Source organism: Glutamicibacter sp. AOP12-B1-11 (assembly GCF_052379245.1).
In the GTDB taxonomy this organism is placed as follows: domain Bacteria; phylum Actinomycetota; class Actinomycetes; order Actinomycetales; family Micrococcaceae; genus Glutamicibacter.
In genome coordinates this window covers 1-112,191 of record NZ_JBQSYL010000002.1, presented here as the reverse complement: position 1 = coordinate 112,191, position 112,191 = coordinate 1, and the positions used below count along the sequence as shown (strand labels likewise).

The 112,191-nt window shown below is 60.8% G+C and carries 109 protein-coding genes and 2 tRNA genes (1 of these 111 only partly in view); 39 read left to right on the top strand and 72 right to left on the bottom strand.

The annotated features are described in order from the left end of the window. The 7 genes from secD to pdxT form a co-directional block, all read right to left on the bottom strand. Positions 1–672: the 5' portion of a protein translocase subunit SecD gene (gene secD / locus ACT3UQ_RS01670; protein WP_444636400.1), read on the bottom strand. The gene continues 1,026 nt to the left of window position 1, outside the view; 672 of the gene's 1,698 nt are visible here — the first part of the coding sequence; the start codon lies at positions 670–672; the stop codon falls past the left edge of the window. Positions 673–729: 57 nt separating this feature from the next. Continuing rightward, entirely contained in the window at positions 730–1,137 is a 408-nt protein-coding gene (yajC, locus tag ACT3UQ_RS01665) for a preprotein translocase subunit YajC (protein ID WP_096284830.1), read from the bottom strand. 140 nt (positions 1,138–1,277) lie between these two features. Then, positions 1,278–2,327, bottom strand: a complete 1,050-nt coding sequence (ruvB, locus tag ACT3UQ_RS01660; RefSeq protein ID WP_096284832.1) for a Holliday junction branch migration DNA helicase RuvB — start codon at positions 2,325–2,327, stop codon at positions 1,278–1,280. Positions 2,328–2,336: 9 nt separating this feature from the next. Continuing rightward, complete coding sequence (ruvA, locus tag ACT3UQ_RS01655) at positions 2,337–2,954, bottom strand: Holliday junction branch migration protein RuvA (RefSeq protein WP_096284834.1); 618 nt, start codon at positions 2,952–2,954, stop codon at positions 2,337–2,339. A gap of 61 nt (positions 2,955–3,015) precedes the next feature. Further along, positions 3,016–3,624, bottom strand: coding sequence for a crossover junction endodeoxyribonuclease RuvC (locus ACT3UQ_RS01650; RefSeq protein ID WP_096284836.1), 609 nt, complete (start codon positions 3,622–3,624; stop codon positions 3,016–3,018). A gap of 8 nt (positions 3,625–3,632) precedes the next feature. Further along, on the bottom strand, positions 3,633–4,391 hold the full coding sequence (locus tag ACT3UQ_RS01645; RefSeq protein ID WP_096284838.1) for a YebC/PmpR family DNA-binding transcriptional regulator: 759 nt from the start codon (positions 4,389–4,391) through the stop codon (positions 3,633–3,635). Between the two features lie 3 nt (positions 4,392–4,394). Next, positions 4,395–5,006, bottom strand: a complete 612-nt coding sequence (pdxT, locus tag ACT3UQ_RS01640) for a pyridoxal 5'-phosphate synthase glutaminase subunit PdxT (protein WP_105569034.1) — start codon at positions 5,004–5,006, stop codon at positions 4,395–4,397. Positions 5,007–5,217: 211 nt separating this feature from the next. Between pdxT and ACT3UQ_RS01635 the strand changes: the two genes are divergently transcribed. Next, entirely contained in the window at positions 5,218–6,048 is an 831-nt protein-coding gene (locus ACT3UQ_RS01635; protein ID WP_258133851.1) for an aldo/keto reductase, read from the top strand. Between the two features lie 101 nt (positions 6,049–6,149). Here the strand turns inward: ACT3UQ_RS01635 and ACT3UQ_RS01630 are convergent, their stop codons facing one another. Beyond that, entirely contained in the window at positions 6,150–6,560 is a 411-nt protein-coding gene (locus tag ACT3UQ_RS01630) for a hypothetical protein (protein ID WP_444636399.1), read from the bottom strand. 140 nt (positions 6,561–6,700) lie between these two features. Continuing rightward, positions 6,701–7,840, bottom strand: coding sequence for a CapA family protein (locus ACT3UQ_RS01625; RefSeq protein WP_096284846.1), 1,140 nt, complete (start codon positions 7,838–7,840; stop codon positions 6,701–6,703). A 72-nt stretch (positions 7,841–7,912) separates the two neighbouring features. Between ACT3UQ_RS01625 and ACT3UQ_RS01620 the strand changes: the two genes are divergently transcribed. Both ACT3UQ_RS01620 and ACT3UQ_RS01615 read left to right on the top strand, forming a co-directional pair. After that, positions 7,913–9,925: a M3 family metallopeptidase gene (locus ACT3UQ_RS01620; protein WP_096284848.1), complete on the top strand. Its 2,013-nt coding sequence runs from the start codon at positions 7,913–7,915 to the stop codon at positions 9,923–9,925. Beyond that, positions 9,925–10,689 (top strand): GNAT family N-acetyltransferase, encoded by a 765-nt coding sequence (locus ACT3UQ_RS01615; protein ID WP_096284850.1) that lies wholly within the window; start codon positions 9,925–9,927, stop codon positions 10,687–10,689. Before ACT3UQ_RS01620 ends, ACT3UQ_RS01615 begins: the two co-directional genes overlap by 1 nt. A 74-nt stretch (positions 10,690–10,763) precedes the next feature. Here ACT3UQ_RS01615 and ACT3UQ_RS01610 read toward each other — a convergent pair whose 3' ends face one another. Further along, entirely contained in the window at positions 10,764–11,324 is a 561-nt protein-coding gene (locus ACT3UQ_RS01610; protein WP_096284852.1) for a dihydrofolate reductase family protein, read from the bottom strand. Between the two features lie 380 nt (positions 11,325–11,704). Here ACT3UQ_RS01610 and ACT3UQ_RS01605 point away from each other — a divergent pair, with 380 nt between their 5' ends. Continuing rightward, positions 11,705–11,899, top strand: coding sequence for a hypothetical protein (locus ACT3UQ_RS01605; RefSeq protein WP_444636397.1), 195 nt, complete (start codon positions 11,705–11,707; stop codon positions 11,897–11,899). 235 nt (positions 11,900–12,134) lie between these two features. On the opposite strand, the gene pdxS is transcribed toward ACT3UQ_RS01605, so the two are convergent. The 6 genes from pdxS to ACT3UQ_RS01575 form a co-directional block, all read right to left on the bottom strand. Beyond that, positions 12,135–13,043 (bottom strand): pyridoxal 5'-phosphate synthase lyase subunit PdxS, encoded by a 909-nt coding sequence (pdxS, locus tag ACT3UQ_RS01600; RefSeq protein ID WP_096284856.1) that lies wholly within the window; start codon positions 13,041–13,043, stop codon positions 12,135–12,137. Between the two features lie 165 nt (positions 13,044–13,208). Further along, entirely contained in the window at positions 13,209–13,805 is a 597-nt protein-coding gene (locus ACT3UQ_RS01595) for a hypothetical protein (protein ID WP_444636396.1), read from the bottom strand. Further along, positions 13,802–14,104 (bottom strand): hypothetical protein, encoded by a 303-nt coding sequence (locus ACT3UQ_RS01590; RefSeq protein WP_444636395.1) that lies wholly within the window; start codon positions 14,102–14,104, stop codon positions 13,802–13,804. The genes ACT3UQ_RS01595 and ACT3UQ_RS01590 overlap by 4 nt, the downstream gene beginning before the upstream one ends. A 175-nt stretch (positions 14,105–14,279) precedes the next feature. After that, positions 14,280–14,846, bottom strand: a complete 567-nt coding sequence (locus ACT3UQ_RS01585; protein ID WP_181150480.1) for an HIT family protein — start codon at positions 14,844–14,846, stop codon at positions 14,280–14,282. A 23-nt stretch (positions 14,847–14,869) separates the two neighbouring features. Next, positions 14,870–16,885, bottom strand: coding sequence for a threonine--tRNA ligase (gene thrS, locus ACT3UQ_RS01580; RefSeq protein WP_105552185.1), 2,016 nt, complete (start codon positions 16,883–16,885; stop codon positions 14,870–14,872). 120 nt (positions 16,886–17,005) lie between these two features. Further along, positions 17,006–17,641 (bottom strand): helix-turn-helix domain-containing protein, encoded by a 636-nt coding sequence (locus ACT3UQ_RS01575; RefSeq protein ID WP_444636394.1) that lies wholly within the window; start codon positions 17,639–17,641, stop codon positions 17,006–17,008. 79 nt (positions 17,642–17,720) lie between these two features. Here ACT3UQ_RS01575 and ACT3UQ_RS01570 point away from each other — a divergent pair, with 79 nt between their 5' ends. Both ACT3UQ_RS01570 and ACT3UQ_RS01565 read left to right on the top strand, forming a co-directional pair. After that, entirely contained in the window at positions 17,721–19,217 is a 1,497-nt protein-coding gene (locus tag ACT3UQ_RS01570) for an MFS transporter (protein ID WP_444636393.1), read from the top strand. 56 nt (positions 19,218–19,273) lie between these two features. After that, complete coding sequence (locus ACT3UQ_RS01565; RefSeq protein WP_096284872.1) at positions 19,274–19,714, top strand: VOC family protein; 441 nt, start codon at positions 19,274–19,276, stop codon at positions 19,712–19,714. Positions 19,715–19,745: 31 nt separating this feature from the next. Here ACT3UQ_RS01565 and ACT3UQ_RS01560 read toward each other — a convergent pair whose 3' ends face one another. The 4 genes from ACT3UQ_RS01560 to ACT3UQ_RS01545 all read right to left on the bottom strand — a co-directional run bounded on the left by ACT3UQ_RS01560 (position 19,746) and on the right by ACT3UQ_RS01545 (position 25,487). Then, entirely contained in the window at positions 19,746–20,354 is a 609-nt protein-coding gene (locus ACT3UQ_RS01560) for a GrpB family protein (RefSeq protein ID WP_444636392.1), read from the bottom strand. Between the two features lie 9 nt (positions 20,355–20,363). Further along, positions 20,364–23,819: a DNA polymerase III subunit alpha gene (locus tag ACT3UQ_RS01555; protein ID WP_444636391.1), complete on the bottom strand. Its 3,456-nt coding sequence runs from the start codon at positions 23,817–23,819 to the stop codon at positions 20,364–20,366. A gap of 71 nt (positions 23,820–23,890) precedes the next feature. Further along, positions 23,891–24,205, bottom strand: coding sequence for a DUF6504 family protein (locus ACT3UQ_RS01550; RefSeq protein WP_105552190.1), 315 nt, complete (start codon positions 24,203–24,205; stop codon positions 23,891–23,893). A gap of 355 nt (positions 24,206–24,560) precedes the next feature. Then, positions 24,561–25,487 carry an AraC family transcriptional regulator gene (locus tag ACT3UQ_RS01545; protein WP_444636390.1) on the bottom strand — a complete coding sequence of 309 codons (927 nt, stop codon included), beginning with the start codon at positions 25,485–25,487 and terminating at the stop codon, positions 24,561–24,563. A gap of 137 nt (positions 25,488–25,624) precedes the next feature. On the opposite strand from ACT3UQ_RS01545, the gene ACT3UQ_RS01540 reads away from it, so the two are divergent. The 4 genes from ACT3UQ_RS01540 (at position 25,625) to ACT3UQ_RS01525 (ending at position 28,577) form a co-directional block, all read left to right on the top strand. Continuing rightward, positions 25,625–26,068, top strand: coding sequence for a DUF1772 domain-containing protein (locus ACT3UQ_RS01540; RefSeq protein ID WP_105569019.1), 444 nt, complete (start codon positions 25,625–25,627; stop codon positions 26,066–26,068). Positions 26,069–26,223: 155 nt separating this feature from the next. Continuing rightward, positions 26,224–27,309: an S-(hydroxymethyl)mycothiol dehydrogenase gene (locus ACT3UQ_RS01535; protein ID WP_444636389.1), complete on the top strand. Its 1,086-nt coding sequence runs from the start codon at positions 26,224–26,226 to the stop codon at positions 27,307–27,309. Continuing rightward, positions 27,309–27,938: an MBL fold metallo-hydrolase gene (locus tag ACT3UQ_RS01530; RefSeq protein WP_444636388.1), complete on the top strand. Its 630-nt coding sequence runs from the start codon at positions 27,309–27,311 to the stop codon at positions 27,936–27,938. The genes ACT3UQ_RS01535 and ACT3UQ_RS01530 overlap by 1 nt, the downstream gene beginning before the upstream one ends. A gap of 102 nt (positions 27,939–28,040) precedes the next feature. Next, positions 28,041–28,577: a hypothetical protein gene (locus ACT3UQ_RS01525; protein WP_444636387.1), complete on the top strand. Its 537-nt coding sequence runs from the start codon at positions 28,041–28,043 to the stop codon at positions 28,575–28,577. Here ACT3UQ_RS01525 and ACT3UQ_RS01520 read toward each other — a convergent pair. Continuing rightward, positions 28,574–29,299, bottom strand: a complete 726-nt coding sequence (locus ACT3UQ_RS01520; protein WP_444636386.1) for an SOS response-associated peptidase — start codon at positions 29,297–29,299, stop codon at positions 28,574–28,576. The genes ACT3UQ_RS01525 and ACT3UQ_RS01520 overlap by 4 nt on opposite strands. Before the next feature lie 148 nt (positions 29,300–29,447). Between ACT3UQ_RS01520 and ACT3UQ_RS01515 the strand changes: the two genes are divergently transcribed. Beyond that, complete coding sequence (locus tag ACT3UQ_RS01515) at positions 29,448–29,726, top strand: glutaredoxin domain-containing protein (RefSeq protein ID WP_096284893.1); 279 nt, start codon at positions 29,448–29,450, stop codon at positions 29,724–29,726. Between the two features lie 97 nt (positions 29,727–29,823). On the opposite strand, the gene ACT3UQ_RS01510 is transcribed toward ACT3UQ_RS01515, so the two are convergent. Beyond that, a complete protein-coding gene (locus ACT3UQ_RS01510; RefSeq protein WP_444636384.1) occupies positions 29,824–30,561 on the bottom strand; it encodes a lipoate--protein ligase family protein in 738 nt (245 codons plus the stop codon). Positions 30,562–30,682: 121 nt separating this feature from the next. On the opposite strand from ACT3UQ_RS01510, the gene ACT3UQ_RS01505 reads away from it, so the two are divergent. Further along, a complete protein-coding gene (locus ACT3UQ_RS01505) occupies positions 30,683–31,300 on the top strand; it encodes a uridine kinase family protein (protein WP_258133452.1) in 618 nt (205 codons plus the stop codon). Here the strand turns inward: ACT3UQ_RS01505 and ACT3UQ_RS01500 are convergent. Together ACT3UQ_RS01500 and ACT3UQ_RS01495 are read right to left on the bottom strand one after the other, a co-directional pair. Continuing rightward, positions 31,291–32,109: a thioesterase family protein gene (locus ACT3UQ_RS01500; protein WP_105552199.1), complete on the bottom strand. Its 819-nt coding sequence runs from the start codon at positions 32,107–32,109 to the stop codon at positions 31,291–31,293. The genes ACT3UQ_RS01505 and ACT3UQ_RS01500 overlap by 10 nt on opposite strands. A gap of 78 nt (positions 32,110–32,187) precedes the next feature. Continuing rightward, positions 32,188–32,763: a helix-turn-helix domain-containing protein gene (locus ACT3UQ_RS01495; protein ID WP_105569013.1), complete on the bottom strand. Its 576-nt coding sequence runs from the start codon at positions 32,761–32,763 to the stop codon at positions 32,188–32,190. Between the two features lie 77 nt (positions 32,764–32,840). Between ACT3UQ_RS01495 and ACT3UQ_RS01490 the strand changes: the two genes are divergently transcribed. The 3 genes from ACT3UQ_RS01490 to ACT3UQ_RS01480 all read left to right on the top strand — a co-directional run bounded on the left by ACT3UQ_RS01490 (position 32,841) and on the right by ACT3UQ_RS01480 (position 35,565). After that, entirely contained in the window at positions 32,841–33,770 is a 930-nt protein-coding gene (locus tag ACT3UQ_RS01490; RefSeq protein ID WP_105649086.1) for an NAD(P)/FAD-dependent oxidoreductase, read from the top strand. Between the two features lie 46 nt (positions 33,771–33,816). Then, positions 33,817–34,821, top strand: a complete 1,005-nt coding sequence (locus ACT3UQ_RS01485) for a MerR family transcriptional regulator (protein ID WP_105649085.1) — start codon at positions 33,817–33,819, stop codon at positions 34,819–34,821. Positions 34,822–35,361: 540 nt separating this feature from the next. Next, entirely contained in the window at positions 35,362–35,565 is a 204-nt protein-coding gene (locus ACT3UQ_RS01480) for a cold-shock protein (RefSeq protein WP_096254701.1), read from the top strand. 77 nt (positions 35,566–35,642) lie between these two features. Here ACT3UQ_RS01480 and ACT3UQ_RS01475 read toward each other — a convergent pair whose 3' ends face one another. The 10 genes from ACT3UQ_RS01475 to ACT3UQ_RS01430 all read right to left on the bottom strand — a co-directional run bounded on the left by ACT3UQ_RS01475 (position 35,643) and on the right by ACT3UQ_RS01430 (position 47,504). Continuing rightward, positions 35,643–36,872, bottom strand: a complete 1,230-nt coding sequence (locus ACT3UQ_RS01475; RefSeq protein WP_105649084.1) for an FAD-dependent oxidoreductase — start codon at positions 36,870–36,872, stop codon at positions 35,643–35,645. 51 nt (positions 36,873–36,923) lie between these two features. Continuing rightward, a complete protein-coding gene (locus ACT3UQ_RS01470) occupies positions 36,924–38,195 on the bottom strand; it encodes an MFS transporter (RefSeq protein WP_105649255.1) in 1,272 nt (423 codons plus the stop codon). A gap of 140 nt (positions 38,196–38,335) precedes the next feature. Next, entirely contained in the window at positions 38,336–39,310 is a 975-nt protein-coding gene (gene nrdF, locus ACT3UQ_RS01465; protein ID WP_105649083.1) for a class 1b ribonucleoside-diphosphate reductase subunit beta, read from the bottom strand. A 574-nt stretch (positions 39,311–39,884) separates the two neighbouring features. Then, positions 39,885–42,023 (bottom strand): class 1b ribonucleoside-diphosphate reductase subunit alpha, encoded by a 2,139-nt coding sequence (gene nrdE / locus ACT3UQ_RS01460; RefSeq protein ID WP_105552204.1) that lies wholly within the window; start codon positions 42,021–42,023, stop codon positions 39,885–39,887. A 2-nt stretch (positions 42,024–42,025) separates the two neighbouring features. Further along, positions 42,026–42,508 (bottom strand): class Ib ribonucleoside-diphosphate reductase assembly flavoprotein NrdI, encoded by a 483-nt coding sequence (gene nrdI / locus ACT3UQ_RS01455; RefSeq protein ID WP_096284909.1) that lies wholly within the window; start codon positions 42,506–42,508, stop codon positions 42,026–42,028. A gap of 67 nt (positions 42,509–42,575) precedes the next feature. Continuing rightward, positions 42,576–42,806 carry a glutaredoxin-like protein NrdH gene (gene nrdH / locus ACT3UQ_RS01450; RefSeq protein WP_096284911.1) on the bottom strand — a complete coding sequence of 77 codons (231 nt, stop codon included), beginning with the start codon at positions 42,804–42,806 and terminating at the stop codon, positions 42,576–42,578. Positions 42,807–43,256: 450 nt separating this feature from the next. Then, positions 43,257–44,072 carry a PfkB family carbohydrate kinase gene (locus tag ACT3UQ_RS01445; RefSeq protein WP_105552205.1) on the bottom strand — a complete coding sequence of 272 codons (816 nt, stop codon included), beginning with the start codon at positions 44,070–44,072 and terminating at the stop codon, positions 43,257–43,259. Continuing rightward, positions 44,069–44,821 carry a YggS family pyridoxal phosphate-dependent enzyme gene (locus tag ACT3UQ_RS01440; RefSeq protein WP_308727275.1) on the bottom strand — a complete coding sequence of 251 codons (753 nt, stop codon included), beginning with the start codon at positions 44,819–44,821 and terminating at the stop codon, positions 44,069–44,071. Before ACT3UQ_RS01440 ends, ACT3UQ_RS01445 begins: the two co-directional genes overlap by 4 nt. A 94-nt stretch (positions 44,822–44,915) precedes the next feature. Continuing rightward, positions 44,916–46,640: a ubiquinone-dependent pyruvate dehydrogenase gene (gene poxB / locus ACT3UQ_RS01435; RefSeq protein WP_105649081.1), complete on the bottom strand. Its 1,725-nt coding sequence runs from the start codon at positions 46,638–46,640 to the stop codon at positions 44,916–44,918. Positions 46,641–46,724: 84 nt separating this feature from the next. Then, the gene (locus tag ACT3UQ_RS01430; RefSeq protein WP_105552207.1) at positions 46,725–47,504 is read right to left on the bottom strand and encodes a YggS family pyridoxal phosphate-dependent enzyme; all 780 of its coding nucleotides are present in this window, start codon (positions 47,502–47,504) and stop codon (positions 46,725–46,727) included. 135 nt (positions 47,505–47,639) lie between these two features. On the opposite strand from ACT3UQ_RS01430, the gene ACT3UQ_RS01425 reads away from it, so the two are divergent. Continuing rightward, entirely contained in the window at positions 47,640–48,254 is a 615-nt protein-coding gene (locus ACT3UQ_RS01425) for a DUF2249 domain-containing protein (RefSeq protein WP_146112402.1), read from the top strand. Here the strand turns inward: ACT3UQ_RS01425 and ACT3UQ_RS01420 are convergent. Next, positions 48,251–49,333 (bottom strand): PLP-dependent cysteine synthase family protein, encoded by a 1,083-nt coding sequence (locus ACT3UQ_RS01420; RefSeq protein ID WP_105552209.1) that lies wholly within the window; start codon positions 49,331–49,333, stop codon positions 48,251–48,253. The genes ACT3UQ_RS01425 and ACT3UQ_RS01420 overlap by 4 nt on opposite strands. A 394-nt stretch (positions 49,334–49,727) precedes the next feature. Here ACT3UQ_RS01420 and ACT3UQ_RS01415 point away from each other — a divergent pair, with 394 nt between their 5' ends. Beyond that, entirely contained in the window at positions 49,728–50,084 is a 357-nt protein-coding gene (locus ACT3UQ_RS01415) for a hypothetical protein (RefSeq protein WP_105552210.1), read from the top strand. Positions 50,085–50,441: 357 nt separating this feature from the next. On the opposite strand, the gene ACT3UQ_RS01410 is transcribed toward ACT3UQ_RS01415, so the two are convergent. The 3 genes from ACT3UQ_RS01410 to ACT3UQ_RS01400 form a co-directional block, all read right to left on the bottom strand. Beyond that, a complete protein-coding gene (locus tag ACT3UQ_RS01410; RefSeq protein ID WP_444636382.1) occupies positions 50,442–50,738 on the bottom strand; it encodes a transcriptional regulator in 297 nt (98 codons plus the stop codon). Next, positions 50,731–51,195 carry a hypothetical protein gene (locus tag ACT3UQ_RS01405; RefSeq protein ID WP_105552212.1) on the bottom strand — a complete coding sequence of 155 codons (465 nt, stop codon included), beginning with the start codon at positions 51,193–51,195 and terminating at the stop codon, positions 50,731–50,733. The genes ACT3UQ_RS01410 and ACT3UQ_RS01405 overlap by 8 nt, the downstream gene beginning before the upstream one ends. Positions 51,196–51,366: 171 nt before the next feature. After that, a complete protein-coding gene (locus ACT3UQ_RS01400) occupies positions 51,367–53,949 on the bottom strand; it encodes an esterase-like activity of phytase family protein (RefSeq protein ID WP_444636381.1) in 2,583 nt (860 codons plus the stop codon). 233 nt (positions 53,950–54,182) lie between these two features. Between ACT3UQ_RS01400 and ACT3UQ_RS01395 the strand changes: the two genes are divergently transcribed. Beyond that, complete coding sequence (locus ACT3UQ_RS01395; RefSeq protein ID WP_105552214.1) at positions 54,183–55,034, top strand: 3-hydroxyacyl-CoA dehydrogenase; 852 nt, start codon at positions 54,183–54,185, stop codon at positions 55,032–55,034. 83 nt (positions 55,035–55,117) lie between these two features. After that, on the top strand, positions 55,118–56,800 hold the full coding sequence (locus tag ACT3UQ_RS01390) for an ABC-F family ATP-binding cassette domain-containing protein (RefSeq protein WP_444636380.1): 1,683 nt from the start codon (positions 55,118–55,120) through the stop codon (positions 56,798–56,800). Positions 56,801–57,043: 243 nt separating this feature from the next. On the opposite strand, the gene ACT3UQ_RS01385 is transcribed toward ACT3UQ_RS01390, so the two are convergent. Further along, on the bottom strand, positions 57,044–58,783 hold the full coding sequence (locus ACT3UQ_RS01385) for an FAD-binding protein (protein WP_105569265.1): 1,740 nt from the start codon (positions 58,781–58,783) through the stop codon (positions 57,044–57,046). A gap of 78 nt (positions 58,784–58,861) precedes the next feature. Here ACT3UQ_RS01385 and ACT3UQ_RS01380 point away from each other — a divergent pair, with 78 nt between their 5' ends. Beyond that, positions 58,862–59,797 carry a LysR family transcriptional regulator gene (locus tag ACT3UQ_RS01380; RefSeq protein ID WP_444636379.1) on the top strand — a complete coding sequence of 312 codons (936 nt, stop codon included), beginning with the start codon at positions 58,862–58,864 and terminating at the stop codon, positions 59,795–59,797. Between the two features lies 1 nt (position 59,798). On the opposite strand, the gene ACT3UQ_RS01375 is transcribed toward ACT3UQ_RS01380, so the two are convergent. The 4 genes from ACT3UQ_RS01375 to ACT3UQ_RS01360 form a co-directional block, all read right to left on the bottom strand. Next, complete coding sequence (locus ACT3UQ_RS01375) at positions 59,799–60,464, bottom strand: pentapeptide repeat-containing protein (protein ID WP_444636378.1); 666 nt, start codon at positions 60,462–60,464, stop codon at positions 59,799–59,801. 51 nt (positions 60,465–60,515) lie between these two features. Further along, the gene (locus ACT3UQ_RS01370) at positions 60,516–61,484 is read right to left on the bottom strand and encodes an epimerase (RefSeq protein ID WP_105649077.1); all 969 of its coding nucleotides are present in this window, start codon (positions 61,482–61,484) and stop codon (positions 60,516–60,518) included. A gap of 85 nt (positions 61,485–61,569) precedes the next feature. Then, positions 61,570–62,469, bottom strand: coding sequence for a VOC family protein (locus ACT3UQ_RS01365; protein ID WP_444636377.1), 900 nt, complete (start codon positions 62,467–62,469; stop codon positions 61,570–61,572). A 159-nt stretch (positions 62,470–62,628) separates the two neighbouring features. Beyond that, positions 62,629–63,498, bottom strand: a complete 870-nt coding sequence (locus ACT3UQ_RS01360) for an SDR family NAD(P)-dependent oxidoreductase (protein ID WP_444636376.1) — start codon at positions 63,496–63,498, stop codon at positions 62,629–62,631. Between the two features lie 242 nt (positions 63,499–63,740). Here ACT3UQ_RS01360 and ACT3UQ_RS01355 point away from each other — a divergent pair, with 242 nt between their 5' ends. From ACT3UQ_RS01355 to ACT3UQ_RS01345, 3 genes are all read left to right on the top strand, one after another. Then, the gene (locus tag ACT3UQ_RS01355) at positions 63,741–64,250 is read left to right on the top strand and encodes an Lrp/AsnC family transcriptional regulator (RefSeq protein ID WP_146112403.1); all 510 of its coding nucleotides are present in this window, start codon (positions 63,741–63,743) and stop codon (positions 64,248–64,250) included. Positions 64,251–64,476: 226 nt separating this feature from the next. Continuing rightward, positions 64,477–65,544 carry a histidinol-phosphate transaminase gene (hisC, locus tag ACT3UQ_RS01350; protein ID WP_105552220.1) on the top strand — a complete coding sequence of 356 codons (1,068 nt, stop codon included), beginning with the start codon at positions 64,477–64,479 and terminating at the stop codon, positions 65,542–65,544. Continuing rightward, positions 65,541–66,929, top strand: a complete 1,389-nt coding sequence (locus ACT3UQ_RS01345; RefSeq protein ID WP_105552221.1) for an amino acid permease — start codon at positions 65,541–65,543, stop codon at positions 66,927–66,929. The genes hisC and ACT3UQ_RS01345 overlap by 4 nt, the downstream gene beginning before the upstream one ends. A 75-nt stretch (positions 66,930–67,004) precedes the next feature. On the opposite strand, the gene ACT3UQ_RS01340 is transcribed toward ACT3UQ_RS01345, so the two are convergent. The 4 genes from ACT3UQ_RS01340 to ACT3UQ_RS01325 all read right to left on the bottom strand — a co-directional run bounded on the left by ACT3UQ_RS01340 (position 67,005) and on the right by ACT3UQ_RS01325 (position 69,985). Next, the gene (locus ACT3UQ_RS01340; protein WP_444636375.1) at positions 67,005–67,694 is read right to left on the bottom strand and encodes a DNA alkylation repair protein; all 690 of its coding nucleotides are present in this window, start codon (positions 67,692–67,694) and stop codon (positions 67,005–67,007) included. A 66-nt stretch (positions 67,695–67,760) separates the two neighbouring features. After that, complete coding sequence (locus ACT3UQ_RS01335; protein WP_105552223.1) at positions 67,761–68,204, bottom strand: protein-tyrosine phosphatase family protein; 444 nt, start codon at positions 68,202–68,204, stop codon at positions 67,761–67,763. A gap of 43 nt (positions 68,205–68,247) precedes the next feature. After that, positions 68,248–68,874 carry a GyrI-like domain-containing protein gene (locus ACT3UQ_RS01330; RefSeq protein WP_105552224.1) on the bottom strand — a complete coding sequence of 209 codons (627 nt, stop codon included), beginning with the start codon at positions 68,872–68,874 and terminating at the stop codon, positions 68,248–68,250. 16 nt (positions 68,875–68,890) lie between these two features. Continuing rightward, positions 68,891–69,985: a magnesium and cobalt transport protein CorA gene (locus ACT3UQ_RS01325; protein WP_258133455.1), complete on the bottom strand. Its 1,095-nt coding sequence runs from the start codon at positions 69,983–69,985 to the stop codon at positions 68,891–68,893. A 175-nt stretch (positions 69,986–70,160) separates the two neighbouring features. On the opposite strand from ACT3UQ_RS01325, the gene ACT3UQ_RS01320 reads away from it, so the two are divergent. Further along, entirely contained in the window at positions 70,161–71,519 is a 1,359-nt protein-coding gene (locus ACT3UQ_RS01320) for a DUF4232 domain-containing protein (RefSeq protein WP_181150481.1), read from the top strand. Positions 71,520–71,652: 133 nt separating this feature from the next. Here ACT3UQ_RS01320 and ACT3UQ_RS01315 read toward each other — a convergent pair whose 3' ends face one another. Continuing rightward, positions 71,653–72,759, bottom strand: a complete 1,107-nt coding sequence (locus ACT3UQ_RS01315) for a hypothetical protein (protein ID WP_105552227.1) — start codon at positions 72,757–72,759, stop codon at positions 71,653–71,655. A 20-nt stretch (positions 72,760–72,779) separates the two neighbouring features. After that, positions 72,780–73,541: a hypothetical protein gene (locus tag ACT3UQ_RS01310; protein WP_146112404.1), complete on the bottom strand. Its 762-nt coding sequence runs from the start codon at positions 73,539–73,541 to the stop codon at positions 72,780–72,782. A 230-nt stretch (positions 73,542–73,771) separates the two neighbouring features. Between ACT3UQ_RS01310 and ACT3UQ_RS01305 the strand changes: the two genes are divergently transcribed. Then, positions 73,772–74,005, top strand: coding sequence for a hypothetical protein (locus ACT3UQ_RS01305; protein WP_146112405.1), 234 nt, complete (start codon positions 73,772–73,774; stop codon positions 74,003–74,005). A 176-nt stretch (positions 74,006–74,181) separates the two neighbouring features. On the opposite strand, the gene ACT3UQ_RS01300 is transcribed toward ACT3UQ_RS01305, so the two are convergent. Continuing rightward, complete coding sequence (locus tag ACT3UQ_RS01300; protein ID WP_105649067.1) at positions 74,182–74,457, bottom strand: hypothetical protein; 276 nt, start codon at positions 74,455–74,457, stop codon at positions 74,182–74,184. Between the two features lie 82 nt (positions 74,458–74,539). On the opposite strand from ACT3UQ_RS01300, the gene ACT3UQ_RS01295 reads away from it, so the two are divergent. After that, positions 74,540–75,082 (top strand): hypothetical protein, encoded by a 543-nt coding sequence (locus ACT3UQ_RS01295; RefSeq protein ID WP_105552231.1) that lies wholly within the window; start codon positions 74,540–74,542, stop codon positions 75,080–75,082. Positions 75,083–75,581: 499 nt separating this feature from the next. Here the strand turns inward: ACT3UQ_RS01295 and ACT3UQ_RS01290 are convergent. Both ACT3UQ_RS01290 and ACT3UQ_RS01285 read right to left on the bottom strand, forming a co-directional pair. Next, positions 75,582–75,654: transfer RNA gene (locus ACT3UQ_RS01290), tRNA-Ala, on the bottom strand. Between the two features lie 293 nt (positions 75,655–75,947). Beyond that, positions 75,948–76,406: a GatB/YqeY domain-containing protein gene (locus ACT3UQ_RS01285; RefSeq protein ID WP_105552232.1), complete on the bottom strand. Its 459-nt coding sequence runs from the start codon at positions 76,404–76,406 to the stop codon at positions 75,948–75,950. A gap of 84 nt (positions 76,407–76,490) precedes the next feature. Here ACT3UQ_RS01285 and ACT3UQ_RS01280 point away from each other — a divergent pair, with 84 nt between their 5' ends. Then, positions 76,491–76,700, top strand: a complete 210-nt coding sequence (locus ACT3UQ_RS01280; protein WP_444636374.1) for a hypothetical protein — start codon at positions 76,491–76,493, stop codon at positions 76,698–76,700. Between the two features lie 85 nt (positions 76,701–76,785). Here the strand turns inward: ACT3UQ_RS01280 and ACT3UQ_RS01275 are convergent. From ACT3UQ_RS01275 to ACT3UQ_RS01225, 11 genes are all read right to left on the bottom strand, one after another. After that, a tRNA-Ala gene (locus tag ACT3UQ_RS01275) sits at positions 76,786–76,858 on the bottom strand. Positions 76,859–76,940: 82 nt separating this feature from the next. Then, positions 76,941–77,309: a ribosome silencing factor gene (gene rsfS / locus ACT3UQ_RS01270; protein ID WP_105552234.1), complete on the bottom strand. Its 369-nt coding sequence runs from the start codon at positions 77,307–77,309 to the stop codon at positions 76,941–76,943. Positions 77,310–77,357: 48 nt separating this feature from the next. Beyond that, positions 77,358–78,947, bottom strand: a complete 1,590-nt coding sequence (locus ACT3UQ_RS01265) for a hypothetical protein (RefSeq protein ID WP_105552235.1) — start codon at positions 78,945–78,947, stop codon at positions 77,358–77,360. 81 nt (positions 78,948–79,028) lie between these two features. Next, positions 79,029–79,634 carry a nicotinate-nucleotide adenylyltransferase gene (nadD, locus tag ACT3UQ_RS01260; RefSeq protein ID WP_096284973.1) on the bottom strand — a complete coding sequence of 202 codons (606 nt, stop codon included), beginning with the start codon at positions 79,632–79,634 and terminating at the stop codon, positions 79,029–79,031. Between the two features lie 2 nt (positions 79,635–79,636). Continuing rightward, the gene (locus tag ACT3UQ_RS01255; RefSeq protein ID WP_105552236.1) at positions 79,637–79,846 is read right to left on the bottom strand and encodes a hypothetical protein; all 210 of its coding nucleotides are present in this window, start codon (positions 79,844–79,846) and stop codon (positions 79,637–79,639) included. Between the two features lie 106 nt (positions 79,847–79,952). Beyond that, on the bottom strand, positions 79,953–81,248 hold the full coding sequence (locus ACT3UQ_RS01250; protein ID WP_258133459.1) for a glutamate-5-semialdehyde dehydrogenase: 1,296 nt from the start codon (positions 81,246–81,248) through the stop codon (positions 79,953–79,955). A 22-nt stretch (positions 81,249–81,270) separates the two neighbouring features. After that, positions 81,271–82,416 (bottom strand): glutamate 5-kinase, encoded by a 1,146-nt coding sequence (gene proB, locus ACT3UQ_RS01245; RefSeq protein WP_105552238.1) that lies wholly within the window; start codon positions 82,414–82,416, stop codon positions 81,271–81,273. Positions 82,417–82,418: 2 nt separating this feature from the next. Then, positions 82,419–84,002: a GTPase ObgE gene (gene obgE, locus ACT3UQ_RS01240; protein WP_444636373.1), complete on the bottom strand. Its 1,584-nt coding sequence runs from the start codon at positions 84,000–84,002 to the stop codon at positions 82,419–82,421. A gap of 126 nt (positions 84,003–84,128) precedes the next feature. After that, complete coding sequence (gene rpmA / locus ACT3UQ_RS01235; RefSeq protein WP_096254657.1) at positions 84,129–84,383, bottom strand: 50S ribosomal protein L27; 255 nt, start codon at positions 84,381–84,383, stop codon at positions 84,129–84,131. 49 nt (positions 84,384–84,432) lie between these two features. Then, positions 84,433–84,741, bottom strand: a complete 309-nt coding sequence (gene rplU / locus ACT3UQ_RS01230; RefSeq protein ID WP_096284983.1) for a 50S ribosomal protein L21 — start codon at positions 84,739–84,741, stop codon at positions 84,433–84,435. A 230-nt stretch (positions 84,742–84,971) separates the two neighbouring features. Next, positions 84,972–88,025, bottom strand: coding sequence for an Rne/Rng family ribonuclease (locus tag ACT3UQ_RS01225; protein ID WP_444636372.1), 3,054 nt, complete (start codon positions 88,023–88,025; stop codon positions 84,972–84,974). 495 nt (positions 88,026–88,520) lie between these two features. Here ACT3UQ_RS01225 and ACT3UQ_RS01220 point away from each other — a divergent pair, with 495 nt between their 5' ends. From ACT3UQ_RS01220 to ACT3UQ_RS01195, 6 genes are all read left to right on the top strand, one after another. Continuing rightward, positions 88,521–89,141: a vitamin K epoxide reductase family protein gene (locus tag ACT3UQ_RS01220; protein ID WP_105552242.1), complete on the top strand. Its 621-nt coding sequence runs from the start codon at positions 88,521–88,523 to the stop codon at positions 89,139–89,141. Continuing rightward, positions 89,134–89,517 (top strand): ribosomal maturation YjgA family protein, encoded by a 384-nt coding sequence (locus ACT3UQ_RS01215; protein ID WP_105650828.1) that lies wholly within the window; start codon positions 89,134–89,136, stop codon positions 89,515–89,517. The genes ACT3UQ_RS01220 and ACT3UQ_RS01215 overlap by 8 nt, the downstream gene beginning before the upstream one ends. A gap of 159 nt (positions 89,518–89,676) precedes the next feature. Further along, positions 89,677–90,261, top strand: a complete 585-nt coding sequence (locus tag ACT3UQ_RS01210) for a GNAT family N-acetyltransferase (RefSeq protein WP_105552244.1) — start codon at positions 89,677–89,679, stop codon at positions 90,259–90,261. A gap of 186 nt (positions 90,262–90,447) precedes the next feature. Then, positions 90,448–91,743: an AI-2E family transporter gene (locus ACT3UQ_RS01205; RefSeq protein ID WP_105552245.1), complete on the top strand. Its 1,296-nt coding sequence runs from the start codon at positions 90,448–90,450 to the stop codon at positions 91,741–91,743. An 81-nt stretch (positions 91,744–91,824) separates the two neighbouring features. Next, positions 91,825–92,355, top strand: coding sequence for a GNAT family N-acetyltransferase (locus ACT3UQ_RS01200; RefSeq protein WP_444636371.1), 531 nt, complete (start codon positions 91,825–91,827; stop codon positions 92,353–92,355). 222 nt (positions 92,356–92,577) lie between these two features. After that, positions 92,578–92,829, top strand: coding sequence for a type II toxin-antitoxin system Phd/YefM family antitoxin (locus ACT3UQ_RS01195; protein WP_146112407.1), 252 nt, complete (start codon positions 92,578–92,580; stop codon positions 92,827–92,829). Positions 92,830–93,081: 252 nt separating this feature from the next. Here ACT3UQ_RS01195 and ndk read toward each other — a convergent pair whose 3' ends face one another. From ndk to ACT3UQ_RS01170, 5 genes are all read right to left on the bottom strand, one after another. Continuing rightward, the gene (gene ndk, locus ACT3UQ_RS01190) at positions 93,082–93,498 is read right to left on the bottom strand and encodes a nucleoside-diphosphate kinase (RefSeq protein ID WP_105552248.1); all 417 of its coding nucleotides are present in this window, start codon (positions 93,496–93,498) and stop codon (positions 93,082–93,084) included. A 37-nt stretch (positions 93,499–93,535) separates the two neighbouring features. Further along, positions 93,536–93,970 carry a DUF4233 domain-containing protein gene (locus ACT3UQ_RS01185; protein ID WP_444636370.1) on the bottom strand — a complete coding sequence of 145 codons (435 nt, stop codon included), beginning with the start codon at positions 93,968–93,970 and terminating at the stop codon, positions 93,536–93,538. Beyond that, the gene (locus ACT3UQ_RS01180) at positions 93,970–95,325 is read right to left on the bottom strand and encodes a bifunctional folylpolyglutamate synthase/dihydrofolate synthase (protein WP_105552250.1); all 1,356 of its coding nucleotides are present in this window, start codon (positions 95,323–95,325) and stop codon (positions 93,970–93,972) included. The genes ACT3UQ_RS01185 and ACT3UQ_RS01180 overlap by 1 nt, the downstream gene beginning before the upstream one ends. Next, complete coding sequence (ileS, locus tag ACT3UQ_RS01175; RefSeq protein WP_444636369.1) at positions 95,322–98,561, bottom strand: isoleucine--tRNA ligase; 3,240 nt, start codon at positions 98,559–98,561, stop codon at positions 95,322–95,324. Before ileS ends, ACT3UQ_RS01180 begins: the two co-directional genes overlap by 4 nt. Before the next feature lie 271 nt (positions 98,562–98,832). Beyond that, positions 98,833–99,219, bottom strand: a complete 387-nt coding sequence (locus ACT3UQ_RS01170) for a hypothetical protein (RefSeq protein WP_105649501.1) — start codon at positions 99,217–99,219, stop codon at positions 98,833–98,835. 336 nt (positions 99,220–99,555) lie between these two features. On the opposite strand from ACT3UQ_RS01170, the gene helR reads away from it, so the two are divergent. Together helR and ACT3UQ_RS01160 are read left to right on the top strand one after the other, a co-directional pair. After that, positions 99,556–101,715 (top strand): RNA polymerase recycling motor ATPase HelR, encoded by a 2,160-nt coding sequence (helR, locus tag ACT3UQ_RS01165; protein ID WP_181150354.1) that lies wholly within the window; start codon positions 99,556–99,558, stop codon positions 101,713–101,715. A 92-nt stretch (positions 101,716–101,807) separates the two neighbouring features. Next, on the top strand, positions 101,808–103,052 hold the full coding sequence (locus tag ACT3UQ_RS01160; protein ID WP_105649504.1) for an exonuclease domain-containing protein: 1,245 nt from the start codon (positions 101,808–101,810) through the stop codon (positions 103,050–103,052). A 63-nt stretch (positions 103,053–103,115) separates the two neighbouring features. Here ACT3UQ_RS01160 and ACT3UQ_RS01155 read toward each other — a convergent pair whose 3' ends face one another. Next, a complete protein-coding gene (locus ACT3UQ_RS01155) occupies positions 103,116–104,318 on the bottom strand; it encodes a glycerophosphodiester phosphodiesterase family protein (RefSeq protein ID WP_105649505.1) in 1,203 nt (400 codons plus the stop codon). 231 nt (positions 104,319–104,549) lie between these two features. Between ACT3UQ_RS01155 and ACT3UQ_RS01150 the strand changes: the two genes are divergently transcribed. The 4 genes from ACT3UQ_RS01150 to ACT3UQ_RS01135 all read left to right on the top strand — a co-directional run bounded on the left by ACT3UQ_RS01150 (position 104,550) and on the right by ACT3UQ_RS01135 (position 109,085). Continuing rightward, a complete protein-coding gene (locus tag ACT3UQ_RS01150) occupies positions 104,550–105,830 on the top strand; it encodes a sensor histidine kinase (RefSeq protein WP_105649506.1) in 1,281 nt (426 codons plus the stop codon). Then, positions 105,827–106,444: a response regulator gene (locus ACT3UQ_RS01145; protein ID WP_219843894.1), complete on the top strand. Its 618-nt coding sequence runs from the start codon at positions 105,827–105,829 to the stop codon at positions 106,442–106,444. The genes ACT3UQ_RS01150 and ACT3UQ_RS01145 overlap by 4 nt, the downstream gene beginning before the upstream one ends. Before the next feature lie 96 nt (positions 106,445–106,540). Beyond that, positions 106,541–108,646 (top strand): MMPL family transporter, encoded by a 2,106-nt coding sequence (locus ACT3UQ_RS01140; RefSeq protein ID WP_444636366.1) that lies wholly within the window; start codon positions 106,541–106,543, stop codon positions 108,644–108,646. After that, on the top strand, positions 108,639–109,085 hold the full coding sequence (locus ACT3UQ_RS01135) for a DUF2871 domain-containing protein (protein ID WP_444636365.1): 447 nt from the start codon (positions 108,639–108,641) through the stop codon (positions 109,083–109,085). Before ACT3UQ_RS01140 ends, ACT3UQ_RS01135 begins: the two co-directional genes overlap by 8 nt. 214 nt (positions 109,086–109,299) lie before the next feature. On the opposite strand, the gene ACT3UQ_RS01130 is transcribed toward ACT3UQ_RS01135, so the two are convergent. The 3 genes from ACT3UQ_RS01130 to ACT3UQ_RS01120 all read right to left on the bottom strand — a co-directional run. After that, on the bottom strand, positions 109,300–110,754 hold the full coding sequence (locus ACT3UQ_RS01130; RefSeq protein WP_105649510.1) for an FAD-dependent oxidoreductase: 1,455 nt from the start codon (positions 110,752–110,754) through the stop codon (positions 109,300–109,302). An 18-nt stretch (positions 110,755–110,772) separates the two neighbouring features. Continuing rightward, a complete protein-coding gene (gene cobA / locus ACT3UQ_RS01125) occupies positions 110,773–111,552 on the bottom strand; it encodes a uroporphyrinogen-III C-methyltransferase (protein WP_105649511.1) in 780 nt (259 codons plus the stop codon). Beyond that, positions 111,545–112,191, bottom strand: a 647-nt coding sequence (locus tag ACT3UQ_RS01120; RefSeq protein ID WP_444636364.1) for an ABC transporter permease, incomplete at its 5' end; no start/stop codon positions are given. The genes ACT3UQ_RS01120 and cobA, both read right to left, overlap by 8 nt.

Genomic DNA, 112,191 nt, shown 5'->3' with positions numbered 1-112,191 from the left:
CGCCAGATTGGCGTAGGCATCGGAAATCTGGTCACCCGGAATTTCCTGCGGGCCGAGGATGTACTTCACACCCTGGCGCGGGTCGCAGGAGATCGTGGGCTTAGTAGGATCCTGCTCGGTGGTTTCACGCTCCGCGAGCACCGTGGGGCAGTCATAGGCTTCGAACTCTTTGTAGATCTCTTTGCTGATCCAGTTGGTGTCCGAAGGGTTCTCCGGCTCGCCATTTGGTTCTGGCACGTCCGCCTCGGCGGTGCGCTGCTCCTCGGGCGTAGCCTCGAAGGAACCGGTGATCAACACCGGGCGGAATTCCATATTGGCCGAAGCCTGGATCAGCTCGCGGGTTTCGGCGTCCGGGGTACCGGGCATCGAAACGACGACGTTGCGCCCGGACTGGGTGGTGATTTCCGTTTCGGAGACACCCGAGCCGGCTACACGCTGGCGGATGATCTCCACCGCCTGGTCCAGCTGCTCCTGGCTGATGCTTTCATCCCCCTTGACTTGCGGGGCCAGGATCATCTGGGTGCCGCCTTCAAGGTCTAGCGCAAGCTTCGGGGCGGCGCTGGTCTGGCCCGTCGATACACCAGCAACTAGGACTCCGGTTGCGATGATGAAGACGACCAGTAACCACAGCAACGCCTTGCGTGCCTGTTTTACAGGTCCAATTGATGACATCTATTGTGCTTTCTTGAACTGGTGGCGTGATGGTTTACCACCGCGATGGTGCCTGCCTTAGGCGTTGCGGTCGTCCTTGCCTTCGCCGTTCAAACGACGCAGGCTTTCCTCTGGAGATTCGGCGACGGCAGGAGCCTGCTCGGCGTCTTCGGCCGGGGCGGCGGGCGCATCGGCGTCCAGGAAGGTGGAGATGGCCTGGCGGTGCAAGGTGAGCACGACGCCGTTGGCGACCTCGACGAGCACGCGATCCTGCTCATCGATGCTGATGATGGTGCCGAAGATCCCCGAGTTGGTCATCACCTTGGCGCCCGGAACCGACTTGGTCTTCAGGGCTTCTTGCTGCTTGGAGACCTTCTTGCGGCCGCGGATCATCATGATGATCAGCACTGCGAACAGCGCCACCATCAGGATTATGGATGGGTTGAAGCCGCCACCGGCTGCCTGGGCAAGGACGAGGGAATTCACGTGTAATACCTGCTAACGATTCGTTAAAAGAATTAAGACGCCCGGGCATGCCAAAATCGGGGCATGTGTCGGGCGTCTCCAGTCTAATGGCTGAAAGCAAATCGCCTAGCCATTTACGCGGGCAGAGTAGAGTTATTCACCTAATCCACATCGGTTTCATAGTTTTGGGCTCCGGCAAAAATCGCGTCCTTGGGCATCACTAGGCCCAAGTGCTCCCACGCCGCGGGCATCGCGATACGGCCACGCGGGGTGCGCCCCATCAAGCCTTCGCGGACCAGGAAGGGCTCGGCGACGGTTTCCACCGTCTCGCTTTCTTCTCCGACGGCGATCGCCAAGGTGGATAGCCCCACCGGGCCGCCGCCGAACTTCTTGCACAGCGCTTCGAGCACCGAACGGTCCAGCCGGTCCAGCCCCCTCGGGTCGACCTCATACATTTCAAGGGCAGCGGCTGCGGCGCTGGCATCGATCTGCTCGAGCTTGTTGACCAGCGCCCAGTCGCGCACGCGGCGCAGCAGGCGGTTGGCAATACGCGGGGTGCCTCGCGAACGGCTAGCGATCTCGCTGAATGCGGAGGAGGTCACGCGCAGGTCAAGCATCATCGCCGAGCGGCGCAGCACCAGTTCCAATTCTTCGACCGCATAAAATTCCAGATGCCCGGTGAAGCCGAAGCGGTCACGCAACGGCCCGGGCAGCAGCCCGGCGCGCGTGGTCGCACCCACGAGGGTGAACGGTGGAATTTCCAGCGGGATCGCGGTGGCTCCGGCCCCCTTGCCGACAATGATGTCCACACGGAAATCTTCCATCGCCATGTAGAGCATCTCTTCGGCCGGACGGGACATGCGGTGGATTTCATCCAGGAAGAGCACCTCCCCCTCGGTGAGCGAGGAGAGGATCGCGGCGAGGTCGCCGGCGTGCTGGATGGCAGGGCCGGAGGAAATGCGCAGCGGGGCGTTCATTTCGGCGGCGATGATCATCGACAGCGTGGTCTTGCCCAGCCCCGGAGGTCCGGAGAGCAGCACGTGGTCGGCGGTTCGCTCGCGGATTTTTGCCGCTTCCAACACCAGCGAAAGCTGCTGGCGCACCCGCCCCTGGCCGACGAAGTCATCCAGGTTCCGCGGGCGCAGGGCGGCCTCGATCACCCGTTCTTCCGGTTCGCTTCCGGCGTTTGTCAGCTGCGTGGACTCATTCACGGGGTCATCCTATCGGGCGCGGGCGCCGGTGGACATGCTGCGCAGGGCCGCACGCAGTATTTCGGAGACGTTGCCGGTTTCGACAACCTCTGGATTCGCCTTGCCCAGCGCCGTGAGCGTGGACTGGGCATCCTTTTCGGTCCAGCCCAAACCGGTGAGTGCCTCGATAACCTGCGGCTCCCACACCGAGGCGGTGCCCGGGCGGCCTGTTGCGGTATCCACTCCGGTAGGTACGAGTTTTCCGTTCAGCTCCAGCACGATGCGGCTGGCGCCCTTCGGTCCGATGCCGGAGACCTTGGTGAAGGCGGCGGTGTCCTTGGTGTTCGCCGCGATGCGGACCTCTTCGGGGGTGTGCACCGCCAGGATCGCCAATCCGGTGCGCGGGCCGATGCCCGAGATGCCGATGAGCACCTCGAAGACCTCGCGTTCATCGGGCGTGGCAAAACCGAAAAGGGTCATCGAGTCTTCGCGCACCACCATCGAGGTGTGCACGGTGGCCTCGCGGCCCAGGTGCAGGGTGGACAGCGTGGCGGGGGTGGCGTGCACGAGCATGCCGAAGCCGTTGACGTTGATAACCGCGGAATTCAGGGTTGCCGCCTGGACCGTGCCGGTCAGTGAGCTGATCATGCCACTCCTCAAAAATATGTTCGAACGATCCCAGCTTATCGAAGATACCTACGAATGGCGATTAGCGGCGGGTTGCCCGGCGCTTCGACGAGGCTTCGGCGGCGATCCACGCCTGCTGGGCGGCGGTGAGCTGGTTCGAACCGACCCGCCCGGCGGTGGCCGAGGCCGAGGCCGAGGCGTTGGACCCGACCGCCGCACCGCGCCACCCGTGGGCGATGGCCAGGGCCACCGCATCGGCGGCATCGGCGGGCTTGGGCGGCTCGTCGAGCCGGCAGATCTTTGCGACCATCTTGCCGATGGCAACCTTGGTGGCCTGGCCGCTGCCGGTGACCGCGGCCTTCACCTCGGTCGGAGTGTGCAGAGCCACGGGAATGCCGCGGCGAGCCGCGGCGAGAATCACGATGCCGGTCACCTGGGCGGTGCCTATCACCGTGGACACGTTCGCCGAAGCGAAGACGCGTTCCAAGGCGAGCACGTCGGGCTGGTGCAGTTCGAGCCAGGCGTCGATCGCCTCGGCGATGGCCAGCAGGCGCGCGTCCAGCGGAGTGCCCGTCGGGGTGCCGGCCACGGTGAAGCCAACCAGTTCAACCTGCCGATTGGCGGCGACGTCGACCGCGGCCAGCCCGCAACGGGTCAGGCCGGGGTCGACGCCTACGATGCGCAGGGCCAAGCCGGTGCTTAGTTCTCTTCGTCGAGGGCCGCGCGGACCTCGTCGGAGAGGTCGGCGTTGGTGTAGACGCTCTGCACGTCATCGAGCTCTTCCAGCGCGTCGTACAGGTGCAGGAACTTGCGCGCCCCTTCGACGTCCAGGTCCACCTTCATCGACGGGATGAATTCCATCTCGTCGGTTTCGTAGGCGATCTCGGCTTCGTCCAAAGCCGCGGCCACGGCACGCAGATCCGAGGGATCGCAGACGATGGCGAAGTTCTCCTCTTCGTCCAGGATCTCGTCGGCGCCGGCATCGAGCACCACCATCAGCAGGTCATCCTCGGTCAGCTCGCCCTTGGGCAGGCGGACGACGCCCTTGCGGGCGAACAGGTAGGAAACCGAGCCGGGGTCGGCCACGGAGCCGCCGTTGCGGTTGATGCCCACGCGGACCTCGGAGGCCGCACGGTTCTTGTTGTCGGTCAGGCACTCGATCAGCAGCGCCGAGCCCTGCGGGCCGCGTGCCTCATAGATGATCTCGGTGTAGTCGACGACCTCGCCGGTCAGCCCGGCGCCGCGCTTGACGGCACGGTCGATGTTGTTGATCGGGACCGAATTCTTCTTCGCCTTGCTGACCGCAAGTTCCAGGGCCGGGTTGCCGGCCATATCGGCGCCGCCGACACGAGCGGCGACTTCGATGCCCTTGATGTACTTAGCGAAGGCCTTGGCGCGCTTGGCGTCGATCGCGGCCTTCTTATGCTTAGTGGTTGCCCATTTGGAGTGGCCTGACATGCTTTAAGCGTCTCCTCGCGTGATATTAATGAAAAATTCGTGGATAGCGCGGCTACCGGTAACTTCCGGATGGAAGCTGGTTGCCAACAAATTCCCCTGGCGTACTGCAACGATTCTACCTTGTGCGCGGCTTTCAGGGGCCGGAACCGTACTGAGCACCTGCACGTCGGGCCCGACTTCGAGGGCTTCGGGTGCGCGGATGAACACCGCATCGAGGCTGTGCCCGGCGAATTCCAGCGGGTATTCGAAGGAGTCGACCTGCCGCCCGAAGGCGTTGCGGCGCACTAGCATGTCGATCCCGCCCAGGGTCTGCTGCTGCAACCCGATGCTTGAAACCGCCGGGTTGTCCAGCCGGTCCGCAAGCATGATCATGCCCGCGCAAGAGCCATAGGCGGGCATTCCGGCGGCCAGGCGCGCCTTGATCGGTTCGGCCAGCCCGTAGCTGCGCGTCAGCCGGTCGATCACCGAGGATTCACCGCCCGGGATGATCAGCGCATCGACCGCCGCCAGCTCCTGGACGGTACGCACCGCGCTGGCCTTGACCCCGAGCCCGGAAAGGGCGTTGAGATGTTCGCGGAAGTCGCCTTGGAGCGCGAGCACGCCGATAACCGTCATGAATCTACCTTCGAATATTGCTTGGCTGAAGTGGCGCCGGAAAATTAGCGACGGATCAACGGTAGTGCCTGGTGGCACGTGACGCGGCGCATGTTTCCCGGTGTGTCGTGGATACGTTGGCCGCCGGCGGGCAATGTTGATAGCTTGCTTTGAGGTTCGGCGCGAAATCCGCCGGCCGTTGACGCCACCCGATTCGCCAAGGAGCTACCCGTTGGATGCCCAGCACAAAACCCTCGAACTGCCAGGCGGAGTGGATATGCCCGCGCTGGCCCTAGGCACCTGGCCGATGCGCGGGAACGAAGCGCGCGACGCCGTCGCCAGCGCCCTGCACCTGGGCTACCGGCATGTAGACACCGCCGAAAACTACGAGAATGAAGAGGCGGTGGGCGCCGGGCTGCGCGCCAGCGGGCTGCCGCGCGACCAGGTGTTCTTGACCAGCAAATTCAACAAGCGCTGGCATTCGTTCTCCGGGGTGGGCCAGGCGTTCGAGAATTCCGCGCAGCGCCTGGGCGTGGACTACCTGGACCTGTTTCTGATCCACTGGCCGAACCCGGACCAGGGCACCTTCACCGACGCGCTGGCCGGGCTCATCGAATTGCGCGAACAGGGAAAGATCCGCGCGGCCGGCGTCTCGAACTTCAAGCCGGCGCATCTGCAGGCGGTACGCGAGGCCGGGCTGCTGCCGGCGGTGAACCAGATCATGATCGACCCCGAGCACCTGAACGCCGAGACGCTGGCGGCCAATGACGCGCACGGGGTGCGCACGGTGGCCTATACCCCGCTGGGCCGGATGGGTGCATTCCTGCAGGCCGAGGCGATTAGCGCCCCGGCGGCGCACTACGGGAAAACCCCGGCGCAGATCACCTTGCGCTGGCATGTGCAGTCCGGTCGCGGGGCCGCGCCGAAGTCGGCGGATCCGCGGCGGCAGGCGGAGAATCTGGACATCTTCGATTTCGAGCTGACGGATGCGCAAATGCGCGCGATTGATGCGCTGGATTCCGGGGACGGCCCGAAGATGGACTCGGACAGCTTCGGGCACTAGTCCCGCATCAAAAGGCGGTGGACTTCATTAAAAGACGGTCTTCGACTGCGGATTGCGACCCAGGGACTCCTGGATAAGCAGGGTTGGCCCATCGCCTTCAATCAGCGCAGTCCCAAGCCCAGGCGCCTGTACGCCTCGGCTCCGAAGCCGCTGGCCTGATGCGCTTTGAGCACGTTGAAGGCCTGCTCCTGGTTTCCGACGAGCCGGGCAACCAGCCGGATCGCTTCGGCCAAGTCAATGCTCCCGGGCTCCTGGGCTTCGGCGAGAACAGGGAACGGCTCCAGCATCGATGGCTGGCTGACCTGCCGCGGTGCTTCTCCTAGCGCGCGACTCTGGATGGAGCCCAACACCAGAATCAAGGCGGCTCGTGTTTGCCCGGCGACTTGGTTATAGGCAAGCGCGGCCTCGAATGCCATATCTTCCCGGTACTGCACGCTGAGCGTGAGAGAAGTCAGCAGATCTCGCAGTTCCGAGAGCTCTTCTTCCAATTTCGCAATGCGGTCTTCGGCCATGATTTGATCCTATAAGTTGAGGTCGTCAGAAACTTACGAGAGTATCCTCGGTCCGCCCTGGAGAACTGTTGTGATGACCTGGGCGGCTCCAAGGCCCACGGCCTTGGAGGCCACCGTAGATCTGGGCGCGGGGCAACTGGCTAATCGACTTCCCATGGCACCAGTCCGTCGTCGAAGGCATCAAAGGCGTTCACGGTTTGTGTGGTGCGCGCAAGCGAAGCCTTGGCGTCGGCGGCCGGCAGGCAGTCATCGGCGGTGGCGACCTGGCACCAGCGCACCGGGGACTCGCTCAACTGATGCGGGACCCAGGCCAGTTCGCTGAGCCCCCAGTCCTCCTTCGGGTCGCGGGTGAAGGTGGCCTTGATGCTGATCCCCTCGCGGTTCAGGATCGTGGGGGTGGCATGCTTGGCCACCGAGTTGCCCAGGCCGTAGACGATCCACGTCCCGGCGTGCTTCTCGATGGGCAGTACCGAATGGGTGTGGTGCATGTAGATGAAGTCGAAGGCGCCGGATTCGGCCAGGGCGCGCCCGAGCCGGCGTTGCGCCTCGGTGGGTTTGCTGCTGTATTCGGCGCCGTCGTGGATCGCGGCGACAACGATTTCGGCCCCATCTTTGGCCGCTTGCTTGGCCCGCTGGATGAGTTTGGCCGCGCCCACCCCGGTATCCACTTGCCAGTCGGCGTCCGCGCGCATCCCGTTCAGCGAATAGGTGCTGGCGATGATCCCGAACTTCACCCCATCCACCGTCATGATCGGCGGCTCCGCGGCCTCCTTGGCGGTGCGGTAGGAGCCGGTGGCGAACAGGTCCTGTTGCTCCAGGGTGTCCAGGGTGCGGTTGACCCCGGCGGTGCCCTTGTCCACGGTGTGGTTGGTGGCGGTGGTGCAGCCGTCATAGCCGAGCTTGGCCAGGTCCGTGACGATCTGCGCCGGGACGCTGAACATCGGGTAGCCGGAGTACGGCGCGGTGCCGATCGGCGTCTCCAGGTTGCACAAGGCTACGTCCGCGTCCTGCACATAGGGCTCCAGCCCGGCCAGCAGCGGAGCGAAATCATGGCCATCGCCCGTTTCCGCCTCGGCAAGCAGCTGCGGGTGCAGCAGCACATCCCCGGTGGCCATCAGCGAGAGCTCCTGCGGTTCGGGAGGAGGGCTGGGGGTGCTTGGGACGGGCGCTGGCTTGCTTTGCGGTGCGTTGGCCGTCGGCGTCGGCTCACCGGAGGTGTTCGCAGAACAGCTCGTGAGCAGGAGGAATGCGAGGAACACCGGGAGCGCGCGTTGCTTCATGGGCTCCAGCCTAGCGGCTGGGCGACCGTGTTAATGCAAGCTAAATCACGTGTCCTGTGGTTATCTGGCACTATGCCAAACCCGCTTCTGAACCCCAGCCAGCTGCCCTACCAGTGGCCAGATTTCGCGAATATCACTGCCGAAGATTACCTGCAGGCCGCCCATGCCGGTGCCGAGGAGCACCTTGGACAGATAGCGGCCATCGTGGCCGACTCTGCCCCGGCGAGCTTCGAGAACACCTTCCTCGCGCTGGAACGCAGCGGGCAGTTGCTGCGCCGCACGCTCATGGCCTATTTCAGCGTGCTTTCGGCGCACGGCACCGAAGAGCTGCGCGAGATCCAGTCCGAACTCAACGGCATCCTGACCGCACAGCGCGACGAGATCCAGCTGAACCCGGATCTCTATGCGCGGCTGCGCGGTGTAGACCTGGAAACACTGCAGGGCGAAGATGCCCGGCTGGCCGGAGAGACGCTCAAATCTTTCGAGCTTGCTGGCGCCCGATTGGACGCGCAAGCCAAGGAAGAGCTCAAGTCGCTGAATGCGCGGCTTTCCCAACTGTCCACCGAGTTCTCCAGCAAGGCGCTGGAAAACCAGAACGCCCACGCGGTCTACTTTGCCGATGCCCAAGAGCTTGAAGGCCTGGAACCGGCCCAGCTGGACTCCGCCCGCGCCGCGGCCGCAGCCGCCGGGCACGAGTCCGGATGCCTCTTGCCGCTGGTTTCCCCCACCGGGCAGCCGGTGCTGGCATCCTTGGCTCGGTCGGAGTCCCGGCGCAAGGTATTCGAAGCGTCGCTCAGCCGCGGTTTGAGCGAAAATTCAACGCTGCCACTGGCTGCGGAGATGGCCGCGCTGCGGGCAGATCGGGCGGCACTGCTTGGCTATGCCAACCATGCCGAAACCGTGCTGGCCGACGCGACGGCACCCTCCACGCAGGCGGTGGCCACGCGCCTGAAAGAGCTGACCCTGGCCGCGGTGCGGAACGCGGATGCAGAAGCGGAAACGCTGCGCGAATTGGCCGGCGGTCAGCTGAACGCCTGGGACTGGTCCTACTATTCCAATCAGGTGTTGCGCGAGCGCTATGCGGTGGATTCGGCGGCCCTGCGCCCCTACTTCGAGCTGGACTCGGTGCTGCACCAGGGCGTGTTCGCCACCGCCGGAAAACTCTATGGGCTCAGCTTCAGCGAACGCTTCGATTTGCCGACCTACCATCCGCAGGTGCGGGTGTGGGAGGTATTCGATGCCGACGGGAGCCCGCTGGGCCTGTACAGCGGAGACTTCTTGGCACGCGAAACGAAGAAGGGCGGGGCCTGGATGACCTCGATCCGCGACGCCGCCGCGGATCTTCACGAACGCCCTATCGTCACCAATACGCTCAATATCCCGGCCCCGGGGCCCGGGCAGCCGATCCTGCTGACCCTGGATGAGACCAATACGCTCTTCCACGAGTTCGGCCATGCCCTGCACGGTCTGCTTTCCGACGGGAAGTATGCGACGCTCTCGGGGACCTCGGTGCCGCGGGACTTCGTCGAATTCCCCTCGCAGGTCAACGAGATGTGGGTGCTGCATCCCGAGGTAGTCGGCGGCTATGCGCGGCACCATGAGAGCGGCGAGGCGCTGGCGGATGAGCTGATTGAGAAGATCCGCGCGGCCGAGCTGTGGGGCCAGGGGTTCGCGACCACCGAATACCTGGCGGCCAGCGTGCTCGATTGGGCCTGGCATACCTTGGAGCCCGGAACGCGCATCACCGACCCGGAAGAATTCGAGCGTGAGACATTAACCAACTTCGGGTTCACCCCAGAGTTGATCCCGCCGCGCTATCGGACCGCGTATTTCCAGCATATATTCGCCAACGGCTACTCGGCCGGGTACTACTCCTACATCTGGTCCGAAGTACTGGATGCCGACACTGTGCAGTGGTTCGAGGAAAACGGGGGCTTAATGCGCGAAAATGGAATGCGGTTCCGTGAGGAATTGCTCGCGCGTGGAAATACGCGCGATCCACTTGAGTCTTACGAAATGTTCCGCGGTCGCAGCGCACGGGTCGAACCGCTGTTGCGCCGTCGAGGATTGGTGAACGCAGAATAATGACGACAATTGCCTCCGCGCAGGAAGCTCTCAGCCATTGGCAGCAGGCCCTCGCGGTAGCCACCGGCGGCAAGATCTTTACCACCCACGGCTGTTCTTGGGCCTGGCAGCCGGTGCGCAAGCGCCTGGTGCTGCTCTTCCCCGAGCAGGCCGAGCCCGCGGGCCTGCGTCCGGCGCTGGCCGAGGGAATGCGGCTGGGTGCCCAACGGGTGGAGGCCTGGGTGAACTCCGGGTCCGATGCCAAGGGGCTGAAGGAAGCCGGATTCACCGACAGCGCGCAGATCGCCTGGCATGCCGGACGGCTGGCGATCCCGATGAATCGCTGGGAGGGAAAAATCCGTTTGGGCAACAACGTTCCCGAGGCCACCGGCCCGGATGCCGCCGAGCTGAAGGTGACGAATCTGTGGCGCGAGACCTCCACACAGCTCTCCAGCGGCCACCCGGCGCTGCGCCGCGTGGAGCACGCGGTGGCGCGCACCGAGGAGGGGGATATCGTCGGACGCGGATTCGTGCAGCAGGGTCTGGGCGGGCAGCTGATGGTGCATTCCCTGGCGGTGGGCACCGGCTATCGGCGCCAGGGCGTGGGGACCGCGCTCTTGCACGGGCTGTCGCGTTCGCTGATCAACCCGCTGGATCCGCCCGATGAGGAAAAAACCCAGGAGCTGCTGGCCGCGTGCACCCCGGGCAGTGCCGAATTCTTCAGCTCCAATGGGCTGCGTCTGCTCGGCCGCGGAAGGCATATGATTCTGCGTTCCTGGAACTAGATTGCGGCTTGCGGCTGTGGCGGGACACCGGTTTTCACCGGGTCCCGCCACAGCCGTTTAACTCCTGCTTTGCCCTAGGCCAGGGTTTTGACCCGGTAGACCAGCCGGGCAAAGGGGCCAGCCTGGCGCGCCTCGGCCAGCTCCAGCCGCTCGCTGCCGATGCTGCGCGGCAGCAGGGCCGCTCCCCCGGCCACCGTCGCCGGAGCAATGGTCAGCGCGAGTCGATCGAGCGCATCGATATCGAGGAACTGGCCGAGCAGTTCCCCTCCGCCGAGCACCCAGATATCAGCTTCGCCCGCCGCGCGGCGGAGCTCCGGCAGCTGCTCGGAGGCCGAGCCGCTGACTAGTTTCACGTTCGCCCCCTCGGGGATCGGCAGCTGCCGATGGGTGAAGACGTAGGTGGGCTTGTCCCCGTAGAGCTTTTGCCACTTGGCCGGTTCGGCCAGCAGATTTTCGTGTTCCAGCACCCATAGGTAGGTGTTGGCGCCCTCCACGTGCACGCCCACGTTCTGCGGCAGCAGTCCCGGATCGGGTTCGCCGGCACCGGGCACGTCGAAGAGCCATTGCAGGCTGTGGTTCTCATCGGCCAAGAAGCCATTCAGGGTGACGGCCGCGTCGAAAATGATCTGTGTCATGGGCTCAGTCTGCCATTTTTCGGAGCTACTGCAAGCTCGGCACCGGCGCCTGAACGGAACTCTTCGCGAAGGCCGAAAACCCTCGGCGGTTGCCGGCTGTCGACTGGCAAGAACTGATCGTCGTTCGCATTGGCAACGGCGCATTCGCCTCCAGAAGAGGCAGGTGCTCAAGCTCATTGCGCTAGACTTCTAGTCATCATGATCAGCCCGTTGCCGCAAGGCGCGGGCTGATTTTCTTTGTTGGCAGGCCCACGGCGGTGTACGCGAAGCCGTGGCTGCCGTCGAGGAACAGATTGATCGACTCATTGGGCACTACGGGAAGCCGCAGAACGCACCGGGCCAGCGCAACGTCGGGTTAGTCCTCGCGCTCGACCACTCGCGTGACGAAAATGCCTTGGCGGTTGAACTATGGGCTCAAGGGCGAGCTCGGCATGAGCTCCCGCGGGGAGACGTCGCACGAGCGGTGGCAACATAAGCGGACAGCGAAGGGCGCGTCCCGCATCTGGTTCTATGTCCACGAGCGCACGGTCTTCCTGGAACAGGTTGACACGAGCCACCCGAATGAAACGAAGTAGCCCCTTTTTTTCGAATGAATTACGTGGACTCGCCACTGTGCGGGCGGGTCGTGCCAAGCTGTGCCCGCCTCCAGTGCAGATTCATATTGCGTCTCGTACTCGTCGGAAGTTCACCATCTGCCAACCGCAATTATCCGTTGATCGACGCATCTCCCTGCAGCGACGGGCTTAACGAACCGGGGCCACGCCACCAATTACAGGCAGCGTGACCCCGGAGAGTGTCGGTTGGCAGCTATTACCAGCCGCGCTCGGAGAGGCGGTGCGGCTCTGGCAGCTCGTTGACGTTGATGCCGACCATCGCTTCGCCCAGACCGCGGGAGATCTTGGCCAGTTCATCCGGGTTGTCGTAGAAGGTGGTGGCCTTCACGACGGCAGCGGCGCGCTGCTCCGGGTTGCCCGACTTGAAGATGCCCGAGCCGACGAATACGCCATCGGCGCCCAGCTGCATCATCATCGCAGCGTCGGCCGGGGTGGCGATGCCACCGGCGGTGAACAGCACCACGGGAAGCTTGCCGGTGTGCGCGATTTCCTTGACCAGTTCGTACGGGGCCTGCAGTTCCTTGGCCGCCACGTAGAGCTCGTCCTCGGGCAGGGCCGCCAGCTTGGCGATCTCGGCGCGGATCTTGCGCATGTGCCCGGTGGCGTTCGAGACATCGCCGGTGCCTGCTTCGCCCTTGGAGCGGATCATGGCCGCGCCCTCGTTGATGCGGCGCAGGGCTTCGCCCAAGTTGGTGGCGCCGCAGACGAACGGCACGGTGAATGGCCACTTGTCGATGTGGTGCTCGAAGTCCGCCGGGGAAAGCACCTCGGACTCGTCGATGTAGTCCACGCCGAGGGACTGCAGGATCTGCGCCTCGACGAAGTGGCCGATGCGGGCCTTGGCCATCACCGGAATGGAGACCTCGGCGATGATCGAGTCGATCATGTCCGGGTCGCTCATCCGCGAGACGCCGCCCTGGGCGCGGATGTCGGCAGGAACGCGTTCAAGTGCCATCACTGCCACCGCACCGGCATCTTCGGCGATGCGTGCTTGTTCTGGAGTGACAACGTCCATGATGACGCCGCCCTTAAGCATTTCGGCCATGCCGCGCTTGACGCGCTGGGAGCCGACGACGGTATCGCGACGCTGATCTGCTGATGACATTTTCGGGAAATTCCTTTCGAACACGTGATTGCACAATGGTGCTATGCCAGTAATCGTAGGAGCGCTTTGCTTTATTACCTCCCGTGTTGCGTCACAAATGACTACAGGTAGATTAATCCCCTAGTTATCGGTTAGTGCGTAACATTGAGATTTCACGTCAAATCACTAGTCAACACGTTTTTTGAATGGGATTTCAGGCTCGGCCTCCAGGGCGTCCGCAACCCGGTATTTTTCCGGCTGTCCGCTCCCTTCCGGATTTGCCTGCTCCAGGCGCGCCACCTCAGCGGAGATATGTCGCAGCAGCGGCGCATCGTTGCCAATATCCGCTGCCACCGAACGCAGTTGCCCTGCGTAGGCCAGAAGGCGCGAGGTGTAGCGCTTGGTGAAAGAGGGATCCGGATCGCTGGCGCGGCGATGGGTCGATTCGAAGTTTTCGGCCAGCTCCTCGACTGCTGGCTCCACCGAGTCCAGTACCTGCAGCAATGTGCGATCCGCCGCATGCGGGATCGCGCACAGACCCAGCTGGTAGAAGTGCTCGGTTCGCAGCGCGGCCGCTAGGCGCTCCATCGGGCTGAGTGTTTCCAGCCAGCCGAGCAGGAACTTGTCGCAGGCCTCGTCGTAGTCAAAATGCAGCTCCTCGAGCAACTCGACCAGGGTGCCGATCGAATACCGCGCGGCGCCTTGGACCGCGAAACGGATTTCATGCTCTGTCCCGCCGATGATCCAGGCACGGAGCTCCTCAAGGGTTCCGGTCGATGTCATGGCGCGCAACCGGGCGGGAAGTCGCCGCGATGCTTGGCGGATCCGGCGTTCTCGCTCCAGGACAGGGCCGCGCAATCGCCGAAGCCGGAGTGCGCGGCATGCACCGCTTCCCACTTCCGGGCCTTGGACTCACCGGTAGAAATCTTCGGCACCGGCAGCTTGGCCGCGAGGTTCGCCAGCTCGTGCTTGGCCGTTTTTGGCCCGCAGGACGCCTCCAGCGTTTCGCGTGGCTCTGCGGCACTTGGCAGCGCCCTGGGCGGGGGCAAGGGCATAAGACCGTGGCCTGCGCTAGGGTTCATGGATTGCCTCCGGCACTGCGGGTGGATCTTGAGCGGACAGCATCAGTCTAGCTACGTGGCTTCGGATTTGATCCTTCAAGTCACCAGATCAGGCGGGGCAGAAAGGCATTAAAAGCCGCGGGGCGGCAAGAACGATTCAGCATTCTTGCCGCCCCGGCTCAAGCAGTGGCGATTCCTAGGCTGGGCTTTCGCTATCCCAGGCGCCGGCAATGGCTTCGCGGACCTCGGAGAGGGTCTGCGGGATGGCCTTGGTCTGCGCGATGATCGGGAAGAAATTTCCATCCCCGCTCCAGCGCGGCACGATGTGCTGGTGCAGGTGCGCGGCGATCCCGGCGCCGCCGGCCTCGCCCTGGTTCATGCCCAGGTTGAAACCGGCAGGGTTGGAGACCTGGCGCAGCACGCGCATCGATTGCTGGGCCAGGGCCGCCATCTCCGCGGTCTCCTCCAGCGTGATGTCCGTATAGTTCGGCACGTGGCGGTAGGGGCAGACCAGCAGGTGGCCCGGGTTGTACGGGAACAGGTTCAGGATCACGTAGCAGGTTTTCCCGCGGTGCACGATCAGCGCTTCTTCATCTGTGCGCTTCGGACCGGCGCAGAACGGGCAGCTGGCCTCGTCCTTGACCTGGTCCTGCCCGCCCTTGATGTAGGCCATGCGGTAGGGAGTCCACAGGCGCTGGAACGAATCCGGCACGCCGGCGAGTTCAAAATCGTCGGTGACGGACCGATCTGCGTGGTGTTGCATACCCATGGACTCCCTTGCCCGTACTAGTTGCTGTTGTCGCGGCTCTTGATGGCCTCGACGATGCGGGCTACCGCGTCATCGACCGGAACCTGATTCTCCTGGCTGCCATCGCGGAAGCGGAAGGAGACCGCATTCGCGTCGGCATCCTCGCCGCCGGCGATGAGCACAAACGGGATCTTGTCCTTGGAAGCGTTGCGGATCTTCTTCGGGAAGCGATCCGAGGAGTCATCCAGCTCCACGCGCACGCCCTGGGCCTTCAGCTTGGCCACCACTTCGGCCAGGTAGTCGTTGAAGGCCTCGGCCACCGGAATGGCGCGAACCTGCACCGGGGAGAGCCAGGCCGGGAAGGCGCCGGCGTAGTGCTCGGTGAGCACACCCAGGAAGCGTTCGATGGAACCGAACTTCGCCGCGTGGATCATCACCGGCTCTTGGCGGGAGCCGTCGGCCGCCTGGTACTCCAGGCCGAAGCGGGCCGGCTGGTTGAAGTCGTACTGCACGGTGCCCATCTGCCAGGTGCGGCCGATGGCGTCCTTGGCCTGGACCGAGATCTTCGGGCCGTAGAAGGCCGCGCCGCCCGGATCGGCAACGAGCTCGACGCCGGATTCGGTGGCCACGCGCTCGAGCACCTCGGTGGCTTCCTCCCACTGCTCTGCGGTGCCGATGAACTTATCGGATTCCGGATCCCGGGTGGATAGCTCCAGGTAGAAGTCGTCCATGCCGAAGTCGCGCAGCAGCGAGAGCATGAAGTTCAGCAGGTGCTCAACCTCGGCCGGTGCCTGCTCCTTGGTGACGTAGGAGTGGCTGTCGTCCTGGGAGAAGCCGCGCACACGGGTGAGGCCGTGGACCACGCCGGACTTCTCGTAGCGGTAGACGTGGCCGAATTCGAAGAGGCGCAGCGGCAGTTCGCGGTAGGAGCGGCCACGGCCGCGGAAGATCAGGTTGTGCATCGGGCAGTTCATTGCCTTCAGCCGGTATTCCTGGCCCTGCTTGGTGATGTTACCGTCCTCGTCGCGCTCCTCATCGATATGCAGCGCCGGGAACATGGTGTCCGCGTAGTACGGCAGGTGGCCCGAGGTGTGGAAGAGCCCGTCCTTGGAGATGTGCGGGGTGCCCACGTACTGGAAGCCCTCTTCGACGTGGCGATCGCGCACGTAGTCTTCCATCTCGCGCTTGATGATGCCGCCCTTGGGGTGGAACACCGGCAGGCCCGAGCCCAGCTCGTCCGGGAAGGAGAACAGGTCGAGTTCCGCGCCGAGCTTGCGGTGGTCGCGGCGTTCGGCCTCGGCCAGACGCTCCTGGTAGGCCTTGAGGTCTTCCTTGGTCGGCCAGGCGGTGCCGTAGATGCGCTGCAGCTGCTTGTTCTTCTCGCTGCCCAGCCAGTAGGCAGCGGCCGAACGGGTCAGCGCGAAGGCATTCTTGATCAGCTTGGTGTTCGGCAGGTGCGGGCCGCGGCACAGGTCCTTCCAGACGGTCTCTCCGGACTTGCGGTCGACATTGTCATAGATGGTGGTTTCGCCGGCGCCGACCTCAACATTGACGCCCTCGCCGGAGGTGTCATCGGAGTCCGCCTTGGCCAGCAGCTCGCACTTGTAGGGCTCGTCGACCATTTCGGCCTTGGCCTCATCGGGGGTGACCTCGCGGCGCGCGAAGAGCTGGTTCTGGTTGATGATCTTCTGCATCATCTTTTCCAGCTGCTTCAAATCTTCCGGGGTGAACGGCTCTTCGACATCGAAGTCGAAGTAGAAGCCGTCGGTGATGTAGGGGCCGATGCCGAGCTTGGAGTCCGGACGCAGCTGCTGCACGGCCTGGGCCATGACGTGAGCGGTCGAGTGGCGCAGCACCTCCAACCCTTCCGGATCGCTGATGGTGACACGGGTGACGGTGGTGCCTGCTTCAAGCTCGCGGGCCAGGTCGCGCAATACGCCGTCGACGTGCATGACAACCACGTCTTTATCCTTGGCGTAGAACTGCAAACCGGTTGTTCCCGCGTCCACCTGGACCTGCTCGCCATCGATGGTGAGAGTGCGCTGCTCGCTCATGAGATCGGGTTCTGCCTTTCAATCTGTGATGGCTTCATAGCTTGTGGCATACCTTGGCCACAGCCAGCCATCATCCAGTTTAGTTCAGGTCGCCGACATAGCGTGCTTTCACTACAGGTTTTACGGCGTTTGATCCTCGCCATATGACTCATTCAACAAGGACTCCTCGGTGAACAGGCTCATGACATGCCACACCTGGCGTGATTCCACCGGCTGGGCGCTGGCGATCTTGCCGCTCTTCAAGTCCTCGCGGAAGGCCGGGACCACCTCTTCCATCCGGCGGATGAGCGCTTGCATTTCATCCTGGGTAAGCATGAGGTTGCTCGTTTGCATCTGCGCCTTGACCGGCCCGGGCTGCTGCCCCCGATAGTGCTGTTCGGCATGGCGCAAGGCAGCCTGGAGGCGCCGCTGCTCATCGTGGATGACCTGCCCCAGATATGCATCCATGGCGGTTCCGGTTTGATCTTCCGGCCGCTCCCCTACCTCGCCGGTGGTGTACCCGCGGGCCGCGGGCTTCCACACGCGATCGCGCTTGTCGCGAGCCAGCTCGGGGACTTCGACGATCATCTCGGCTTTGGCCAGCTCGCGCAGGTGGAAGCTGACCTTATTTGCCGGAATCCCCAGGGTGAGCGCCAGATCTGCCGCACGAGCAGTTTCCATGGCAGAAAGCGTGTCGAGAATCTGCCGCCGCAGGGGGTTGGCGATGGCTTTGAGCATGGGCGTAGTGAATGTGACCGGCGGCTCGTTGTGGCTCATGAGCACAGCATAGCAATTCCCCAATTTAAATTGCGCAAGTTCTATTGCGCAATATTATTTGCGGACTTATGGTTGATTCATGACGCTCACCCCAGCTCCGGATCTACCCGCCGTTGCGCCCGAGGCCACTCGGCTTCCCCGGCTTTCCTCCCAACCTGCCTACCGGCGCTGGTGGGCCGCGGACACCTCGGCCCTGCTGGCCGGCGGCATCTACCAATTCGCCCTCCCCCTGCTGCTGCTCGCGGCCACCGGCTCCCCCGCCCAAGCCGGAGCGCTGGCGGCGCTGGGGCTGCTCGCCCGCACGAGCCTGACCATGGCCGGCGGAGCGATGGCGGACCGGGCCGAGCGGACGCGGATGATCGTGCTCGGCGGATTGACCGGCGCGGCGCTCTCCGGGGCGTTGGCGGTGGCGGCCTGGACCGGAACCCTCGGAGCATTGCTCCTCTGCGTGGCTCATGTGCTGATGGAGCTGCGCTCGGGATACTTCTCGAGCGCCAGCAACGCCGCGTTGAAGGATGCGGTGCACCCCGGGCAATTGGGCCGTGCGATGGCGGCAAACCAGGGCCGCGATGCGACGCTGACCCTGGCCTCGGCGCCGCTGGCCGGGATGCTCCTGAGCTTCGGCGCGGGCCTCACCTTGCTTCTGGTCAGCGTCCTGCAGCTCATCTCGGCGGTGGCCGGGCGGATGCTCGCCGCCCCGCTGCGCAGCGCCCGCAGCATGCCCGGCGCCTCGAAGCAACCCGCCGAGCGCATCGCCGGCGGAGTGCTGCCGGGGATGCGCTGGTGCTTCGCCCGGCCCCAGCTGCGGACCCTGCTCTTATTGATAGTCGTGGTCAACCTGGGCACCAACGGCATTGCCACCACGCTGATTTATGGTTTGCAGCAGCGCGGCGAGGCGCCGTGGGTGATTGGACTGGTCTCCACGTGCATGGGCGTGGGCATGCTGCTCGGCTCGTTGCTGGCTACCGGGCTGATCGACCGTTTCCGCACCGGCCCATTGACCTGCCTCTGCCTCACAACCCTGGGGCTGGGCAGCCTGCTCATGGGGTTCGGCTCCAGCCTGTGGTGGATGGGAGCGATGCTGGCGCTGTCCTTCCTCAGCGTGCCGGCGCTGAATGCCGGAGCCGGAGGGTACTTCATGGCGGTGATCCCGGCAGAGATGGCCGGTCGGGCCAGCGCGCTGGTGACCTTCATGGCGCTCTCGGCCCTGCCGCTGGCGCCATTGTGCGCCGGTATCGGCATCCAGTGGCTGGGCATGGGACCCACGCTGATCTTCTTCGGCACGCTGGTGATGCTCGCCGCACTGGGCGCGTGGTGCTCCCCGCTGATTCGCGGCATCCCCGGCACCGGGCAGTGGAATGAAGTCCAGCTGGCAACGACGGCGGATAAGCGGCAGCGCAGCGCCGAGGCGCCGGTGGACGCCAACGCCGGCGACGGGTCCCGCGGCACCGGTGCGGCGCGCGGCGGCAAACGACTGGCCCGCGCGCACCATGGACGTTTCCCCGATCCCTACGGCCAGCAGCCGCACACCACCCATCGCCCGCTGCCGCCGACCGAGCAGTGGAACTACCTGTAGGCGCCAGGGGTGCAGAACCTCTACCGTTTGGATCCTTCTGGACCTAGGCTTGAGCCATGAACAAGTCGGCCCCACCGACCATCAGCGCAATCACCCTCGGCGTGCGCGATGTCGGTGCTTCAACAAGGTTCTATACCGAGGGACTGGGGTTCGAGCTGGTCCAGCCAGCCCACCCGGAGATCGCGTTCGTCCGCGCCGGGCACGGACTGATGCTCGCGCTGTGGGATGTCTCGCAGATGCCCAGCGAATACGGCAACATCGGCCACGGCGAGAAGGCTCCCCCGGTATCCCTGGGCCACAATGTGCGCTCCGATACCGAGGTCGAACATCACTACCGGCGAGCGCTGGATGCCGGGGCTAGCTCGGTGTCCGAGCCGACGGTGCAGCCGTGGGGCGGGATGAGTGCCTGCGTGGCCGATCCGGACGGGTTCCGTTGGGATTTTGTGCATAATCCGTCGTTCGTCATTGGTGCAGACGGGCATGTGACTTCGGTATAGCGGCTGCGGTTTGCTTGCTGGCCCGTTTTCTTCAGTGCGAGCGCCGCGTATGGATGAACTGCGCCTTGCCGGCGAGGTAGCCGATGCGGTCCCCGGGGTTCTGCAACGCCACGCTCCGCTTGAGCGCGCCATAGGCGTCGCGTTCGGTTGCGTGCGTTCGCAGATAGTTCCGGAAGGCCAGGTAGCCGGTCCATTCGGGTGATCCGTGCTCGATGACGTGTGCGTTGACCAGCCGGATTCCCGGTTCGATTTCGAATCCATACATCAAATCCGGACGGCTGGCGTCCTTTTCGCCGAGGCAGAGAAAGCCCAGGCCCAGCAACCACGGATGGATGCGGTCTAGATTTGCCTCCGCCGCGAACCCGATGGCGAGGTCGAGGATCGGCTTGGCGGCGAGCCCGGGAACGGCGGTCGAGCCGATATGCTCGATGGCCCCGATACCTGCGGGCCGGGTCGCGTTCAAGACGTTCGCCACGCCGGTGAAGGCCTCGGCCCAGCGCGGCGACGGCGCAGCCAGGGCAACGACTCCGCGGCGCAGCCCGAGGTCCGCCGCGCTCAGGCTTGCCACCAGGGCCGGATCCAGCGGCTTGGGAATTTCCGTTCGCAGGCGCCGCGGCCGGTTGTCTGGACTGGTGCTCATGCAATGATCCTAAGCCCCGCGCTGGTCCAGCCCCTCGGCGTCCATCCGCTTGGCCAGTTCGCCCACGCTCTGCCCTTCCGCGGCGCCTTGGCCGAGCTTGGGCCGGTAGCTGGGTTTCGGGCGGGCCGCCGATTCCAGGTACCCGGCGCCCGGCAGCGTCTCCGGAGCGTGCAGGTCCCAGGCGTTCAGCGCCTGCAGGGAGATGCCGCGCGGGCCGGTGCGCCGGGTGATGCCGTGGATCAGCAGCATGCGCGTGGAGAAAAGCAGCGGTCCGGTGCGCTGCTGGGTGTCATCGAAGAAGGTGGCATCCACGCAGCCTGACCCGTCGTCGATCGAGATGAAGACCACCCGCTTGCCTCCGCGCATCGGCGGGGTCTGCGTCGCGATGCGCACCCCGGCCACCAGCACCTCGGCGCCGTTGCGCAGGTGCAGCAGTTCCACCGCCTGGGTGATCGGCAGGTGGGCCAGGCGTGTGCGGTAAGAGGTGATCAGGTGCTCGCTCACGTCCAGGTGCAGCAGGTCCAGTTCGGTGCGCACTACCTCTTCGGTGCTCAGCTGGGCGCCGGTGGCCTTGATGTGCTCAATGGCGCCCAGCGGCAGGGCGAGCTGTCCGGGGCCGGGCCGGTATTTGGCCGGGATGCTGGCGTGCGCCATGGATTGGGTGTGGGCGATGGTGTCCGCCCTGCTGGTGCCGGCAAGGAGCGAATCGAAGACGCCGAGCGCCGCAAGGTTCTGGTAGCTGCGCCGGGACAGGCCGGCGCGTTGGCGGACGTCCGCGAGGCTGTCATAGGGTTGCCCGGCGACCAGCCGGGTGACCTCGCGTTCGCTCAGCTGGTGGATGTCGCGGAAGGCCAGGCGGATGCCGTATTGGCCGGGGCGGATGGTTCCGGCGGCGCGCGGGACGATCGGGGTGCCGCGCACGGCATGTTCGAAGACGCGTTCGACTCGGTAATGGCCGGTGGAGAGGTTGACGTCCAGCGGGAGGATGGGAATGTTCATCCGGCGCGCCTCGGAGACCAGCAGGCGTTTGGGGTACATGCCCGGGTCGTGCTCCCAGATGCCGGCGAGGAACGCCTCGGGATGGTGCGCCTTCAGCCAGGCCGAATGGTAGGTGGGTACGGCGAAGGCCGCCCCATGGGCCTTGCAGAAGCCGAAGGAGCCGAAGCCTGCGAGCACCTTCCAGACCTTGTCGATGATCTCCGGCGCGTAGCCCTTTCGCGCAGCGTTGGTGCGGAAGAATTTTTCGACCGCGGGTTCCTGGGCCGGGTTGCCCAGATGCCGCCGGTAGACATCTGCCATCCCCAGGGTGCAGCCGGTCATCACATGGAGCATGCGCAGCACCTGTTCGTGGAAGACGGTGACCCCATGGGTTTCGGCGAGCGCGGGCTTCAAATCCGGGTGCAGGAACTGCTCGGGAGCAAAACCGTGGCGGTGCTCCAGGTAGGGCTTGACCATATTCGATTGCATGGGTCCGGGGCGGAAGAGCGAGATGTCGATGATGAGGTCGTTGAATTCGGTGGGGGCGAGCTTGCCGATCAGTTCGCGTTGGCCCGGGGATTCGATTTGGAAGCAGCCCAGGGTGTGGGTGGAGCGGATCAGCTCGTAGGTGATCGGGTCATCCAGCGGAACGCGGGCGAAGTCGATCTGCCCGTCCGCTTCGATGTACTCCGGCTGCCGGTGTCCCCCGGCGCGGGCGACCGACTGCCGGGAGGGATGCAGGCGCTTGATCTCCGCTAGCGTGTAGGCGATGGCCGATTGCATGCGCACCCCGAGCACGTCGAGCTTGATCAGCCCCATCAGGTCCATATCGTGCTTGTCGTACTGGCTCATGGGCAGCCCCATCCCGGAGGGTTGCACCGGGGTGCGGTCCAGCAGGCTCGCGTCGGAGAGGATCACCCCGCAGGGGTGCATGGAGATATGCCGCGGCAGCCGGTCCAGGCGTTCGGTCGCGTCGATGAGGATGTCCAGCTGCCCGTCGGAGGTGATGCGCTTGGCCAAGGGGGCGAGTTCCGGCTTTTCCTCCAGCGCCTCGCGGAAGGAGGAGGCGGAGAAGCGCCAGAGCTGCTTGGCGATCTCGTCGACCTGTTCCTGCTCCAGGCCGAGGGCGGCTCCGGCGTCGCGGACGGCGCCGCGTGCCCGGTAGGCGTTTTGCATGCTCATCAGGCTTACGCGCTCCTCCCCATAGGTGTCGAAGATCTTGTGATAGATCTCGTGGCGGCGCGCGGATTCCACGTCGATGTCGATATCCGGCAAGGTGGTGCGGGTATCGGAGAGGAAGCGTTCGAAGACCAGGTCGTGCTGCAGCGGGTTGACCTGGCTGATCCCCAGCAGGTAGTTGACCAGGGAGGAGGCTCCGGAGCCGCGGGCGGCCACCCGCACGCCCATGCCGGTGATCAGGTTGACGGTTTCGGCGACGGTGAGGAAGTAGCCGGCGAAGTCCAGCCTTTCGATCACCCCCAGCTCCAGAGCCAGCTGCTTTTCGATCTCGCTGCGCTTGGTGTTCGGCAGCAGACGCGGTGCGGCGGCGAAAACTCGTTCGGTCAGTTCCTGCTGGGCCGGACGGTGCAAGCCGATGATTTTCGCTTCGGGGATCACCGGCTGCTTCCAGCCAAGATCCGTATGCGCATCCAGCGCCGCCCAGTCGGAGAGCTGCTCGGTATTGCGCAGGAGCCTATAGGCCCAGGCGCGTTCGGTCACCCGGGAGAGATCTTGGGCCAGCTGGTGCATCTGGGCCGGGGTTTTCAGCCATCCCTGCCCGGTGGGCTGCAGCTCTTCCAAGGCGCTGAGCCTGCCCAGCACCCGGGCCGAGTCGAGGATGTCGGCGGTGACCGCCCCATCGGCATCGGCATAGCGCACCGCGTTGCTGAGCACCGGGGCGACGCCGAGCTCCGCGGCGAAGCGCAGCAGCTTGCTGGCGAAGCCCAGGCTGTAGCGCTTGCCGGGAGCGGAGAGGTGGGTGGTGATTTCTGCGCGCAACTGCCCGCCGGCCAGCTTCTTCCAGTGGGCCATCAGCGCCCGGGCCTGGGAGTACTTGCCGCGCTCGATGGCCCGCGACACGTCGGATTCGGCACCGAGCAGCAGCACCAGTTGCCCGCCGGCCAGCCGCTGCGCCAGGTCGGCTTGGCTCAGCCCGATGATTCCGCGCGGGTTCTGGTGCGCCGCGGAGACCGCGCGGCACAGCGCGGCGTATCCGCGTCCTTGGGTGTTTCCGCGGGCGAGCAGGATGATGCGTCCGGCGGGTTTTCCCTGGCCGTCAAGTACCGCGAGGTTCACTCCGAGGATCGGGCGCAGCCCCTCGGCGAGGCAGGCTCCGACATGCTTGACCGCGCCGAAGAGCCCGTCTCGGTCGGTGAGCGCCAGCGCCTCGGCTCCCTGCGCGCGGGCGGCGGCCGCCAGCTGGGGCGGGCTGGAGACGCCATAGTGCGCGCTATAGGAGGAGGTGACGTTCAGGTGGGTGAAGCTCATGGGCGGATCCTTCGAAACAGCGTAGGAATACCATTAGAACAAAGTTTCGAAAGATGTGCATTTATGCCCGGTCAGGCGCTGATTGGCAACTCCTGATTCACCCTGATCAGCCGCCAGCGCGTGGATTGCGGGTCGAAGCTGACGTCGATGCTCCGCGTGGGGCCGCGGCCCGCCGCTCGGGTGATCTCCAGCCGCCAGATCTCGTAATCCGCTAGTCCGGCGCCGATTCCGCGGGGTATGCGCAGGTTTTCGTCCCACCATTTGCGGCGTTCGAACCACCGTTGCGGCTCGGCGACCAGCCGATATTCGCACCCCTGCCAGGAAACCCGCAACGGCACCCCGCTTGGGGCGCAGGAAACCTGGATCGACTCGGTAAAAATGCCCACGTGCAACTCCTTCAACCCTACTGACTCAATCTTATTCGAATACGTGTTCTAACAACAGTTACGCTAGTCAGCTCGACGGACAGTTTAGCGCCGGGGAAGTATCACAGCCCCGTCCATGCCTAGGGCTCTGGCGCTACGCGGGTCCGCGCCCTGAAGCACGCAAATCCAGGGCAAGGAAAGCTCTGAGACGAAGTTGGCTACCGGGCCGAAACCATTTGCGGCCGCTGGCCTATTACCTAAAATGAGAGCCGGCCGACCGGGATGGAACTCCACGTTCGTTGGCCCGTGGTTCACGCCGCCAAGTGGCGTACCTTGACGTTGCACAGCGTGAGGAACGGTTGAGCCGGCGGAGGGTTCAACCGTTCCTTCGGAGCATCCGAATTTCAGAGGGACTTGCCGAATAGACTCGACGAATGGCAGCGCTCAGGGCAAAAGCGGAGGAATAGCCGACCTCACCGGCTATCTGCCCCAATGAAGAATTGGTGTTCTGCAGGGCATCCCAAGCCAGCGCCAAACGCAACCGGGTGAGGTATCCAACCGGTGGCATTCCCATGGCTTCATGAAACGCCGCGGAAAAGGCCGAACGGGACATGGCAGCGATCCTGGCGAGCAGTGCCACACTCCAGGGCTCCGCCGGAGCGGACCACATTGCCCCCACCGCGGCTGCAATCCCCGGTTTTGCACCTGGGACCATGCCGGCCCCCGGCATTTGCTGCAGCACTTGGAGCGCGAGGATATCCAAAAGCCGATCCAAGACCAACGACTGCACAGGTCCTTGCCGCTCGGCTTCAAGGTGCAGCAGCTCAGCCCAATTCCAGAGCGCTGCATCATCTATCAGGCATAGCGCTCGCCCCTCGCAGATCAGGTCGGTAATCGCACTGGTTGTGGTGAAGGTGCAGACCAGCAATTGGTCCGCCCCGTCGCGGGCGTTACCCCACGAGCGGACGCCGTGGCGCAGCGTCTCAGTGACCGGCTGCGCCGCAGGGCCGAGGCATTGCTGGCCTGGTCCAATGAGGTATGTTTCAACGGCGGCGGCACGCGGCTGCGTGCTGTCCGCAAGCACCCGATAAGGCGCCGTCCCGTGAATGACCACTAGGTTTCCCGGTTCAGCTTGGATCGTTGCTTCGCCTCGCTGCACCGCGCAAGATCCGGTACGCACCGCCAGGATTGTCAACGCGCAGCGATCTTGGACTTCGACTTGCCAGTTCCCTGCCATGCTCATGCGCAGGATGAAGCCGTCACGGGCACGCGGCCCCGCAGGAAAGGCATGTTGAGCGGTCACTCCCTCAGATTGGACGATGACGCATGTTTTGTCGAGTTTCAAACATTCTGCATCTGCGATCCGTGCGCTTGAATGAGTACCATGCACAGGAAAACGGCTCCCTTCTCAGCTCTCACACCCCGGCCAGGGGCGGTGGCATGATCCCCGAATGGCTAGCGGCCACATTGCTCATAACAACTATTACCAGCTCCGGGATTGTTGCAGGTTTTTATGCTGCCTTCGCACTGACGGTCCTCCCGGCCTTGGCCTCGGTCCAGGATTCGGCAGCCGGAGACTTCATGATCTCGGTGAACCAGCACGCCGAACGGCCCGCGTTTCTCAGCTTATTTTTCCTTAGCCTCGTCGGCAGTCTCGGCTACACTGCATACGCCTTAGCGCAAGGCCTCCTGGTCCCTGCACTGGGCTCGGCACTGGTGCTGTCCGGCGCCCTGCTCACCATCTTCCTCAGTGTTCCCTTGAACCGTGCCCTGCAGCGCGCAACGCTACCGTGGGCGCGCTATCGGCCCCGCTGGCACCGGGTTAATGTGCTGCGTGCAGCAGGCTCCGCGGCCGGATCACTTCTGCTCCTCATTACGGCCTGATCCGCCGCATGGCCATGGCCGAGCGCAGCGCGGTCGGTGCCCCCGACTACGCCGCGCGCGAAACTTCTCACGTCACTGTGTCCCGAATACTCGATTAGCTTGGAGCACACCGATAGCATCAAGACACACGAACAATTAAACTCAGGAGCAAATCCATGCCGCATAAGGTCAAAGCCGTTATTTCCCGCGCCAAAGACGCCCCGGTAGAGGTCGTCGATATCATCGTTCCGGACCCGGGACCCGGAGAGGTCATCGTCGATGTACTGACCGCCGGCGTCTGCCACACCGATCTGCACTACAAGCTCGGCGGCATCGGCAACGACTACCCGTACCTGCTGGGCCACGAGTCCACCGCGGTAGTCAGCCAGATCGGTGAGAACGTCACCAATGTGGTCGTAGGCGACCGGGTAATCCTGAACTGGCGTGCGGTCTGCGGCCAGTGCCGCGCCTGCGCCAAGGGGCAGGCGCAGTACTGCTTCAATACCGCGAACGCCACCCAGAAGATGACTTTGGAGGACGGCACCGAGCTTTCCCCAGCGCTGGGCATCGGATCCTTCGCCCAGAAGACCCTGGTAGCCGCCGGGCAGTGCACCAAGGTGGACGAGGACGCAGACGCCGCCGCCGTGGGCCTGCTCGGCTGCGGCGTGATGGCCGGCATCGGTGCGGCCATGAACACCGGTGAGGTCAAGCGCGGCGAGTCCGTAGCGGTCATCGGCTGCGGCGGCGTGGGCGTGGCAGCGATCGCCGGCGCCAAGCTGGCCGGAGCGACCACCATCATCGCCGTGGACCTGAACCCGACGAAGCTGGAGACCGCCACGCAGCTCGGCGCCACCCACACCGTCGATTCCTCGAAGGCCGATCCGATCGAAGCGATCAAGGAACTGACCGGCGGCTTCGGCGCCGACGTGGTCATCGACGCGGTGGGCCGCCCGGAAACCTACAAGCAGGCCTTCTACGCCCGCGACCTTGCCGGCCGCGTGGTGCTGGTCGGGGTGCCGACCCCGGAGATGAAGCTGGAACTGCCGCTGCTGGACGTCTTCGGCCACGGCGGCTCGCTGAAGTCCTCCTGGTACGGCGACTGCCTGCCTTCGCGCGACTTCCCGATGCTCGTTGAGCAGTACAAGCAGGGCCGGTTGGATCTGGATGCCTTCGTCACCGAGCGCATCAAGCTGGACGAGATCGAGGCGGCCTTCGACAAGATGCACGAGGGCACCGTGCTGCGTTCGGTGGTGGAGCTTTAATGAGTGCGCAGATCGAGAACGTCGTCACCTCGGGCACCTTCTCCCTGGACGGCGGCACCTGGGAGGTCGATAACAACGTCTGGATCATCGGCAATGAGTCCGAGGTCATGGTGATCGACCCGGCGCATGACGTGGAGAAGATCCTCGAGCAGGTTGGCGACCGCGAGGTGATGGCCGTCTTGCTCACCCACGGGCACGACGACCACATCCGCGCCGCGGTCGAATTCTCCGATGCGGTCGAGGCGCCTCTGTACCTGAACCCGGCCGATACGATGCTCTGGGAGAACGTTTATCCCGAGCGCAAGGTCGATGCCGAAATCCAGGAGGGCGATACCTTCACCATCGGTGAAACGACGCTGACCGCGCTGCATACCCCGGGCCACTCCCCGGGTTCCACCTGCTTCTACGCCGAGGACCTGGGTGTGCTGTTCAGCGGCGACACGCTGTTCCACGGCGGTCCGGGGGCTACCGGGCGCAGCTACTCCAGCTTCGAGACGATTATCGACTCGATCCGCACCAAGCTGTTCGTCTTGCCCGAGCAGACCGTGGTGCACACCGGCCACGGAGATGCCACCACCATCGGCGCCGAGGCGCCGAATCTTGAAGAATGGATCGCGCGCGGGCACTAAACCGCGCAGCCTTCCTTGACTGCCGGCCAGCTTCCAAGCTGGCCGGCAGTTTTTAACTCCAGAGACAAGCGGTAATTGGCCGGACGTGGAAAGATGGTTCCCATGCCAGAACCTACAGCTCCAACACCGCGCAAGATCCCCGCGCTATCCTTCGGCCTCGGAATTCTCCTGCTGCTCGCGGGCAGCGCACTGCTCTGGTGGGACGGCCAGCAGATGGTGACGATCTATTCCGGGTCCTATGTGTCGTTGCGCGAGGATACGTTTTACTTCGGACCCAGCGCCACCATGCTGCTGGGACAGCTTCTGCTTGGCCTCGGGCTCGCCGGTTGCGGGGTGGGCTGCGGCTTTCTGCTCTCCCGGGGCACCCGGCTCGGCCGGATGGCACCCTGGATCCCGCTCGGCCTCGGTGTGCTGCTGCTGCTCGCCGGCGGTGGCCTGCTGTGGTGGGATAGCGTCCAGGTGAAAACCTTTGGCTGGTTCGCCTACGCTCCGCTGAGCACCGCTGAGCTCCATGGGCAGATCTCGGCGAGCGCCGCAGCGATTTTCGGAAAGTTCGCCTTGGGGTTCGGCTTCGCGATGCTGGGTGCCGGTGCCGGGCTGTCGCTCGGTCGGCGTGCCGCGCGGCGGGGCCAGGGCTAGAACAGCGACTTGTGCTCTTCGATCAGCTCTGCCGAATCGTTGCGCACGTTGCCTACCGCGGGGTCCACTTCGTACAGGCTCCAGGTGGAGGCCACATCGTAGGCCTGAGCGCGGACCTCTTCGATCAGCCCCTCGCCGTCGGCTTCGCTCGGGTTCAGCCAGCGGGAAAGCATCTCCGGGTCCAGCGGGATCGGCAGCCGGTCATGCAGCCCGGCAAGCTCGCCGAGCACCCCGGGTTCCTCGGCGGAGGGTGAATCCATGGTGAGGATCGAGGTGGAGAGGATCCAGTCACCGTTTTCGTCCTTCCACCATTCGTAGAGTCCGGCGAAGAACATCAGCTTCCCATCCGCGCGGTGCACAAAGAATGGCCGCTTCTTGCTGCCTTCCTTCTTCCACTCGTAGTACCCCTGCATCGGGACGGCTGCGCGACGCTTTTTGACCGCCGCCCGGAAGGTCGGTTTGCTGGCCGCGGTCTCGCTGCGGGCGTTGAAGGCGCGCACCCCCACCGAGAGTTCCTTGGCCCAGCCGGGAACGAGTCCCCACCGGGCCACGTGGACCTGGCGGTGCAGGGCATCGTCGATCAGCCGCTCGAGCACGATCGGCACATCCGTGGTGGGGGCGACGTTCCATGAGTGGCGCAGCTGGAGGTTGTCATCCGCCTCGGCTTCGGCCTCCGCGACGAGGTCGCCGATCGCCTTGGCCATGACGTAGCGTCCGCACATGATTTTCGCCTCTCTTCGAACCTATCCGGTGGGCACCAGTGTAGTCCGCGCCCGGCACTTCGGTGCGGACAACTAGTGCGCCATAGAATTCTTCTGGCCCGCGGGCGAAATGTGGAACAAATCGATAGCTCACGTGGTTGCATGAGGTATGAGCAACGAATTAAATCTTGAGAAGTATGTTCCTGCTGCGGGCGGGGTCACCATGTTCACCACCAGCTGGTGCGGCTACTGCCGCAACCTCAAGCGGCTGATGGATCAGAAGGGCGTGGCGTACACGGAGGTAAATATCGAAGATGTCGAAGGCACCGCCGAGATCGTGGAGTCCTTCAACGGCGGCAATCAGACCGTGCCGACCCTGATCTTCCCCGATGGCACTGCGGCCACCAACCCGCGCATCGAAGAAGTCGTCGAGCGCGTCGGCGCCTAAGGCCCTGGGGTAGACCGCACTGAACATTCGAAGCCCGGCGCTTTTCCCTCTTGGGAAAAAGCGCCGGGCTTCACTTGTTGCTCCGCTCCCTTGGCGGCTAGGCCTCCAGCAATTCGGTGTGCTCCCGGTAGACGGCGAGCAATGCCTCGATAAAGCTTTCGACGGTGACCGAGGAGACCAGATCGTCGCCGGCGCCCACGGTGGAGGGCTCCATGGGGATTTCCATCGCCCGGTACACGGTGTCGAGCACCGTACGCAGCGGGGCGGAATCCTCGATGACAAAGACGCTGCTGAACAGCCAGGCCCCGGAGATCACCCGTTGCGCGGTACCGATAAGTTTTACCGGGACCTCGCTGCGTGACCCAGCGGAGGGGAGCCCGTGGACCGAGTAGTCCCCGGGGCAGTATTCGCCGGGGATCGGCCCCACGTGCGCGTCAATCTTGAGCCGGCGGAAGGCTCGGGCGTAGAGGTCGGCAAAAACCTTAAAGCGTTGCTGCTGTCCGATAATCGCTTCGGCATGCGGTTCGATATGATCCACGATCAACGTGCCGCGGTGATAGGCCGCTGCCCGTCCCCCGGCCTTGCGCACCAAGGGGGCAAAGCCGCGCGCCTCGGCCGCCTCGGCCGCACGCTGAAACCCGGGCAGGCGGACGTCGCGTTGGCCAAAGGCCAGCGTTGGATCCGGCCGATAGAAACGCAGCAGCGGGCCGCGCGTACCGGCCTGCACCTCGCGTAGCAGCTGAACCCCGCGTTCCAAGTCAGCTTCGGGATCCCCGCTGGCTTCCTCAAACTGGTAGGACAGCGGCGCGCTCGATTCGGGATTCCAAAGGGTCATGTTCAGAGTCTAATTCAGTCCGCTTCGTACGCCGGTTCACCATGCCTCAAAAGATCCCTCGGGGGCTGTGATGAGAGGCTCAGAATTCGGGTTCCGCGAGGTTCTGCGTGATAATAATCTGGTGCCTAATTCTTCCACCCCAGTGATCCTGCTCGGCGGTCCATCCGGTTCTGGCAAGTCATACCTTGCCAACCGTTTCGGCAATCCGCACCTTCCGCTGGACGAGTTCTACCGGCAGATCAGCGAAGACGGGCACCCAGAAACGTTCCCGCGCACCGGATACGGCGAAATCGATTGGGACCATCCGCATACATGGAATCAGCACGCTGCCCTGAACGCGGTTGATGAGCTGCTGCGCCAAGGCCGCACGCAGGTGCCGAATTATTCGATCGCTACCTCCAGCTACAGCGGGCATCGCGAAGTGCATGGAACCGGCGGGCCGATTATCGCCGAAGGAATTTTCCTCTCCGAGGTGCTGGAACCATTGCGCGCCGAGGGAATCAATGTTCAGGCCTACTATGTGGACGAACCAGCGCTGCTGACCACGGTCCGCCGCTTCATCCGTGACGTATCCGAGCGCCGCAAGCCGGTGCTGTTTTTGGTCAAGCGCGGCTATGCGCTGTTCCGCGCCCACGGTGCAGATCGCGAAACCTACCGTGCCAAGGGCTTCACCATCATGCCCAAGGCGCAGCTGAAGAAGCTATTGGCCGAATTAGCGGCTATCCAAGATCAGAGCTGACGCACGGTCAGTATCTGTTCGGCGCGGCCAAAGGGTCCGCTGGCATCGTGCAGCACGGTGGAGGTCAGGCCAATGCCGTCGGTGCCGTAGCTCTGCTGCACCTCGAGGCCGAGCCATTCTCCTTCGGGCGCACGGTACATGTGGATCTGCAGATCCAGGTTCGGGAACATCCAGCTGCCATCGCCGGGCTCGACGCGGGGCACCACGCCATTCGCGGTATCCACCAGCCCGATCAAACTTGCCAATCGCGAGGCCTGCACACCATCTAGCAGCGCATAAGGGGTCCGCAACCAGGCGATGCCCTTACCCGGGCGGCGGCCGGGAGCGGCGCGGAATTCGATGGAACGAATGTACCCACCGGGCCACTGCGCGGAAATATTCTGCGGTTCGCTGTCCTCTGGACCCGGTACTTCGGCATCTTCAGTTCCCGCAACCGCGGTTGAGTCTGCGGTGATCACTCGCCAGGCTCTGGCGACGATGCTGGTGCGCCCCTTGGCCGTCATTTCGGCTTCGATCAGTTCGATGGTTCGGCCTGGGCGAATCATCCGCGTGGTGACCTCGAATTCACCGGCGTGGATCAGCCCGTGAATTTCGAAGCTCAACCGGGCGATGCGCATGTCATCGCGAGGCTGGAAGTTCTCCAAGGCATGCGTCAAGATCCCCGAAGCCGGCGCCATATGCTGTTCGTGAGGATTCCACGCTCCCTGGGTATGCCAGGAAGACCGATAGTGCCCTTCTCCCAGCTCTTCAAAGTAGAAGTCGCCGTTGGCAAGGATCTTGTCCAGTTCTTCTTCGAGCTGGTGTGTCATGAATCGATCTCCCGATCTGCAAGCTAAATGGTTCTTGATCACAGCCTAGCCAAACTTGGTCCGCGATGCGGCTTAGACTCAATGCCCGTCGTGATGGTGCGCGCGGGTGCCGGCGCTGTCCATCATGCTCAGCACCTCGGCGATACCGCCGAGGGCACGAATCGAGTGCGGTGTCATGGTGTCGAATTGTGCCGCTTGCCCGGCTTTCACGTGAAAGACTCGTTCGCCGAGCCGGAGCTGCACTTCGCCGGAGAGCACGGTGAACCATTCCTTGCCCGGGTGGACCCTGTCCTCCGTTGGGACCACCTGCTGCTGCGGGTCGTAGCGGATCTTCGTGACCACCACCCCGTTGACCGCGTCGTCATCCGATAATTTCCACATCGTCATTCCCGGCACAGCGATCGGTTCGGGGCCGATGATCACGCCTTTCCCGTCGGCGGGAGCCACCAGCTCGTCCAAGGTGGTGCCCAGGGACTTGGCGATCGGCACCAGCTGGTCCAGGGCGATCCTCCGGTTGCCGGTTTCGATCCGGCTCAGCGTCGAAACGCTGAGTTCGGCCCGGTTCGCAAGGGCCTCCAGGGACCACCCCTTGCCTTGGCGAAGGGCACGAATGCGCTGTCGAATGACCGAGTCTAAATCCAATTCTTGCGTCATACGCAAAAACATACACGATCAATGCAATGTATCGATAGTTTGGATAGTGAATCAAAACCCCCGCGAAGGAGAGCATCATGGAAAAATACGACGCCATCATCATCGGAGGCGGCAACGCAGGACTAGCCGGAGCCATCGCGCTGGCCCGTTCCCGGCGCAAAGTCCTTGTGGTCGATGAAGGCAAACCACGCAACGCCGTCTCAGCGCACGCGCACAATGTGCTTGGCCATGAAGGCATCAGCCCACATGAGCTATTGGAGCTAGGCCGCACGGAGGCAAGGGACTACGGAGTCGAGTTTGCGTCCGCCCGCATTCAGTCGCTGAGCGGTTCGCTCGAAGAAGGATTCACAGTATCCACCGAGTCCTCGCAATGGCAGGCCGCACGCATCCTCCTGGCAACCGGACTAACCGACACCCTGCCCGAGATCCCAGGACTGCAAAAAGCCTGGGGAACCTCGGCCCTGCATTGCCCGTACTGCCACGGATGGGAGGTGCGCGATCAGCGCATCGCCATCTTAGGTGTCAGTGAAATGAGCACGCATCAGGCCCTGCTCTTTGGCCAGCTCAGCGACGCTGTCACCTACGTTAACCATGCGCAGCAAACGCTGACAAAAGAAAACCGCGCACTGCTCGCCGCAGTGGAAATAGAAATCGTCGACGCGCAAGTCACCGACATAGCCGTCAGCGATGAAGGACAGGTGCAGTCCTTGGCTTTGAACAACGGAAGCACCCTGGACGCTCAGGCCGTAGTGGTGGCAAGCCAGATGAAAGCAAACGCGTCACTGTTCCTCCAGCTCGGCGGGCACTTGAGCCAAAACCCCATGGGCGAGTTCATCTCGGTCAACGAGATGGGAGCCACAAGCGTGCCAGGAGTTTTCGCAGCTGGCAACGCCTCGAGCCTAGGGGCAATGATTGGTTTGGCAACCGCCGCCGGAACTATGGCAGGCGCCGCCATCAATGCTGATCTAGTTATGGAATCGGCCAAGAAAAAATTGGCAAGAAAGTGACTCTCGGCTTGAACTCTCCCCTAAGGGCAGACAATACGATGTCAACATGGAGTACAGCATTGGAGAATTTGCCGCGTTAATGAACGTGACGGTGAAGACGCTTCACCACTATGAAAAGCTCGGCCTGCTCAATCCGGCTCGGGTCGATCAGTTCACTGGGTACCGAAAGTACAGCTCGGCCCAGTTTGAAACCATGATGCAGATTCGCCAGCATCAGCATCTTGGACTCCCCTTGGCTGCTATCAAGCGGATCATTATCGACGAAGTCGATGACGACTCGTACGAAGCGATCCTCGAAAACAGGAAAGACTCACTGCGAGACAGGATCACCAAGGATCTGCAAACCTACGGTGCGCTTGCAGCAACCTTGGGCATAGAAGATGAGCTTTCAGGTTTTGCCGAGATGTATTCGGCGATGCACACCATCGTTTGCGACAGGGTGCCACCGCCAATGCTCAGCGGATGCCTCCGTCCAATGCCGCCCCACGTTGACGGCTCCGGCTTTACGCATGGGCCCCGCTCGGCATTGCTCAGCATTTCGGTACCGCTCGCGTCCAGAAGCGTCGGGAATCTCAGGCAGGCAACAAAGGCGCTGGCCGAGAAGCTCTTGCCAGAAGCCGAGGCCGAAGAAGTCAAAGACCAGATCTGGTACTGGATCGAGACAATGGACGCCCCGGAGGAGGGGACGCTATTCAGAATGCACGCAGGCATCGAGGCAAGCGCGGAAACCTCGATTGCACCAGGAGCAGTGAAAACTAATTTGCCTGATTTTCAAATTTCTTTCACCGGACACGGTTTCCGGGCATTTGATTCTGGAGCGTGGCGGCAAATGACCAACCACGTGCACCACGAGATGTACGAGCAGGGAGTCCTGCCAACGGGTCCACTATTTGTCCGGCTAGGCGAAAACTCCGATTATCCCGGGGAATCTTCGGCCTTCCAAGGGGGTGCCCGCGACGATTCGATTCGCCGATCCTTTGACGGAGACGATGACCTGGAAGACGAAGACGAACCCGCCAACCCATTCGATCACTGGTACTCCGATATGTAGCCCTGGGTGCCCTTGTCCTGCAGCCAACCCCTCGATGAGAGGCCGGCTGTAGGACAAGGGCGAAAAATGATGGTACGCTTAATTTGTTACCTCGACGTTTGCAGGTGTGAGTCATCCGCCAGCGAATGTTAGCAGTTTAGATTTGTAGCAAGACAAGCAAATCGTCTGTGCAGCAAATCGGTTCAACGATTCTTCGGAATTAGCGAACTCCTATCGAAACGAATTTTCATCTTCTCTTCTTCACCGCTTACAGCTCGTCCAGGCGCTTCTCAGCGTTTCCACGATGCGGCTTCCAAATTCTACTCCACTGACTCTGGCCATTATTCCACAGTCATGTCTATGGACCGCAAGGACATTTAGCGTGCGTAGCGACCTCCGTTTTGGCCGGTATCGGCAAAATCAGCATTCGATCGCTGATACCGACGGCATGGAAATCGCCCAACATAGTACTGCTCGAGGTAACCACTAATTTTCCGTTTCGGATTTCGACTCGGCAACAAGGTCACGTAGTGGCCAATGAATAAATAAGGAAATAAAAACATGGCTACTGGCACCGTAAAATGGTTCAACGCTGAAAAGGGCTTCGGCTTCATCGCTCCTTCCGATGGATCGGCAGATGTGTTCGCACACTACTCCGCAATCCAGAGCTTCGGTTTCCGTAGCCTCGAAGAGGGCCAGAACGTTGAGTACACCCTGGAAGCCGGTCCAAAGGGCCCACAGGCAACCAACATCCAGGCTCGCTAAGCTTTAGCAACTGCCAAACTTTTGGTGCAGTACCGTCCGTTTCGGATGGTACTGCACCATTGGTGTTTCTAGGGGTCCTAGCGTTCCGCTGAATTTCGCTTTGCAGCTTCCGGCGGGCGTTCGCGCAGGATTCCTACCCCCAAAAGCCGGGCTGGAATCGAAGTGAGCTTGGGAAACGTACGCAAGATTCTCGCAACAGGTCCCGGCAAGAGCACGTCATTGCTTGTTTTCATCAACCGCCGCAATCCTAGGTGCATCAGCCGCTGGGTGCTCTGGACCACGATGGTCGGGAGGATGCGCCGGTTCTGGACAGCGGCCACATCCCGATCCGAAATCGTTCCGGCTTTGAGCGGCTCGGCAAGTATTCGAGCCGCCGCGACTGCATCCTGAACCGCCAGGTTCACGCCCACTCCCCCAACCGGGCTCATGGCATGTGCCGAATCCCCGATGCACAACAGCCCGCGGCGCCACCACCGTATCGCGCGGTTGAGTTTCACATCCAGTAATTTAGCGTCCTGAAGTGTCAGCGCCGGGACCCCTTCTTCAAGTTCGGGAGCGGCCTCGACAATCGCCCGGTGCCACGGCCCGGTGCCTTGAGCACGCAGCTCTGCGTCTTTCCCCTTCGGCAAGAGCATCGCTGTCTGAACGTACCCGTGCCTGGGAATAAGCACGAAAGATCTGTCCCTGGTGAAGGCCGGAGACAATACATTCTTTAGATTCAATGCTCCGGGGATCTTGAACCACCAGACGTCAATTGGCACGGCGAACTCTTTAATGGCGATCCCCGCAGCATCGCGGATCTTCGACCATCTTCCGTCGGCCGCGATGGTCAACAGCGCGTGCATTTCGCCGATTCCGTCGGGCCCCGAATAACGTACGCCCACAATGCGTTCTCCCATGGTGAGCACGTCGGTCACGTCGCAATTCATGCGCAGGTCAAAATTCGCTTCGGACTCACCGGCACGAGCCAATAGATCCAGGAAGTCCCACTGTGGAGCCATCGCGATAAACGGATAGGGATGGTTGAGCTTGGACAGGTCGAGAACCGTGGTGCGGGCCCCGTCTCGTGCGGGAAATTGCGCCCAGGACACCTTGCTGTAGCCGATCTTTTCAAACTCTTCCATCAATCCAAGTTCCTCAAGCAGCAACATCGTGGATGGGTGGATGGTATCGCCACGGAAGTCACGAAGAAAATCCCCATGTTTCTCAAATACCGTCACGGGGACTCCGCTCCGCGCCAAGAGGAGTCCGGCCACCATGCCGGCCGGGCCACCGCCAACGATGATGCATCGAGTTCTATGTGCCATGCGAGCTATCCCTTCAGCAAGTGTCCGTGAATTTCACCTTCGCACTAATTCCTACTCATGGATAGCCTCCGGCGCGGACCTCTTGATGTTCAGCATGATCATGATCATCGCGAGGGCGAGGAGGACTAGAGCCAGTCCTTGGAAACCGATGGCGGCTAGAATCGGTCCGGCGCAGAGCCCGCCCATCACCCCGGCCAAGCTCATGCAAAGATCTGAAGTACCTTGCAGTTGCGGGCGTTCGTTGATTCCCACGGCACCGGAAATCATGGTTGATCCCGCAACCGTTGCGGCGGACCAGCCCAGGCCCAAACAAAGCAAGGCCATGGTGGTAACCACATGATCTGCGGAGTTGGTCCAAACCAAGACGCTGGCGGAGATCAGTAGCGCCTGCCCCGCCAGAATGATCACCCGTGAACCGCATTTGTCGGTCAGCCACCCGAAGACCGGCGACAGGGCGTACATGCCGGCCACGTGCATGGATATGGTGAAACCAATCAAGGTGAGCGTTGCGCCATGATGCTGCATATGAATCGGGGTCATCGACATCATCGACACCATATACATATGCGACAGGGCCACGGTGAGTACCGCCCGGCGCGCGGCTACGGACGTACGCAATATATGCCATCCACGGCGGCGGACCTGCCCGGAATCCGGCCGACCCAAAGCCTGACGCTGTGCTATTCGCAGCGGGTCGGGCCGGAGCCCAATCCAGTAGACCAGTGCACCGGCTAGCTGAGCGCACATGGCGATCAGGAATCCGCCGGTATAGGGCGGAAGGTTGATGTACTGGGCAATCACCTCGCCAGGCTCAAAGAGGTTCGGACCGATGACCGCACCGATGGTCGTTGACCAGACGACTACCGAAAGATCGCGTCCACGGGTGGCCTTCGTGGAAAGATCCGTGGCGGCGAATCGCGATTGGAGATTCATTGCGGCACCCGTGCCAAGGATCAGCATGCCCAGCATCAAGAGCGGCCAGAAGTCGAGGAATGCGGCGGCGATAATGACCACGATGCCGCTTGCCGCCAGTATTGCACCGCTCGAGAGGGATATCCGTCGGCCGTGTTTCTGCGCCATCAACGCCAGCGGAATTGCCATGAGCGCCGCGCCCAGCGTATTCATCGTGGCGGCCATGCCTGCCAGTGAGTCCAGACCCGAGATGCTGACGATCAGCAAGGACCCCAGCGTCAAGGTGGCTCCGCCGCCTAACCCACCAAGGATTTGTCCGGCCGCAAGTACCGAAATCGATTTGCGTCGAATCCGTTGCACTTGCTGCTCGTCTAATGTGCCCAGATCATTGGATGCTGATTCGATCTGCACATTCACCCCCGCGTTCGCTCATCACTGGATCCGTTACTGTCCAAGTATCCACGATATGCAGCCGGCCGCGGGCTTATTTCTTCGGGTACGGCAATGGCCCCGTTGAGAAACGGGGCCGTTGCCAGGAAGAGACTAAGCGCTTAGAAGTCCCAGTCCTCGTCTTCGGTGTTCACGGCCTTGCCGATCACGTAGGAGGATCCGGAGCCGGAGAAGAAGTCGTGGTTCTCATCGGCATTCGGGCTCAATGCCGACAGGATAGCTGGCGATACGTCGGTGACGGTTGCCGGGAACATTGCCTCGTAGCCCAGGTTCATCAGCGCCTTGTTGGCGTTGTAGTGCAAGAACTTCTTGACGTCCTCGGACAGGCCTACAGGATCGTAGAGATCGTGGGTGTACTGAACTTCGTTTTCGTATAGCTCATACATGAGTTCGAAGGTGTAGTCCTTCAGCTCCTGCTTGCGCTCTTCGCTTGCACCTTCCAGGCCCTTCTGGAACTTGTAGCCAATGTAGTAACCGTGAACGGCCTCATCGCGGATGATCAAGCGGATCAGGTCTGCGGTGTTGGTCAGCTTCGCGTGCGAGGACCAGTGCATCGGCAGGTAGAAGCCCGAGTAGAACAGGAAGGATTCCAGTAGCGTCGAGGCGATCTTGCGCTTGAGCGGATCTTCGCCATGGTAGTAGCTCTCGATAATCTGAGCCTTCTTCTGCAGGTTCACATTCTCCGTGGACCAGCGGAATGCCTCATCGATCTCCTTGGTGGAAGCCAAGGTAGAGAAGATGGAGGAGTAGCTCTTTGCGTGCACCGATTCCATGAAGGCGATATTGGTGTACACGGCTTCTTCGTGTGGGGTCAGCGCGTCCGGGATCAGCGAAACTGCGCCGACGGTACCCTGCAGCGTGTCAAGCAGGGTCAGGCCGGTGAAGACGCGCATGGTCAGCAACTTCTCGGCCGCGGTAAGAGTTCCCCAAGACTGAATGTCATTGGACAGCGGAATCTTTTCCGGTAGCCAGAAGTTATTGACTAGACGGTTCCAAACCTCAACGTCTTTATCATCCTGGATACGGTTCCAGTTGATAGCCTCGACGTGTCCGGAAAGCTTCAGCTTTTCAGTCATTATTCCTTCCAAAGCCACGCATCGCACGTGGCATCGACATACACAGCACGTGGTGGTGAACCTCCGCTCGGAGGCTCACCACAACGAGTTTATCTTAGACCTTTTGAGCAATTGTCCCAGAAGGATTAGTCTTCAACTCAACTTTGGGCACGAATCGGCCAGTCGACGAAGACCGCGCAACCGTATTTTCGTTCTTAGTACCACTACCAACACGTTCCGTGGTTGTTTTCGCGGGCCAGCGAGCAGCAGCGGCTTTGGAGACAAATTTTCCGGATTTTGAACTACGGTTCACTCGTTGAGCCATTTAAGTGGCTCCTTTCTGCCGATTTCTCGGCGATAATTCAGCACACCTTTTAGTGGCTTCCTATATCGCCTCGCTCACAAGGTTTGGTCTTTATGCACAAAACTTGCTATCGTCAGACACTCCAGTTGCTATTGGAATGCCACGCAAAGCGAGGCGGTTTAGGAGTCGTGTACCACCACGGCTCCTAAATTCTTTTAACGGTCATTCGCCCCTTGCTGCGGATCTCTTCCAAGTCAAGGAGCGAATGAGTCACATTGTAGAGCGTTACTGCTACAGCATGCAGGAAACGCAGCCTTCGACCTCGGTACCTTCCAGCGCAAGCTGGCGCAGGCGGATGTAGTACAAGGTCTTGATGCCCTTGCGCCATGCGTAGATCTGCGCCTTGTTGATGTCACGAGTGGTCACGGTGTCCTTGAAGAACAGTGTCAGCGACAGGCCCTGATCCACGTGCTGGGTTGCAGCGGCGTAGGTATCGATGATCTTCTCGTAGCCGATTTCGTAGGCGTCCTCGTAGAAATCGATGTTCTCGTTGTTCATGTAAGGAGCCGGGTAGTAAACGCGGCCAATCTTACCTTCCTTGCGGATTTCGATCTTCGCGGCGACCGGGTGGATCGAGGAAGTCGAGTTGTTGATGTACGAGATCGAGCCGGTCGGCGGAACGGCCTGGAGGTTCTGGTTGTAGATACCGTGCTCCATGACCGAAGCCTTCAGCGCATTCCAGTCTTCCTGGGTAGGAATGTGGATTCCGTCGAAGAGTTCGCGCACGCGCTCGGTGGCCGGAGCCCATTGCTGCGAGGTGTACTTGTCGAAGAATTCACCGGAGGCATACTGCGAGTTCTCGAAGTTGTCGAAGGTTTCGCCGCGTTCGATGGCGATCTTGTTCGATGCGGTCAACGCGTGGAACAGGATCGTGTAGAAGTAGATGTTGGTGAAGTCGATGCCTTCTTCGGAGCCATAGTAGATGTGCTCGCGGGCCAAGAAGCCGTGCAGGTTCATCTGGCCCAGGCCGATGGCGTGCGACTTCTTGTTGCCATCGGCAATCGACGGCACCGAAGCGATGTAGGACATATCCGATACCGCGCTCAGGGCGCGAATCGCGATGTCCACCGAGCCGGCGATATCCTTGCCGTCCATGGCCTTGGCGATGTTCATCGAGCCGAGGTTGCAGGAGATGTCCTTGCCGACCTTCGAGTAGCTCAAGTCGTCGCCGAACTCCGAAGCCGAAGAAACCTGGAGGATTTCCGAGCAGAGGTTCGACATGGTGATCCGGCCCTCGATTGGGTTCGCCCGGTTTACGGTGTCCTCGAACATGATGTACGGGTAGCCGGATTCGAACTGGATCTCCGCCAGAGTCTGGAAGAACTCGCGGGCGCTGATCTTGGTCTTCTTGATGCGCGAGTCATCGACCATCTCTTCGTACTTTTCGGAGACCGAGATTTCGCTGAACGGCACGCCGTAGACGCGCTGCACGTCATACGGGCTGAAGAGATACATGTCTTCGTTCTTGCGGGCAAGTTCGAAGGTGACATCCGGGATGACCACGCCAAGGGAGAGGGTCTTGATACGGATCTTCTCGTCGGCGTTTTCGCGCTTGGTATCCAGGAAACGGTGGATATCCGGGTGGTGGGCGTTGAGGTATACCGCGCCTGCGCCCTGACGTGCACCAAGCTGGTTTGCGTAGGAGAAGGAATCTTCAAGAAGCTTCATCACTGGGATGACGCCGGAGGACTGGTTCTCGATCTGCTTGATCGGAGCACCGTGCTCACGCAGGTTCGATAGGGACAGCGCCACGCCGCCGCCGCGCTTGGACAGCTGCAGCGAGGAGTTCACCGCGCGGGCGATGGACTCCATGTTGTCTTCGATGCGCAGCAGGAAGCAGGAGACGAGTTCGCCGCGCTGCGCCTTGCCGGCGTTGAGGAAGGTTGGGGTTGCGGGCTGGAAGCGGCCGGCGATGATTTCATCGACCAGGCTCGTAGCAAGCTGCTCATCGCCGCGGGCCAGATGCAGGGCAACCATGCACACGCGGTCCTCGTAGCGCTCCAGGTAACGCTTGCCATCGAAGGTCTTCAGCGTGTAGGAGGTGTAGAACTTGAAGGCACCGAGGAAGGTTTCGAAGCGGAACTTCTTGGCGAAGGCGCGCTTGAACAGATCGCGGATGAAGTTCATCGAGTACTGGTCGAGGGTTTCACGCTCGTAGTACTCGTGCTTCACCAGGTATTCGAGCTTCTCGTCCAGGTCGTGGAAGAAGACGGTGTTGTTGTTCACGTGATCCAAGAAGTACTGGCGGGCTGCGTAGCGGTCCACCTCGAATTGGATCTTGCCGTCTGGACCGTAGAGGTTCAGCATGGCGTTCAGATCGTTGTAGCTCAGGCCCTGCATATTTGCGGGGAGCTCTTTGGTGTCATTCATCGTTACTTCTTCTTGTGCGACGCTGGTGCCCAAAAGGTTTCAAGCCCTTCATTGACGTTGAGAACATCTTCCGGCGTTCCCATAAGTTCGAATGTGTACAAAACGGGTACGTCGCATTTGGCAGCAATTTTCTTGGCCGCGATGCAGTAGTACTCGCCGAAGTTCGTGTTCCCTGCGCCAATCACGCCACGCAAGTTTGCGCGGTTCTCTTCGTGACCCAGAAATTTCAAAATCTGGGGAAGGATTGAACGCTTCCCGCTTTCGCCGCCGTAGGTTGGTATGAGCAATACATACGGTGCCGTTGCGATCAGTTGCGGTTCGGTTGCAAAAACCGGGATGCGAGCCGCACTGAAATTCAATTTTTCTACGAAGCGCAAGGTGTTCTCCGATACCGAGGAGAAGTAAATCAAGTTGGTATCGGTGTACACCTTGGCTTCGTGAGCCTCAGCGTTTTGCCGTCGATCGGCAACTGCTGCTGGTGGCATTTCTTCGCCTCCGCTAGGTGGTCGACGAGTAAGTTCCCTTGGACCCCGTGCGGGGCCCGGATGCCGACTAGTTGGCTACGGCCAAGGTAGCGATCTTGTCTGGGCGGAAACCCGACCAGTGATCGTTGTCGGTGATAACGACCGGCGCCTGCTGGTAGCCAAGGCCGCGGACGTGCTCCAGGGCGGCGGCATCCTGCGAGATGTCTACCTTGTTGTACTCGATGCCCTGCTTGTCCAAAGCGCGGTATGTAGCGTTGCACTGCACGCAGGACGGCTTCGTGTAAACGGTGATTGCCATTTCCCTGTTTCCCCTTTTTAAAAGTCCTTGTTTTGGCTCGGACTCCACCATTTCCTGGTGCTTCCGGCCACCCTCTCGGATGCCCCAAATTGCTGTCTATGGGGTGTTTTCGGTGTTTCACTCACCAACGGGTTCAATACTACATCTTGTGTTTGGCCGGTCAAGTGGCCACAAGATGATGTATTACAAGTATGTCATTCATCCACCGAGCCGTCCACAGCCGCTGTGGATATTAACGGTCATTTAAACCCCGATTTCTCGCGGTCGGCCAAAACTTGTCCACAGCCTCGAGGATGGTCGATGTGGTTTAAAAATTCTTCATGTGAGATGTTCCTCGGCGTGTTCCGCGTCGTCTTGCCCGACGCCCGGACACAAGATGTGCCCTAGCTCCAGTGTCCGCCGGCGAACCGACATTTTAGGCGCGCGCCGGCGGACTGTGGGTAAGTGATTTCAGCCCGCTTGCACCGCGAAGGCCGGGTGCACCCCGGCCAACGCCTCGGAGGTTCCGGCGACCGCGAGGGACACCGCCTCGGGCAGGGCGAGGCCGGAGAGCAGCGCACCGGTGAGCTGGCCCAGGAAGCAGTCCCCTGCCCCTTTGGCCTCGGTGCTAATCCGGCCGGTGTCGAACTGCTCGAGCTCTTCCTCGTCCATCGCGAGCAGGCAGCCGATGAAATCTTCGTCGTCGGTGGGCGCGGAGGTGACGATCACATGCGCGGGACCGGCCTCCATGAGGTCCAAGGCCGCGTTGGCCGCGTCTTGTTCGTCGTGGATCTGAGTTTCGGTGAGCAGCGCGAGCTCGAAGCAGTTCGGCGTCATCAGCCAGGCATGCTCGATCAGGTGCTCGGCATAGCTGGAGGCGACCTCCTCGCTCGCGTAGAGCCCGACGTCCGTATCTCCGAAGGCGGTATCCAGGATCAGCCGCAGCTTCGGGTAGCGAGCCCGGGCGGCGAGGAACCAGTCGGCGATGATCCGCCCCTGGCTGGCCGCCCCCAGGTAGCCGACGACCACATAGCTGGCATCGCGCAGCGCATCGCGGTTGAGCAGGTCCTCCAGAATCGCGCCAAGCCACTGATCCGAGATGGGGCCGCCGGCCACCGAGGGATAGTGCGGCAGGTTGCTGAGCAGCACGGTGGGAACCGCCACCGTGCGATGCCCGGCCAATTCGATCATTCGGGCGATGGCGTTGTTGCCCACCGAACCGTAGGCCAGCTGGGAGCTGAGCACCACGGCGGCGACCGGGCGGGTGTCTAGCTCAAAGCCGCTCACGCGTTCGCCTGCGGGTACTGGCGGGCGCCGAAGATCCCCTGGCCCACGCGCACCACGGTGGCGCCTTCCTCGATGGCCAGCTCGAAGTCCCCGCTCATGCCCATGGAAAGCTGGTCGAAGCCTTCGGGGGCTCCTCCGGCACGCAGCTGCGCCGCGGTGGTGCGCAGCAGCGCGAAGCTGGCGCGGATGGAGGACTCGTTCGTGGTGTTCGCTGCCATGGTCATCAGCCCGCGCGGGATGAGCCGGTCCAACGGGGCGATGGCTTCGAGCAGCGCGGAGGCCTGGCTGGGGTCGATCCCGGATTTGGTTTCTTCGCCCGAGGTGTTGACCTGGAGGAAGACCTGGAGGCTGCGGTCCTCGGCTTCGAGGCGACGCTGCAGGGTTTCGGCGAGCTTCAGCGAATCCAGGGCGTGGAACTCATGGGCGAAGCGGGCCACGAACTTCGCCTTATTGCCCTGCAGCGGTCCGATGACCGCATAGCGCAGATCCGGGTAGTCGGCGGCGAATTCCTCGTATTTGGCCAGCGCTTCCTGGACCTTGTTCTCCCCCAAGGTGTCCACCCCGGCATCGATGGCCAGACGCAGCCGGGCAGGCTCGATGGTTTTGGTGACCGGCAACAGGCGCACCGCGCCGGCTTCGCGGCCGGACCGGGCGGCAGCGGCGGCGATCTTCTGGTTGACGCTCGCCAAGTTCCGGGCGAAATCCTCGGTGGTTGCCGCCTGGGCCGCGGCCGGTTGCGAAGTTATCAAAGCGCCTGCGCCTCTTTCTGTTTGGTGGTGCTCGCTGCAAAAGCCGGCCCCGCTCACGCGGGCCCGGCTTTAAGCATAGGCATAGATCCCGGTGCTAGAACATTTGGCGCCAATTGGTCTTGGCCAGATCGAACAATTCGTCCCCGCGCCCGGAGAGCACCGTGCGGATGGCATAGAGCGCGAAGCCCTTGGCCTGCTCCACCTTGATGCTTGGCGGCATCGACATTTCCTGCCGGTCGGTGACCACGTCCAGCAAGGCCGGCCCGTCGTGGGCGAGGAATTCTTTGACCGTGGCCTCGAGCTGCGCGGAGTCCTCCACCCGGAAGCCCTTGAGCCCCGCGGCGTTGGCCACCGCACCGAAGTCGGGGTTCTCCAGCTCGGTGGCATAGGTCACGAAGCCGGCGGCCTTCATTTCGAGTTCCACGAAGTTCAGCGAGGAATTGTTGAAGACCACCACCTTGATCGGCAGCTTATTCTGCGTGGCGGTCAGCAGCTCGCCGAGCATCATCGTCAGCCCGCCATCCCCGGCGAAGGCGATCACCTGCCGCGTGCGGTCGATTGCCTGGGCGCCCAGGGCGTGGCAGAGGGCGTTGGCCATCGAGCCGTGGTTGAAGGAGCCGAGCAGCCGGCGGTCTTCGGTCATGCTCAGGTAGCGGGCCGCCCAGATCACCGGGGATCCCACATCGGCGGTGAAGATCGCGTCTTGATCCGCTGCCAGGTCGATCAGCCGGGCCAGGTATTGCGGGTGGATGGCCGCCTTGCCGCGCGAGGGGGTGGCCAGCTCGTCGAGTTTGGTGCGGGTTTTCGCGTAGTGCTCCAGCGCGTCGTTCAGGTGCTTGCGCTTGCCCTGCCGGGGCAGCAACGCCGACAGCGCCGCGGCGGTGTCCTTCACCGTGCCCACCAGGGGCACATCCACGGTGGTGCGCCGGCCGAGCTGTTCCCCGCGCAGATCGACCTGGATGATGCTGGCATGCTGCGGGTAGAACTGCTGGTAGGGGAAATCGGTGCCGAGCATCAGCAGCACCTCGCATTCCTCGATCGCCCGGTAGCCGGAGGCGAAGCCGAGCAGCCCGGTCATCCCCACGTCGAAGGGGTTCTCGTATTCGATATGCTCCTTGCCGCGCATCGAGTGCACGATCGGGGCGGCGAGCCGATCGGCCAGCTCCATCACCTCCGCGTGCGCCCCGGCGGTGCCGGCCCCGGCCAGGATGGTGACCTTGGCCGAGGATTCAAGCAGCTGCGCGGCGCGGGCAAGCTCCGCGTCATCGGGCAGCACCCGCGGGTTGGTCTTGACGATCGCTTGGGTTCCGCTGCGTTCCATTTGGGAGAGCGCCACGTCTCCGGAGATCACCAGCACCGCAACCCCGCGCTTTTCGATCGCCTCGCGCATGGCGATGCGCAGCATCCGCGGCAACTGCTTGGGGTCCGAGACCTGTTCGGCGTAGACCGAGCAGCCGCGGAAGATTTCTACCGGGTGGGTTTCCTGGAAATAGTTTGACCCGATCTCGTCGGTGGGGATCTGCGCGGCAATGGCCAGCACCGGCACCCGGGAGCGTTGCGCGTCGTAGAGCCCATTGATCAGGTGGAGGTTTCCCGGCCCGCAGGAACCGACGCAGACGGCCAGTTCCCCGGTGAGTTCGGCTTCGGCGGTTGCGGCGAAGGCGGCGCCCTCCTCGTGGCGATGATGGATCCATTCCATCTCCCCGTTTTCGCGCAGCGCATCGGTCAGCCCGTTCAGCGAATCTCCCGGAACCCCGTAGATGCGCTTGACACCCTGGGTGTGGAACTGTTCGATCATGTGTTCGGCGACGGTAGGCATTAATTTCCTCCTGCAAACAAGGGGCCGGATTCCACCGGTTGATAACGCTCAGCCTACGAGAGAAAAGCGCCGGCTGGCTAACCGCTAACCGGCGAAGCCCGGCCAGTAATGCGAATCGGGCAGTGCACGAGCACCGAAGATCCCCTGGCCCACCCGCACCACGGTCGCGCCTTCGGCGATGGCCAGCTCGAAATCCCCGCTCATCCCCATGGACAATTCTTCCAACCCGATCCCCTCGGGCGCCTGCTCGCGCAGCCGATCGCGCAGTTCCCGCAGCGTGGTGAAGCAGGTACGCACCGCCTGCCGGTCCGAGGAGAAGATCGCAAGGGTCATCAGCCCCTTCACCCGCAGCCGGTCCAGGCCCGGCAGCGAACGCAAGAATTCAGGGGCCGCTGCTGGGTCCAAACCGAATTTGGTTTCCTCGCCCGAGGTGTTCACCTGCACGAAAACATCCAGGGTGCGGTCTTCGAGTTCCAGCCGACGCTGCAGCGCGGTGGCCTGGCGCAGGTTGTCCAAAGCCTGGAATTCGTCGGCGAAGCGGGCCACGTCCTTGGCCTTATTCGATTGCAGGTGGCCGATCACCGAATATTTGAGCCCCGGAATGTCGGCGAGGTTCTGCGCCTTGCGCGCGGCCTCCTGCACCTTGTTCTCCCCCAGCCAGTCCATGCCCGCCGCGATCGCCAGGCGCAGCCGCTCTTCGGGCACCGTTTTGGTCACCGGCAGCAGTCGCACGCTGCCCGGCGCCCGCCCGGCAGCGAGTTCGGCCGCCGCGATGCGCCCGCGGACCGAGGCGAGGTTTGCCTTGAACTGCGCCACGGTGTTCGCGGTGGGCGCGGCGCTTGAATCCGAGGTTGCCTGGTTCATACGGTATTGCTCCTGCATCTGACCGGAGATGTTGCTGATCTGGCTTCATCGTAATACGCCACGGGCGGCCCCGGGCTCATAGCAACTAGGCTAGAGGCAACCAGCGGGCAGGCGAGCGAAACCTTGGAGGTTGCAGTGGAGGAACAGTCAAGCAGTCACGTGGTCGATGCGCGGAACATCCCGAAACCCGAACGCCACGGAAAAATCATGGAGGCCTACGACTCCTTGCCCACCGGCGGGTACCTGAGCCTGCTCAATGACCATGAACCGGTGAACCTTCACGCGGAATTCGAACGCAACCTCCCCGGCACCTATATCTGGGAGGCGACCGAACGGATTGGCGGAGACTGGGAAGTCATCATCACCAAGCTCGCCAGCACCCCGGCGCCGCGCATCATGACGAACACGGCCTGGCTCGGCGAACAAGGCAGCACGGTAGACGGTGCCATCTGGAAGCTCGAACCGGAGAGCCGCGACCTGGATGCGAATGTCATCGCGCTGGCGCCCAGCCAGGAAATCGGCGAACACCGCGGCCCGGAACTGGACGTGCTCATCCACGTGTTCGAGGGCACCGGGACGCTGCACACCGAAACGAATTCGATCTCGCTGAAGCTCGGCGACGTGCTCTACCTTCCGGCACGTTCCAGGCGGCACTTCGTCGCCGGAGTCCACGGGCTGAAGTACTTCTCGGTGCATCAACGCAAGAAGACCTTGGGCCTGATGCCGGTGCTGCGCCCGGACGCCGATTAGCCTTCGAACCGTCCGGAGTCCAGGAATCCTTCAAGCTTCGCGCGGTGCGGTGCGAGGTCCAAACCTTGGGCGTCCAGCCACTGCTGGTTGTAATAGGTGTTGGCGTAGCGCTCGCCGGAGTCGCAAATGAGCGTCACGATGCTTCCCTTTTCCCCGCGTTCGAGCATGCCTGCAATGATCTGGAAGACCGCGTAGAGGTTGGTTCCCGTCGACCCTCCGGTCCAGTGCCGGGTGTGCGCCCGCAGCAGGTACATGGCAGCCAGCGAGCCCGCATCGGGCACCTGGATCATCTGGTCGATGACCCCGGGCACGAAGGACGGCTCGACGCTGGGCCGGCCAATCCCCTCGATCCGCGACCCGAGCCCGGTGGAGTACTGCATATTTCCGGTACGCCACCCCTCGTAGAAGGATGAGTTTTCCGGATCGGCCACGGCAACTTGGGTGTCATGCTGGCGGTAACGCACGTATCTGCCAAAAGTCGCCGAGGTGCCGCCGGTGCCGGCGCCGACCACGATCCATGAAGGAATCGGGTGGCGTTCGGCCGAAAGCTGCGAGAACACGGATTCGGCAATGTTGTTGTTCCCGCGCCAGTCGGTGGCTCGTTCGGCGTAGGTGAACTGATCCAGGTAATATCCGTCGGATTCCTCGGCGAGCTGCCGGGCCGCAAGATCCACTTCGCCGGCGGCATCGACGAGGTGGCAGCGTCCGCCATAGAACTCGATGAGTTCAATTTTCTCCCTGCTGGTAGTCCGGGGTACTACAGCAATGAAAGGCAGGCCGAGCATGCGGGCGAAATACGCTTCGGATACCGCGGTGGAGCCGCTAGAGGCCTCCACAAGAGTGGTGTGCTCACCGATTTTGCCATTGACCAAACCGTAGAGCAGCAATGAGCGAGCCAAACGGTGCTTGAGCGATCCGGTGGGATGCACCGATTCGTCCTTCAAGTACAGGTCGATTCCCCACTGCTTTGGCAGCGGAAAGACATGGAGGTGGGTGTCGGCACTGCGGTTCGCATCTGCGTCAAGTAGGGCGATCGCGGCTCGGACCCAATGGTTTGCTTTGGTAGTCTGCTCAGTCACGCACCCACTCTATCCTTTGTCCTTGACTTGGCGCAGAACGACTATACGGGTGGCCGTCGGGCTGCTTGCTGGAGGAATCTCGCAAACCGCATGGGGACGGCTCATTGAGTGGCTTCCTGGCCGGGGATGCACCAAACTGCGTTGCATTCCAAGGCGCGCGTTGGCTTTGCTCCCGGGGCCGACCGGCTCAACACGCTGCACCGCAATCTTCAGATACGCTGGATGCCCAGTTTGGTTGCGAGAACTCAAGACCAGCCTCGCGTACGCTGTGAGTTCGCAATGAGCTAAACCCTCCACTATTGAGAGTTATCTTCGGGCTGGCTAGGGTAGATTGAGTGGCCCGAGTTACCAAAAAGTAACAAACCACGGGATCCTCAACGAGAGTAGGGTAAAAATGTCAAAGACTGCCAAGACTTTCAAAGAAGTCGAGAAATCGCTGAACAAGTTGGCTAAGTCAGCCAAGGCAGAAATCCCGAAGGATCTTCGCGAGACGTGGAATAACGCAATCTCCGGAGTGAACGGTGAAGCTATCGGCAACGCGGGCGCCAACCTGATCGAAAGCGTCAGTGGCAATTCGAAGGCCGCGCAGCGCACCCGTTCATCCGTTGAGAACGCGGTGAAGACCGCGCAGCAGAAGCTGGGCGCGCCAAAGAAGTCCTGCAAGAGCGGCAAGCTGTTGCTGGTCGGAGCAGTCGTTGCGGCGATTATCGCCGTCGTTGTCTCCAGCACGAAGAAGAGCGCCGCTCACTAATCTCTCGCATTCAAGCTAGTCAGCGTCTAAGACCGTGGTTCTGAAAGTTTCGGAGCCACGGTTTTCGCGTGCGTGGAGCAAAAGCAATTGGCTGCGCTACCAGCGGCTGCTTGCCGCTATCTAGCGAAAACGCCAATATTCTGATCACGGCTAGTCCCAAACCTCAGGATCGTTGGCAAACGGCCGAATCGGCTTTCAGAATGCCCAATCCCGGCCGGAGCCAAAACACGTTACGGCTCGGCTCACCTGAGGCAAGATGAGAAAACGTTTCAAGCTCCACGTTCGTGAAGCAATAGCGTGATGCCAACGCGCCTCCTGGCCTCAAGTCGGCAGCCCCGCCACGCGGGCGCCCAAAGACTAGTAGCTACCTTCCGTTAGCGCCCGAAGCGCTGCGACATGGCGGACATAAGCCTGCCGCCCGTTGGGAGTGAGCATTAGCCGCATATGGCTTCGCCCACCCTTCGAGAATTTTTCCACGTCGATAAATCCGGCCTCGGAGAGCTGCTTCAAATGCTTGCTCAGTACCGAATCGGCAATTCCCAACGAATCACGCAGTTGAGCAAACTCGGCATATTTGAGTGGAGCCAAGCTGGCGCAGATGCGCAGACGGATTGGGGCATGAATTAGGTCATTGAACTCCCCGTGATTAGACATCGCGCTCATTCGCGTCTTTGAGCCGATTCTTGATCGTTGCCGTGCGCATACCGGTCATGCACAAACACAGAACACCAAATAGCGCCAGCCATTTCAGGCCCACCTCGCCCCAGGACCCAGGTTCCCAGAAGCTAGCGACCTGCAAGGTCAACATAAAAAGAAGAACATAGCCCATGTAGCGGCCTGAATGCCTGAGAATCGGACGCGCCTTGGGCCGCTTGCGCATCAGCAGGACATACCAGAAACCCAGAGGAATGATCAGCAGAAGCAGCGCACAGAAGACCGGCCATGACACGTAGTTCGCCAATGCACAGATCGTTGCCACGAAAGCCAGCATGGCATACATGATTTTACGCGGCGCCTCCGTAGCACCTACCATCGCCTCCGAAGCATCCTCTATTTCGGCCAGTGCTTCGCGCGGCTCATAGTTGCCCGCCACATGCTTTCCGCTGTCCATCACACCCTACTTTCCATTAAGGAAAGTCTTGTCTTTCCATGATGGAAAGTCAAGGTTTCTCCGCGCCTCGCCTACCGAGCCGAGCTGCCCTGAACAAGATTTCGAGCCTGCTCGGAAATATCTCCAAGCAGACCCGATGCCTTGCAATGACTACCGCTGGTTTTTCAAGAACTATCGACGAGCACGCGAGTTCTTGATTGCGGCCGCGAGTCCTAATCCTGCGGCAACTAGGCCGACCGGAAGCAGCCAGAGACTGTTTACCCCGGTGTCGGCGAGCCTATCGATTTTGCGCTGCTCAGACTCCCCCTCAGAGGGTTCTGTGGTCGGTTCGGAGCTTTGTTCCTGCTTGGGTTCCGTGGTTTCTTCGTTCGGGGTTTCATTCACTTCTGGGTGCTGGGAAGGCTCGGCCGTGGGCGAAGCCTCCGGCGATGCCGACTCGTCCGGTGCATTGGTCTCATCCGGAGCCTGCGACTCAACGGGGCGCTCGCCTATCCCAAAGACCTCTGCGGCCGTGCCCAAATTAGCGAACACCGTCTCACCGCTGGCATCATCCACCGCATCATTATCGGTGACGATATACGCATCACCGCTACCGGCGATGGCCAGGCCTTCGAGCTTCTCCTGGGTCCAGCCATTGGTCGCTTCAAGCACCGGAAGCACGTCAACTGCTAGTTCCTTTTCCAGCATGGTGACCTCACCAGCCACACCTTCTGGAAGCTCAAACTTATACAGGGCCTTGAGTTGGGCATTCTCACCGTTGCGCTTGTCGCGCTCGATGACGGCGAACGATCCGTCCGGAAGCTCGGTGATTTCCGAAAGCCCATTCCACGATCCATCGTCACCGGCGGGCTCAAGCTGGTAGCCATACCAGGTGAATTCGGCAGAGCCAGGAACATATTTGCCGATGCGGACGAAGTCTTCGCCTGGCACTTCACGCTGCAGGGTGAAGATGACTTCTTCTTCTGCGCCTTCACCACGCACACTGACACCTTCGAGCCCCTGTCCGCCTAGTTCCGCGACGACTTCCGCAGGCAACGGCACTTCCTCGGTGACGGCACCGGCTTCATCAATGCGCAGCAACGCGTTTTCTGCGCCTTCCTCGCCTTCATGCGCAGCCCAGAACCCTCCCTCAGCACGGGCCGCGATGCCTTCCAGATCGAATTCGGCGGGGCCACCGTCCTTGGTCACCGCCATGGAGCTCTCGATCAGCGCGGGCTCCTGCGCGGTGTCGATGGAGTAAATGCGTGGTTCATAGGCGTTGTCGCTGACCGCGTAAAGTTTCTCCGAATATTCGGGATTGTCGCTCAACCCGCTCAACGCTCCGAACGGCACCAGGTTCTCGATGCTGGATGCCAACGCGGGGAATTGCGCTTCGGTTGCACCGAAGGAGAATAGCGTAATCGACGATCGTACGCCCTTGTCTGCCTCATCTGTTTCCGAGGCCACGGCCAGCAAGTTCCGGCCTGGGATCGGAAGGATGCCTTCCGGCCCGTTGGTGGTTGGCAGGGTCTGCAGATATTCCGGATTGGTTGGATCGCTAAGTTCGTACACCGCGACGAAGTTGCCTCGTTCCGAGGCGACGAAGGCGTAGTCGACGCCGTTGAAGCTGTCGATCGCCAACCCCTCGGGTTCCACCCCCTTCTTGCCAGCGCGCTTCTCCGGGAACAGCCCCTGGGAGAGCGCCAAGCGTTCGAAGGTGTTTCCTGCATCCCAAGCAACTTCGCCGGTTTCGGAATCGAAAATGGTGAAGCCTCGGCTGCCACCTTTCCAGTCCCCTTCGTTGGCGGTGGCGAGGTAGCGATCTTGGATCCAGCCGATCGCGTCCGGTTCGCGCGGAACGTCTTTCAGCGAGCCGGTGGGATCCAGTTTCCCGTCTTCTTCGATGTCTATGTTTTCCAGGTCAACGCTGCCTGCGCTGAAGGCGCCGGTAATGTCACCGCTGGGCAGGTCGATGAGGACTACGCCGTTGTTTTCTTGGAGGGTTACCGCCAATTGGTTTTTGGCATTGATGGTGACGTACTCGGGCTCCGGATCCTGTGGGGTGTCGAATCCAGCGTCGCTAAGCATCGGAAGCGCAATCGGGGCTTCGCGCGTCCCCGTGGTCAGCGGCACCTCGCGAACGCTCCAGGCTTCGGGGTTTTCGCCCACGAGATCCAGGATCTCGATAGCACCGGCGGGCGCCTGCGGCAGCCCGCCGTCTCCGGCGTCTTCGTCACGTTCGTTTTCGATGGCGATCGCCGCGTAGGCTCCGTCTTCGGAGATCGCGATGGAGTCCGGCTGTCCGGTCAATTCGATGCTGTGGACCAGCGTACGGTCAGCAATGCGCACAACGTCTACCCGTCCCGAAGGGTTCGAGTAGCTTTCCGAGGTGTTGACTACAACAAAAACGTACTCGCCATAGGCGGCAACGCTAGTTGGTTCGTCTTCTGGGCTACCGAGCTGGTGCAGCGGGAGCGTTCCCAAACCCTTCGGTGCGGCGGGGTCGCTGATATCCACGAATCCCACCTGGCGGGCGAGCGCGTCAGAGTAGATCAGGGTTTTGCCATCTTCGGAAACGGTCGAGATTTCGGAGGCAGTTTCGGCTGCGGCCCCGTCTGGGTCGTTCTGATACACCGGGTATGTCGCGGTGCGTTCAAAGTAGCTCCCGGTATCGGCGGTTGCGACCCCCGCCGTAGTCAATGGCGCAGCGCCTACTGCGCCCACCACTATGGCTGCGGCGAGAATGCCTGCAGATTTCTTTGCGACTCGGTTCACGTTCCCTATCCCCATCAAGCTTGATGTTTCCCATAAATTCCCTCTTAAGATTGGCAAATCAATCCGGCCGCGAGGTGAATTCCGGGCAACGGGAGTTGAACAAGTTGTGGCTAGTTCCTTCACTCACATTTAGTTGAATATACTCAACTAAATGTGAGTGAATGTGGGTGCAGGCATCTCGGTGTACCTGCGCGGCTTATAAATTCACAAGGAAATCAAGTACGGACGAGCTCATGATCCTGAACAACACCACAGTCTTAGGTACCGGCGTACTTGGTTCCCAGATCATCTTCCAAACCGCCTACCATGGTCTGCCCGTTGTCGGCTACGACATCGATGACGCTGCCCTCGAAGCCGCCGCCGCCAGGCTGGATAAATTAGTCCCGGTTTACGCGGACTACTTTGACGCCGGCGACAACACGAAAGCTCAAGCAGCACGCGATTCCATTCGGTTGAGCAGTGAATTGGCCGAGGCTGTCGAAGATGCGGACCTGGTGATCGAAGCGGTGCCCGAAAGTCTGGAAATCAAGCAGGATACCTACCGGAAGCTAGCGCAATCAGCCCCGGCTCGCACCGTATTCGCCACCAACTCCTCGACGTTGCTTCCTTCAGCTATTGCAGGATTCACCGGCCGGCCCGATCGCTTCCTCGCGTTGCACTACGCCAACCGAGTTTGGCAAAACAATACCGGCGAAGTCATGGGCACCGCGTCGACCAGCGCCGAAGCCTACGAAGCGGTGGTGAACTTCGCCGAACGCACCGGGATGGTCCCGATTCGGGTGCTGAAGGAACAGCCGGGATACGTGCTCAATTCGCTGCTCGTACCTTTGCTGCAGTCTGCGAGCCATCTGCTCGTAAATGGCGTCGCTGACGCAGCAACCATTGACCAGACGTGGAAACTGGGCACCGGAGCGCCCAAGGGCCCCTTTGAAATTTACGACATCGTCGGGCTGAACACCGCGTACAACATTTCACGTTCCGGTGATGAAACCAGCCAAAAATTCGCAGAACTGCTCAAAACCAACTACCTCGAGCACGGAAAACTCGGCACTGCCACGGGCGAAGGGTTCTACAAGTACGACTAGGCACTCCTCGCGCGCATGCCACAGACCGGCATGCGCAAGTTCCTCATAGCAGCCGGGAAAGCAATCGCGGTTAGGATGGGCTGGTGGCACATATCGACGTTTCCGACATCCAATACTTCCTTTCCGACGGCACCCAGTTGCTGGGCGGAGTCACCTTCAAAGTGACCGCCGGCTCCAAAACCGCATTAATCGGGCCGAACGGCACCGGCAAAACCACCCTGATCAAGATCATCTCCGGTGATCTCAAAGCCGACGAGGGCGCGATTAATCGCTCGGGCTCGATGGGCATTATGCGCCAGTTCGTGGGCCAGGTCCGCGACGAATCGACAGTGAAGGATCTTTTGCTTTCCACCGCCGCCCCGTCCGTCGTTGCTGCAGCCGCCAAGGTTGCAGCGTGCGAAGCGAAGATGCTGGTCAGCGAGGATGAAAAGGTCCACATGCGCTACGCCGAAGCGATTATCGAGTGGGGTGACGCCGGCGGCTACGAGCTGGAAACCACTTGGGACAAGGTCTGCATGGCCGCGCTGGGCATCCCGTTTGATCGCGCCCAGGACCGCCAAGCGCGCACCTTGTCCGGCGGCGAGCAGAAGCGACTCGTATTGGAAGCGCTTTTCGAAGGCAACGACGACCTGCTGCTCTTGGATGAGCCCGATAACTATCTAGACGTACCGGGTAAGCGCTGGCTTGAAGCAATGATGGAGCGCTCCCCGAAGACCGTGCTATTCATCAGCCACGACCGCGAGTTGCTCAACAACGCGGCCACGCGCATCGTCACGCTGGAGCCCGGCCATGGTGGAGCCACCGCGTGGATCCACGGTGGTTCGTTCGGCTCCTATGTGCAGGCCCGCAAGGAACGCAACGAACGCTTCGAGGAACTGCGCAAGCGCTGGGATGAAGAACATTCCAAGCTCAAGGAATTGGTCATCATGTATAAGACCAAGGCGGCATTCCGTTCGGATATGGCTAACCGGTATCACGCGGCACAGACACGCTTGGATAAGTTCTTGGAGGCCGGCCCGCCCCAGGCGATTCCGCTAGAGCAAAACGTGAAGATGCGCTTGAAGGGTGGACGCACCGCCAAGCGCGCGGTCGTAGCCGAAAAGCTCGAACTTACCGGACTTATGAAGCCCTTCAGCAACGAGATCTGGTTTGGTGACCGAGTAGGCGTGCTCGGTTCCAACGGCTCGGGCAAATCCCACTTCCTGCGGCTGCTGGCCGCCGGCGGCACCGATCCCGAACGGGAGCACGAGCCGGTTTCCGATGTGCAGCTCGCCGAAGTACCTCATGAGGGAACGGTAAAGCTCGGCGCTCGGATTCGCCCTGGCTACTTTGCCCAGACCCACACCCGCCCCGACCTCTTCGGCCGCACCTTGCTGGAGATTCTGCACCGCGGTGACGAGCACCGTTCGGGGCTAGGCCGTGAGGCTGCCGCCGGCGCATTGGATGGCTACGGTCTGGCTGGCCAATCAGAGCAGAAGTTCGAGTCGCTGTCCGGCGGCCAACAAGCCCGATTCCAGATCCTGCTCCTGCAGCTATCCGGAGCGACCCTGCTGTTGCTAGATGAGCCGACGGATAACCTCGACCTGCATTCCGGCGAAGCGCTCGAGCATGCGATCGATTCCTTTGAAGGCACCGTGCTCGCCGTGACGCACGACCGCTGGTTTGCGAAATCGTTTGACCGCTTCCTGGTCTTTGGCTCAGATGGCAAGGTCTACGAGTCCGATACTCCCGTGTGGGACGAAAAACGCGTGCAGCGAGAGCGCTAAACACACTGCGGATGGTCCCGCCTGGGGAACTGGCGAACGGAGCTAGTTCCCCAGGCGGGACTTTCTCGCTTAACCAGCCACTAAAATTTGATCGCGACAGGCTTTGCGTCCAAAAAGCTCCCACGCCAAAGAACCGTCCACGCACTGGATGGATTGTGGCTGAGCGGATGCGCCAGGCCAGAGCGCAGGAAACCGGCGAACCATATACCAGGCGTTTTCCGGTCCCCTGCCTGGGCGTGAAAATTATTCGACGAGCTTGCCGGCGCTGGAGACCTCTTGGATCAATGCCGCTATTTCTGCTGGCACTTCCACGATGGCTTCTCGGGTGATCCCGGTCTTAGGCGACCAAACGAGATTCACCTGCAAGCCGGGATCCATGGCTGGGAAGTCGCTGCGGTTGTGGCAGCCCCTGGTTTCGCGGCGTTCCAAGGCGGCTTCCAGGGTGGCCCGGGCGGCCAGCGCCGAAGATTTCAGATCAAAGGCATGGGATAGGTCTTGGAACCCCGCGATGTCGGGATGAATTCCGACATTCGCCATGCGCTTTTCGATCTCGTCGAGTTTCGCAAGGCCGGCAAGCAATCCTTGCTCGTCTCGCACCACTCCGGCGTGCTCGGTCATCACATCGCGGATGGCGCGCTGCAATGCACGGACGTTCTCCACGCCATCTGCGGCCAAGAGGTCCTCGATGTCGCGCCTAGCCTCCGCGGTAGCTTCTGCGGATCGAGGCTGGGATTCCAGTGCCCTGGCATACGCGGCTGCCGCCTGTCCGACGATTCGCCCGAAAACCAAGAGCTCGATCAGCGAGTTGCCGCCTAATCGGTTTGCACCGTGCAGTCCGCTTGAGGCCTCGCCTATCGCATAGAGTCCGGTGACTTCGGTTGAATGATCATAGGGGTCCACCCAGACCCCGCCCATCGAATAGTGAGCGGTCGGTGCGATCTCGATGGGTTCGCGGGTAATGTCCAGCATCTGCTCTTCGAGCATCGTCTGGTACACCCTGGGCAGCCGCTCCATGATCAGCTGGCGCGGCAGGTGCGAAACATCGAGCCAGACCCCGCCCTTCTCCGTTCCGCGTCCTTCGCGGATCTCGGTATAGGCCGCGAGTGCAACTCGGTCACGGGTAGAAAGCTCCATGCGTTCCGGATCGTAGTTCTTCATGAAGCGTTCACCGAGCTGGTTGCGCAAAATTCCGCCCTCCCCGCGCGCCGCTTCGGAGATCAGGGTTCCTGCAGCAGATTCGGGTTCGATAATTCCCGAGGGGTGGAATTGCACGAGTTCCGGGTCGCGGAGGCGGGCGCCGGCTTCGACAGCCAAGCGGAACGAATCCCCGGTGTTTTCGTCACGTCGCGACGAGCTGCGCCGCCAGATGCGGTTGTGCCCACCGGCGGCCAGGATGACCGAGTCGGCATGGATCAGATACCGGGTTCCGTTGTTCACATCGAAGCCGTAGGCGCCGAAGATTTGATTGTCCTTGACGAGCAATCGGGTGATATACACGCTGTCGAGGATTGGGATCTGCAGTTGGTCGGCACGTCGAATCAGCGTGCGTTGGATTTCCAGGCCGGTGTAGTCCCCTGCAAATGCGGTGCGGCGGAACTTGTGCGCTCCGAAGAAGCGCTGGGAAATGCGGCCGTCTTGTTCCCGGGCAAAATTCATCCCGTACCGTTCGAGATCTTCGATTCCGCGTTGCGCTCCCTGGGCCACGGTCTGCACGGTGCGCGGATCGGCGAGGAAATAGCTTTCCTTGATGGTGTCTGCAGCGTGTTGCTGCCAGCTGTCCTCTTCATCCATGGTGCCCAGGGCCGCGTTGATTCCACCGGCCGCCAACGAGGTGTGCGCATCGTGACGCGGACGCTTTCCTACGGCCAGTACATCTACGCCGAGTTCGGCGAGTTCGATGGCCGCCCGGAGCCCCGAACCGCCGGTCCCGATAACTAGGACGGTGGTTGAAATCTGCTGTTCTTTGCTGCTGTAAGTGTTCATGACATCAAGCATCTGCCGCTAAGAAACATACGTCCAATGAATTATATTCATGGTTTCGATAGCCGTATGCTATGGGATATGAATCTAGAGCAGTTGCGGGGTTTCGCGACAATCGCCAGGGTGGGGCACTTCACAAGAGCTGCCGAGGATCTGCATCTGACGCAACCGTCGTTGAGCCGTCAGATCGCCACCCTCGAACACGATCTGGGCTCCCAGCTATTCCACCGGGCGCGGGGCAACATCATGCTGACCGCCGCCGGTGAAGCGTTGCTGCCGCTGGCACGCCGCATGCTCGCCGATGAAGAAAATGTGCGCACCGAAATGGCAGAGCTGGCAGGCTTGCGAAAGGGCCGGGTTCGGCTAGGCGCTCCCCCAACCCTGTGCGTCTCGCTGGTTGCCGAAGTTCTCGAAGTATTTCACCGCCGGTTCCCCGGCATTGAGCTTCACCTTAGCGAAGCCGGGTCGAAGAATCTGCTGGATGAGCTGGCTGGCGGATTGCTGGATCTGGCCCTGGTTGTTACTTCGGAGCACTCCGTTGCGGAGAAAAGCCTGGCCAGCCTCCCACTGTTATCCGAAGAACTTGTTGTCATCGACTCGACTGGTAAACCACGCCTTGGGGGCAGAGAATCCTTGGATCTCAAGGCGCTGTCGAGGCTTCCCCAGATTGTTTTTTCGCAAAGCTACGACCTGCGTGCAAGTACGATGAACGCCTACCGCGCACAGGGCCTGACCCCCAACGTAGTCTTGGAAGGCGCCGAGATGGACGCTGTCTTGCGCTTCGTCGAAGTCGGGTTGGGGGTTGCGGTTGTTCCGGCGACGGTACTGGTTGATCGTCCCGGGCTCAGCGCCGCCGCGCTGAAAGATCCACAATTGACGCGTACCATCGGTCTGGCGCATCGCCGAGATGTTTCATTGACTCGTGCCGCCGCTGCCATGCAGGAGATCATTCTAAGCACGGCTCGGGCACTGGCCGACCGCCAGCCTCGAATCACAAGCCTGCTGACCGCTAGCTAGCTCAGTCCTTGATACGTAGTCCGAGATATGCGGCGAACTCATGCGACAGAGAACTCAACTGCTGCTCGCTAATCGTGGCACCGCGCAGTCCTTCGATGCCTTGTACTTGCGACATCTCCAACCCGGTCAGATCAACCGAGCTGAGATTTGCGCGCTCCACGCTCAGCGTCCCGGTACGACAATTTTCAAATCTCACTCGTTGCGCCTTGGCCTGCTGCAAATCAATTTCATCAAAGGTGCAATCCCGGAAGAGCACGTCCCGCAGCTGCGCGGAGCGAAGATTGACCCAACCGAATTTGCAATGGTCAAACACCACTGAGTCGGTCGAGGAATCCGAGAGCTCGGCCGAGCCGAAGCGGCTGTGGATCATCCGCACGTCATTCAAGGTCGCTCCGGCGCCCTCCACGATTGGCGCGCTTAGCTGCTTGAATTCGCATTGAATATAGCGCGCGTTGCGCATGGAAAGTTCACCGATATTCAGTTCAGAAAACAGGCAATCTTCTACGCGGCCGTCGGTCAGATCAAGCAGATTCCGGTCATAGCCGGTGAAATGAAGCACCTCGACATAACCGCCGCCAAGCAGGTCCTCGACGGTTCCGGCTTCCAGTTCCGGAAGCCGGAACTCTCGTATGCGCGGAGCCATACCGTGTGTTTTGAGATGAGCCATGCCTAGCTTCCTTTCAATTCTGCAAAAACTTGCACCGGGGATCACCGGTGTTCATTTTGCGACGTCAGCCAGCGCGGGATGCAGCTCGGGCCACTTGAATTCGTAGCCGGAACGTTCAAGCGTCTCGGGTAGCACCCACCGAGACTTCAACAGCATTTCCGGTTCAACCCGGAGCACGAACATCGCTGGTTCCAACATCCAACGATACGCCGATAGTCCGAACCTGCGCCCGGCGACGCGTCGCAGGCTCGACATGAGTTCGGCGTTCGTCACCGGGTGCGGAGCGCTCAGGTTCACCGGTCCGCGGATTTCTGGATGTTCAATCAGATACCAGATCGCGCCCATGACGTCATCGAGGTGAATCCAGCTGAACCGCTGCTGGCCCCGGGTCGGATGGAAACCGCTTTTCTCCGGGCCCGTGGGGTCCGGCCCGATCCCGCGGTATCTTCGGTGCGCTGGCCACCACCCATCAATTTGCGGCCCGCCGACGCCCCATCTGGCAAGCCCAAGAAGTTTCTGGCTCGCCGGTCCGTCGCCGAGCACGATCGCCATGCGCAGCGCCACCCGGCGGGTGGCCGAGAGCTCCCCCGCGAAGAACTCGCGTTCCCAGTTGCGTGCGACATCAACGGAGAACCCTTCACCGATTTCTCCGATGCTTTCGGTATTCGGCCGGTCCACAGCATGGCGGTAGATGGTCGCGGTCGAGGCATTCAGCCACAGCTTAGGCGGATGCTGGGCCGAAGCTACCGCCCTGTGCAAAATCCGTGTCGTCTCAACCCGGGAACCGAGAATTTCGTTGCGTGCCGCATCGCTGTATCGGCAGCCCACGTTCTTTCCCGCCAAGTTGACCAGTAGCTGCGCGCCATCGACCGACTCGTCGATCGCGGCCTGGTCCGCCCAGCTGATCGGCCCACCGCGGCCGATGACGCTCAGCTCGTACCCCTGAGCCGACAGCTCATGAACCAGTCGCTCTCCGATGAATCCGGAGGCTCCGGCGATTACCGCACGACGTTTTGACACCCTTGATCTCCATCCACCAAGTTTGGCTTGGACCGCAGCGTGGTGTCAGGATATCGCTGGACTCGGAACCGACCGAATCCAATGGCTAGAAGTCCTCGATCACCAGTTTCTTCATATTCAGCATCTTTTCGAAGGCTCCGGGCCGAGCCATCAGGTCGCCCATGTTCTTCGGAACCACCTGCCAGCTCACGCCGAACTTGTCCTGCAGCCAGCCGCACTGCTCGGCCTCCGGAACTGCGGATAGCGCCTCCCACAACCTGTCGATCTCCGCTTGGTCTTCGCACTGGACTTCAATAGAGATCCCCGGACTGAAACTGAATGGTTGCGCGACGGCGGAATCCATGGCCGCAAAGTTCTGCCCGTTCAGTTTGAAATCGCTGAACATCACCGCTCCGGGGACTGTCACCTCGGTCGGTTCGGGATATGGGAATCGGCTGCCTACCTGCGCGTTTTCGAACAGCTCAACGTAGAAATCCACCGCAGGCACCGCCAGGTTCTGCGCGGCCCCACCGAACATCAATGAAGGGACAATAAATGATTCGCTTTGGCCGGCGTCGGACTGCATGAGTTGCCAGCTGATGCCATAGCGATCCTGCACCCAGCCGTAGCGGGCGCTGAATGCGTAGGTATACAATCCCATCAGGACGCTGCCGCCGTCGATGAGCTGATCCCAGGTTTGATCGAGCGCCGCGCGTGTCGCATCGGCGTCTCCCGAATAATTGGCCGGATCAAAGCTGACTATGAATGAGATCGATGGGTTGGGAGTGAAGTCGTTTCCGGCGTTGATCAGGGTGAGCGTCGTACCATTCAAGTCCAGAGTGACCGTCAGCGGAGCACCGGCCAGTGGTTCTTGAAAGTCGAGCAACCCTTCGGTGGGGTACCGCGATTCTACAAATGCGGAGGTGTTCGGGAATACACCTGCGTAGTACTGTCCTGCTTCTTCGGCGTTAGCAGCGAACCAGAGATTCGGGATGAACTTTTGCATGGCGAGTCGCTCCTGGTGATCGGAAATCCCGCATCAGTGACCACCAAGAAATCCTAGAGCCGCCTGAGGTCACATTCCGGGTTACCACGCCTACGCTACTCCGCGTAGGCGAGCAGGTAAACAGTGAGATGGTGAATTCTGCGCCAACCGCAAACCGAACTAGGAAACCGGCTCGTTGTCAGGCGTTTGCCTCTTCCGTCCGGTGAAATCATCCATGGAGCTATAGATCTTCAGGACCCTATCGGCCACCAGGTCCCACGCGCCGCGCGGAAGGACTCCGCGCAGCAGTTGACCGAATTTGCTCGTCCACGGCAGAAGCACCAGCGGCGTTCCGCGCAGCATCGCGCTCCACGCTTTGGCTGTCACATACTCGGTGTCCATGATTGGGGTGAACAACATGCTTCTCGCCCCGGCGAACATTCCGGTTGAAACGTAGGTGGGACAGAATGTGGTGACCTTGATATCGGAATCGGCCTCCCGTTCCAGTTCCAGTCGCAGCGAATCGCTCCAGCTCATGGCGGCTGCCTTAGAAGCGGCATACACGCTCATATTCGGATTTGAAACCAAGGCGGCTGCTGAGGCGATCGTAAGGATTCGGGCAGGACTGCCGGCTTGACCCATTTGCCTCAGGAGCGCATGGGTGAGATACATTGGCGCCAGTGCGTTCACCGCCATGGTGTCATTGATCTGTTCAGTACGATGCTTGGCAAAGGACGTGCCGGTGACGACCCCGGCGTTGTTCACCAGCACGTCCACCGCGCCCGCGGCCAGCGACTGATCTGCCGCAGCAATGATCGCCGCCTGATTGCGCAAATCGACTACCTGGGTATGAATGACGCTTCCGGAATCCAGCTGCTCTAACTCCTTGGAGACGGCAGAAAGCATCTGGCTGGAGATATCCCATAGAATCACTCGCCGCGCACCTTCGAGGCAGGCCGTTCGTGCGAAGACAGCGCCCATGCCTTGCGCGGCTCCGGTAATCAAGACGGTCAGTCCCGCAACAGATTTCAATGGCGTGCTCGCACTCATCGTTTCCCCTCTCCCAGGTAGGCCGATAAAGGCCAAGTGAGCCTTAGCCTACAAGGTGAGCTGCATTACATCGGGCTGATTGGCCCCGCACCGGCACCCCAAGTCCCACGGGCAGGTGCTCGCCGGGAATATTCGGTCACAGATCTTCGCGCTACCCTTGAAGGGTGATCAGAAATATCGCCCTTAGACGCAACTTTTCTGGCAGCCATTCCGATGTTTGCACCCAGCAGAGGACCTAAGCAGTGCGTATTGACCGTCTCGACGCCGACCTCATCGAGCTTCTCACCGAGTCCCCCATGCTTCCAGTCATGGAATGCGCCCGCCGCCTCGGCGTGGCCAGGGGCACGGTAACCAGCCGCCTTGCCCGCCTGCACGAAGGCGGGGTAATCCGGGCCATCATCCCGCAAGTTCAGCCTGCGGGCTTCGACTACCAGCTGGTCGCCTTTTGCTCGGTGGAAATAATTCAGAAATACGGCCACGAGCCGGTGGCCACGGCCCTGGCCGATTCGATCCCGGAGATCGTGGACATGTATACGGTGACCGGAACCTCCGACTTGCAGTTGCGCATAGTCGCTCGAAATGCGGTAGACCTTCAAGCGATCTTCGATCGGATCAACCAAGTTCCCGGAGTCGCGCGCACCTCTTCCTCGCTGGCCTTGCGCGAACACTTCCAGGGCAGGACCTTGCCGCTCGTTAAGGCCTACGCAAAAAATTCACCGCCAGAGGAAAAGGCTATACAGATCGACCAGTAATCTTCGCTGCCGAAGTCCAATCGGTATGCAGTGTGCATAGCCCTTTGCGCATCGATTGCGCCCTGTGATTGCCACCACCTACAGTTTTTTCTTGTGACTCGCTTCACCTCCATTTGGGCCATGGCTGCCCAGGGAATGTCGAAATCTTGAGCCCGTCTCAAATTTTTGGGCAAACCGTACACCACCGGAATGTTCCAAGCGGTTCATGACTTTTAGAGAGGAATCAATGAACATCAATCAACGCCCCTCCCTTGCCGCCGTGCCGGCTTACCGCCAGGGAAAATCGGCGGCCCCGGGCGCTTCGAAGCTCTCGTCGAATGAATCGCCGCACGCTCCCCTGCCTTCGGTGGTGCAGAGTATCGCCGAGGGTCTGGAAAGCATTCACCGCTACCCGAATATGGCGGCACCGGAGCTGATCACGGCGTTGGCTGACCAGTACGATCTGGACCCGGAAGAGATCAGCCTGGGTGCCGGTTCGGTTGAGGTCGCCTCCCAGCTCATTCATGCAGTCGCCGGAGAAGACGACGAGGTCATGTTCGCCTGGCGCTCTTTTGAGGCGTACCCATCGCTGGTGCGCATTGCCGGCGCGGTTCCGGTCGAGATTCCGCTGGATGCCGAATTCAAGCATGACCTGCCGGCAATGCTGGACGCGATCACCGAGCGCACCCGGCTCATTTTCATCTGCAACCCGAACAACCCCACGGGTACCGTCGTTGCGGCGGACGCCTTGGAAGAGTTCGTCGCCGCCGTCCCACGGAATATTCTGGTGGTGATCGACGAAGCCTACGTTCACTTTGACCGTTCGGATATCCGCGCCGATGGCCTGAAGCTGTTTCGCAAGTACCCGCACGTCGCGGTGCTCCACACCTTCTCCAAGGCCTACGGCTTGGCTGGATTGCGGATCGGCTATGCGGTCAGCCCCAAGCCGGTGGCGCAGAACCTGCGCAAGGTTGCGGTGCCTTTTGGCGTCACCGATCTGGCTCAGCGTGCTGCGGTGGCCTCCCTTGAGGCCGCCGGCGAACTCGGCGTACGCATCAACGAGGTCGTCGAACAGCGCGAGCGGATGCTTGAAGGCCTGCTGGCAGCTGGCTACCCGGCGGTACCTTCCGAGGCGAACTTCGTCTGGGTAGCGGCGGCGGAACGCACCGCCGAGCTGGAAGCCCTGTTGAGCGAAGGCAATGTGGTGGTCCGCGCTTTCCCGGGCGAAGGCCTGCGCATCTCCTCCGGCAGCGCTCAGGACGTTGACCGCGTCCTGGCAGCCGTCACCAGCAAGGTAGAGGTAGCTAGCGCATGAGCATGCAAACCAAGGTCCGCGCGGCGGATAACTCACCAAAACTCCATGCAGGGCTAAGCCAGCGCCAGATCTCAATGATGGGTCTGGGCGGAGCGATTGGCGCGGGCCTGTTCATAGGTTCCGGCCAGGCCATTTCCATTGCCGGCCCGGCCGTACTGCTCTCCTACCTCATCGCCGGCACCGTGGTCATCGTGATCATGTCGATGCTCGCCGAAATGGTCGCAGCCGATCCGTCCTCAGGCGCCTTCAGCACCTTCGCGCACAAGGCGATGGGCAGCAGCGCCGGAAGCACCGTGGGCTGGCTGTACTGGATCCAGCTGGTCGTCGTGATCGCCGCAGAAGCCACCGGCGCGGCGGCCATTGTCGCCGCCTGGTTCCCTGGCTTCCCGCAATGGACCTGGGTCTTGGGCTTCGTGGTGCTGTTCACCGGTGCGAATCTCCTGGGCGTGGGCAATTACGGCAAGTTCGAATTCTGGTTTGCGTTCATCAAGGTCGCGGCGATTATCGCCTTCCTGGCCGTCGGCGCGCTGGTCTTGTTCGGCATCATCCCCACCGACGCACCGGTTGGCCTGGCCAACCTCGCCTCGCATGGTGGTTTCGCGCCGGCCGGGCTCACCGGCATTGCAGCGGCCTTGCTGATCGTGATCTTCTCATTCGGCGGAACCGAAGTCGTTTCCATCGCCGCAGCCGAATCCGATGACCCGCAAGGCAACATCAAGCGCACGATCAAATCGGTCATGATGCGAATCATGTTCTTCTACCTTGGTTCCATCATCGTGATCGTGGCGATCCTGCCATGGAATACCCCGTCCATCGTTGACGGACCGTTCTCCGCGGTCTTGGGCGTGCTGAATGTTCCGGGTGTGGAATTGCTGATGAGCGCCGTCGTGGTGATCGCACTGCTCTCGGCCATGAATGCGAATATCTACGGTGCTTCACGCATGCTGTACTCCCTCGGTACCCGCAAGATGGCTCCGCGTTCGGTGACTCACGTGACCGGGAAGGGAGTACCTGCCAAGGCGGTGCTCAGCTCGGTTGCTTTCTCCTTCATTGCCGTCGGGTTGAACTGGATCTGGCCCGATGCCGTTATGCCGATCCTGTTGAACGTGGTTGGCTCGACAATCATCGTGATCTGGTGCTTCATAGCGGTGACGCAGTACATCCTGCGCCGCCGCGCCGAGCGCGAAGGCACGGAACTTCCGCTGAAGCTCTGGGGCTTCCCGTACCTGTCCTTGGCGACCATCGCCATGATGGTGCTTATCGTGTGCATCGCGATGACCGACGCAGTGGCCCGGACCCAGCTGCTGCTCACGCTCGGACTGACCGGTGCGCTGTGGCTGGTTTCCAAGGCGCTGCGTCTGGGTGCCACCACGCACCAGCGCTAGCGCATAGCGCATAACGCGCAGAGGCCGGCGGAACCCAACAGGTTCCGCCGGCCTCTGCGCCATTAACGGCGGCAGCTAGTCCGACTGGCGCTTGACCATCTCATTGATCCAGATCGGAGCAAAAGGTGAAGTACACCCCGGCGACGTTGGATAGTCCGCCAAGACCTGCAGCGACTCGCCGATTTCCAATGCCCGGGCACGCAGTCCTGCGTTTTCGATGCCAATCTGCGCCAGCGTGTTATTCATGGCCCACTGGAGCCGTTCCGGGGCCTGCTTCATCTCGGCTTCGATCGCATCGAGCAATTTGTCCAGGTCGAGGTTTTCCGGGGCCTTGACAACCTGATGCGCGGTCAGCTCCCAACCGGCGCTGGCGATCACCGGGTCCGGATCCTGCATCAGTCGCTGACGCAGTTCTTCGAGGTGCTTGCTTTTCTTCACTACGTTGCTCAGGAACCAGCCCTGTACCTTCGGACGATCGCCTTCACGGATCCAATTTTCAAGATCATCCAGCGAGAATGCACGCTGTTTGCAGATGAGAATGGCCACCAGTCGGGGCGTCGTTTGCCCGGTCTTCCACAGTTCGACGGCAAGCTCCTGGTTGCTCTTCAGCGCTTTGGCCAACGCTCGCAATTTGCCCAGGTTTACGCCGAAATCATCACCGCGCTTCTCGTTAACGGCACGCATCTTCGGGTTCTCCAAAGCAGCTAAGGCCTCTTGCACCTCTGCTGCGGTGCTCGACGGGTTCAGTCCAATATCGGTGCTCATACCTTCATCTTCTCTCAAATTCTCTCGCAGTGCCCTGCACCAGGCCAAGTCCTTCTGGCTTGGGGATCAGTGATCATCATTCAACGTCAGTTCAGGCAAGACGGTAAGTAGCCAGCGACGCTGCCCTAAGGTCTCGACTGCCTTTGGATGATAGTTGTGTCTAACCCATTCCACGGCGTCTGATACCTGGATCCCACCGAGCACAGCCAATACTGCCAGCGCGGTTCCGGTTCTCCCCACTCCTCCACGACAAGCAATTTCTACTCGTTCCGCGGGCGCTCGCCCATACGCTTCACGCAGCGCCTTCAAGGTGTCCACGGTGGATGAAGGAATGGAGAAATCACGCCATTTCACCCACAGGTATTCACGGTCGGTGAAACGCGGATCTTTTCCAAGCAGGTACACGCCAAAATCAGGTGGCGGCAGGACCCTGCTTTGCTTCAGGCTCGAACCGCGGATCAGCGCCCCATCGGGAAGCCGCACCAGATGTTCTTGCCCGGTCCATTTCATTGGTTCGTCAGGTGAGCGTCCGTTCATCATCGCTTGTAACCCGCTATCCGGCGTTGGCTCGTACCGGCTGTCGAAGGATTGTGCGCAGCTTGGCCGGCGCTACGCGGCGCGGATCGCTGAGGTAAATTTCGTGATGCTTGCCGGTCAGCTCCAGTCCTTGTTCGGGGATGAATTGCCGATGCATCCGGTGCAGCGTTTGGGCTTCGTCGTCATAGGCACCAATATGCAGGGTTTGCGCACACAGCCCCTCAGCGAATACCTCAAATCTCACCTTGTCCAGTGCAGCTGGAGGATCCTTCTCGGCCAGTTGCGCACGGATGGTTTCAAACATGGTGCGGTCGATCCATTCGGGCTGCAGGATCATCATGGTCCAGTCCCACTGGGATTTGTCTCTGTGCTCGGTAAATGCCGACATGTCTTGCGCCCACCAGAGCCCTTCTAAGGGCATGACAACGTAGTCCCTGCCAAGTTCACGTTTGCTCATGAACTTCAGCTTGTAGGCCACCGGATACAGCGCCTGCAGGGCTTGAGCATATTCGATCGAGGTGTTCGGGTCCCCGTGCCCATCGATCATGAGATACGGCAGTTCGGGCACCTCGACTAAGCCGAACGCCTCATGTTTGGCCTTATAGCTCGGGAGAGTTTTCTTGAGATCCACTTTCGCATCCATGAGAGTATCCGTTTCCTTAGAACCACCGGCGACGTCGGAAGGTGATGTAGAGGAATGCCGCGAATCCGATCATCAAGACGACGGCGGCTGGGTAGCCAAGCACCCAGTGCAGTTCGGGCATCACGTCAAAGTTCATTCCGTATATCGCTGCAATCAGGGTCGGCGCGAAAAGGATCGCTGCCCAGCCTGATATTTTCTTCATATCCTCGTTTTGACGTTGCGCCACAAGTGTCGAATTAACATTCAAAATCTGCGACAGCGCGTCCCGGTATTCCACCGTCTGGGCGTGTGCGCGGGTCAGGTGATCAGTCACGTCCTGCAGGTAGGTCTGCAGCTCATTCGGTACATCGTATTTGGTGAAGCCATCGGATAGCGAGCGAACGACTTCGAGCAATGAAGCCGTTGAATGCTGCATATCGATGACTTCTTGGCTCAATCGGTAAATACGTTCGGTGACCGCGGCATCACCGCTGAACACCTGACGTTCGATCTGTTCCTTATCAATTCCCAAGCCTTGCAGAACCGGGACATAGCCGTCGACGATCTCATCTAGTAGCCGATAGAGCACCGCTTCGGCGCCCATGCTCAGTAGTTTATGGTCGGTCAACAAGGTGCGGTCGCGAGCGACAAATTCATCGGCGACGGTAGTTTCAAGCTCTAGACCCGGGGTGCCGTCGATCCACCGATGGTCTTGACATAACACCGCGATAGACCCCTGCCGAAGTAGGATATGGAACTCTGAGAGCTCAACTTCTTCATGTTCATCCAGATACTGCGCCGAGCGGACAACCAGCAGGAGGATCTCGCCATAGCGTTCCAGCTTTGGTCGCTGTTGCGCGTGCATCAAGTCGTCAACCAAGACCGGGTGCAGTTGCCATGCTTCGGCAAGCTCGTGGATGTCCTGCTCATCTGGCGTGGGGTACAGACTGAGCGAAGCCCTCCCGGCGGCACTCGCAGCGTACTCCACGGCGCTAGCCGCGGTGGTGCCTGCAGGGGCAGCGTGCACCGTTCCATGCTCGATGAATCTGACCATGACCGGGGCATGCTCGTACTTCTGCAGATCATTTTCGCGGCTCGTACGGCCTATAACCCTGCGTGTAGGTTCCCTCACCTAGGCTCCTATCTCAATACCGACGAACTTTGGTCGTAGGTAAATTCCGCGACGATCCGTTTTATCGACCCGCATTCAAAGTAGCGTATCTCTAAGCTATATGGCCGCCGGAGTTTTCTGTGGCTCCACGCGCATTTTCCTGAATCGAATGCCATCGCTTTGGTACGGTGAGCAAGTGAAGAAACCTCGAGTGATTGCACTGGTCGCCGCCCTGGTTTTAATCGCGGCGTGGCTTGTCCTTTGGAATCCTTGGGATCCATGCGATGCGCCGGCGTCCGTCTGCGAGAAATTTGATGAAATCCAGGAACTGAACGGCGTGGCATCGGTGGAGCTGGAGTACGAGGTTACGTCCGCAGATCCAAAAGACGGTGATCAAGCCACGGCAACGTGGACGATAGGTCTTTCGGAAGATCCGGTGGCCTCCGAAGCTACTGCCGCGGCACTTCGGGCGGAGCGGATCACCCAAGGGATTTCGCTTCCCGGCGTAATGCTGATTCACTACTCGCAATTCACTGTAGGTAAACCACAAGTCATTAATACGGGCGCGACGACCGGCGAATATTATCCGCTGAGCATCATCCCGCAGGAAGACCTTGGGGCGGAGCTCAAGCAGGCCTACGAATTCAGAGATGCCGGGGCCTTGCGAGTTACTAACTCTTCTGTGGTCGCCGCTGATTCGCAAAGCCTGAAGACGCTTGCCGAATTCTCGGTGCAGCAAAACTACCTGGTGAGCTTCGAAGCCGATGACAGTTCCGTGCGATATACGCCCGAGGCAACGATCGATCTGGAAAAAGTTCAGCTCGCTATCGATGCCGGAGCCCTGCCGAACGTGGGGAGCGCCATTTACGGCAGTCAGTCGCTGTCCATTCACACCACGTCTCCTGATAGCTCGATCGAGACACGCGCTATCCGGCGTTGGCTTGAGCAACGCACCCCGCCAAACAACGAACCGTTGAAATACTCCATCTCGTCTCCCGGATTTGCGAAGATTGTCGACGGTTGGATCGGCGAGGTACTTCCCGCGGCACTTATCCCGTCACCAGCGCCGCTGCCCGAGGGCGTCGAACCCTGGACACGAGATCCCGATGCTTCTTATTGCACCACCGATGAAGTCCGTTTCACCCTGAGCACCCCGGACGCTGCATTGGGTTCGCGGTATCTTTCGGTCTTTGCCACGAACGTTTCCAAGCAGCCTTGTGCAGTTCAGGGGCTGGCGGCTATCGAATTTTTCAATGGCCTTGGTGAATCTCAAGAAGACGTCACCATTATCGCCACCCCTAATATTTCGCCTGAACTGGTGCTCCTACCGGCTGGAGAAACCGCAATGTCCACGATGAAATGGGCCGCCATGTCTACGGCCAACGATCCCGACGAAACCGAAAGCCTGGAGGTCAGCCTCTTGCCCGGACTCGAACCGGTGAAATTGATTCCACGAATAGACGGCCAGGACACCTCGCTGGATGTGCTCGACGGCGCTGAGGTACAAGTTAGCCCTTGGGTGCAGGCCCTCGAAGGATGGAATAAGCCAACCTAGGCGTTCCCAGTCGTTCAGAGGGCTGGCCGAGGACGGACTTGACTCCTGCTCCGCCGACAGCTCGTGTTTACTCGAAGGAGTTCAGAAACCTCAGGTTGCCGTCGGAAACCGATACTCGGGCTTAGCCCGTTAGCTATTTCGCCCAGTCCGGCAGAAACTCTTCCAGCGGGTCGTTGGTCTCCCAGTACGCCTTGACGGTCCACGAGTCATCATCGCTACGGGACATAAGAATGGCAGTATCCCGCGTATAGTCGTCTGCACCCTCGATGCTCTTGCGAAGGGCGGCAACAGCTACCTCATCGCCATCAAATACAGGTGCTGCCACACAGCTTGTCCCGGCAAGCACCGCATCGCACAACGGGTACCCGGGCACCTCCCACAGCTCGAAAACAGCGGTCAACACATCGGGCGAGGGCAATAGTGCGCCAACAAGTTCATGGTCAGTTCCCGGCACAGACTCGGTAGATTCATTGGAGATCTCATTGTCTTGCTCCAAGGTGGACGGCTCAGGAGGGAGCGGCGGCATCTCAGGCGGCGGCGCCAGCTCACCCGGAGCTTGCGTACCGATTGTCTGAGTGACGCCGCCCTCGGTTCCGGTGGGAGCAGGCGGCAAGTCCGCCACCGAATCACCGACAGTTTCCGACGGCTCGGCCGTTTCGCTGCTCTGCTCATTGGAGGAAGCATCGACCCAACCGTCCAGGTCCTTACCACCATTGGTCAGGATCAACAGCTGAGCCAGTGGCTCAGCGTCACGCCCGCGTGTAACCGAAGCCAATGCGGGACGATGGATAACCCCGTTGCGGTAGTCAGCCGAGGACAGCCAATAATTCTCACCGCCGGCAACGACCGATACCCCTCGTTCTTCATCAACCGCATACGGTACGTCGTTCACTCGACGTACATACTTCTCGGAATCATTCTCCGCTTCGTACTCTGCAATCCGCTGCCGGAAGTCTTCTTCGGTGAAGTATTTGTCGAACCCCTCTTTTACGCTGATCTGCTGGTAGGTACCGACCTCGGCGGAATCCAGTGTTAGCCGGTAGAAGCACAGCCCCGGTTGCTCCTCGTCAGAGATGATCTCCACGTGGCGCGGATTGGGTAGCTGTTCGTTGAAATATCCGGCGACGGTCTCAGCGGGAAGCGGGCAGCCACCGTTTGACGATGAGCAAGCAACCAGCCCGGCTACCGGTAGTGCGAGTACCGCACTGGATATGAAAAACCTCTGAACCGCAATGTTCATGACCCTCACCTTTCATCTGTCTAAAACGAACGCGCACGGTTCGCGTTGATCCTGTGCGAGAGCCGCCAATAACTGAAGGCCCCCAGGAGAAGGACGACTACCAGTACCAAGACCATCGCCCACACGGTATCGGTTCGGATCACCGTCCCTGCGAACCCGTTGGGCACCTGCGCCGACAATCCGATGTATGTATCTGGTGCTTCACTGCCGTTGCCCCGTAAATCGGATCCCGCCGCGATCGCGGCCAGCATCATCGAAAGTGCTATGAAGAAGACAGCGGCTACAGCGCGAAGCACCAGCAAGCCCAACGCCTTGAGGCGTTGGGAAGATTGAATCGCTCTGCGGGCCAAGACCGACATCCAAATGACCAGCCCAATCGGCACAACGAGGTTCAATGCCGCTACTATCCAAGGGGATCCACCCTCGCCATCGATCGACCGCGCCACCATGCTTTCAGGCAACACTTCAAGGAGCGGACGCAGCACCCCAGTAGCAGCTTGCAGCCATGTCGACACGATCCCCACCGTCAGGAAAAGACCGAGAATGCAAGCGGCAATACCGATGGCGATAGCGAGGTTACGCAACCCCATCGCCCATAAGCGTCTGTCGGTGGCGATATCCAGAGGATTCGCGTCCGTGCCTTGGCGCGTGTCGGGATCCCACGGAACCGTGCCGCGCCCATTGCACACCGTGCACCACTGCAGGTGGCTATCGCCGTACGGGCGCCCCGAACCTCCACAGCCAGGGCAGTACCATTCACCTGCCGACGCAAGCTTACTCATGTCGCCTCATCCCCCAGAATGCGCACTGCGCCAGTTATGCGGTGTCGTCCGGCTACAGCATTCGACGTTGCCTAATCATAAGCGCGGAGGCGGTCGACATACTAGTGTCCGCGTTGACTCGTAATAAACCTCCGGCACGGATACTACGTTGCGTCACAAGAAAACCTCCGCCAAAGTACCTCTTGCTTCTTGGGCTTTGCGGGTATCTGCTCAGCACTATGGGACTGACAATGAGCGCACGCAAACAAGTCACCAAACATCTCGCGAACAGCTACCGGCTCGGCGATAGTGCCGGGAAAACTCGGATCCTGGATGAATTGGTCGAAATCACTGGCTGGCACCGCGACTACGCCCGCTGCGCCCTGCGAGAAGCATTGAAACCCGCCAAGCCACGGATCGTCAGAGCAGGTCGTAAACCGATCTACCCGGCCGACCTGCAACCGCAGGGCTCTGGACATCGGTAGAAAATTAATGAGTCGCCGCTAAGCCCTTCACCCGGTACCGCAACACCCGATCCGTCCCCGGATATACAGTCCGCGTACCGCTCAATAACTCACACAATTCACCCAACGCCACCGTACACCTGAAGCTGGGCGCTGGAACCATCGCTAGTTTTGAGATCGCCAGTCCAAGCCGACTCCTATTCCATCGCGTATTCCGTCGCGCCCTTAGTCGCCAATCCAAGACCAGCCACAATAGCCGTACCGCCAGCAACAAGACCAGTAAAAATCTGATCCCATGCCTTCTCCTGCCGCTGAGCAGTCTGAGCCAAACGCCCGATAACAGACTCAGCAGCCTTGCCGGCCTTGTCAGTTTCAGCAGCAGTTTTCTTGGCAGCAGCCAAAGCCGCATCCATGTCTCGCTTGAAGGATGCGATCTCCGCTTTGACGACGACCCGGATGTTCTTATCAGCCAAGACGGCACCGCCTATTCAATTGTTTGTCCGGTGCCGCTGATAAGGTCAGAGCATCATCGCCAGCACTTAGAAATGGGGAATCATGAGGAAAGTTGCAGTAGGAGTTTCGACGATTGCCATAGGGCTTGCACTCGTAGGATGCGCGGCCGCAGAACAACTGGAGCCGGTAGAGTCATCAGCGTCAAGCGCGGCACCGGTTGCGGCAGAAAACCCGAACGTCGGAAGCATCGCAGATTACAAATCTGTAGCTCTGCCCCTTGCCAGCAACATCGAAGAGACACTGGACGCTTTCGACGAATACCATTGCTTCAACTTGCCCGACCCCCACGAAGAGACGCTCTGCATGGCGACCATATTCTCGGCTGGAATGAAGGCAAAAACTGTCACCGCGTCATTGGAGGGCGCAAAGAAACCGGGTGTTCCCGCCTACATTGGTGATCTTCCCGATGAACTCGACACGGTGATGAGCAAAACGTTGGATGCCTCCGAAGAAGCCGAAATAGCAGCTGACTCTTGGGACGAAGCTAACTGCCCCGGCGCCACCGAATGCCACAAGATTGGTCTTGACATTTCGATGGCGTTCGACGACCTGCATGACCGTCTAGTGTCATGGGGCAACTACTAGGACTCTTCGTCCCATATTCGGTAGAGCATCTATCCCGGGTAACGGTCCATGTTGTCGTTGAGCGCGGATTCCTTCGACGCACACGCGTGGCACATCGTCTCTTTCAACTCGACTCGATCAACGTTGTCGTCACCAAGTGCGATTGAGGATGGGACACCGGCGCACTGCAGCATCGTGGCTGGTTCAGTCAGGTGCATCTGTGAAAGCAGTGCAATGCCTGTTGGGGCAAGCTAGTGCTGCCATTACGCTGGACGATTACACTGGGTCGTTTGACCAGGATTTAGATTCGCTGGCCTAGAAGTTGACAGAGATGTTGCCGGTTGGGTTGGCCGCTTGAGCTTGCGATTTGCCTGCGGGTTTAGACCGAACAAAGTGTTTCAAGCGGTACTAAGTAGGCCTAAGACGAGAGTGTCCGATAGGTGTTTTGGGCACTAATAAACCGCTCCCACAAGACGGTTTATCCTTGTGGGAGCGGGATTATTCTCGGTGGAGCTAAGGGTGGAGCTAAGGGGAATCGAACCCCTGACCTCTTCGATGCGAACGAAGCGCTCTACCAACTGAGCTATAGCCCCTCAACAACAATGATCCTACTCCCCTGAATCTTCGAGGATCAGGCGAATGCCTCCGCGGTTCCGGAATACTCTAGGAATTTCGAGCACGGAATGACCACGCACGCAGAGCTCCGTGCAATGCTTGACGTGTATTTTCACGAACCAGCATTGCAGCTCATGCGTAAATTGAAAATTCGGGGTACCAAGCCACGCTCGCGGCTTGGTACCCCGAATTTCACTTGCCATTGCAGACTGCAGGCAGTGTATCTACCGCAGTCATCCTGGATGAACGCCGAAGTAGATTGTGGGGGTTATTAGCTGAGTTTGGCGCGCACCATTTGCGATACAGCTTTGCCATCAAAACGTCCAGCGATCTCAGCGCCTACCGCCTTCATCGCAGTGCCCATATCTTTCATCGTGAGCGCATGATCGGCGGAAAGTTCCGCCATAATCCGATCCACGATGCCCTGGGCCTCACCCTCGGTCAGTACCTTCGGCAAGTACGTCGAGATGAATGCAGCTTCGGCTAATTCTCGCTCGGCCATTTCCTCGCGGTTATCCGCGGCCGCAACTTTTGCAGTTTCTTCTCGATTGGCGACCTCTTTACGGAGAAGGTTCTCGACATCTTGGTCGGTCATCTCCGTTGGATTCTTACCAGATTTTTCTCTGGTGCCGATGGCACTCAAGATATTTCGCAAGGTGGTCTTTTCCAGCTCATTCCCTGCTTTCAGGTGAATTATGCTGTCATCGCGAAGGCGTTCTTTTAAGCTCATGGCTTTTCTCCTCTAGTAACTACTCAGACCGACTCTACTCGTATCTTCAAGCAACGTTTAATACGGCGCATCGGAACAGACACCGTGGACAAGGACGGAAAGCTGACGCTACGTTACGGAGGGCAGCTTCGCCACCTCGGAATGGGACGCACCTATTCAGGCGTTCCGGTCCGGATGCTCATTGATGATCGGGACGTAACCGTCATCAACAGAAAAACCGGAGAAATCATCAGGTACTTCAAAATCGATCCATCGAAGAACTACCAAAAAGCAATTTCTCGCCTGAATAGGTGACAGTTAAAAGACTAATGTCTCGGGACATCGTTCTACCGATGTCCCGAGACATTACAGGGTGGAGATAAGGGTGTCGAGATAAGGGTGGAGATAAGGGGATTCGAACCCCTGACCTTCTGCATGCCATGCAGACGCGCTACCAACTGCGCCATACCCCCAAAAGGATTGCTACCTGATAAGGCAACTCACTAATCATAGATGAATGCCGAATCAGGAAGCAAATCCCATGCTACTAGGGCTTTATTTGGCTTCCGTAGCAAGTTCAATGACTGGGCAGTCCGACCATAGACGCTCTAGCGCATAAAAAACTCGGTCTTCCTGGTGCTGTACGTGTACAACAACGTCTCCGTAGTCCAGGAGGACCCAACGGCCCCTGCCGAATCCTTCACGGCGCACCGGGCGAATCTCGAACTTTTCGAGTACCTTGGCCTGGATCTCATCAACAATTGCGTTTACCTGTGGCTCAGAGCCACCGGAGACGATAAGGAACGCGTCGGTTACGCCCAGTCGTTCGGCGACATCAAGTGCCACAATGTCTTCTGCCAACTTGTCCGCTGCGGCCAATGCTGCAACGTTAACGAGGGCGATAGAGTCTGCGTGTGCTCCCATGAAGTGGGGTGTCTCCTTTTAGAGGTATAGATCAAGAACTTAATTGTCCTACGAAGTAAGCGAACTGATCAACATGACAATGCCCGCAACAAGCGCTGCACCGCCGACGCTGAGCGCCGCGATCATAGCAATCAGCCTGTTATTTGCACGTCGCACACCGTGGGTCTGAGCGTCCAGAGGCTGTAGGCCTTGGGCATTCACCGCATCGATGCGCGGCATTTCCACATTCGCTTGCGCGTCCCCTGCTTCAGCTGGAGCGGGAACCGATGAGGCCGGTGCCTTGGGCTTTGAACCCGACGCTGGCTTGCTTGCGGATTTCGCTGCAGGTTTCGGCGCGGGCATCGCCTGAGGTTTGGGCGCTGCCGGCGAAGTTTTGCCAGCTCCAGCTTTTAACTCGGAGTTGACTACAGGCTTTACAGTTTTTGGCGCTGGTTTTGCCGGAGCTTTCGCATTGCTTGGCTTCTTTGCAGCCTGCGAATTGTGCTTCAGTTTGTCAGATAATTTGCCGCTGGAATCAAGATCTAGCGAAACACTTTCCGTCTGCGGGCCCTGCACGCCGGTCTTGGCGATGCGGTCTTCGACTTCACGAATATTGCCCAGAGCCCCGGTGAACGGATCAGACAGGGCCTGTTCCTTGCCGCTCTTGGCATTCTCAATCCGGAGCCGTTCGCGTTCTGCCGCCCGGCGAGAAATGATGGCTGCACGTGCTGCCATCTCACGCTGATGGGCAAGAACTTCGAGATCAATCTCACCGTCATCATCGTTCAAAAGATTCGGATCAACGAGTGTTTCGGGAGCATGTGAACGTCGTGCGGCCAGCGCTTCCTCGACACTCATCACGGTGGTTTCCGGCGAGTCGTCTGTAGCCGTAGGTTTGGCCAACGGCTTAGCGGTGCCCTGCTTCGGATTTGCTGCGTCCGGATTCTGTTCCGCTAGCGACTGAAGTCGTAGCTGACGGCGAGTCAGGGGCTTCGGATCTTCGGCTGGTTCGACCGTTGGAATGTTTGTGGTGAGTGCGCCGACTTCTTCTTCAAGGCGTCGACGCTCACGTAGCGCTTCTCGGTCGCGAGCGCGGCGCAAGGAAGCGCGCTCCCCCATTGGCCTATCCGCTGCATCGTGCGACGGGTCGGCAGCCGGTGCTGAACCAGCCGCGGGCTTGGCCTTCGGAGCGCTGGAAGCCGACTTGGCCGGAGTTGGCGCCCCCTTAGCCTGTCCGGGCTTGGCCGGCGACGGTGCGGCCTTGGCTTGTTCGTCCTTTTTAGCCGGAGCTACGTTCTTCGCCTGTTCGGCGGGTTTCTCGGCGACCCGCTTCGGCTCGGCAGCCTTGCCGGACGCGGTCGGAGCGTTGGCCGGCGTCGAGGCCGGAGTCTTCGCCGCTGCCGGCTTATTCGAACCTTGGCCTTGCTGCGCGCCAGCTACCGGCTTTGCAGGGGCTTTTGGGGCAGGGGAGGAAGTTTTCGGGTCAGCTGGGCTGGCACCTGCCGAAGGCTTTGCATCCTTCTTTTCAGTTGCCTTCTGATCAGCGAGCTGCTTGGCATCCTGCTCGGCTTTACTGCTCGCCAGCATGGCTTCCATTTCAGCGCGCCGCTTTTCACGCAAAGCACGCCGGCTTGAAGCCGGCTGCGTGTTATCGCTCATCCTGTTCTTCTCCCGACCGCTTAGACAAATACCGTCACCCTTACCTAGAGATTATGCCGTGTTGGACGCATCAATGTGAGGTTACGACTCGGTATAAAGCCCATATTTTGCAATGTACTGCACCACACCGTCCGGCACCAGATACCAAACGGGCTTGCCTTGGGCTATGCGCCCACGACAATCCGTGGAGGAAATCGCCAATGCTGGGATTTCTAAAAGTGAAACGTTCTCTTGCTCAAGTTCTGGCAGCACATGACCTGGACGACTCACGCCAACAAAGTGCGCCAGGTCCCAGACCTGATCGACGTCCTTCCAGCTGGCGATTTTGCTCAATGCGTCCGCACCAGTGATGAAGAACAGTTCGGCCTCTGGCCGTTCGGCACGAAGATCAAGCAACGTGTCGTGCGTATACGTTGCACCCTCACGGTCGATGTCGACGCGGCTCACGGTGAAACGTGGGTTCGACGCAGTAGCGACCACCGTCATCAGGTAACGGTGCTCTGCGGCGGTCACGTCTCGCGCAACCTTCTGCCAGGGCTTGCCGGTAGGCACGAAGACCACTTCGTCTAAGTCGTACTCGGCCGCAACTTCACTGGCAGCGACCAAGTGACCATGGTGGATGGGATCAAAAGTACCGCCCATCACGCCGAGGCGCAATGGGCGGTTCTTGTTCAGTGGATCCGCCAAGACTAGTGCTTGTCTCCGTGGACCTTAAACTGACGGTGAATGTCTTCCACTTCGTCGTGATCTGCGTGACGCAGGCCCACGTTGGTGTAGGAAACCGTGACCAGCAGCAGAACCATCAGCGCGACGAAGATGCCACCACCGACGATGATTGCCATGGTATGTGGGTCAATGCCGGTGGATGCAGCTTCAGAAGCCATAATCAGCGCGTTCAACTTATTTCTCCAGACGTTTTATCGAGACCAAATCTGCAACGCAAATACAGGTCCGAAAAGTAACGGTACGATTCTTCTACATCCTACCGAAGACAGGGGGTATAAACTATTTACGAATGTGCCCGTCGCCCTGAACGATCCATTTGGTGGTCGTCAGTTCCGACAAGCCCATCGGTCCACGCGCGTGCATCTTCTGCGTGGAGATGCCTACCTCGGCACCCAGCCCCAGCTCGCCACCATCGGTAAAGCGGGTCGAGGCGTTAACAATCACTGCCGCAGACTCGATTTCCGCGATGAACCGTTCGGACTCGGCCAGAGATGAGGTAATGATCGCTTCGGTGTGTCCGGTGGAGTATTCGCGGATGTGCTCCAGCGCTTCGTCCATCGTGTCTACCAGCTTCACCGCGATATCCAGGTCAAGATACTCGTTGCGCCAGTCATCTTCACCGGCAGCTATCGTTTCCAGCTCTGGGACCAGTGCCGCCGCGCGGGCGTCGGTGTGCAGCGTAACCCCGGCCTTGGCCAAGGCCTTGAGCACGCCCTGTGCTGCCGGAGCGTCCTTGGAGACGAGCAACGTCTCTACCGTATTGCACACGCTCGGACGGTGCGTCTTGGCGTTGAGCAGGATATCGGTTGCCATTTTCTCATCGGCGCTGGCGCCCATGAAGATATGGACGTTGCCCTCGCCGGTCTCGATGACCGGAACCTTCGCGGTGGTGACCACACGCTGGATCAGGTCGCGGCCACCGCGTGGAATCAGCACGTCGATGCGTCCGCGCGCTGCCATCATCGCGTCTGCGCCTTCGCGTCCGTATTCGTCCACGGAGATCACCAGGTCACGAGGCAAGGAAACGGATTCGAGAGCATTCCGGATGTAGCCCACCAGGGCTACATTCGAGTTCAGCGCCGCCGAGCCGCCACGCAGCAATACGGCGTTGCCGCTCTTCAGGGACAGCCCTGCGATATCGACTGTCACGTTGGGGCGGGCTTCGTAGATGGTGCCGATCACGCCCATTGGGACGTTGATCTGCCGCATCCGCAAGCCGTTGGGTAGCGTTTCGCCGCGTACGACGCGGCCGACGGGATCTGGCAGTCCGATGAGCTCTTCAAGGGCGGAGATCAAACCGTCGATACGCTGATCATCAAGTTTCAAGCGGTCAAGCAGTGCGGCGCTGGTGCCGCGTTCACGGCCATTTTCAAGGTCTTTGGCGTTGGCCGCCATAATTTCTCGGCGATGGCTATCAATGGTCTCTGCGATGGCACGCAGAGCCTTATCTTTCCAATCACGGTTTGCCCGCGACAGAGTGCGCGAGGCCCGGCGGGCACGATCTGCCAGCTGGTTGACCGACGCGAATACGTCGGTGGTGGATTCGGTCTTTGTTTCGGCTGAATCTAGACTCATATCTCCCATTCTATTGGCCTCCTTAGATCAAGGCCAGATCATCGACATGTACTACGGCTTTGTCGTAACCCTCGCCGAGCAACTCGGCCAGTTCGACGGTAGTGCGTCCAAGCATTTCTGGAAGCTCTTCAGCCGAGTAGTTCACTAGTCCACGACCAATGACGTTCCCGTCTGCATCGCAAATTTCCACTGCGTCCCCGGCTTCGAATTCTCCGCGAATCGAGGTGATGCCAGCGGCAAGCAAGGAATTCGTTCCGTCGGCAACGGCACGCACCGCACCGGCATCCAGGACCAGCCGGCCTTCGGAGGAGGCAAGGTGCGCCAGCCACACGTCACGGGCCGAGCGGCGCGTGTTGCGCGCGGCGAACCAGGTTCCCACGTCTTCGCCCGCCAGTGCCTTGGCGGCGTTGTCGGTGCTGGTCACCAGCGTCGGAATACCCGCCGAGGCGCTCATGGTGGCCGCGTCGACCTTGGTGATCATGCCACCGGTGCCAACGCCGGCCGCTCCCGGAGTGCCCAAATCGACAGCGTCGAGCTCATCGGGGTGGCCCACATGCGAGATGCGGCTTCCGCCGTCCTCCGGGTGCGCGTCATAAACCGAGTCGACGTCGGAAAAGAGCAGCAGCGCATCGGCCTTGATCAGGTGGGCAACCAGCGAGGCGAGACGGTCGTTGTCGCCGAATCGGATCTCGCGGGTAGCTACCGCATCATTTTCATTCACGATTGGCAGCACGCCCAGGTTCAGCAAGCGCGTGAGCGAACGCAGCGCATTGGTGTACGTATTGCGGTGCATCAGGTCATCTGCCGTCAGCAGCACCTGGCCGACATTGATGTCGTGTCTTGCGAATTCCTGGGTGTACTGCGCCAGCAGCAATCCCTGTCCTACGGCCGCTGCCGCCTGCTGGGTGGCAAGGTCTTTGGGACGCTTTTCCAGCCCTAGCGGCGACAGTCCGGCGGCGATGGCGCCAGAGGAAACCAAAATTACTTCGGTGTCATCGTGCAGCGTGTGTGCGAGCGTATCTGCCAAGAACTTCAACCGCTCGTGGGAGATCCCGCCGCTGACGGTTGTCAACGAGCTGGATCCCACCTTTACGACTACGCGTCTTGCTTGGGGTAGATCTCGAAGTGAGGAAATTGAAGATAATGTCTTAGTTGCTCGCACATTCATACTTAGTCTTCCTTATCTGCTGCCCGATTCTGAGCAGCGCGTTCAGCGTTCTTCGCATGTACCGATTCGGTCCAGATGCCCGCCCGACGCTCGGCTTCAAGCTCTTCGCGTGCGGCGGCTTTCGCCGCGCGACGCTCATCATGCTCGGCGCGCTTTTCTTCACGCGTCTTTCGGTTTCGGTCTTCCAGGCGGATGTCCTCGCCACGGCGCGAGCCGAGCAATTCGGCCCCGGCTGCCATGGTTGGCTCCCAGTCGAAGACTACCGAGTTATCTTCGGCACCGATAACGACCGCGTCGCCTGGCTTGGCGCCGGCCTTGAACAACTGGTTCTCAACACCCAGCTTAGCTAGGCGGTCCGCCAGGTAGCCGACGGCCTCGTCGTTACGGAAGTCGGTCTGCACGATCCAGCGCTCAGGCTTTTCACCGATCACTCGCCAGAGTGGTTCGAAGTTCACCTCTTCGCGGCGAATGATGAATTCCGTCTTCTTGCCGGTGCGCTGACGCAGCATCGGAACTTCAACGATCGGGGCTTCTTCAACACGCTCGGAGCGTGCCTGCTCTACCAATTCAGCCATGGCGAAGGTCAATTCGCGTAATCCGTTACGTGCCAGTGCGGAGATTTCAAAGACGCGGTAGCCGCGCTTTTCGAGCTCAGGGCGCACGAATTCAGCCATGTCGGAGCCGTCGGGCATATCTACTTTATTGAGCGCGATAAGCTTCGGGCGCTCGGTCAAAGCAACGCTAGTGCCATCGGTTCCAGCGAAGCTGGAGTCGGCTTCATAGGCTGCCAGTTCCGCTTCGATGGTTTCCAAATCGTGGATCGGGTCGCGGTCGGTCTCCAGCGAGCCGCAGTCCAGCACGTGCACGATCGCGGCACAACGCTCGACGTGGCGCAGGAACTCATGGCCCAAGCCCTTGCCTTCGGAAGCACCTGGGATAAGCCCGGGCACGTCGGCGACGGTGAAGCGCACTTCGCCGGCCTGCACGACGCCCAGGTTGGGTACCAGCGTGGTGAATGGGTAGTCGGCAATCTTTGGACGTGCCGCGGAGATCGAGCCGATCAGCGAGGACTTACCGGCCGAGGGGTAGCCCACCAGCGCGATATCTGCGACGGACTTAAGTTCCAGGACTACTTCCTGGCCGGTGCCCGGGGTACCGAGCAGGGCGAACCCTGGGGCCTTGCGCTTATCGGAAGCGATGGCCGCGTTGCCCAGTCCGCCCATGCCGCCTTGTGCGGCGAGGAACTCATCGCCGGTCTTGACCAGGTCCGCAAGGATGTCGCCATCCTTGGATTTGACCACGGTGCCCGCAGGCACGCCGAGGACCAGGTCTTCGCCCTGCTTGCCGGGGCGCAGTCCGCCCTGGCCGGGCTCGCCGTTGTTGGCCTTGCGGTGTGGCAGGTGGTGGAATTCAAGCAGCGTGGTGACCTGCGGGTCAACGCGCAAGATGACATTTCCGCCGTCTCCGCCCTTTGCCCCGTCCGGTCCGCCTAGGGGCTTGAACTTCTCGCGCTTGATGGACACACAACCGTGGCCACCATTACCTGCGGTGACATTTAGAGTTACGCGATCAACGAATGCAGCCACGGGGCCATCTTCTCCTATAACGGGGGTGCGAGTTACTACTCGCTTAAAGTCTATCTATACGCACACAAGGGGCGGACCGAAATCGGCCCACCCCTTGTGCACTCAAAAAATTGTCTGTCGCCTAAATTAGGCAGCAGTTACAATGTTCACCACGCGGCGACCACGACGGGTGCCGAACTCGACTGCGCCAGCAGCCAAAGCGAACAGAGTGTCATCCTTGCCACGGCCTACGCCGGCGCCTGGGTGGAAGTGGGTGCCGCGCTGGCGAACGATGATTTCGCCTGCCTTGACATCCTGACCGCCAAAGCGCTTTACGCCTAGGTACTGTGCGTTGGAATCGCGACCGTTGCGAGTGGAACTCGCACCTTTCTTATGTGCCATGCCTTTTAGCCTCTTTCGCTACAAAAATGGTTAGTACGATCAGCCCAAATTAGGCGATCGAGGTGACCTTGACCTTGGTCAGAGCGGCACGGAAGCCCTGGCGCTTCTTGTAACCGGTCTTGTTCTTGTACTTCTGGATAACAATCTTCTGGCCGCGAAGGTTTTCTACAACCTCAGCGGTGACCTTGACCTTAGCCAGGTCGGCAGCGGCGGAAGTTACCTTCTCGCCATCTACCAACAGCAAAGCTGGAAGGTCAATAGAGCTACCTAGGGCAGCCTGAAGACGGTCTACGGTGATGAGGTCTCCAACGGAAACCTTCTCCTGGTGGCCGCCTGCGCGGACAATTGCGTACACCACGTGGGTACTCGCTTCTACTCGACGTTTATTGTCTTACCGGCGCAGAAATCAACCCGGATGCCTGATAAATCAAGCACCTTATTCAGGGATCTCATGCGCTTGTGCCTTGACGCCGAGCGGATCAGAAATCCGTGATCTTGGCGTTTAGCACCGATGAACCAGATTACGCTAGTCCACACCACTGGGGCAAATACAAACTGCCCCAGCGGGTGAAGCGTGATCAAGTTCATCTATTTCAGTTCACGAACCGGAACCCCAACTCCGAGCATAACCGGTTGCCCGGCAGCCTCGGCTGGCTTTTCGTTTCGTGCACTGTTGGTATCCATCTGGACCACCGAACCGGTGGCAGCGGATACCTCCGCCACACGAACCTCTGCATGCGCATCGCCCTGGACCGAGGTGGCCCGACGACTGCGACGCTTTGGCTGCGTGGAACTCTGTGGGGCCGCAGCAGCTGCTGCGGCCGGTTTGCCCTCCGCGGTGGCCGCAGCAGCGGCAACCTCGGCCTGCGAGGCGGGCATCGCCAGTCCGGTCAGCGTTGGCTGGCCCGAACCGGTTGGCGGCGCAACCGACTCGCTCTGAGCACGCGTGGCTCGACGGGAGCCGCGCTTGCGTGCGCTTGGTGCGGGCTGCTCTTCCGCAGCCGGGGCCTGCGCCGGTGAAGGCTCGACCTCCGGCGTGGAGGATTCATCCGCGCTCTGCTCGCTGGCTTGCGCCTGCTCGCCCTGACCGCGGCCACGGGAACGCGAACGTGAGCGACGGCGTGATTTGCGCCCGCCCTCGTGCTGCTCGGCGCCTTCGGCTTCTTCTCCCCCGGGCAAAGCTGCTTCCAGAGCTTCCAAGGTCACCGAGGCATCCTCGGCAGCGGCATCCGAAGGTGCTGCTGCGGCCTTGGCAACCGGCACGGTAGCCCCATCGAACTTCAATCCCGATTCGGCTGGCTGATCGAGGTGCGAAGCGGCGGCAATATTTGCCAGCGCGTTGCGGGTCGCCTCGTGCTGCTCCCCGCCCTCTGCCTCGGCGTTTTCGGTTCCATGCTCGCTGGCCTTCGGCTCATCGCGTTCGTTGCCGCGACGGCGACGACGCTCGGAGCGAGGAGCCGCAGACTTCTCCGCGAACTTCTTGGCGTGCACTTCGCCCGAAGCGTTGAAGGACTTGCGGTGCTCGACCGGCTCTTCGTGCGTGACGAAGCCGCTGCCGGCACATGCTTCACAAGATTCACCGAAGACCTCAAGCAGGCCGGTGCCCATGCGCTTGCGGGTCATCTGCACCAGACCAAGGCTGGTGACCTCGGCGACCTGGTGCTTGGTCCGATCCCGGCCCAGGCACTCGACCAGACGGCGCAGCACGAGGTCGCGGTTGGCTTCCAGGACCATGTCGATGAAGTCGATGACGATGATGCCACCGATATCGCGCAGGCGCAGCTGGCGGACAACTTCCTCGGCCGCTTCCAAGTTGTTCTTGGTCACGGTCTCTTCGAGGTTGCCGCCGGAACCGGTGAACTTTCCGGTGTTCACATCGATCACGGTCATCGCTTCGGTGCGGTCGATAACCAGCGAACCGCCCGATGGCAGGAAGACCTTGCGGTCCAGTGCCTTGTTGATCTGCTCGTCGAGGCGGAAGTTGCTGAAGATATCTTCGGACTGCTCCCACTTCTCCAGCCGGCTCATCAGGTCCGGGGCCACATACATGACATAGGCCTCGATGGTGTCCCAAGCCTGTTCGCCGGAGACGATCAGCTTGGTGAAGTCTTCGTTGAAGACGTCTCGCACCACCTTGATGGTCAGATCCGGCTCCGAGTACAGCAGCTCCGGGGCCAGGGTCTTGGTCGAGGAAGATTGCGCCTCGATACCTTCCCACTGGGCACGCAGCCGGTTGATGTCATTGGTCAGTTCTTCTTCGGAGGCGCCTTCGGCGGCGGTGCGGACGATGACGCCCGCATTCTCCGGCAGGTGGTCCTTCAAGATCTTCTTCAGGCGCTGGCGTTCTACGTCTGGAAGCTTGCGCGAAATACCGGTCATCGAACCGCCCGGCACGTAGACCAGGTAACGACCAGGCAGGGAGACCTGGCTGGTGAGCCGTGCGCCCTTATGTCCTACCGGATCCTTGGTGACCTGCACGAGAACCGAATCCCCGGCCTTCAACGCGTTTTCGATACGACGCGGCTGGCCTTCCAGCCCTGCGACATCCCAGTTGACTTCGCCGGCGTACAGCACAGCGTTGCGGCCGCGCCCAATATCGACGAAGGCGGCTTCCATGGATGGCAGCACGTTCTGCACCTTGCCCAGGTACACGTTGCCGATCAGCGAATCCTGCTGGGTTTTGGAGACGAAGTGCTCGGCGAGCACGCCATCTTCCAAGACGCCGATCTGGATGCGGTCCTCGCGCTGGCGCACGATCATCTTGCGTTCCACCGATTCGCGGCGAGCCAAGAACTCGGCCTCGGTGATCACCTGGCGGCGGCGGCCGGTCTCGCGGGATTCGCGGCGGCGCTGGCGCTTGGCTTCCAAACGGGTGGAGCCGCGCACCGAGGTGACCCGGTCCGAAGCGGGGATATGCGCTTCGGAGCTGGCACGCGGAGCGCGCACACGGGTGACGGTGTTTGGTGGATCGTCCTGCGAACCACCGTCGACCTCCAGGTCAACATCTCCGCGACGGCGCCGGCGGCGGCGGCGTGAGGACACATCGTCTGCTTCCAGATCCTCGTCCTTCTGGCGCGAGGCGGGTGCAGCTTCGGGCTTGGCGGTGTTCGCCACCGCATGCTGCACCACCGTGTGCGCCGCTTCCGGGATCGCGAACGGGTTCATGATCATGGAGCTGCCGTGTTCGGCTAGCAATGCACCGGTGTGGTCCTCGACTGAAGACTCGAAGACCTCGGCACCCTTTGCCGGTTCGGTCACCGCGGGCGCCAGTTTGATGCCGGTTTCTTCCGGTGCCTGCGCCGTGGTGGTCACCGGAGCCTGTGCGGAAGTCACTTCCTCAGCCACTTCCTCGGAGGCCGAGGCTGCCTGTTCGACTGCGTCGCGGGCGACCTGCTGGCGGCGTTCGGCTTGGCGGCTCATGCGCTTGACCGAGTCAGGAGTGGATACCTGGGTACGACGCGTTGCGCGCCAACGGTATGGGCTTTCTTCGACTCCGGCTGCGGCGTTTAGCTCTGCCAGGGTCAACGCACGCCGCAATGGACGTGATGGGGTGGTGGCTACAGTGGTACGGCGGGCTCGTGTTGAACGATTGCCTCGCTTACTTCCCTGTGCCCCTCCTTTTCGCTGATTTGATGCGCTCATTTAAATTCGCGTGCTCCTAGTTTAAATTCCCGCTTCGGCGACCTCCACAGACGGTGCCTAGGCTGAAACAACATTCGTCACGTGTCTTTCGGCCGTCTTCGTGAGTCGGCCAGACACAAAAGTCCTTGTGTGTTCCGCATCTGGGTTCTGCCCTGAATCAATTTTCCGATTCAAGAGAACTAGCTGCGGTTCAACGTGGCCATTGAAAACCGGCTGCTTTCCTTTGCAGCCCTACGATCCGCGGTATTCCTACGGGAGGCGCACGTAATGGGCACTCAACCGAAGCGATGCATCGCTTGACGATCTGTCGTTTCAAAAGTCTGTCGTCGGGTTGAAAGCAGACTGTGGATCCGCGAACAACCTCTTCCATTCTCTCATAGTTCGTTCATCGCTAGTTCACCAGCTCATATATATTGCACAGAAAAGCTTCATAGTATGTGAGAAGCAAGGTGCGCAATGACCCGCATTCGTCTGAACATATGGAATAGTCAAGACATGGTTTCATCACTTGAGAGTCCTCAGAACTCGGGCGTGTTGCCCTGGTGGGCAAAAGAACGCGGCTTCGGATTATTCGCCGTGCTCACCGGCACGATTGCTTGGGTCGCCTCGGGGATCCTAGTCCTTGAACGCCTCGAGCTTTACAAAGACCCCGACTACATCACCGGGTGCGATATCAACCCCTGGGTTTCCTGCGGCACCGTCATGAAATCCGACCAAGCTCAATTGCTCGGTTTCCCGAACCCGCTACTGGGCATCGTCCTCTTTGGCGTGCTGATTACCATCGGAATGGCGCTGCTGGCCGGCGCCAAGTTCCGCCGCTGGTTCTGGATTGGAGTGCAGGCCGGAGTGACGCTGGCCATGGCGTTCATCGCCTGGCTATGGTCCCAGGCTTTGTATGAGATCAATGCCCTGTGCCCCTACTGCATGGTCGTGTGGGCGATGATGATTCCGCTCTTCGTCTTCACCACTTCGCGCAATATCGTCAATGGAGTCATTCCCGCATCCGAAGGCGTGAAGAAGTTCGCCAAGGAATGGAGCTGGGTCGTCGTGGCGATCTTGTGGGTTTTGGTTATTGCATCCATCGTTCTCCGCTTCCCGAACGCGTTCTTTGGATAGCCTCACCCGGCGCCGAATCATTCTGGGGATCAGTGCTTGTGCGCTGGTCCCCCTTGGCTTGTTCCTGCGTTTTCTACCTTGGGGGCTCGTCGCCGACCTGGCCGGCGGGGTTTTGTACGCGGCGCTGATCTATGTTGTAGTCGCCTTCATTGCCCCAACGCGCTCATGGCTCACCGTCGGGGCCTGGGCGCTAGGGTGGTGCGTGGCGGTAGAGCTGCTTCAGCTCACCTCCTTGCCGCGAGAGGCTGCGGCCCGTTTTCCGCCCTCGCGGTTGGTATTGGGCACTGGCTTCGCGGCGATGGATCTTCTGGCCTATTGTGTTGGCGTGCTGCCTGCTGCGCTGGCGGATCGAGCGGCACGCCGCGGTCGGGCCTAATTCCCGCTATCAGCGAAAGACCGCGGCGGAGCTGTACCGCTAAAAACCTGATGAACACGCGTATTATCGATGGTTTCTGGCTTCCTTCCATGCCTTGGCACGAGTCTTTAAAATGACGCAGGTCACCCGCCTCCAAGCTAAAGCGACTAGATTAGGGTCATGGGAAGCCACAAATGGAATACAGAAAACGCCCAAGATTACGGCATCAATCTACTGACCTCGGACACGATCCGGCTACGCGAACTGCAGGATGAAGATCTATCGGTCCTGGCCCAATGGTGGAATAGCCCGGAGTTCATGGCGCTGCAGGGAAATATCGTACTTCCGCATCCCGGCGTCGAAGCCGCAAACCTATTCAAGAGCTGGAGCCTGAACCGAGGCACCAAGGATGGTGTGGGCCTTTCAATTACGTTGCCCGATGACACGCTAATCGGCCACACTGCACTCTACAATTTCAACGCCCCGGCCCGTTCGGCGGATCTCATGCTGATGATCGGCGGTTCGAATGTGGGGCAGGGATACGGCACGGTCGCAACCAAGATGATCGTGGACTTCGGCTTCCGCGAAATGGGGCTGAACCGAATCGGGTTGGGGATCTGGGCCTATAACGAGCGGGCCTTGCGCACCTTCTCCCGCGCCGGTTTCCGCGAGGAAGGACGCAACCGCCAGGCTGGTTTCCACGATGGGGCGTTCCACGACCGCATTCTGATGAGCCTGCTGGCTGACGAGTATTTCGGGCGCTAACCCGGGAACTTGGAAATTGGGGTGTTTCTTCAACCTTAGGTGGAGAAACACCCCATTTTCATGTGCTTTGAGCGCGTAAAAGCGAAAGCCAACGCCGAAATAGCGTTTCCTCGGCGTTGTGGCGATTCCTAATCAACTCGTTAGCCTATTGTTGGAGCTAGTTAGTATCAGTCTCAAGGAGCACCAATGGATTTTCTCCGCAAGCTAAAGTTACCCAAGCGCAAGCCACCGGCTGCTCCGGCACCGGCTCCGGAACCTCCGGTAGGTGAATTGCTCAGCGAGTCAGAGGTTACCAAGCCAAACTTCACCGTGCATTCCCTGTGGACGGATATGCTCGGGCGCCTCGGAATCCGTAGCGCCCAGATCTTGATCGTTGGCACCCTAGCCACCTTCTTCATCATCGGACTCTTGCGACTGACGATGATCGTCATTCCGACTTTGCTGGCAGTGATTATCTCCTGCGCGCTATGGCCCTTGGTGCTGAAGCTTCGCAAGGTCTTTTCTCCATTGATCTCCGCCTGGATCGTCTTCCTCAGCTCCCTGCTGGTTCTCGGCGGCATCGGCACCGGATTGGTCTTCTCGGTCATCAAGGAATGGCCAAAGCTGGTTGACCAAGCGGTTGAAGGCTTCAATCAGCTCAATGACATGGTGCAGGGATTCATCGGCAATATGCCATTGTCCATCGATCAGAGCCAGATCGACGGCGTCGTGGACACGGTGACCTCGTTCTTGACCAGTTCCCAATTCGGCACCGGCGCCCTGAACACGCTCAGTGCCGCAGGTAGCTTCGTGACGGGCTTGATCTTGCTCCTGGTGATCTTGTTCTTCTTCCTGAAAGACGGCGACCGGATCTGGGCCTTCGCAGTGTCTTGGACGCCCAAGCACTACCGCAATAAGTGGATCCTTTCCGGTGACCGTGCACTGCGCACCTTCGGCGGCTATATCCGCGGAACCGCTACCGTGGCTGCGGTGGACACCTTGGGCATTACCGCAACCTTGCTGATCTTGCAGGTTCCGCTAGCGCTGCCCCTGGGCGTGATCGTGTTCCTCGGTTCGTTCATTCCGATGGTTGGTGCCACCGTGGCAGGCATTTTGGCTACACTGATTGCCTTGGTCACCAATGGTCCAGTGGTAGCCCTGATCGTGCTGGCTGCGGTAATCCTGGTCAATCAGCTTGAGGGCAACTTCCTTCAGCCAGTGGTGATGGCGAATGCATTGAACTTGCACGCGCTGGTGGTCTTGATGGCCTTGACCGCTGGTACCGTGCTTGCAGGTATTATCGGCGCCGTGCTGTCCGTGCCGCTGACCGCCGCAGCGTGGGCAGTGATCAAGGTGTGGACCGATCGCGATAATTCGAATGCGGTGGATGACGCGAAAAAAGACATCCGCGAAAAGGTCAAACCCGAGGAAAAGCCAAGCCTCGTGGAAAAAGCCAAGGAAACCGCTAACCCAGAGCCTGCAGCTAGCGCCGACAACAGCTAACATTTTCTTGCCTACGGTCTTGGCCTCGTCCCCTTGGATAAGGCCAAGACCTTTTTTCTTCCCCTTCAGAAAGGAATTTTGATGACTTTACCCGATCGAGAGGTGATCGCCACCCGAGCGGGTGTGTCGTTGGGGCGATACCGAGCTTCGGATTTCGCAGCGGTCCACGAGTACGCCACGGACCCCATGGTCTACCGGTATGCCGAGTGGGGTCCGAATTCCGCAGAGCAGACCCGGCAGTACCTCTTGGAAGCCAGTCTGCCCAACAGCCAAGCGCTGACCTTGGCGGTCCTCGTCGATGAACAGGTGATCGGAGGCGCGGCAGTGTGGAGCACCGATGCCGACCACCGCTGCGGAGAACTCGGCTATAGCCTGAATCGTAAATTCTGGGGTCGCGGCTATGCCACGCTGGCAACGAAGATGCTGCTCGATCTTGGATTTTCTTCCCTAGATCTGCACCGCATCACAGCGACTTGCGCCCCCGAGAATTCGGCCTCCAGACGTGTGCTGGAAAAGGCCGGGTTCGCCTACGAAGGGCATTTGCGCGAGCATAAACTCGTTAGCGATCGACGCCGCGATTCCTTGCTCTTTGCACGGCTCGCTACCGACTAGAGCCAACACACGATGACCCGAAACATTGCGCTTCCATAGTCGGATGTGTTTAATGTGACTCAAGTGAAAGATGTGTATTGAAGTGGCAAGAGCAACTCTTGAGAATTCTTGCCACTGCCCCGTCGCTCGATCAGCAGGGAGCACGAAGCGCTAGTACGGGACACACTTCTACTCAAACTCGAAGTGCCGTCAGGCGCTCACCGCGATATTTGGGAGGTACTCATGCTGAACTTCAGCTATGAGGAAGCACTAAAGAATTTCTCGAGTCTTGTCGACAACGTAGTCTCTGAGCATGCTGTCGTCTCAGTTTCCAGGTCCCCGAGAGAATCTGTCGTCATGATCTCCAAAGATGATTATGATTCGATCCGCCAGTCTTCGCCGCGTCCTGCAACAGATACCTTGTGGGGTTCTTCACCCGCCCCCAGCGCGGCCCTGCTGCCGCATGCCCACAACTCCCTCGACGACTGGTTCTAGGGCCCTGCCACGCACTCGGGCCAGCTGCCCCGAGATGCGGCTTATTGATCAGCTACACATAGCATCCCGCCGGATCCAGCGGATAGGCTCCACGTCCGCCATGCTCCGCGCCGGCAACCCCTCGCGCCCTCAGGCTGCTCGGCCGACTTGCTGTCCAAGGTTTCCGGAACTAAAAAATCCCCGTGGGGATCCACTGAACTAGTGGACCTCGACGGGGATTTTCGCCTCTCGGGCGAGAGGAACTTGACCGGTCTACTTACCGAACCAGATGCCGATCTCACGTTCCGCCGACTCAACGGAGTCCGAACCGTGAACCAGGTTCTGCTGAACCTTCAGGCCCCAATCGCGACCGAAGTCACCGCGGATGGTGCCCGGTGCGGCGGTAGTTGGATCGGTGGTTCCCGCCAACGAACGGAAACCTGGGATAACGCCGTGGCCTTCGGCAACGATGGCGACGATCGGGCCCGAGAGCATGAACTCAACCAGCGGCTCGTAGAATGGCTTGCCTTCGTGCTCGGCATAGTGTTCGGCGAGCACCTCGCGCGAAGCGTTCAGCTGCTTCAGCTCGGCGATGCCGTAGCCCTTCGCTTCGACGCGAGCAAGGATCTGGCCGGTCAGGCCGCGCTTCACACCGTCTGGCTTGACGAGAATGAGAGTACGTTCGGTCATGTTTCTACCTCTTCGTTCTTAGATACTTTTGGTCTGCTTAAGATTCTACGTTCGGATGGGCACGGTCCCACTCTTGCTGGGCGGCCGCACGACGCTTATTCTCCAAGTCGATTTCCCCACCCTTCTTCAGCGCGTACCACCAGCACAGTCCGAAGAAGACCGACAGGTAGAACATGTCCACCAAGATGAACCCGCACAGGAAGAAGACCACCTGCAGGATCCAGCCGATCAGGTATCCCGCCGGTTTGCGGAGCAATGCGCAGGTGATGATGCATAGTACCGCCACGGCCGCGCCGAGGCTGAGCACCAGCGCAGGTTCGGCACGCTTGAGCCCGAAGGCGGCCAAGGTGACGAAGATTGCCAGAAACGCCTCGCAGGTCAATACGGTCGAAGCGAACATCACCTTGGTGGAGCGTTGCTTCTTCTTCATCCCCGGGCGCCATTCGCGTTGCGCCCTAGTTAGCTTGGCCATTAGGAGTTCTGCCCTCCCTTGAGCAGTAGTGAGATTTCGCCCACCAGTGTAATCGAACCGGTCACCAGGACGCCGCCGGCCAGGTCATCCCCGGCCTCGGCACGGCCCACGCACCATTCGACGGCGTCTTCAAGATTCTCGGTGACATGCAGGTCTTCTTCGGGCCAGCCGGCATCAACCGCCAGGGTGGCCAGTTCCCCCGCGGGAATGGCCCGCGGCGAGGAAGACTGGGTCAGGCATAGGTCATCAACCAGATCGCCGTACTCTTCACGCAAGGTGTAGAGCATCGCTTCGGCGTCCTTCTCGCGCAAGATCCCCACCATGAGCACCAGGCGGGAGAACCCGAAGGATTCCTTGATGGCTTCGGCGCTGGCTTTGAGGCCGTCCGTGTTGTGCCCCGCATCGACCAGGACGCTGGGCGCGCTGCGCACCAGTTCCAGACGGCCCGGGCTGGTAGTTGCGGCGAATCCGTTGCGGACCAGCTCAATATTCAGTTCACGTTCTCCGCCGCCGAGGAAGGCCTCGACCGCTGCCAGCGCCACGACGGCGTTCTGCGCCTGGTGCGCGCCGTACAGCGGCAGGTAAATCTCGTCGTAGCGAGCCGCCTGCCCCTCGATGGCCAATACCTGGCCGCCAACGCCCATGGTGCGCTCGATGAGCTTGAAATCCAGCGATTCGAAAGCCACGGGAACTTCAAGCTCGCGTACCTTGGCGAGCAGCACATCTGCCGCGTCCACCGGCTGGACCGCGGAGACCAGGTAGCCGCCGGGCTTGAGGATCCCGATCTTCTCTTCGGCAATCAGCCCCGGGGTATCCCCCAGCAGGTCGGTGTGGTCCAAGGAAATCGGGGTGATCACCGAGACTTCGGCATCGGCCACGTTGGTCGCGTCGGTGATTCCGCCGAGGCCCACCTCCAGCACCACCACTTCCACCGGAACCTCGGCGAAGATCGCGAAGGCCAGGATGGTCACCGCTTCGAAGTAGGTCAACCGGTTTTCGCCGCGCTCGGACAACTCGGCATCCACCAGTTCCAGGAACGGTGAAATCTCATCCCAGACGCGGACGAAAGTCTCATCGGCAACGGGTTCCCCATCGATGCTGATCCGCTCGGTGACCTTCACCAGGTGCGGCGAGGAGTAGCGGCCGGTGCGGATATCGTGGGCCTGCAGCAGGGACTCGATCATCCGCGCGGTGGAGGTCTTCCCGTTGGTCCCGGTGATGTGGATGACCGGGGAGGACTTCTGCGGTTCGCCGAGGATCTCCATGGCGCGGAACATCGGTTCCATGCGCGGTTCAATCTTATTTTCCGGCGCGCGCGCCAGTAGCTGCGCGTAAACGCGTTCTAGATCGCTCATACGGTGGGCTCCACTTCGATCTTCGCTTCGGTTAGCGCCCCGTTGGCAACTAGGTCCAGCTGGGCGGTTAAGGTTTCGCTGCTCACCAGTTCGCGGTTCAATTCCAGCGCCGCCACCACCTCGGCGGAGGCGGTGATGACCGTGCGGATACGGTCCGAGACCTGCAGATCCGCTTCCTTGCGGGCGGACTGGATCGCACGGATCATATCGCGGGCGGTGCCCTCGGCGGCCAGCTCGGTGGTGACCTCGGTATCGAGCACCAGGAAGCCTCCGTCGATGACCGCGGCGGCGATTTCGGCTGCCTCATCCACCACGGTGTCCAGGGCGTATTCGCCCTCGGCCAGCTCCAGGCCGCCGGCGGTGACCACACCGTCGGTCACCGACCAGTCGCCGGACTTGGCCCCCTTGATGGCCTGCTGCACGGACTTGCCCAGGCGCGGGCCGGCGGCGCGGGCGTTGACCACCAGCTGCTGGCTGATGCCGTAGCTGGCGGTGTCCACGCCTTCGGCGTCGATCAGCGTGACGCTCTTCAGGTTCAGCTCGTCCTTGATGATCGAAGCGTAGGTGCCTTCCAGTCGGGCAGCGTCGGTGAGCACCACCTTCAACTCCGCCAGCGGCAGGCGCACGCGCAGGTTCTTCGCCTTGCGCAGCGAGGAGCCCACCGAGCAGATCTTGCGGGTGGTTTCCATGGTTTCGAGCAATTGGGCATCTGCCGGGAAATCCGCGGCCTCTGGCCAATCGGTCAGGTGCACCGAGCGTTTCCCGGTCAGCCCGCGGTAGATCTCCTCGCTGGCCAGCGGCAGCAGCGAAGCGGCGACCTTCACCAGGGTTTCGAGCGCCGTGTACAGGGTGTCGAAGGCCTGGGTGTCTTCTTCGAAGAAACGCTGGCGGGACCGGCGCACATACCAGTTGGTCAGCGTGTCCATGTAGTGGCGTACCGCTTCGGTGGCTTCCGAGACCTCGTAGCCGTCCAGCGCCTCGGTGACTTCGCGGACCAGTGCCCCGGTGGCGGCCAGCATGTACTGGTCCAGCGGATCGGTGGAGCTGTGCGAGCGCTTCGCCTCGTAGCCGGCCCCGTTATTCGCGGAGTTGGTGTACAGGTTGAAGAAGTGCCACACGTTCCACAAGGGCAGCAGCACCTGGCGCACGCCGTCGCGGATTCCCTGTTCGGTGACAACCAGGTTGCCGCCGCGCAGGATCGGGGAGGACATCAGGAACCAGCGCATGGCGTCGGCGCCGTCGCGGTCCAGGACCTCGGTGACGTTCGGGTAGTTCTGCAGCGACTTGCTCATCTTCTGCCCGTCCGAGCCGAGCACGATGCCATGGGAGATCACGTTCGTGTAGGCGGGGCGGTCGAAGAGCGCGGTGGACAGCACGTGCATGGTGTAGAACCAGCCGCGGGTCTGCCCGATGTACTCCACGATGAAGTCCGCCGGGTGGTGCCCGGAATCAAACCATTCGCTGTTTTCGAAGGGGTAGTGCGCCTGGGCGTAAGGCATCGACCCGGAGTCGAACCAGACATCCAGCACGTCTTCGACGCGGGTGAGGGTGCCGGACTCGGCGCAGCCTTCGTGGGCGCGGGTCAGCTCGTCGATGAATGGGCGGTGCAGATCCGGCTGGCCCTCGTGGTTCAGCGGCAGGCGGCCGAAGAAGTTCTTGATTTCTTCCAGCGAACCGAAGACCTCGCGGTGCGTGCATTCGGCTCCCGAGCATTCCCAGACCGGGATCGGCGAACCCCAGTAGCGGTTGCGCGAGATGGACCAGTCGCGGGCGTTTTCCAGCCACTTGCCGAACTGGCCGTGCTTGACATTGCCCGGGATCCAGTTGATCTGCTCGTTGAGCTCGACCATGCGGTCCTTGATCTTGGTGACTTCCACGTACCACGAGGAGACGGCACGGTAGATCAGCGGGGTGCGGCAACGCCAGCAGTGCGGGTAGGAGTGCTCGTAGGAGGCCTGCTTGACTAGCTTGCCGTCTTCCTTGAGCACATTGGTGATGGTCTTGTTGGCCTCGAAGACCTGCACGCCCGCGATGTCGTTCAGCGGTCCGCCGGCGAACAGCGGCAGGAACTTCGCTCCCTCATCCACCGAGAGGATCACCGGGATGCCGTGCTCTTCGCAGACCTTCTGGTCATCTTCGCCGTAGGCCGGGGCCTGGTGCACGATGCCGGTACCGTCGGCGACGGTGACGTAGTCCGCGGTGACGATCTGCCAGGCGTTCTGCGTTTCGTACTTCTCCACGTCGGCGAAGGTGTCCCACAGTGGCGCGTAGCGCACGCCTGCAAGCTCGGAGCCCTGGTAGCTGGCGGTGATGGCGGCGGCCGCTTCCTTCACATCCTTGTAGCCAAGCTCCTTGGCGTAGGAGCCGAGCAGGTCGCGGGCCAGCAGGAACGGCCCGGCTGCCGCGGAGGCCTTCACTCCGGCCTCGCCTGCCGGAACCACCACGTACTCGATGCTTGGGTGGACCGCCAGCGCCGCGTTGGTTGGCAGGGTCCACGGGGTAGTCGTCCAGGCCAGGGCCTGCACGCCGGCCAGCGCCTGGGATGCCTCGGTTTCACCGGCAAGAACGGTGAAGCCCACGGTGACGGTCTGGTCCTGGCGGTTCTTGTAGACGTCGTCATCCATGCGCAGCTCATGGTTGGACAGCGGGGTCTCGTCCTTCCAGCAGTACGGCAGGACGCGGAAGCCCTGGTAGGTCAGCCCCTTGTCGCTGAGCTGCTTGAAGGCCCAGATGACCGATTCCATGTACTCGACGTTCAGCGTCTTGTAGTCGTTTTCGAAGTCGACCCAGCGCGCCTGGCGGGTGACGTAGTTCTGCCATTCGTCGGCATACTTCATCACCGAGGTACGGCAGGCGTCATTGAACTTGTCGATGCCCATGGATTCGATCTGCTGCTTGTCGGTCATGCCCAGCTGCTTCATGGCTTCCAGCTCGGCCGGCAGGCCGTGGGTATCCCAGCCGAAGCGGCGTTCGACGCGCTTGCCGCGCTGGGTCTGGTAGCGGGCTACCAAGTCCTTGACGTAGCCGGTGAGCAGGTGGCCGTAGTGCGGCAGGCCGTTGGCGAAGGGCGGACCGTCGTAGAAGACGAACTCTTCGCCCTCTCGCTGGTCGATGGAGGCCTGGAAGGTGTCATCGTTCTTCCAGTATTCGAGTACGCGCTTCTCAATTTCTGGGAAACGCGGTGAAGCCGGGGTTGAACCGGTCGGGTCGGTGGTGACCTTTGGGTAGAAGCTCATCGAAATGGCCATCCTTCAAGCGTAGGGTCGAAAAATCTTGCCTACGAGGACGGCACTTGGCCGCGGTACCACCCCGCTTATCCGCCACCGTGATGCTTGCGCACACAAGTGGCGAACCGCTTCTCATCAGCTATGACGGGCTGGTCCCGCTTGGTTCTACTAATTCGGGAGCAACAGAGCCATCCCGACGGTTCTTCCAAGGACTCCCCGGCGATATCCGGATCAACGTCGTATGCCTTCCAGTCTAGCGCGTCTTGCAGGCGCTGAAAACTCAATTCACGGCGATGAAAGCTGGATCACTCTCAACGTCTTCAACGTACCGCTGGATCTGCTTTTCGCCATCGCGCAGCGCAATGCGGTAGAGCAATACTGCCGCACCGGCGCCAAGCAGCAACCGCACCAAGGGCTCCAGCCCGGAAAGCAATGCCGCAGCGAGCGTCATGAGCACCAGGCAAATGAGCAGACGCGGCTTCATCGCGATACCCCGCAAATCCGGCCCCGCCTTGCGCTCAACCGCCAGACGCAGAACGCCGATGACCGCCAAGACGCCGGCTAGGCCAATCGCCCAAGACCAACTCAGAGTTCCTGCTTGCCCGGCAATGAACATGATCAGGGAAGTACCCGCCGCGCTTCGTCGAATGTTCAGCACTTGAGTCATCGGCCGCTTCCGTCCCTAGCATCTGGATATGACTGCCAGTTAATCAAACTTTGCGATAAACCTCAAGAACTAGCGAAACAAGCAATAGGTCAAAGACCCAAAATACGGCTTCCCCAACTTCGCGAGCAAGGCGAGCTGGCAGTTCGGTGAAACAAAAGGCGCCGCGCCGAAATCAGGTTGAGCCAGGGCCGCAATGCCCGGTGAATAGGGAAAATCAATTGTCCCTACATTTTCAGAATATAGCTTGCAGGGGGCCTTGCCGCAAGGCCCCCTGCAAGGCTCACAATAGGTATTTGTCCCCCACCGCGTTCGCAGCAAAAGACGGGAGCAAGAAATATGCGCACCGATCCGATTCACGGCTATTTCCTCCTATCCGAGCATACGGAGAACCAGCAAATAATCGAGCAAATTTTCGAAGATCAGCATCAACTTCGCCGCATCGCTCAGCGCCTGGACGCGCAGCGTCAGGAAGCGGCTCGGCGCATCGCCTCGCGCGGTCAAGACAGCGCCGGAAACCTGCAGCAGTCGCTCGAACGAGATGTTGACTTGCACCAGCTGGCCCGGAGGCTGCACACGCTCGAACGCTTGGGACCGGAGGCATGCTTGGGGTTCATGGTTGAGGCAAGCACCGGACGGCGCACTTACGTGGGCAGAATCGGACTCTCCGATGAAAACTCCGCGCAATTGCTGGTGGACTGGCGGGCACCGGCCGCCGAACCATTCTTCGCCGCCACGCACGCTCATCCGATGAATCTCTCCAGCCGGCGGCGCTATCGTTGGCGGCAAGGGGCCATTGTCGACTTCTGGGATGAGGTCTTCGACCTGGCGCAGCTCACCGCGAGCCCCTCCTTGGACGAACATTCCGCATTCCTGGCCTCCCTCGGTGCCAACCGGATTGGAAAAATGCAGGATGTGCTCTCAACCATCCAGGCAGATCAGGACGCCATCATCCGCGCCTCCGCCAATGGAGCGCTAGTGGTGGACGGCGGCCCCGGAACCGGGAAAACTGTCGTTGCGCTGCACCGCGCCGCCTACCTATTGCATGCCGACGCGCAGCTGCAAGGCCGTGGCGGTCGCGTGCTCGTACTCGGCCCGCACAATGCCTACACCGCCTACGTCGCAGATATTCTGCCAAACCTCGGCGAGGAAGACGTGCTCGTCTCCACCTTGCAGGCAATGGTTCCCGAAATTCGCGCGGCGCAAACCGAACCCTCCAGCGAGGTAGCGACGCTGAAGAACTCGGGAACCATGCTGTCATCCCTGCGCCGGGCGGTGAGCGTATTCGAACAGCCACCAGCCCAAGATCTGCTCGTCGAGACCCGGTGGGCCGATCTGCGGTTGACGGTGCAGCACTGGGAGAATGCCTTCGCGGCGGTCGAGCCGGGCAACAACCACAACGAGTCCCGGCTGCAGATTCGAGAGGCGCTCGAAGAAATCCTGCTCGAACAGCTTCCCGAAGGCTGCGCACCCGAGGAGCAAGTCCGGAGGGAACTGGCCCAGAACGTCCAGTTGGCACAAGCCTTCGAAGCGCACTGGCCGCTATTGGATCCGGCAAAACTGCTGAGCGCGCTGTACTCCATCCCGGCGCTGCTGCGCTACAGCGCACCGTGGCTCACCGATGAGCAATCCGAACTCTTGCTCCGCAAGGATCCGAGCCTGTTCACCGTCGAAGACGGGCCGTTACTAGATGCCGCGCGTTTCCTGGTGGGCGATCCGGACCTTGAGGCAGCGGCGCGTCGACACGAGGCCCGGCTGGCCTCCGAACGGGACCTGATGGGCCAGGTTATCGATGATTTAATTTCTGCCGCAGACGATATGGAAGATCTCTCATCCCAGCTGCGCCATGCGGACCTTCAAGAGACCTTGATTCGCCAGCGCACCGAAGCAGAACCGTCCCCGGACGCCTTGGCTGGGCCGTTCGCACATATCATCATCGACGAGGCGCAGGATCTCACCGAAGCGCAGTGGGCCATGGTGCGGCGGCGCTGCCCATCAGGGAGCCTGACGATCGTCGGCGACCGAGCCCAAGCCGCTGGCGGGTTCACCGAAACATGGGAACAGCGTCTGGCGCAAGCGGGCATTTCCCGTTGCCGTGTTGCCTCGTTAAGCGTGAACTACCGCACCACCGAACAGATCATGGACGCAGCCGAATCGGTGATTCGTGAGCAACTGCCAGATGCAAACGTGCCCACCTCGATCCGAACCGATGGTGCGGCGGTCATTTACGCCAGACCTGATCAGCAACAGGACCTTGTGCGGCGGTGGCAGCAGAATCACCCGCTCGGGGTCGGCGTAGTCATTGGCGACCCGGGCTTTAACGACACGGACCGGATCCGCGCGTTGAACCCAGAACAAGCCAAGGGACTTGAATTCGACCTGGTGGTCCTCAACCGCCCGGAGAATTTCGGCCCGGGAATTTCTGGAGCAGTGCACAGGTACATTGCGATGACCCGTGCCACCGCCCAATTGGTGATCCTCACCGACCAGCCGGGCTAGCGAGCCGGTGGCTGGCCGGGACAGCCTGCACTAGTATTGCCGCCATGTCTCCGGCTAGTTTGGATTCAGGAGACAAAATATGGGGGCGGGAAATGGATCACGGGCTTTTCGCGGTAATAGACACCGAAACCACCGGGCTATTTCCCGGTGCGCACGATCGAATCGCCGAGATTGCTGTGCTGACCATGGATCGCCAAGGACAGATCGTTGACCGTTGGGAAACACTGGTCAATCCCGGACGGGACCTTGGCAAGCAAAGCATCCATGGAATTCAGGCCCGCGACGTGCTGCAGGCTCCCAGCTTTGAGCAGATTGCAGACGAGTTGGAGTGGCGGCTTTCTGGCACCGTGGCGGTCGCCCACAACCTATCCTTCGACGCGCGATTCCTCGAAGCAGAGTTTGCCCGAGCAGGGCGCTCGCTTCCAGACTTCTACTTGCCCCGGGGACTGTGCACCATGCGCATGTCCCACCAGTTCCTGCAAGGAGCCGGACGATCCCTGCAAGACTGCTGCGACTCCTTTGGCATTACCTTGCAGCAGGCGCACAGCGCCGCGGGTGATGCCGAAGCAACGGCGGTATTGCTCTCACGGTACCTGGAGCTAGAGCCAACGCTGCCCGACTGGGACCAGCGCTTGGAGCAAGCCGCCAGCACACGATGGCGGAGGAAGGCCCCGGAAGTTCTGCTCGCCCCGGCAAAACGAAGCGTCGGCGATAGCGCCTCGGCGGAGCAGTTTTTAGAGCGCTTGGTCCAGCGCCTGCCCGAAATGACCGGCGCGGAGCAATTCGACGACTATCTTGCCGTGCTGGATCAAGCGTTGATCGACCGCTACCTCTCGGCCCATGAGCAAGCGCAACTTGTTGACCTGGCAGGCTCCTTGGGGATCGATCGGGCTCGGGCGGTGGAACTTCACCTGAATTACTTCGATTCATTGGTGACCGCGGCGTGGCATGACGGGGTACTCACCGGTGCCGAACGCTCGGATCTGCAACAGGTAGCCAAATTATTGGGCGTCAGCCAAGCCACGCTAGAGCAGGCATTGCTTACTCCCGCCCGCGGTGATTCCAAGGCCGCCGCGCAAAGCCCCGGTGTGGTTCAAAAGCGCTTGGAACCCGGGAGCCTCATTGTGTTGACCGGCGATATGAGCCGTCCGCGCGCGGAGATAGAATCCCTGCTAACCCAAGCTGGTTACCAGCCACACGCCGCGGTAACAAAGAAAGTCAGCATGCTGGTGGCGGCCGACCCGGATTCGCTATCCGGCAAGGCGCGCAAGGCACGCGACTATGGACTTCCGGTAGTCGGCGAACAGTATCTCTGGGACAACGTGTTCACCAACTAAACGGCGCTGTTCCCCGGGCAGAGCATGCCTCATGCTCTGCCCGGGGAACAGCCATTCCCGGAACTAGTTGGAGAAGGTATCGGCCAGCTTTCCGTCCGCGGTCCACAGGGCCAGCGAATCGCCGCCGTTGTTCAGCACGTTGGCGGTGCCGCCGTTATAGTAGGCGTCTTCCGCGTTGGTGCCCGGACCGGTGTACACGCGCAGCTCGTCGCCCGGTTCCAGCACGTACCCCTGACCAACCGGCAACAGGTTATTTCCAGCGTCTCGAACGAGGTAGCCGGAGACGTCGATGGTGCGCTTGCCGGTGTTGCTCAGCACCACATGCTCGCCGGTCTCGGCCTGGAGATCATTGCCCGGAACGTCGTTGACCGAATCGCCAATGACCACACCGTTATTCGATGGGAAAATTTTCTGCCCCTTCAAATGACGCTGAATCTCCCGGGGGAAATCACCGGTCAGGCGTTCCACGCCAAGATCCAACGAAGCCTGCGCGGCTTCGGCAGAGTTCACCGTATACACGCCCAAGCCCAGGCCCGCATCCTTCACACGCTGCGCGCCGGCTTTATCCAGGGTGCGGTAGTTGGTTCCGAAGGAATCGGCGAAAGCGGAAATTTCTGCCAACTCGGATTCGCTTGGAACGGTTCCTACCAGCTGCTGCAATGGAACCTCTGGAGCGATTTCTGCGAACTTCTTGTTCGACGTCGCATCGAAGCTGAGCACCTCGATCTTTCCGGATTCTTCCAATGCGCTCCACTGCGGATCGGTGGCCAGGTAGTCGGCGACCACTTGCTCGACCCCAGGAGAATTAGCTGGCGACTTGATCTCGATAAACACACCGGTTTCGCCGTTCAGCGCATCTGCAACCGCGTCGAAGTGAGGGATTCCTTCGCCGGTGAACTCCGCGGAGAAGTATGAACCTGCGTCAAGCTGCTGCAGCTCAGCCCAGGTGAAGGAGGTGATTGGGTCATCTTCGCGGCCGGGGAAGACCTCGGCCACATTGGTGGTGCGGGCGGGGGTATTGTCGTGGAAGATGAACGGGACCCCGTCGGCGGAGAGCTGGATATCGATCTCAACGAATTGGGCACCTGAACGGCTGCCGGCGTCTATCGCTGCGAGCGTGTTTTCCGGGGCCACCCCAGCGGCGCCACGGTGACCGATCAAGATGGTCTCGTCCTGATCACCCTTGGGCGCTGCCATTGCGGGGCTCAGTGCAGTTGTGGCTAAGCAGGCGGCCAACGCGCCTGCTGCGAGGGAACGTAGTTTCATCTCAGATATCTCCTTATTTTCTCAACGGGACTTCTGCCACGATCCCTGATCGAAACTACGCCCTGCCAAACGCGACATGAATCGGAACTAAAGAACTGGTGGAGCCCGAATTGAGCGCTGGTGTCCGCGAGATCAAAATCGTGCCGTAGAGCCACGTGGCTCTCCGTTTAGATAGAGTCAAAGACATGAATTCTTGTGCAAGGCAGAAGTTGTCGGGACGGTGGGGCTACCATGGACACCGCTGACGGCACCGTAACTTCGGCATGGGGCTGGGGGAAGTCTTCGGAAAGGATTTCCAAGCAACGCGCACTCTCTGTGCGCGCACTGCGTTGGGGCCAACACCTGATCACCGCGGTGCTCCTGCTCGTCGCACTGCTGCGAGCCATCTCCAGTCCAACCTCCGGCACCTGGCTAGCCGTCGCAGCGGCCACGCTATTCGGCCTGTGGTATCTTTTCGGATTTGTCGTGTTGAGATCCAAGGGAAGCACCAAACTTCCTGGATACTGGTTGGCGGTCTTGTTGGCCATCTGGGCTTTAGGCATGGTGGCCTCACCGGAATTCATGTGGCTGGCGTTCAGTCTCTGGCTGCTCATCGGACACCAGCTAGCCCTGGGGCTATCTGTGCTGTGGTCCGCTGCGGTCTACGTGGTGACGGTCGTAGCCCCGTTCCTCCATCAGGGAGAAACCACGGCTTCTGGAATTGTCGGCCCGCTAGTCGGCGGAACCTTCGCCTGGGGCATCTCGCGCGGTTACCTGCAACTGGAAAGCGACATCGCCGAGCGCAATGAACTGGTCTCCTCACTGCTGCGCGCCCATCAGGAAATGGCAGACCTCCAAGAAGAGCTGGCCCGCTCCCAGCATGAGGCCGGCGCCCTAGCCGAACGCACCCGCGTAGCACGAGAAATCCACGACACCATAGCCCAGCAGCTGTCTTCCATAGGCCTTCATGCCAAGGCGGCCCTGGATTCCCAACAAGCCCCGCAAGCTTTCCAGGCCCTGGACCGGATCGAGGCGCTCTCCGGTCAAGGACTCACCGACCTGCGTAGAATCATTACCGCGATGTCGCCCAGCGAACTAGATTCGCAAGCCCTGGCCGGGGCCTTGCGACGCATGCTGGTAGATTTCGAAAAGGACAGCTCGGTATCCAGCGAACTGCGCGTAGATGCCGAACTCCCCGTGTTGGATCCGGGCATACAGGTGGCGCTGCTGCGCACCGCTCAGTCCGCGCTCGCCAACGTACGCCGGCATGCGAAAGCCGCTAAAACCGTCGTTTCGCTAGTCGACACGGGAGACGCCATCAGACTCGATATCGTTGATGATGGCATTGGATTCAACCTGAGCAACTGGCAATCTACCCTCGGCAAGAACCTCGAATCCGGAGGATTCGGATTGCCCGCCATGCGCCAACGGCTACGCGAATTAGGTGGCGGGCTAGATATTGAAAGCACCTTGGGCGAAGGTACCGCACTGTCGGCTTATGTCCCATTGAAGAACCCAGAGGCGGGCAATTGATTAATCTGATGCTGGTTGACGACCATCCGATCGTGCGCACCGGGCTGCGCGCGCTATTCGCGAACTACGACGAAATTACCGTACGTTGCGAGGCAGGCAGTGGAGAAGAAGCGGTCGGCTTGGCCACCAAAAATCCGGTGGACGTCGTGTTGTGCGACCTCCGACTGGGTGAGGGAATGAACGGCGTCGCGACAACCGCTGCCTTGCGTGCGCTGCCAAATCCGCCACAGGTCCTCATCTTGACCACCTTCGACAAAGATGCCGAGATCCTGCAGTGCATCGAAGCCGGAGCCGCGGGGTATCTGCTCAAGGACGTCGCCGCGCAAACCATCATCGACTCGGTACGCCAAGCGGCTGCCGGATACACGGTACTGGCTCCCGAGATGGCTCAACGCGTCGTTGCCGGTCTGCGCAAACCAAAAATTACCTTGACCAGCAGAGAAACAGAAGTGCTCAAGCATCTGGCCACCGGTTCGAGCAACCGCGAAATTGCGCGTACGCTCTTCGTTTCCGAGGCGACGGTGAAGACCCATTTGGTGCATATTTTCGACAAGCTTCAGGCCCCTACCCGCACCGCAGCGGTGCAGGCCGCACGCAATCACGGACTAATTTAGCAACCAGCAAACTCCTGCGGTATCAACCGAACGGTTGACATGCAGTTCGAACGCTTCCACGATTCGCCAAACCCATATTTGGCATTGACTAGAAGTATGAAACATCCAGTCCTCACTTCGCTAGCGAACTCGCTCACCTCAAGGCGCGGTGCGCGCCTGTGGTTGCTCGGGGCGCTCGCTGTCATCCTCGCAGTTTTCGGTTTGCTAAGCTCCGCGCCGGCCGCCGAACGCAGCACCAGCACGCTGGTCAGCGGTTCCGATTCGGCCCAGGTCGAAAAGCTTCTGGAAGAGATTCCCGACTCCGGAAAGGAATCCGCATTGCTCGTCGCAGGCCATGGCGATCAGCACAGGCTCAGCAGCAACGACCTCAAGGGCCTTGAAGCAATCTCGGGCAAGCTGAGCACCGCGCTTCCCGTGGAGATCTCCAAGCCACTGCCCAGCGAAGACGGCCGGCTCTCCTTGCTCACGGCTTCCTGGGACAGCGCGGGAACCGACGCCGACCGGCAGCTCGTTACCGAGTTGCGTGAACAGATCAGCGCACACAATCATTCGGGATTCTTGATTGAGGTCTCCGGCGCGCCAGCGTTCGGGCTCGACCTGTCGGCCACCTTTGCCGGAGCCGACTTCACGCTACTTGCGGTAACCATCGGCATCGTTGCGGTGTTGCTGATCCTGACCTACCGCTCCCCGATCCTCTGGCTGATTCCACTGATCGTGGTGGCCTTGGCCGACCGCAGCGCGAGCCTCATCGCCAACGCACTTAGCCAGCCATTGAATCTGCACTTCGACTCTGGTGTACTGAGCGTCTTGGTCTTCGGCGCCGGCACCAACTATGCGCTGCTGCTGATTTCACGCTACCGCGATGAACTGCATCAGCACGCCGATCACCGTGCCGCGCTCGCGAGCGCTTGGCGCAATAGCTTCGAAGCGATTGTCTCCTCGAACCTGACCGTGGTTTTCGCCCTGGCATCGTTGGCACTGGCGGTTATGGACGACACGCGCGGATTGGGAATTGCCTGCGCCGCCGGGCTGCTGATCGCCGCCGCGTTCAACCTGTTCGTCCTCACCCCACTGCTGGCGCTATGCGGCCGCAAGGTGTTCTGGCCTTTGATCCCCCGACCGGATCAAGCTGCGGCAAAGCGCTCCCTATGGGGCAAGGCCGCCGCCGCGGTCATCAAGCGTCCGGTAGTGAACCTGTCGGCGCTGGTCCTCATCTTGGTGGTCCTCGCTTCCGCGCTCGGGGCAACCAACGTGGGGCTACGCCAGACCGAGCAGTTCCGGAGCGCCACCGAATCCTCTTCCGCCACCGAACGGCTCGCCGAGCACTTCCCGATCGGTGAAACCTCCCCGCTTACGATCCTGGCAGAACCTGGTACCGGAGAAGCGGTCGCCGCGGTAGCCGGAAAGGTGCCAGGCGTGGAGCGCGCCAACCTGCTGCCTGCGCTACCGGACTCCGGGCTTGAACGCGTGATGGTTATCGGCAACAGCGAATCCGGCTCTCCCGAGAGCTTTGAACTGGTCCAGTCGCTGCGCAACGCATTGAATCAGGTTTCCGGCGCCGAGGCGCTGGTCGGTGGATCCATTGCCGAAGCCTATGACGCGCACCAAAGCCACCTGCGTGACTTCGCGGTCATCGCACCGCTGATCGTGCTTGTGTGCCTGGCGATGCTCTGGGTAGTTACCGGCAAATTCCGCACGGCGCTGGTGTTGTCGCTGACTAACTTGCTCAGTGCTGCGGCCGCGGTTGGCTTGGGTTCCTTGCTCGGTTCCATGGTCTTCGACACGGCCGCCTTGGATGTCCAGGTACCGCTGCTGGCCTTCGTCTTCCTGGTCGCGCTGGGTGTTGACTACACGATCTTCCTGACCCAACGCGTCAAGCAAGATGCGGCCCGGCTGCCGCTGGATGAAGCGATCGTCAACGCAACGAGCCGGACCGGCGCCGTGATCACCAGTGCCGGCGTGGTCTTGGCCGGCGTTTTCGCCGCGCTGTCCAGTCTGCCGCTGATGGTTCTTGGCCAGCTTGGCCTCATCGTTGGCCTCGGGGTTCTGTTGGACACCTTCGTGGTGCGAACCTTGCTCCTGCCGGCGCTGTTCATCTTGCTGGGCCGCGCCAAGTCGCCGGTCTTCGGATACCGCGGCACCAGCATTACCCCCGAAAATTCTTCGAATGTCGAACTCATTGAAAGTGAAACTCATGCGTAAGCTCATCAACATTGCCTTTGCCTACATGCTCGTAGGCGTTGCTTCCGGACTCTTCTACCGCGAATTCACCAAGATCAATGAATTCCCCGAAGGCGGCTGGACGCAGCTGTCGGTGGTTCACACCCACTTGCTGGTCCTTGGATTCATCGTCACCTTGCTGGTCCTGCTGTTGGAGAAGGCCTTCAACCTCAGTGCCCACCGCAAGCTGTATGCCTGGTTCCTTGGCACCTACAACGCCGGAGTAATCCTGACCGCAGGAATGCAGGTCACCCACGGCATGCTCACCGTGCTGGGCCTTGAATCATCCAAGATGATCTCCGGCATCGCCGGGCTTGGACACATGGCCCTGACCGCAGGAATGATCTTGCTGTTCGTCATGCTTCGCCGCAGCGTTCCGGCAGGCGCCAGGGTTGAGCCGGTCGAAAAGACCGCAGCCTAAAGGAAGTCTGTGCAAGGACTGGAGCTCAGGGGAGGGACAATTGTCCCTCCCCTGAGTCGTGCCAAATGCCTCAATAACCACCACGAAGTCTGGAAAGCACTTCTCCCAACCCTTCCGGAATCTGCGCAGCGAAGGTCACCACTGGTTAAAGGAAAATGGCACTCGATGATCAAAAGATCATCGAGTGCCAGTTATTCCTGAACCTGTCTGGTTATTACAGGCTCTTAGCTAATTTTTTTGCTCGAGCAAACTCCAGCATGTCGTTGCGCTCGACGACCTTGATGCGGTCGCGGGTGATTTCACCGAAGCGAGTTTCGAGGGTGCCTGCGGCAGCGCCCAGAGCCTTTTCCTGTTCGTCCAGGTTCATCCAGCCCTCCCAGTCTGCGTAGTCCACGCCACGGGATTCCAGGAGTTCGGCTGCACTCTGATCGGAGGTTGGGACCGGAAGGCTGCCCAGGTCCGACAACAGGTGGTTGATGGTCTCCAGGGCATCGCCCTTGGTGTGGCCGATCAAGCCAATTGGTCCACGCTTGATCCAGCCGGTCGCGTACAAGCCGTCGATGTGGGTGCCGCTAGCGTCCAGCACACGGCCTTCGACGTTTGGCAGCACGCCGCGCTTGCCATCGTATTCGATGCCATCCACGGCAGAGCCGAAGTAGCCCACCGCACGGTAAACGGCCTGGACCGGGTATTCGACGAATTCGCCGGTACCCTTGACGTTGCCGGTTCCGTCGAGTTCATTGCGCTCAAGCTTCAGGCCGACGACCTTGCCATCTTCGCCGAGGACTTCAACCGGAGACTGCAAGAAGTGCAGGTGCAGGCGGCGTGAAGCGCTGCTGGCTTCCTCGCGCTCCTCCTGTTCGATCAACCAGTTGGTCAGGGTGGCCACCATGGTCTTGGTCTGGTTGCTGGTTCGGATCGCTTCTTCCGAACCTTCGTCAAAGTCGAAGTCCTCTTCGTACAGGACGATATCAACGTCCTTGGAGTGCGACAGTTCGCGCAATTCCAAGGGGGTGAACTTCACCTGTGCCGGGCCACGGCGACCGAAGACGTGCACGTCGGTGACTGCCGAGTCATTGAGCTGTTCGAAAATATGTGCCGGGATCTCGGTTTCCAGCAGCTGGTCCGCGTGCTTGGAGAGGATACGGGCCACGTCCAACGCGACGTTGCCGTTGCCGATCACGGCAACTTCCTTGGCCGACAGGTCCCAGTTCTTATCGGCATCCGGGTGTGCGTCGTACCAGGACACGAAGTCCGCGCCACCATGGGATCCAGCAAGTTCAACACCTGGGATGTTCAGGTCTGCGTCCTTCTGGGCGCCGGTTGAAATGATGACCGCGTCATAGCGTTCGTGGAGTTCTTCCAGGCTGATGTCGCGACCCAGGCCAACGTTTCCGTAGAAGTTGATCCAGTCATTATTCAGCACCTTGTGCAGGGCGGTGATGATGCCCTTAATGCGCGGGTGGTCCGGGGATACGCCGTAGCGAATCAGGCCGAACGGGGTTGGAAGCTCGTCGAAGAGGTCCACCTTGAGGGACAACTCGCCGGAGGACACAGGCTGGCTCTTATTGAGCAGGTCTGCTGCGTAGATGCCTGCAGGACCGGCACCGACTATGGCAACGCGCAGGGCGCGGGAGGTCAAATGTCCAGGTACGTGAATTTCACTCATCAAACAACATCTACTTTCTTAGTCAGCGAATGAGGCCGACGCTGCGGCGTCGACGGTGTCCAGCGGCTGAAGTCCAACCAACTGGGTTGAAGCTTCAGGTGCCAGACGAACAACGTCACCGATCACGATGACGGCCGGATTCGCCACGGCGGCCTTGCGGGCGCGCACTACAATCTCTTCTAGCGTACCGATAGTTGTCCGCTGCGTCTGTGAGTAACCTCGCTCAACTATCCCAATTGGCGTACTTGACGCTAAGCCACGGGTAAGCAAAGTCTCAACGATTTGTGGCAGATTAGACACCCCCATCAGCACTACTAGCGTGTGATCGGCGCGCAGCGGGACGTCGGTGAGATCGTCATGGCCGCTGATCACCGTGAACCCGGCAGCCACGCCCCGATGCGTCACCGGAATTCCCGCCGCGGCAGGCACCGAAATGGAACTGGTGATTCCCGGAATGACACGAGTCGAAATTCCATGCTCCGCGGCGAATAGCATTTCTTCACCTCCGCGGCCCAGAACAAACGGGTCGCCGCCCTTCAAGCGAACCACGTCAAGCCCTTCGGAAGCGTACTTGACTAGTAGCTCGTTGATTTCATCCTGGGTTTTGACGTGGCAACCAGGGGCTTTCCCGACATCAATAACTTGGACGTCCTCGGCAAGGTCCGCCAACAGTGCGGTGGGACCAAGCCGATCGGCGAGCACCACATCCGCTGCCAAAAGGGCCTTATATCCGGCCACGGTGATCAGCTCGGGATCCCCCGGGCCGCCACCAATCAGGGTTATTTTTCCCTTAGCCATTATTTCCTCCAGTTCGATTCATTCCCCGGTCGCGCAAGAGCTTGCGCTCCAAGGGGGCAAAGCATAAAAGTTCGATGAGTACGCCGACGAGCAAGATCACCAATATGACCAACATCACCAAGGGGAGGTCCGCCAGGTCGCGACCTCGTTGCAGCAACGAGCCCACTCCGAGTGCCAGCGATCCGCCCACGGCGATGAGTTCCGCGGCCATCAATGACCGCCAGGCGAAAGCCCACCCTTGCCGGAGCCCGGCAACATATCCTGGCAAGGCGGCAGGCAGTTCGACATGCCAGATATGCTGGCGTTTATTTGCGCCGAGCACCGTGGACAGCGCCCGGTACTGCCGCGGGATCAGGTCGATTCCGGAGAGCAACCCATTAATAATCGAGGGAACCGCGCCCAGCAAGAGAACCGTGTAGATGGTCGCATTGCTCAACCCGAAGAGAATGATGGCCGCCGGAACCCAGGCAATAGATGGAAGCACCTGCATCGCCGAAATCAGCGGCCCGATGCCCTGGCGGGCCAGTGGCTGATGCGCCAGCAGCAAGGCAATCGGAGTCGCGATGACCACCGCGAGCAGAAATCCCGTCAAGGCTCGAAACAGTGAGGTGCCTACGGCAGCAGCCAGCGATCCGTTGG

Bases quoted from the DNA above. Each gene is read 5' to 3' on its own strand.
- ruvA (WP_096284834.1), bottom strand. From the start codon at position 2,954: ATGATCAGCTCACTGACCGGCACGGTCCAGGCGGCAACCCTGAATTCC.
- ACT3UQ_RS01645 (WP_096284838.1), bottom strand. From the start codon at position 4,391: ATGTCAGGCCACTCCAAATGGGCAACCACTAAGCATAAGAAGGCCGCG.
- pdxT (WP_105569034.1), bottom strand. From the start codon at position 5,006: ATGACGGTTATCGGCGTGCTCGCGCTCCAAGGCGACTTCCGCGAACAT.
- ACT3UQ_RS01630 (WP_444636399.1), bottom strand. From the start codon at position 6,560: ATGGCCGAAGACCGCATTGCGAAATTGGAAGAAGAGCTCTCGGAACTG.
- ACT3UQ_RS01625 (WP_096284846.1), bottom strand. From the start codon at position 7,840: ATGAAGCAACGCGCGCTCCCGGTGTTCCTCGCATTCCTCCTGCTCACG.
- ACT3UQ_RS01620 (WP_096284848.1), top strand. From the start codon at position 7,913: ATGCCAAACCCGCTTCTGAACCCCAGCCAGCTGCCCTACCAGTGGCCA.
- ACT3UQ_RS01615 (WP_096284850.1), top strand. From the start codon at position 9,925: ATGACGACAATTGCCTCCGCGCAGGAAGCTCTCAGCCATTGGCAGCAG.
- ACT3UQ_RS01610 (WP_096284852.1), bottom strand. From the start codon at position 11,324: ATGACACAGATCATTTTCGACGCGGCCGTCACCCTGAATGGCTTCTTG.
- pdxS (WP_096284856.1), bottom strand. From the start codon at position 13,043: ATGTCATCAGCAGATCAGCGTCGCGATACCGTCGTCGGCTCCCAGCGC.
- ACT3UQ_RS01595 (WP_444636396.1), bottom strand. From the start codon at position 13,805: ATGACATCGACCGGAACCCTTGAGGAGCTCCGTGCCTGGATCATCGGC.
- ACT3UQ_RS01590 (WP_444636395.1), bottom strand. From the start codon at position 14,104: ATGAACCCTAGCGCAGGCCACGGTCTTATGCCCTTGCCCCCGCCCAGG.
- ACT3UQ_RS01585 (WP_181150480.1), bottom strand. From the start codon at position 14,846: ATGCAACACCACGCAGATCGGTCCGTCACCGACGATTTTGAACTCGCC.
- thrS (WP_105552185.1), bottom strand. From the start codon at position 16,885: ATGAGCGAGCAGCGCACTCTCACCATCGATGGCGAGCAGGTCCAGGTG.
- ACT3UQ_RS01575 (WP_444636394.1), bottom strand. From the start codon at position 17,641: ATGAGCCACAACGAGCCGCCGGTCACATTCACTACGCCCATGCTCAAA.
- ACT3UQ_RS01570 (WP_444636393.1), top strand. From the start codon at position 17,721: ATGACGCTCACCCCAGCTCCGGATCTACCCGCCGTTGCGCCCGAGGCC.
- ACT3UQ_RS01565 (WP_096284872.1), top strand. From the start codon at position 19,274: ATGAACAAGTCGGCCCCACCGACCATCAGCGCAATCACCCTCGGCGTG.
- ACT3UQ_RS01560 (WP_444636392.1), bottom strand. From the start codon at position 20,354: ATGAGCACCAGTCCAGACAACCGGCCGCGGCGCCTGCGAACGGAAATT.
- ACT3UQ_RS01555 (WP_444636391.1), bottom strand. From the start codon at position 23,819: ATGAGCTTCACCCACCTGAACGTCACCTCCTCCTATAGCGCGCACTAT.
- ACT3UQ_RS01540 (WP_105569019.1), top strand. From the start codon at position 25,625: ATGATCCCCGAATGGCTAGCGGCCACATTGCTCATAACAACTATTACC.
- ACT3UQ_RS01535 (WP_444636389.1), top strand. From the start codon at position 26,224: ATGCCGCATAAGGTCAAAGCCGTTATTTCCCGCGCCAAAGACGCCCCG.
- ACT3UQ_RS01530 (WP_444636388.1), top strand. From the start codon at position 27,309: ATGAGTGCGCAGATCGAGAACGTCGTCACCTCGGGCACCTTCTCCCTG.
- ACT3UQ_RS01525 (WP_444636387.1), top strand. From the start codon at position 28,041: ATGCCAGAACCTACAGCTCCAACACCGCGCAAGATCCCCGCGCTATCC.
- ACT3UQ_RS01520 (WP_444636386.1), bottom strand. From the start codon at position 29,299: ATGTGCGGACGCTACGTCATGGCCAAGGCGATCGGCGACCTCGTCGCG.
- ACT3UQ_RS01515 (WP_096284893.1), top strand. From the start codon at position 29,448: ATGAGCAACGAATTAAATCTTGAGAAGTATGTTCCTGCTGCGGGCGGG.
- ACT3UQ_RS01510 (WP_444636384.1), bottom strand. From the start codon at position 30,561: ATGACCCTTTGGAATCCCGAATCGAGCGCGCCGCTGTCCTACCAGTTT.
- ACT3UQ_RS01500 (WP_105552199.1), bottom strand. From the start codon at position 32,109: ATGACACACCAGCTCGAAGAAGAACTGGACAAGATCCTTGCCAACGGC.
- ACT3UQ_RS01495 (WP_105569013.1), bottom strand. From the start codon at position 32,763: ATGACGCAAGAATTGGATTTAGACTCGGTCATTCGACAGCGCATTCGT.
- ACT3UQ_RS01490 (WP_105649086.1), top strand. From the start codon at position 32,841: ATGGAAAAATACGACGCCATCATCATCGGAGGCGGCAACGCAGGACTA.
- ACT3UQ_RS01485 (WP_105649085.1), top strand. From the start codon at position 33,817: ATGGAGTACAGCATTGGAGAATTTGCCGCGTTAATGAACGTGACGGTG.
- ACT3UQ_RS01480 (WP_096254701.1), top strand. From the start codon at position 35,362: ATGGCTACTGGCACCGTAAAATGGTTCAACGCTGAAAAGGGCTTCGGC.
- ACT3UQ_RS01475 (WP_105649084.1), bottom strand. From the start codon at position 36,872: ATGGCACATAGAACTCGATGCATCATCGTTGGCGGTGGCCCGGCCGGC.
- nrdF (WP_105649083.1), bottom strand. From the start codon at position 39,310: ATGACTGAAAAGCTGAAGCTTTCCGGACACGTCGAGGCTATCAACTGG.
- nrdE (WP_105552204.1), bottom strand. From the start codon at position 42,023: ATGAATGACACCAAAGAGCTCCCCGCAAATATGCAGGGCCTGAGCTAC.
- nrdI (WP_096284909.1), bottom strand. From the start codon at position 42,508: ATGCCACCAGCAGCAGTTGCCGATCGACGGCAAAACGCTGAGGCTCAC.
- nrdH (WP_096284911.1), bottom strand. From the start codon at position 42,806: ATGGCAATCACCGTTTACACGAAGCCGTCCTGCGTGCAGTGCAACGCT.
- poxB (WP_105649081.1), bottom strand. From the start codon at position 46,640: ATGCCTACCGTCGCCGAACACATGATCGAACAGTTCCACACCCAGGGT.
- ACT3UQ_RS01430 (WP_105552207.1), bottom strand. From the start codon at position 47,504: ATGAACCAGGCAACCTCGGATTCAAGCGCCGCGCCCACCGCGAACACC.
- ACT3UQ_RS01415 (WP_105552210.1), top strand. From the start codon at position 49,728: ATGTCAAAGACTGCCAAGACTTTCAAAGAAGTCGAGAAATCGCTGAAC.
- ACT3UQ_RS01410 (WP_444636382.1), bottom strand. From the start codon at position 50,738: ATGTCTAATCACGGGGAGTTCAATGACCTAATTCATGCCCCAATCCGT.
- ACT3UQ_RS01405 (WP_105552212.1), bottom strand. From the start codon at position 51,195: ATGGACAGCGGAAAGCATGTGGCGGGCAACTATGAGCCGCGCGAAGCA.
- ACT3UQ_RS01395 (WP_105552214.1), top strand. From the start codon at position 54,183: ATGATCCTGAACAACACCACAGTCTTAGGTACCGGCGTACTTGGTTCC.
- ACT3UQ_RS01385 (WP_105569265.1), bottom strand. From the start codon at position 58,783: ATGAACACTTACAGCAGCAAAGAACAGCAGATTTCAACCACCGTCCTA.
- ACT3UQ_RS01380 (WP_444636379.1), top strand. From the start codon at position 58,862: ATGAATCTAGAGCAGTTGCGGGGTTTCGCGACAATCGCCAGGGTGGGG.
- ACT3UQ_RS01375 (WP_444636378.1), bottom strand. From the start codon at position 60,464: ATGGCTCATCTCAAAACACACGGTATGGCTCCGCGCATACGAGAGTTC.
- ACT3UQ_RS01365 (WP_444636377.1), bottom strand. From the start codon at position 62,469: ATGCAAAAGTTCATCCCGAATCTCTGGTTCGCTGCTAACGCCGAAGAA.
- ACT3UQ_RS01360 (WP_444636376.1), bottom strand. From the start codon at position 63,498: ATGAGTGCGAGCACGCCATTGAAATCTGTTGCGGGACTGACCGTCTTG.
- hisC (WP_105552220.1), top strand. From the start codon at position 64,477: ATGAACATCAATCAACGCCCCTCCCTTGCCGCCGTGCCGGCTTACCGC.
- ACT3UQ_RS01345 (WP_105552221.1), top strand. From the start codon at position 65,541: ATGAGCATGCAAACCAAGGTCCGCGCGGCGGATAACTCACCAAAACTC.
- ACT3UQ_RS01340 (WP_444636375.1), bottom strand. From the start codon at position 67,694: ATGAGCACCGATATTGGACTGAACCCGTCGAGCACCGCAGCAGAGGTG.
- ACT3UQ_RS01335 (WP_105552223.1), bottom strand. From the start codon at position 68,204: ATGAAATGGACCGGGCAAGAACATCTGGTGCGGCTTCCCGATGGGGCG.
- ACT3UQ_RS01330 (WP_105552224.1), bottom strand. From the start codon at position 68,874: ATGGATGCGAAAGTGGATCTCAAGAAAACTCTCCCGAGCTATAAGGCC.
- ACT3UQ_RS01315 (WP_105552227.1), bottom strand. From the start codon at position 72,759: ATGAACATTGCGGTTCAGAGGTTTTTCATATCCAGTGCGGTACTCGCA.
- ACT3UQ_RS01310 (WP_146112404.1), bottom strand. From the start codon at position 73,541: ATGAGTAAGCTTGCGTCGGCAGGTGAATGGTACTGCCCTGGCTGTGGA.
- ACT3UQ_RS01305 (WP_146112405.1), top strand. From the start codon at position 73,772: ATGAGCGCACGCAAACAAGTCACCAAACATCTCGCGAACAGCTACCGG.
- ACT3UQ_RS01295 (WP_105552231.1), top strand. From the start codon at position 74,540: ATGAGGAAAGTTGCAGTAGGAGTTTCGACGATTGCCATAGGGCTTGCA.
- ACT3UQ_RS01285 (WP_105552232.1), bottom strand. From the start codon at position 76,406: ATGAGCTTAAAAGAACGCCTTCGCGATGACAGCATAATTCACCTGAAA.
- rsfS (WP_105552234.1), bottom strand. From the start codon at position 77,309: ATGGGAGCACACGCAGACTCTATCGCCCTCGTTAACGTTGCAGCATTG.
- ACT3UQ_RS01265 (WP_105552235.1), bottom strand. From the start codon at position 78,947: ATGAGCGATAACACGCAGCCGGCTTCAAGCCGGCGTGCTTTGCGTGAA.
- ACT3UQ_RS01250 (WP_258133459.1), bottom strand. From the start codon at position 81,248: ATGAGTCTAGATTCAGCCGAAACAAAGACCGAATCCACCACCGACGTA.
- proB (WP_105552238.1), bottom strand. From the start codon at position 82,416: ATGAATGTGCGAGCAACTAAGACATTATCTTCAATTTCCTCACTTCGA.
- rpmA (WP_096254657.1), bottom strand. From the start codon at position 84,383: ATGGCACATAAGAAAGGTGCGAGTTCCACTCGCAACGGTCGCGATTCC.
- ACT3UQ_RS01225 (WP_444636372.1), bottom strand. From the start codon at position 88,025: ATGAGCGCATCAAATCAGCGAAAAGGAGGGGCACAGGGAAGTAAGCGA.
- ACT3UQ_RS01220 (WP_105552242.1), top strand. From the start codon at position 88,521: ATGGTTTCATCACTTGAGAGTCCTCAGAACTCGGGCGTGTTGCCCTGG.
- ACT3UQ_RS01210 (WP_105552244.1), top strand. From the start codon at position 89,677: ATGGGAAGCCACAAATGGAATACAGAAAACGCCCAAGATTACGGCATC.
- ACT3UQ_RS01205 (WP_105552245.1), top strand. From the start codon at position 90,448: ATGGATTTTCTCCGCAAGCTAAAGTTACCCAAGCGCAAGCCACCGGCT.
- ACT3UQ_RS01200 (WP_444636371.1), top strand. From the start codon at position 91,825: ATGACTTTACCCGATCGAGAGGTGATCGCCACCCGAGCGGGTGTGTCG.
- ACT3UQ_RS01195 (WP_146112407.1), top strand. From the start codon at position 92,578: ATGCTGAACTTCAGCTATGAGGAAGCACTAAAGAATTTCTCGAGTCTT.
- ndk (WP_105552248.1), bottom strand. From the start codon at position 93,498: ATGACCGAACGTACTCTCATTCTCGTCAAGCCAGACGGTGTGAAGCGC.
- ACT3UQ_RS01185 (WP_444636370.1), bottom strand. From the start codon at position 93,970: ATGGCCAAGCTAACTAGGGCGCAACGCGAATGGCGCCCGGGGATGAAG.
- ACT3UQ_RS01180 (WP_105552250.1), bottom strand. From the start codon at position 95,325: ATGAGCGATCTAGAACGCGTTTACGCGCAGCTACTGGCGCGCGCGCCG.
- ileS (WP_444636369.1), bottom strand. From the start codon at position 98,561: ATGAGCTTCTACCCAAAGGTCACCACCGACCCGACCGGTTCAACCCCG.
- ACT3UQ_RS01170 (WP_105649501.1), bottom strand. From the start codon at position 99,219: ATGACTCAAGTGCTGAACATTCGACGAAGCGCGGCGGGTACTTCCCTG.
- helR (WP_181150354.1), top strand. From the start codon at position 99,556: ATGCGCACCGATCCGATTCACGGCTATTTCCTCCTATCCGAGCATACG.
- ACT3UQ_RS01160 (WP_105649504.1), top strand. From the start codon at position 101,808: ATGGATCACGGGCTTTTCGCGGTAATAGACACCGAAACCACCGGGCTA.
- ACT3UQ_RS01155 (WP_105649505.1), bottom strand. From the start codon at position 104,318: ATGAAACTACGTTCCCTCGCAGCAGGCGCGTTGGCCGCCTGCTTAGCC.
- ACT3UQ_RS01150 (WP_105649506.1), top strand. From the start codon at position 104,550: ATGGACACCGCTGACGGCACCGTAACTTCGGCATGGGGCTGGGGGAAG.
- ACT3UQ_RS01140 (WP_444636366.1), top strand. From the start codon at position 106,541: ATGAAACATCCAGTCCTCACTTCGCTAGCGAACTCGCTCACCTCAAGG.
- ACT3UQ_RS01135 (WP_444636365.1), top strand. From the start codon at position 108,639: ATGCGTAAGCTCATCAACATTGCCTTTGCCTACATGCTCGTAGGCGTT.
- ACT3UQ_RS01130 (WP_105649510.1), bottom strand. From the start codon at position 110,754: ATGAGTGAAATTCACGTACCTGGACATTTGACCTCCCGCGCCCTGCGC.
- cobA (WP_105649511.1), bottom strand. From the start codon at position 111,552: ATGGCTAAGGGAAAAATAACCCTGATTGGTGGCGGCCCGGGGGATCCC.